This window comes from Paenibacillus sp. FSL E2-8871, from assembly GCF_038000345.1.
Lineage (GTDB): Bacteria > Bacillota > Bacilli > Paenibacillales > Paenibacillaceae > Paenibacillus_AQ.
In genome coordinates this window covers 1,384,113-1,499,455 of record NZ_JBBOBV010000001.1, presented here as the reverse complement: position 1 = coordinate 1,499,455, position 115,343 = coordinate 1,384,113, and the positions used below count along the sequence as shown (strand labels likewise).

Here is a 115,343-nt window from a genome sequence, read left to right as displayed (position 1 = left end):
CCTTTTGCCTTCAAAGCTGAGGTTCGACCGGCGACTGCATCCGTTGTTACGGATCTCAGTGGTTATCGTTGGGGAGATGCTGCATGGCGGAGAAAGAGTAAAGCTCCATATCATCAACCGATGAACATTTATGAGATGCATTTTGGAACTTGGCGTCAGAAAGAAGACGGGGAATTTTACAGCTATCAGGAAATGAGTGAATTATTAATTCCTTATTTGGTGGAAATGGGTTATACCCATGTTGAGTTTATGCCGCTTGCTGAGCATCCATACGATTTGTCATGGGGCTATCAAGGGACGGGGTATTTTGCGGCTACGAGCCGATATGGTGAACCCCATGAGTTGATGTATTTAATTGATCATTTGCATCAAGCTGGAATTGGTGTCATTCTGGATTGGGTTCCGGCCCATTTTGCAAAGGATGCACACGGTTTAAGAATGTTTGATGGCTCGCCACTTTATGAATATGCAGATCCAATGTTAGCGGAAAAACCAGGCTGGGGAACCCTATCGTTTGACTTCAGCAAGCCTGAGATTTCTTCGTTCCTCATTTCTAATGCACTCTTTTGGTTTGAGTATTATCATATTGACGGGATGCGTGTAGATGCGGTTACCAGTATGCTACGTCTCGATTTTGAGAAACAAGCTCATCAATATCGACGTAATGTGAATGGTGGTCTGGAGAATTTAGAAGCCATTAAGTTTATTCAGAACCTGAATAAAGCGATATTTCAGTATTTTCCTAAGGCATTAATGATGGCAGAAGAATCTAGTGCTTGGCCGGGAGTTACAGCGCCAGCTCATGAAGGTGGCCTCGGTTTTAACTACAAATGGAATATGGGATGGATGAATGACACCTTGGGCTACATAGAACATGATTTTTGGGGGCGCCCTCATCATCATAATTTATTAACATTTCCAATATGTTATGCTTATGCCGAAAATTATGCATTACCTTTATCACATGACGAGGTTGTACATGGCAAGAAGTCGTTACTGGACAAAATGCCCGGTTCTTATGAACAGAAGTTCGCAGGACTTAGGCAACTGCTCGGTTATCAAATATCCCATCCCGGAAAGAAACTTCTGTTCATGGGAGGAGAATTTGGTCAATTTATCGAATGGAAGGATCAAGAGCAGCTGGATTGGCTACTGCTGGACTATGACAGCCATCGTGGTATGCTAGCTTACACTGCTGCACTTAATAAACTGTATCGCTCGGAGAAAGCCCTGTGGGAGCTTGATCATTCCCAAGAGGGTTATCAATGGATTGATGCAGATGACAATGAACAAAGCGTAATTTCATATCTGCGTAAAGGCAAGAAGCCTGGAGATACGTTGCTTTTTATCATCAATTTTCAACCTGTCCAGCGTCAACAGTATCGTATAGGGGTTCCACGCCCAGGGACTTATGAAGAACTTTTTAGCTCGGAAGATGTAGCGTTCGGAGGTTCGGGTATACACAACTTGCCTCAGAAGAGCAAAAAGTTAGAATGGCATAATCAGGTGAACAGTATAGAGCTAACATTACCGCCTCTTAGCTTCCTGGTGTTTAAGAAAACGTCACGAGTGGGTAAGAGTAAAGAGGCAAATGAGTCATAGATTAAAGAACGAATAGAGAATCCGTACACTTTAAAGGGGGAAATAATCATGAAAGTTTTATTTGCCGCAGCTGAAGCTCATCCATTTATCAAAACGGGTGGTCTGGCCGATGTCATTGGGGCATTACCTAAAGCGCTGAAGGGTGCCGGGGTGGATGTACGAGTGATTTTGCCTAAATATCGTGGGATTCCAGAAAAGTTCACTTCAAAAATGGAGCATTTAACAGAAGTTTATGTGCCAATCGGCTGGCGTAATCAGTACTGCGGAATCGAACATATGGTTTACGACGGTATTCCCGTTTACTTTATCGACAATGAATATTATTTTGGACGGGACGGAATCTACGGATATATGGACGATGGGGAACGCTTCGCGTTCTATAATCGTGCGGTGCTGGAGTGTCTGCCAGCTATTGATTTTCAGCCGGACGTCTTGCATTGCCATGATTGGCATGCGGCTGTAATCCCAATGCTGCTTCAGGGTCATTATCGACACAATCCATTTTACAGCGAAATGCGAAGTGTATTTACCATACATAACCTGTTGTATCAGGGTGTGTTTCCTTATGAGGTACTTGGGGAGCTATTGGGTCTGGACAGCAGTTATTTTGGAGGCGTGGAGTATTACGGGAATGTGAATTTCTTAAAAGGTGGCATTGTATACAGCGACCGTGTCACCACAGTAAGTCCAACCTACTCGGAAGAAATTCGAACACCTTATTATGGTTACGGACTGGATGGATTGTTGAATGCGCGAGCGGATGTTTTAAGCGGTATTGTGAATGGAATAGATACAAAAAGTTATAATCCTGCAACAGATACAAGTCTTGTTACCCGTTATCGTTCTAATCTGGCGAAGAAAACGGAGAACAAATTAGCCTTGCAGGAGGAATTAGGACTACCTGTGGATGCTAATATTCCGATGGTGGCTATGGTTACTCGTCTTGTGGATTCCAAAGGTTTAGATTTGCTTACGCGTGTATTGGATGAGCTATTGTATAAGGATGACATTCAATTTGTTCTGCTTGGAACGGGGGATGAGTCCTATGAGCGGTGGTTTAAGGAAGCGGCTTGGCGTTATCCGACAAAGCTATCTTCACAAATCCTCTTTAATGATGCACTCTCACGCAAAATATATGCTGCTAGTGATATCTTTCTTATGCCTTCCAAGTTTGAACCTTGCGGGATTAGTCAACTTCTCGCTTTACGCTACGGCAGCATACCTGTTGTGCGGGAAACTGGTGGCCTGAATGACACCGTTCATGCTTATAATGAAGAATCCGGTGAAGGGAACGGCTTTACATTCAGTAACTACAACGCCCACGATATGATGTTTACACTTCGCCGGGCGATCTCATTATACAAGCAGCCTGAACATTGGAAAAAGATTACGAAAAACGCATTCGCTGGCGATTATAGCTGGAATGTATCGGCGCAACAGTACATTGATATTTATAATGAAATTACGGAATAAGGATTCATTAGATTCCGTAATAGGTTAATAAGGGAGTGCACTGAAGTATAACTCATACTTTAGTGCACTCCTTTTTTTGCTGAAAATAAGAGGCGATTTGCCGCATGATTTGGTTAAGTTAGGGAATAGTAAAAATGTATAAAATTATATAAAATTTGAATAAATGTTGAATAATATGTTTCAGAAGAATGAATTCTTTGCTTTGAAACCCAATAAAAGGAAGTTATTGTCACAATTATGCCTTTGCATATTCATGCGTTCTGATTTATAATAAGTCGGTCAAAGAGACAACTTGGATTTTTTTCATACGAATAGGGGAGATATAGAAATGAACAAATGGGGTAAACTTAGTTTAGGTATGTTATTAGCAGTAGGCCTGTTGTCAGGCTGCGGTCAAAATAAAAATGATAGTGATACCGCAGCAAATGGAAATGCAACTAACGGTGGGGCTACTAAGAAGCTTACTATGGGCACAAGTGCAGATTTTCCTCCGTACGAATTCCATAAAGTAGTAGACGGTAAAGATACTATCGTGGGCTTCGATATCGATATCGCTAAGGAAATTGCTGCTGATATGGGTGCAGAACTTGTAATTAAAGACTTGCCATTCGACTCACTATTGAACGAATTGTCCAGCGGAAGAGTAGATATTGTAATTTCTGGACTTAGCCCGACGGAAGAACGTAAAAAAGCTGTTGATCTTTCAGACATTTATTACAAGGCTGAGCAAGCGATTGTTGTGCGCGAAGCGGACAAAGATAAATACGCCACTATGGATGCTGTAAAAGGTACCAAAATTGGTGTGCAGACTGGTTCCATTCAAGAAGAAATTGCTAAAGGGATCGAGGGAGCGAAAATCACTTCGCTTGGTAAAATCTCCGAAATCGTTCTACAATTGCAATCCAATCGTGTAGATACTGCTATCATTGAAGGTCCCGTCGCTAAATCATTCGTTAAGAATGTTCCTGGTCTTGTAATTACTGATGCTAAGCCAGAAGTTGAAGATGACGGTTATGCTATTGGTATTAAAAAAGGAAATAAAGAGCTGCTGAATCAAGTAAACAGCACACTGACACGTTTAAACTCAGAAGGTAAAATTGATGAGTACGTAACGGCAGCTAGTGAGCTTGCAGATAGCACGAAGTAAAGAAACAACGGATATTTTTAAAGTCTGCTAAAGTAAATTGTATGTGTATACAGAAAATAGCGACAATAAGCTATTTTCTATTTTTTTGGAGATGGGAGGATAGGTTATGGACATTACTTTATTTAAAATGGCTTATGATTATCGTGATTTTTTCCTAACCGGTTTGCAGTATACCTTGCTGCTTGCTGTTCTAGGCGTCTTCTTTGGTTTTATTCTAGGGATTATTATTTCCTTGCTACGTATGTCCAAATGGGGTGTGCTTCGCTTCTTGGCAACAGCCTGGGTAGAATTCCTTCGTGGTACACCTATGCTTGTACAACTGTTTCTGATCCATTATGGATTGGCAACATTCGGGATTGAGTTCACACCGATTCAGTCGGGGGCAATCACTTTATCCATTAACAGTTCTGCTTACCTTGCAGAGATTTTCCGTGCTGGGATACAAGGGGTAGATCGTGGACAAATGGAGGCAGCCCGTTCGCTTGGAATGAAGCAAGGGATGACTATGCGCCATATCATACTCCCGCAGGCACTCAAGAGTGTTCTTCCGGCAATCGGAAATGAATTTATTACCATTATCAAGGAATCATCGATTATTTCTTTTATCGGCGTTACGGATTTGATGTTTCAAGCACGTACGGTTACAACGATTTCTTACGATGGTATGACACCACTTGTAATTATCGCATTTATGTACTTTGTGCTGACATTTACGCTATCGAAGATCCTAGGTAGACTGGAAAGGAGGCTGAATACCGATGATCGCCGTTAAGAACTTGCAAAAAAATTACGGGAAGCTGGAAATTCTCAAGGGAATTGACTTGGAGATTCATAAAGGTGAGGTCGTCGTCGTTATCGGACCGAGTGGATCGGGTAAAAGTACCTTTCTGCGCTGTTTGAATCTCCTGGAGCAGCCAACTGGTGGCGAAATCACTTTTGAAGGTGAATCTATTACCTCCAAAAAGCACGATATTAATGTCACACGTGAGAAGATGGGAATGGTATTTCAGCAGTTTAACCTGTTTCCTCACAAAACAGTTCTGCAGAACATTACACTAGCCCCGATTAAGGTGAAAAAACAGCAGCAGTCCGAAGCTGATAAATTCGCAATGGAGCTGCTCAAGACTGTAGGCCTTGAAGATAAAAAGGATGCATATCCTGCTCAACTGTCAGGAGGACAGAAGCAGCGGATCGCGATTGCCCGTGCGCTGGCAATGCAGCCTCATGTGATGCTCTTTGACGAGCCAACCTCAGCCCTTGACCCAGAGATGGTTGGTGAGGTGCTGGAAGTTATGAAGAAGCTTGCAGAAGATGGGATGACAATGGTCATTGTTACGCATGAGATGGGCTTTGCACGCGAAGTGGGCGACCGTATTCTATTTATGGATGGCGGCGTGATTGTAGAGCAGGGTACACCTGCACAAGTATTCGGAAATCCTCAGCATGTACGTACACAGGATTTTTTAAGTAAAGTGTTATAAGTAAGTCAAATTGTAGCGGCGCTCGGGCAAGTTATCCGGGTGCCGCTTTATTTTTTTAACAGTTGCATAATTTGAGGATATAATGGACTGAGTTCATTTATTTATGTAAACCATGTATAATAGATGGTCAATCAACTTGAAAAGGAGTACATACATAATGAGAGATGATCTGCGCCGGATAGGCATTATCGATATTGGTTCTAACTCCATACGTCTTGTAATCTATGATACAACGCCGGAGGGAGGCTATAAGATCATCAAGGAGTGTAAGTACTCTGCACGTCTTAGTGAGAAGATTACGAAGGAAGGTCGACTGGAGCAGAAGGATATGGAGACTATCATCCCAGTCTTGCGCCAGTTTAAGGAGATCTGCCATGCTTTTGATGTAGAGACCATTCGTGCGGGCGCTACAGCAGCAATCAGAAATGCTGCTAACTCCAGTGAAATTATTGCCTTTTTGTCAAAAGCTTCAACCATACCCATTGAGGTTATCAGTGGTCATCAGGAAGCTTACTTTGGCTTCTTAGGTGTCATAAATGCATTTAATGTTGAAGATGGTTATGTCATCGATATTGGTGGCGGGAGTACTGAAATCACACTTTTTCGCGGGCGGCGTTATCAACATAGCATTTCCTTTCCGTTCGGAGCGGTGAATACCAATCTAATGTTTGGTCAAGGCGGGAACTGGAATGGAGAGCAGATTCAGAAGCTGGAGACCTATGTTCTGGGGAGATTGGTAGAGCATGATTGGCTTAACGCTACAGCAGGTCTTCCACTGTTTGGCCTGGGAGGTACGGTTCGTTCTCTAGGTAAGCTGGATCAAAAGACTAGAGCATACTCATTACCTAACTCTCACGGTTACACCATGGCCAGTGAGACGATTGAGCATTTTATGAACACATTACCTTCAATGCCTTATGATAAGCGTAAAGATTTAGATGGTTTGTCAAAGAGTCGAGCAGATATCATTGTATCCGGGTTGATTATTTTCCATACGGTATATCAGTATATTGGGGCTAGCCAGGCTGTAATCAGCGGGGAAGGGCTCAGGGAAGGTATGCTACATGATCTACTGAAGCCGGAGCAACCGGTGCGTGACAGTGCGCTTGAATACAGTTTAAATACGATTATTCGGTTTGATATTCGTACATCTAAACGGTATTTAGATCATATTAACAAGCTTGCTCTAAGTCTGTTTGACGCGTTCAAGGATGAGGAGAATAAAGCTGAACATGAGATGTTAATTTATGTATCCATCATGCTACATCGAACAGGGTCTAACATTAACTATTATCAATCTAAACGACACACCTTGTATTGGCTGATGAATTCACCTATTCGCGGGTTGACACACCGCCAGCTTATCCTATGCGCGATGATTGCCTCGTATAGCACAAAAAGCCGGAAGCAGAAATTGTCCCAGATGTATAAGGACATTTTGCTGCCTTCCGACGAAGAGTGGATTCATAGGCTTGGGTCACTTGTACAGCTAAGCATTGCACTGGACAGCACCGAGATCGGGATTGTAAGCGGCTTGAATGCTAATCTGCACGGCAATACCCTTAATCTGGACCTTGAGGGCACATCAGCGCTTCTGATTGGTCTAGAGGACATTGAGAACGCCTTAAAAGCATTTAAGAATGCTTGGGCGGTGAAGGTAAAACTCGGGTTCCCTTCCAACGTGTAACATCCATTGCTGCGAACTGGCTCCGGAAAGGGGCCTTTTTGTCGTCTGGTTGCTCGTAATATCCATTAGGCTGTAAGAAGCTGGCCTTCACATTATCTTTTAGGGATAGTTCAAGAATCTTAACGATTTGTTTACGTATATTGCTATCTCTGACTGGACACATCAGCTCGATCCGTCGAGTTAGGTTTCTAGTCATCCAGTCTGCACTGGATAAATACACCTCAGGCTTACCACCATTTTCAAAATAATAAATTCTTGAATGCTCCAAAAAGCGGTCGACAATACTGCGAACCGTAATGTTTTCGCTTAAGCCTTCAATCCCCGGTCGTAGACAACAAACCCCCCGAACGATTAAATCGATAGAAACACCAGCTTGTGCGGCACCATATAAATCATCGATGACCTGTTGATTAGAGAGTGAGTTCATTTTGGCAATAATACGTGCAGGTCTGCCGGCTGCAGCATGCTCCGCTTCACGCTTCATCAGCTTTTGTAAGGAAAGGCTCATGTCCGTTGGAGCTACAATGAAGGCATTCCAGTCAAAATCAGCGGAATAACCAGTCATTTGATTAAACAGCTCAGAAGCATCAAGACCGATATCGCTTTGAGCGGTAAATAGACTGAGATCCGTGTAGACTTTGGCTGTACTGTCATTATAGTTTCCTGTGCCTACATGCACGTAGCGACGTAATTCATGACCTTCCTGACGGACAATCAAGGTGACTTTGGCATGCGTTTTGAGTCCAATAAGACCATAGACGACATGACATCCGGATTTTTCAAGTTGGCGAGCCCAAGCGATGTTACGTTCCTCATCAAATCTGGCTTTTAACTCTACAACTACTGTTACCTGTTTTCCGGATTCAGCAGCATTAGCGAGTGCAGTGATCAGAGGAGAGTTTCCGCTTACCCGATATAGAGTCATCTTAATGGCCATCACTTGTTCGTCCTCTGACGCTTGAATGATAAAGTCCGTCATCGCATCAAAGGATTCGTAAGGGTGGTAGACCAGAACATCTCGCTCACGTAATACCTCGAAGAAATCCTCGTTCTCTTCAAATTCAGCAGGGTAGACGGGTTCAATGCTCGGATAGTTTAAGTAACTAAAGCCCTTAATACTGCCGGCGAAATTACGAAGGAAACTTAGATCTAGCGGACCTTCAATTTCGAATACGAAATCTTCAATTTCAAACTCAGCTTGCAGCTGTTCCAAGGCATATGGATGAATTCCTTTTTGTACTTCAAGTCTTGCTGGAACACCACGGCGACGTTTGCGCAGCTCCTTTTCAATCTCTTCTAGAAGATCCTCGGCCCCTTCTTCGTCGATCGTGAGATCAGAGTTGCGGGTCAAACGAAATTCACTAACGGCAACGGGCTCATAACCACTAAATAAAGTTTGAATATGATGACGGATGACATCCTCTATAAATACGAACTGCCGTTTCTTACTGTTAGACCGGTGTGGTAGCGGGATACATCTTGGCAGATTAGATGGAATTTGCAGAATAGCAAAAAAAGGCTCTTCTTCAAGGCCATTCTTACGAGTAAGAACTACTGCTAAATAGATAAATTGGCTATGAACGAGTGGAAACGGTCGACTCTGATCTACAGCCATTGGCGTAAGTACAGGATAAATGATATCCCGGTAATATTGTTCTATGGACTGTTCCTGTGCATGAGTGAGATCCTCATAATCCACAAAAACGATACCTTCTTTATGCAAACTCCGTGAAATATCACGGAAAATCCGGTATTGGTCGGCAACAATTTTGGTAACTCGCTTGATGAGACGTTTGTATAGCCCGGAAGGGGTATAGCCAGTGAAATCTTTTTTAGTATAGCCTGCCCGGATTTGATCTTGAATTCCTGCCACTCGAACGCTTATGAATTCATCAAGATTGCTTGAGACGATAGCCAGAAATCTAGCCCGTTCCATTAGCGGATTATCAGGGTCTTGAGCTTCTTTCAGCACGCGTCGGTTAAATTCGATCCAGCTCAAATCTCTATTGAGGTAAGCAGTGGCTGGGCTGCTTTGGTTGTTTTTATTCTCTTCTGTATTCATGGGACCTCCAAATATGATTCGTTGTCTGTATCTATTCTATTTATTATATTCTATCATTCTACTATTGGATAAAGCATGAAATGTTAACGCTATGTAAAATCTTCGGGAATTTTATATGATAATTTTTAAAAATGGTACATGGATCTTTTAATGTAGTTTACATAATGAAAAATATGTTAACCACAATCCGAAAAAATGACAATATTGAAACTTGATTTTTCACAATGGTAACAATTACATAAGCACAGGTTACAAAATTGTGATATATTAAGTCCTGTCAGTTTTACAAAAGACTGCAACACATCAAGAAATCACACACGGGTTGTACATAAGTACTTAAAATGTACACGAGCGTATACGGAAGTGATACCGTTCACGCCCATCTAATGAGGAGGCAATTATGAAGAACAGATTTAGAACAATTAAAACCCTTGCTGCAATTATGGGAATCAGTGCATTACTGCATGCCGTTCCAGCTCATGCAGACAGCGTTCATATCGCTAAGGATGGCAACACTTTTTATACTTTATCCAAGCAATATAATGTAGGTGTGAATGAATTAATGAAAGCAAACCCAAACGTTGCAGCACTTAACATTTACGAAGGTCTTGAAATTACTATCCCTAGTAAGATGCAGGCTGAGTCCGTAACTACAACTGACAAATCACCAGTGATTATACCAAGTCTTAATGTAAACTCAGAGTCCAAAACAGTTGAAGCATGGGGTAAGTCCTTTAATTATGACAAATCGATTCAAGTCAAAGCTTCAGCTTATTCTTCTGCAAGCAGTGAGAACGGCGGATGGGGTGCAGTAGATTATTTCGGAAATCCTCTCAAGCTTGGAACTATTGCTGTTGATCCAAATGTGATTCCTCTCGGAACCAAAGTATTGGTGACAGGCCATTCACATGATGGATTGCCTAAAGATGCATTCTTAGCAACGGCAACGGATGTGGGCGGTGCTATAAAAGGCAATCGTATCGATATCTTTATCCCTGGTAGCCAAAGCTTTGTATCATCATTCGGTTATCAATATGTACAATTATACATTGTTAAATAGATAGATAAAAATAGAGAGAATACCTATGAGATATGAAAAGTTCTAAAATAAGGTTACACAGGAAACGGAGGGAGTCCTTAGCGGCTGCCTCCGTTTTTTGCGTATTATAAAATATATATTTGGGGGTAATTTATTTACTTTTGGACACTTGTAGTAATTGAGGAACGGTAACGAATGTATAGCCCCGCTTGCGCATAATAGTGATTACTTCAGGTAAAGCCTGAATCGTTCCCTGTAGATGACTACCTGGACCGCCTCCACCGTGCTGAAGAATAATCGCTCCTCTTCCAATATGGGCTAGAATATTATTTCTGACTTGGTTTTTGGAAAGTCCCTTCCAGTCCAATGAGTCCACATTCCAATTCACGAGCGTGTAGCCATGGCTTTTTGCCCATTTAAGCTGCTGTTCACTGATGTCCCCATAGGGTGGGCGAATTAGTCGTGGTTTATATCCGGCCAAGGTTTGTATAATATCCTCGGTCTTTATGATTTGTGATCGAAAATCATTCATCGCAAGCTTCACAAACTGAGGGTGGTTATACGAGTGATTTCCAATCGCATGTCCGTCTCTAATCATTCTTTTCACCAAAGCTGGATGTTTTTTTGCTCTGCTTCCCACCACAAAGAAGGTTGCTTTGACATTGTATTTTTTCAGGGTGTTAAGCAATTGGGGGGTAAATCTTGGATCAGGAACATCATCAAAAGTAAGTGCTATGACTTTATTCCGAGGTCCACTAGTCTTAAAAGTCTCTGGATATTTGTGTAACAGCTGACTTAATGTCAGACCTTTAGTGTTTTTATTGCTGTTAAGCGTCGAACTATTTGTAGCAGCGCTACCTGCTGAAATTGCCGTATCTTCGTCTGAAGCGGGTACACTTTGTGTTTGTTCTTGCGGAGTCTTCTGACTCTGCACAGGCGCTGACGCAACCTCTGAAGAATAGGTTGGGAATAGCATAGTTATGATTGTTCCTAATATTACAAGCAGTTTCTGACCTCTCCGTTGAAAATACATCCCCATCTGCCTCCTTTACTACCTGATCACCGTCATATTCTTAATTGTTATCTCCACAGATGGGTAAATTTATGCTGATAACAATACAGTATTGGTTAAGATTTCTTGAAGGAACCAATGCGTGTATACTAATAGAACGGGGAATTCCCGAGTCAATTATAGATTACGGAAGGATGGAGACATGAATGTCTGATTTGTTTGCACCGTATGAATTGAAGGGGTTATCGCTGAAGAATCGTATTGTCATGCCACCTATGTGCCAGTATTCGGTGGATAAAGAGGATGGCATCCCTAATGATTGGCATTATGTTCATTATGTAAGCCGTGCTATTGGCGGTACAGGATTTATTATCGTGGAAATGACTGGCATACATCCAGATGGTAGAATCACTAATCGAGATACAGGAATCTGGAGTGATTCGCAAATTGAAGCTTATCGTAGAATCACGGATGGTGTGCATGCGTATGGATCAAAAATCGCTGTTCAATTAGGACATGCTGGACGAAAAGCTGTGGATGCAGAGCCGCCAGTGGCTCCATCAGCAATTCCTTTTGATGCTAATTTCAAAACGCCACAGGCTCTTTCTAAAAAGGGAATTTCAGAATTAATTGAGGCCTTCCGTGAAGGGGCGCGCAGAGCTATAGAGGCAGGATTTGATACGGTCGAAATTCATGGTGCACATGGTTATTTAATTCACCAGTTTCATTCACCATTGACGAATACCAGAGATGATGAATATGGACAAGATCCTGCGTTGTTCGGAGAACAGGTAGTTAAAGCAGTCCGAGAAGTGGTTCCTGTAGACATGCCATTGATTATGAGAATATCTGCGAAGGAATATGTAGAGGGTGGATACGATGCTGCATACGCTCTGGATATTTGCCGACGGTATAAGAATGCTGGAGTGGATCTGTTTCATGTTTCTTCTGGAGGAGAAGGTCCTATAGGTTCAAATGGAGGGCTGGGTGCAGGCCCTGCTTATCAAGTGGATCTGGCAGAGTTTATCCGTAGTGAATTACAGGTGCCTGTAATTGCTGTGGGGCGGCTTGAATCCTTTACTGAGGCACAGTCCATCGTCGCGGAAGAACGGGCAGAGCTGATAGCCGTTGGCCGTGGGATGTTGAGCGATCCCTATTGGGCTTTACATGCGGAAGAAGCGCTTGTAGGCGTACGTAATGTCCCCAAACCTTATGAACGCGGGATCTGGAAAAAGGGATAGCGCGCTTTGAATGTGAAGTTTGTCACAGATTTTATACTCCTTCTAAGGCAATCTTAATAAAGATAAAATTTGAAGGAGCTTGATAACGTGGGGATGGTTTTAAGTAACGATCGGCTAACTGACGGAGTGTACCACCTTAAAGTTGAAACGAATAGCGGCGGTGAAATGGGTCAATTCTACATGTTACGGGCATGGGATGCTTATCCGATCCTTTCCAGACCGTTAAGTATACATGAAGTAAAAGAAGATAGTGTCGAATTTTTATATCACGTAGTGGGGGAAGGCACTGAGATATTTTCATGGTTGAATCCTGGTGACTCAGTGGAGCTTGAAGGGCCTTTTGGCACGGGATTCCCACAGGTCGAAGGCAAAGTTGCACTTATTGGTGGTGGAATCGGAATAGCGCCGCTATATTATTGTGCAAAGCAGCTGCCTAGTTGTGATATCTTTCTAGGTTTTAGTCGGGAAGCTTACCGGACAGAAGCTTTTCGTCCATTAGCAGCCGAGCTTACAGTAGATGTAGGCGGATTTATTTTGGATCGTGTGGATTTTAGTCAATATGATCATGTTTTCGTTTGCGGCCCACATCCTATGCTTAAAGCAGCACAGCTTAAAGGCGTAGCGGCCGAAGAGGCAGGAAGCAATACAAAAGTTTATCTCTCTCTAGAGAATCGAATGGCTTGCGGCATTGGTGCCTGTCTTGTTTGTAGTGTTTCTTGTCGTGATGGTCAGCGAAAAGCCTGTGCAGACGGACCCGTGTTCCTTTCTGAGGAGGTGATTTTTCATGACTAAGATGAGTACAACAATTGCAGGCGTTCATTTTAAGAATCCGATTGTAATGGCTTCAGGAACATTCGGCTTTGGTCGTGAATATGGAAAGCTGTATGATGTATCTTTGCTAGGTGGAATCTCTGGGAAAGGGCTCACCCTCCATCCAAAAGCAGGTAACCCTGGCACTCGTGTTTATGAGACAGCCTCTGGCATGCTGAATAGTGTAGGATTGGAGAATCCCGGTGTAGCTGCGTTCTTGGAAAAAGAATGCCCTTATTGGGAAACACTCGATACAGCCCGTTTGGTGAATCTTGGCGGCGGGACGCTTGAGGATTACGTACTTGGAGCAGAAATGATCCAGCGTGATGCAGATCTTCGATCAAGCGCAGGTAAACCAGCTGTTGATATGATTGAGTTGAATATTTCCTGTCCAAATGTAAAAGAGGGCGGAATTGCATTTGGAATCAAGACTTCAGAAGCGCAAAAAGTAGTACAAGCTGTTAGACGTGCCACTAAGCTACCACTTGCGGTAAAGCTGTCTCCAGGTGCTGAGAATATCGTTGAGATGGCGCAAATGTGTGAGGCAGAGGGAGCAGATGCTGTCTCGCTGATCAACACCATTTCCGGGATGAAAATTGATGTGCGACGGAGAAGTAGTGTATTTAATAACTTGTATGCCGGACTGTCCGGACCAGCGATTAAGCCAGTTGCATTGCGCATGGTGCATCAAGTCGCACAGAACATATCTATTCCAGTAATCGGAATGGGGGGCATCACCACAGCTACTGATATTATTGAATTTATTATGGCAGGTGCTTCGGTAATCCAAGTAGGAACCTACAATTTCATGAATTTGAGAGCAGGTAGCCAGCTTGTTGAAGAGCTTGAGCAATTCATGGTTCAAGAAAATATTCAATCCTTGGATGAAATACGTGGCATTATATAAAGTGGAGTAGTGAGGAGATACTATTGACTTCTAACAAGATTAACCCTGAGGATATTGAGCTGATGGCGACGCCTGTCGGACGTGATCTCTTACTCGTAATTAGTGGGGGCGTTCGTCATATTGGAGCGGCAAGTACTGCGTATTTAAATGGAGAGCGGGTGGAAGTGCAGACCTCTGCGGTTCCTCATCATAAAGAGCATACGATAAGCGAAGATATTGCCATTAGGGTAGCTGAGGCTTTAAACAGGACGGTCACAGTGGTTATGGGCATTCATTACGACGATCTCACGAAAGAAGGTATTAAAGAGGTCGTTGAGATCGTAAATAATAAAGTAATTCAATATTTAGCGCAACAAATGTGAAACGGGATTGGCAATTCTGCGTAAAAGATATCAAGTGAGTATTTAAATTATCTTTTGGAGGAATGAAACCATGTCTATATTTAAAAGATTGCGCGATTTAACAATGTCTAACGTGAATGCGATTATCGACAAAGCAGAAGACCCGATTAAGATGACCGATCAGTACATTCGTGATATGACCGAAGATTTGGAAGATGCAGAAAAAGCGGTAGCGGCTCAAATCGCTATTGAGAAAAAGTTCAAGCAGCTTTATGAAGAGCAGGAAGCGCTTGTTAACAAACGTACGCAACAGGCACATGCTGCAGCTCAAGCTGGTAATGTTGACCTTGCTCGCCGAGCTCTGGAAGAGAAGAAGGCTGCTGAAGCTAAACTGGTAGAATACAAAGCTAGCTTCGATCAGAACAAAGCATCTGCGGATAATCTTCGTGGGAAGCTTGACGAAATGCGTAAGCAACTTACTCAAATGAAGAACAAACGTGAAACCTTGGTTGCTCGTTATAATGCTGCTAAAGCTCAAACCGAAATTAATAAAGCGATGAGTGGTTTCAGCTCTGATTCCGCATCTGCTGGCCTGAAACGTATGGAAGAAAAAATGATGCAAGCAGAAGCTCAAGCCGAAGCTAGCAACGAGATGAGCTCGGGCAACAAATCACTTGATGATGAGTTCGAGAAGTTGAACAAAGATCAAGCAGTAGAAGATGAATTGGCTGCTCTGATGAAACAATACGAGAAGCAATAACATTTGATCTTAGCCGTTTCACGGCTGATGTTCACAGGCGAAGGGGAGACAGGAATATCGTTTCCTCTTCGCTTTATCTATGCTTATGACAGCATGCAAAATGAATAAGCGGGGGCTATTAGAATGGATTTCCATATCCTGGTGTCCATGGTCGTGTGGACAGTGAGCGGCGCGGTGTTGCTGTTTGTGCTGATGTTCGTAGATTCACTCTTCACTCGATACAATGATTTAGAAGAGTTAAAGGCTGGAAATATGGCAGTTACTACACGTTTTGTAATGAAGCTATTGGCACAGGCATTCATTTTATCATCATCGATAGCTGCTTCTAACAGCCTGCCAGATGCTTTGCTGATCTCGATTGTATCTTTTTTTCTTTTGCTTATATTGGAAAGAACGGTCCGTCTCCTCTTAGCTAAATGGGGGAGTCTGGATCTGGATCATGGTACACAGCTTGGCAAAATCGGGTACGGCTTATTATCAGGCTCACTGCAAATTACGGGAGCTTTAATTATTTCTGCATTTATGTAGGGGGAACGATCAAGTTGAGTATATGGAAACGTATAGGTAATCTTTTTTCCAAACCAGCGGCACAGGAAGTTCAGAAAAGTATGCTTAATTTGTCTCCCGGAGACATCTGTGAAGTATCGCTCGTTACCTACGAGGTTACCGGCAGGACCCATAATCGTGGACGAAATGCGGTAGTGCTGACATTAAGAGATGGTAGTCAAATTGCCTATTTGCATATTGAGGAGCGGGAACAGCTGCAATATGGTTTATATAAACCTATTGATGGGCGCTTAGATAATCCTGCTGAGGTTCCAACAACACTTGAACTGGATGATTATACATTTTTTCTGGAGGAAGAGTATGAAGGATATGTTGCTGCCCTAGGCCAAACCCCTTTTATGAATGGTGGAGAGCAGCATGTATGGCAATATCAGTCAGATGATTCTCGGCTTCTGCGTGTAGAATGGCAACATGGACGGTTCATGCTGTATGAAGGGGAGAAAGTAATTCCTGGTGATGTGAAGGTAATTAGAGCATCCTAGACATGAATCGTAAGAGATGTGATCTTGAGATCGCATCTTTTTTTTGTAATTACGTAGCTGAAATCGGTAAAGGATTAATGTCGTTTCCACCATTCATTTTACTTCAGGATAGCTCATGTTAAAATAGTACCTATTGTACTACAAAAAACGGACGATTTAGAGCGGAGGTATGGTATGAAGGATCATAAATTTCAGCGCAGAGCGCTTCAAGTAAAAGAGGCACAGGCCAAAATAATCAAATTTGCTAATCCGCTAGAGTCACAGGAGGTCTCATTGAATGAGGTCTGTGGACGTTATTTGGCTGAGGAAGTGATTGCGCCACATCCTTTTCCCGCGTTTAACCGTTCTAGCATGGATGGATATGCAATTATTGCAACAGATACCAATCACTGTGTAAATGGACAAGTCGTATGGTTAGAAATGGTGGACAATATTCCATGTGGTGCTGTGGCTTCGGTAGATATAACTTCGGGAACAGCAGCAAGGATAATGACTGGAGCACAAGTGCCGTTAGGGGCAGATACTGTAGTTATGCTAGAAGTAACGGAGACACGTGAGGAGGAAGGAAAGACTTACGTAGGTATTCGAAAGAAGCAGGAAGCGAAGTCTAATATCACACCGATGGGGCTGGAGTTAAGCTCTGGTGAGCTAGTGCTGCCAGCGGGACGATTAATCTCTGCGGGGGATATAGCTGTTCTGGCAGCGTTTGGCAAACATACAGTGAAAGTCTATCGTCGGCCCAAGGTAGCTATCTTTGCGACAGGCACAGAGCTGCTAGAGGTACATGAACCACTACAGCCTGGCAAAATTCGAAACAGCAACTCACCCATGCTCGAAGCTTTAGTCAAAGAGGCAGGTGGGGAGCCCGTGATGCTGGGATCTATTGTGGATGATCTGGAGCTGGCTCGAAGTAAAGTACAGATGGCGCTGGAAACCTATGATTTTGTAATCACTACGGGTGGAGTATCGGTAGGAGATTATGATATTATGGGCGATTTGGTTCGTGAACAGAGTGGAGATATGTTATTTAATAAAGTGACGATGCGTCCGGGGAGTGTAACCACTGCTGCTGTTAGAGGTGGTAAGCTGCTGTTAGCCCTATCAGGTAATCCAGGTGCTTGTTTCGTTGGTTTTCAATTGTTCGCACGTCCGGTTATCAGATTAATGCAGTGTGCGTCACAGCCGTTCTTACCAGAATGGAGCGCCACACTCGGTGCAGATTATAACAGAGTAAATGACTTTACCCGATTTGTTAGAGCGCGATTAGAGATCCGTGAAGGCAGCCTTTATGCCATTCCAGCAGCGATAGACGAATCTTCCGTGATGGTCACGATCAAGGATAGTGATTGTCTGATTGTTGTTCCACCAGAGGAACGAGGCTTATCTGCGGGTGCTAAAGTGACTATTATCAAGCTTCCGGGAGAAATACGGGGATAGGATAAAGGTAAAATGCTTTTTGACATTAACAATAGGACGGAAATAGCTAATTATCTAATATGCCAACGATATTATTTACAACATTTCAATATATGAAAAATTCATAATAGAAAAGCCAATAATTCAACATAATGCTAATCTGATCAGTCTTTCTAAACCATGTAAAAAGAGAGCCGGCCACACCTTTTCCATAAAAATCGGATAGGGTATGGCCAGCTTTTTGCAAAAAATTAACTATCTAAACGGCGTTCAATCGCCTCAGACATCGTTTTGTCTGTGAGATGAGCATAGATCTCGGTTGTTTCTGTCGAAGCATGCCCGAGCTGTTCTTTCGTTTTATAAATATCGTTTTGCAGATAATAGTCTGTTGCAAAAGAGTGACGAAGCTTATGTACCGTTAGATAGGGCTTACCAAAGCGTTTTGCATATTTAATAATCATTTCTTGAATGGCTCTTTTGGTCATGCGTTTGCCTTCTTGCCGTCCGTTGGGCAAAGCGATAAATAAAGCTTTTTCCTTCTTCGGCGTTTTATAACGGGATTGACGCAGGTTTAGATAAAGAGCTAAATCATCCTTTGCTTGTTCACGAAAATAAACAGGGGTTTTGAAGGTTTCATCATTATTCCCTTTTCGAGTGACATAGAGTAGCTTGTTGTTAATATCCAGATCATCCACGTTCAGATTGACTACTTCAGATACCCGGAGGCCAGAATTTAGAATTAAGCTGGCAATACAGGCATCGCGTTCACGATTTAATTGAAAAGAATAATAAGCCTGCTTGTTTCCTTCAACATCTCGTCCATATCCTTCAAAAATATAACCCACGAATTCCAGCAGTTCCTCATCTTCTAGAATCTTGCCCTTTAATTTAGCAGCGGTATCCTTAGGCTTATGCGTTCGTTTAACTTCTACCTTGGCCATAATATTTCGTTTAAGCAAAGGATAGAAGTTCTCGTCCTCAGCGATTTGACTTAAATAATGAAATAATGAGCGTAATGCAGACAGTTTACGAGATACAGTTACACGTGTATTTGTTCCCTCTGAACGGGTAGTGAGATGTAGACGGTATCCAACAATACTATCCATATGCAGGGTTTCTAATTCAAGTAGTGTGATCTCTGTATTGGAGCTGGCTTGAGAGAGACCTTCAGCACGTAGCCATCCGAAAAAGGACTCATAGTCCCGAATATACTCCAGCAGGGTGGATGGGGATAGGTCAGGACGCTTATAATCAATAAACTGCTGAACGAACCAAGGCATGAGAGGTAGCTTTAGATCCAGTTTTTTACGGTCATCGTTCTTTTGAACGCTCATGTGATTCACCTTTTCCATAGTATGCATATCATTTCTTCTTTCTATCTTATCATGTTTTGTCCTCCCATGGGCTTTGATCAAAGCTAATTACTAGTGATGAACTTGCTCCTGAAGTAACTAAGTTATATGATGTGTAGTAAACATAAATGGCAGAGGTGCACTAAATGGAACTTGGAATGGAGCTGGTTCCCAAAGAGCGGAAACAGACGATAAGCAAACTAATGCAGTACTATTTATATGATTTCACCCGTTATCTGGAGCTTGATGTAGATCAAGATGGAGTATATCCAGCTTATCCGGGATTAGAATCATTTTGGAGTAGTGGCAACAATAAATTAGCGTATTTGTTTAAAGTAGACGGGAATATTGCCGGATTTGCATTGGTAGAACGGTTGTTGTATGATCCCGAAGGGCAATTTTACATGACTGAGTTTTTTGTGATGCAAAAATATCGCCGGAGCGGTGTGGGGACCTGGGCAGCGCATAAGTTGTTTGATATGTACCCAGGCGACTGGAAGGTGTCACAGGTACGCGCGAATACGCCTGCCCGTAATTTCTGGCATAGAGTGATTGGAGAGTACACAAATGGAGAATTTAAAGAGCGTTTTAATCCGCCTCAAGGAAATCCGAGTCAATACTTCAACACATTAACTAATAATAAGGTTAATAATTGTAAAGGTAACAGCGATGATGTAGTCATGAAAAATTAATGGTTATCTTACGATAATTAAGATAAATGCAGCAATAGTTTACATAATAATTGTTATGTAAACCATAAATGAATAACCTAACAGTCTTAACAGGATTGTTGGGTTATTTTTGTTCATTTCACCCAAGCACAGAGTGGGATTTAGCATATCTTATGGTGTACTCAATTACAAAGGAGGAGTTAAAATGGGCGAATTCGCAGGAGGATATGGTGGATTTACTTCCACAGGAGCGATTCTGGTTCTGTTTATCCTGTTGGTTATCATCACTAAAACTCTTTGTCTGTAATCCTTTAACATCATGAAGTTTGGTTCCGCCAGTCTATAAGGACTGGCGGATTTTTCATGTTTGGATATGACAATAAGGGTTGGGTGGTTTGCCTGTGACTTACTATATAGAAAAGAGCGTTATAAATTATATATATTTAACAATGTTCAATGACTAAACGATGTTCAAATTATAAGGAGACGTCATGATGACTAAAGAACAAAGGCAAATGCGTGAGCGTGAGGAAATGAAGAAAAGAATTTTAGAGGCTGCGGCTTTGTTGATTGCAGAGGAGGGGATTGAAAAGCTTTCTATTCGCAAAATTGCAGAGAAAATCGAGTATTCTCCGGGTATTATTTATCATTACTTTCAGGGTAAAGATGAAATTGTGGTGAGATATTTGCAACAGAAATATACAGATATGGTTGACGGGCTTCAGTCTGTACAACGAAAGGCAGAGCATGAACTGCCACCAGATATGCTTTTGAGACAATCGCTTGAGCAATGGATCAGGATGACCCTTTCCACAAGTGTTGAGTACCGTAATGTTATGCTAAATGATACACCGGCTGTTCTTAGTTACACAGCAGTTCTATTCAAGGGAGCTGGTCAGGAGCGTAAAGCGATAGGTATGCTCTGTCAATGTCTGTCTAGGTTCGAATCGAAAGAACAACATAAGGAATCTTCGATAGAGCTCACTGCTCAAGTGATATGGAGTGCTGCGTTCGGATTAATTATGCGTTTGATTGTGGAAAAGGATTTGCCTGAATATCAGGTTGAAGCACTGATATCTTGTTATTTGGATTCTATGGTTTCAATAGCCACCAGGGAGATACGTGAGCCTTTAACATAGTAGGATGATCAGAGGGTGGAGGGAAGAATCAGAATGAAGACGATTATTATTTATACTTCTAAATATGGGTGTACGGAGAAAGCTGCCTATTTATTGAAAAATCAATTGGATGATGAGACTGAAGTAGTTAATTTAATGCATGCTAAAGAGCCTACATTAGAACGGTACGATACTGTCATCTTAGGTGGGTCTATTTATTTTGGGAAAATACAAAAACAAATGACGGAGTTTACTTCAAAATATCAAAATGAACTAGCTAAAAAGCGCGTTGGATTGTTTATTTGTGCAGGAGCGAAGGGGGAGCAAGCCATACAAGAATTGAAATCTTCATTTCCAGAGAAGCTGTATAACCAATCAATTACAAAAGAAGTGTTCGGTGATGAGATTTACGAAGAAAAGATGACTGCATTAGATCGAGTGGTTCTACGAGTGGTAAAAGGGAAGAATAAGAGTGTAAATGGATTATCCAAAGAGACGATAGAACGGTTCGCACTTGCGCTAAAGAAGCGGTGAACGAGTGTGGAAAATCGATTTCCTGAAATCAGTTAACATAATCATTATTATGTTAACTGATTATTGTTTCAGATACCAATTAACATTAGATAGGAGAAGGGGGCTTATAAAAAGTATTGATTTTTGATTTTATCGCTATTATTTTCCGCTAATTCATCATATGAAAAATTCACAATAGATTAATCAAAATCCACTACCGTCTCACCCTAGACACTACACATCAATAAACAATTCACCTCACCCTACAAACAAAACCCATGAAAAAGGATATAACATCCCTTGATCCATTTATACAAGCTTTTTTTCAATGCAAATACCTAGTTCTATAGCTTGTATCGCATGGTCTAACTCAATTATTGATGAACTACCCTCCACTAGACATTGGAGTGCATACTCCAAACTTTTTCCATAGGGATTAGCTGGTTCTAACAAAAGATCTTGTTTACCTTCAGCGGTATATTCAATTAATGAGCTTTCAACAGCTCCATTCATGTTGTCACTCTCTTGATAGACAAGCTTGCCTTGTTCAAAATAAGCCTCATAGCCTACGGTAAAAGGATACGAAGCCGGCATTTGTGAAGAAACAACGATCTCTACGGATACATGAGATTGTTGAAAAATTGCACGGACAAAGGCTTGATTACTTTTACCACCATCGGATCCCCAAACCGAGTGCGGCTCCATAGACCCCAGCATCCAGGTCACAAAATCCAATTCGTGAATCATCAGATTTGTAGCGATAGCGTGTAGGCCAAGGTCCCCCCACAACGGAGGCGTTTCTCTTTTTAAGGTAAGAGATAAGAGTTTTCCGTATTTCTCATTATGAGTCGCTTCGTAAAGATATTTGTACGCAGGATCGAATTTAATAAACTGGTTTACGAGAATTCGCGAATCATACAGTTGTTCAGCTTCCTTCATCGCAAGAGCATCTTCTAAGTTGTAGCAAACCGGTGTCTCACAGAATACATGTTTTCCATGCTTAAGCGCATCGACTGCATACTGCCTATGTAAAAAAGAGGGCAAACAGATATCAATCACATCGATGGTGGAATCAAGCATAATATCGTCAATATTAGTAGTTATCTCAACGCCTAAAGCTTGTTTTAGCTCCTGCAGCTTAGCTTCTTTCCGACCAAAGATAATTACTTTGTCTACTCGATCCATTATCATCCATAACTGCGCATGATAAGCTCCGAATCCAGTTCCCAATACGCCTATATTCATGTGTTTCAGCTCCTTTAATGTAATGAACTAATCATAACCTTCTATTGTTGACAACAGCTTGGCAAGAATTATGATGTATACTATAAAAAAAGAAAAACTTGGAGGCTCCCCATGCGCTTGCATCGTTTGATTGCAATTTTATTATTAGTGGAATCAAGAGGGAAGATGAAGGCCAATGACTTAGCTGAAGCCTTGGAAATCTCCGTACGTTCTATCTATAGAGACATTGATGTATTAGCTGAAGCAGGAATACCACTGTTATCCACGCCGGGACCGAATGGTGGCATCTCCTTGATGGAGGGGTATACTGTTAACCTAAATCAGCTTCATGGGGAAGATGTAATCAATCTATTTCTAACAGGAATGGGGATTCATACTGGCGGACATACAGATTCCGGATTAAAGCTAAAGACAACCCTCTTGAAATTAGAAAAATCATTACCCGCTTCCTATCAAAATGATATCCAGAAGGCACAAAGACGCTTTTATTTTGATGATACGCCTTGGTGGACAGAACGCTTAGAGATTCCATGTCTGGAATCGATTCGAACTGCTGTTTGGAGATCTCAGAAACTGCAGATTGAGTACCACAAGCTTAACGGAGTCATTTCGAGCAGGAAATTACAGCCCTATGGTCTAGTTGTGAAAAAAGAAGAGTGGTATCTTATAGCCTACTGTGAAGAAATAGAACAAATCCGCACGTTTAAATGTGAGCGAATCGCCTCTACACACCTTATAGAAGAAGAGTATGCTATCCCTCAGGACTTTTCATTAGAAAGGCACTGGAAGCAGCAGGAGAGGGGATTTAAGCAAGCTTGTAAAGAGGAAGAGATCTACCCAGTATTGATTAGAACGGATAAGAGGCGAGAGGCCTCGCTACACGGGGTGGAGATTATGAATAGAGTAGAGGAAGGAGATCAAATAACCCTTACTGTAAATATGTATAGCTATGATAGTGCATGTACGAATATTTGGGGAATACTTGGACAAGGCGAGATTGTGGAACCTTTGGAACTGAGACAATATGTGAAAGTACAGGCGAATTTGCTACAGGAGGTTTACAATTAGCATGATTTTTTTGTGAAAAAGGGACCGTTTCGATTGCATGTTCTGCAATGAAACGGTCCGGCTCATTTGTGAATAGGCTTTATTCATTCAATAAGTTTACATAATAATTAATATGTTAACTAATTTGGGATTGCCCCATAATAACCTTTAGATTTAAAAAATTTAGCCTTTTATGTGCTAGCGTCTACGCCAAGAGATAACTTCTCTCTAGCAGTAAGCCTCTTGTGCGCTACGAATAGAAAAGGAAGACCTATAGCCGTGGTTAAAGCGAGTGGCAGGAAGATCGTAAGGCCATTCTGAGCTCCATAATGATCCAGCAATACACCGCCGAAGATAGGCGCGATTACACTCCCCAAATTGTTAAAGCCAATCGTTCCAAAGTACGTACCCTTCATTTCTGGCTTCGCGATCCGATCAATTAACATATCCATCATCGTAAAGAGCAGTACTTCCCCTATCGTAAATAGTACGACACTAAACATTAGAAGGGCTACACCTTCAGCTAAACCTACTAAGAGAAGACTAATAGCAACGCAGATATTTCCGAGAATCAATGGAACAATCGGTGAGAATTTGCTTGCAGTACGTACGATAGGATATTGTACCACGAGCACTGTAATGGCATTGAGTGACAACATATAGGAGAATAATTGTCCACCATTTGTGAAATGGGTGTTCATTGCTAAATATTGCGCCATAGTTGAACCAAAATGTCCGTATCCAAGTACACAAAAGATTGTACCAAGTAGAACTGGCAAGAATACACGGTCTCTACCGGTTGTTGCCAAGGCTTCAAGTAAACGTGGTGGTTCAGCTTGCGTATGACTCTGCATGGTTGAACGATGCAATTTAAATTGGATGAATAGTACAAGTCCATATGCAACATATACAATACCAGCGATCATAAAAGGAAACGTAGATTCGGCAGAACCGAGCTGTACTCCAATAATCGGACCAAAGACAACACCAAGATTAATCGCAGCGTATCTAAGATTGAATACAAGCAGCTTACTTTCAGCAGGGGTAATGTCGGATAAAAGTGCCCGTGATGTGGGCTCAAACACGGATCTGCATAAACCGTTCAGGGTGTTGACCAGGAAGAATACCCACAGATGTTGTGCAACAGAGAATCCGAAGAATACTGCTGCCCAGCCAAATACGGAGATTAACATGACAATTTTGCGGCCTACAATATCCGAGATATATCCTCCGTAGAAGCTGGCCATTACGCCCGCCAGAGAGCTGACGGCTACCGTAATCCCCGTTTGTGTGGGGGTGGCTCCAAGGACTTGGGTTAAATAGATGGATAAGAACGGAATGCTCATTGAAGTTACCAAACGTCCGAACATCGTACCGACGATGATGGTCCAAGCTAGTGGGTGAATATGCCTAAGATGCTGGTTCATAATTGAAAAGGTCTCCTAATCTGATAGCTATAATTTAGTACTGCATATTCATTAACGATATATGTATAATTATAATGATAAAAGGGGGAAGTAAAAGTGTAAGAATTACTTACAGTGTTTCACCTTTAAAGGAGTGAACGATCGTGGACCATATTAGTAATCATTTTTTATGTTTAGCAATAACCATCCCATCCTCAATAGATATAGGGGAAGCTAATCCTGTGACGATAGATAGACTAGCTTCGATTCTGTGCTGCACTCCGCGTAATGTAAAGTTTATTCTGCGAAAACTTGAAGAGCAGGGTTTTATACACTGGCAGCCTGGAAGAGGGCGTGGAAATATCTCGCAGCTAACTTTTCTTCGAACGATTGAAGAGGTGCTGGAGGACAACTTTCAGGAACTGATTAATAAAGGGAAGCTTAAGGAAGCTATAGAGTTATTAAGTCGTGGTCAGGTTAGCGACACATTAAAGGAACGGTTATTAATGGTGTTAAATAAGCAGATGGGCTTTCGTAGTGAAACGGAGTCGACATCAGGATTAGATGTCTTGCGAATTACACGAAACCGGCATATGGAAGTGCTGGATCCAGCTTATGTATATACCGCGTTTGAATCCTATTTACTCGGACAAATTTATAGCACATTAGTTACCTATGATGCGGCAAGTGATACCTTTCTTCCCGGATTGGCGCATATGTGGGAAGCCAATGAAGATTATACTAGTTATATTTTTTATCTACGGAAAGGTGTGCGATTCCATCACGGCAGGACTATGACCTCTAGAGACGTAAAAGAGACATTTCAACGACTTATAGATTTGAACAGTCCGGCGTTGAGCTTGTACAAAGATATTGAACGAGTAGAGCTTGAAGGAGATCACAGGATCAGGTTTGAGCTGTCTCGTCCGAATCTCTTTTTTCTCCATATGTTCAGTTGTATTCATATGTCGATTCTTCCTCATGACGTAGATCTTGTAAATGAAGTGAGTGGAACAGGGCCCTATCGTTTACTAGATCTTAATGAAGATGTGCTAGTCCTCGCGGCATTTGACCATTATTACGGTATACGCCCACTACTAGATCGTGTGGAAATCTGGTATTTGCCAGAACAAGCTTCAAATGAACGATTGTATGAACTTCCTGAATCTGCTCAGGAAGGTTTATTACCTAATATCATCTGTAACCACAGTATTGACTACCCTGCCTTGGGATGCCGATATCTCTTGTTCAATTTCCATAAAGACGGAATTCATCAACACCAACTATTCCGGCAGGCTATACGAATCCTTTACAGTCGAGAAGCCTTAATTAAGGAGTTAGGAGGGAACCGTAGTACCCCTGCTGATAGCTTTTTACCTTGGGAGAGCAGTAAGAGAAGTATTATTGAGCCTACCTTGGACTACGCGAGAGAGCTTCTAGTGGCAAGTGGCTACCAGGGGGAAACCTTAAGTTTAGCTACAAAGGATAAAAAAGAAGAGCGCGAAGAAGCCCTGTGGCTTCAAGCACGAGCAGCTTCAGTAGGACTGCATATTAAGCTGTATTTATTCAACGAGTTTAACTCAGCAAATATAAAGAATACCTCCGAAATCCTCCTTGCTGAAGAGGTACTTGAAGATGATTGGCAGTGGGGAATGGTTAACTACTTTAATAATAAACTTAATTATCTTTTTTCTCTGCTGAGAGATGAACAGATCTTGTTATTCTCAGATGTACTTACCGATTTCACGCAATCCCCAAAGGAAGAAAGAATTAAGTTGCTGGATCAGGCAGAAGGTGTGCTTAGGGACAACTATTGGGTGTTATATGGTTGTCATATGAATAAAAAAGCGCAGCTAAATCAAAGCTTGTTTGGACTTCACACCAGTTCATTCGGATTTCTGGATATCTCAAAACTGTGGATCAAAACTACTAGTCTTTAAGGAGAGTTACCTAAATATGCTTGTACAGGAATGTTTTCTTTTGCTATACTTTCCAGGGAGGCTGTATCGATAAATCATCGAATGGTGCTCTAATAGGTTTTAATAAATGAATAGTAATTAACTTGTAGCCATGGAGGTGAACTCGTTGGATTTTGCTCAGATCCGTAAGGACCGAGACAAAAGAACGGTCGATACTTGACTCTTTTTTTGCCTTTCGGACCTGTTTAGCAGATAGCTAAAAGGTCTTTTTGTTTGTTTAAATTAAGGGAAAAGAAGGGGAGATTATTATGCGTTTTCTTATCGTGGGTGCAGGAGCTATAGGTGGATATTTCGGGGGCCGTCTAGTTCAAAAAGGAGAAGATGTTACTTTTCTCGTCCGAAATGCCAAACAGATTCAGTTAGAAGCGGACGGTTTGATTGTAAAAAGTGTTCATGGGGATTTTCAGACTTCTGTACGAACGATTTCTAATAGGGAAGTAGTAGAGCCCTTCGACTGCATTATTATAGCGGTCAAGGCATACCATTTGCCTCAGGTGATGAATGACATTGAACCCTACGTCGGTGAACATACACTGATCCTCCCGCTTCTCAATGGTTATGATCAATTTAGCATTTTGCAGAAGCGTTTTGGCCCAGAACATGTGCTGGGTGGTCTTTGTTATATAGAAACAACTCTAGATTCAACAGGTACTATCGTTCAAAGCAGTTCATTTCATAGTATTGTGTTTGGTGAATGGGCCGGCGGTGAGTCAGAACGAACACAGTTGCTGCTGAGTCATTTGGATCATGCTGGTTTTACTGTAACATTAAGTTCTGACATTCAGCGCGAAGTGTGGCAGAAATATATATTTGTAGCTAGTCTAAGTGGGATTACCACTTTAATGGATAGCTCTGTTGGGCCTATTTTTGCTTCCCCAAAAGCACGTGTAATCTATGAGCAGCTTCTTCAAGAGATTGTTAGCTTGGCTCAAAATGCTGGAATGCCTGTGGGACCGGAAAATATAGCTTCGACGATGCAAAAGATGCTTTCTGTGTTACCTGAATTTACTTCATCCATGCATCGGGATATGCATAAGCTACTACCTGTAGAAGCGGACCATCTGCATGGGGCACTTCTGGCTATGGCTGTTCCGGGTCAAGGCGCGTATCCGGTTCTTGAAACCGTGTATGCCCGTTTGAAAGTATACGAAAGCGTTAATGATATGAAATGATCTACTTTAAATCACAATAAGGAGCTGGACAATTATGAAGGAAACGAATCAAAAGATCATGACTTTTCTAATGTTCGAAGGTAAGGCAGAAGAAGCTATGAATTTCTATACGTCCTTGTTTGATGATTCCGAAGTGATTAGCATTAAGCGATATGGAGCGAATGAAGCAGGACCTGAAGGGAGTGTAATGCAAGCTTCCTTTTCTATGCATGGACAAGTATTTATGTGTATAGATAGTTATGTTCAGCACGGGTTTACCTTTACTCCAGCGATATCCTTATATGTAAATTGTGAGAGTGAAGCTGAAATTGATCGGGTCTACGAATCATTAGCGCGAGGTGGACAGGTCCTAATGCCTCTTGGAAGCTATCCGTTTAGTCCGAAATTTGGCTGGGTAGCGGATAAATTTGGCGTGACTTGGCAATTAAATTTTTCGGGGAATGCGTAGCAAGAAAACTTTGAAGAAGGCCCATATCAGGAATGCCCGGTATTTGAAAGTGATCAATTGATGTATAGAGTGGCTGTATACGATTCTGGCTGGATGAATATGCAGGACATGGTTACGTTCGATTTAGTATTGTAGAGAAAGATAGTGATAAAGCTGTTGGTATGAATTTTTTGCGAGAAATGAGAGCGTTGAAGGGGTAGGACTGATTGGTGTTCTAAGGCTTGATATGATTTCGAGGGCTACAGTTCAGGAGGTATAATCGCAAGCTGCATAAATGAAAAGAGGAGTTGAACCTAATAGGGTTTACCTCCTCTTTTTTTTGAAAATATAAGGATGAAGTATAAATTTCATAATATACTTTATCCTAATGTTTTTACGAGAAACGGTTATCGTCTTTAAAAGACGACACTATCGTTTCTTCTTAGAAGAACGGATTTAATTACATTGCTGAACAACAGTTGTGCCCTCATTAGTAATCGTGACAGTTGAATAACCAGATAGATACTCTGTATAACCGCATACCGTTTCTTGGGTGGATCGTCCTTTTGCGTCAGTATATTTAAGGTATATAGAACCTTCGCCACTTAAGCTCAGTGTAGGTTTGAACCTTTTCGTTTCACCTTTCTTGATGGGATCTGTAAATAATTCCTTGGAGTCCGTATGGAATAAACCTATTTCAATAGAGCTAATTTCATCATCCGACTGATTATCTACAGTGAGCAAGAAACTCTTAAATGGAGTTAGGATATTTGATATCGTACCGATCCCTAAAGCTATTACAATACCCATTGAAAATATAGAAATGCCTATAAAAAATCGTCTCTTCATCATGCAGTCCCCCTATGTAAGTAAGACAGGGTTCATTCGATTAATGTTACGGTAAATAAGAATTAATTATAACTATTCATTAACAAGTGAATTTGGAAGAGATGTGCTACCCTTAATGTATGCCAAAATTTATATGAAAAGGGGTTTTGTTTTGACAAAATCTACGATTCTTTCATCAGAAGGAATAACGATTCGTCATTTTGAACAAGGGGACATGCCATTACTGGGTGAGTTATATAACTCGGTTACTTCGCGGGGAAATGCTGTTTTTTGGTGGGTTGGTGATGAGGAAAACTGGGAGAATGTGTACTGCGCCTTTGAAAATGGAAAAATGGTTGCCAAAGGTCAAGTAGAGATCATAAATATTGTGCCGCCTGGGCGTTCAAAGGAAAGCAGACATTCGATCTATTTGAATTTGAAAACAATACCTGAACGAGAAGAAGACTACGATTTATTAGAGAGCATGTATCAAACGCTCCTCTTGAGAGCACTTGAATTGAAGGAAACTTTATCAACAGCGTACAAAACGACGCTCTGTGTCGGGAATAACGCATCTGAGATCGCAAATACGCAATTTTTTGAAAAAGAAAAGGGCTTCTGTCAATACAATAGCTTATTTAAAATGAGTCATACTCTTGATCATTCCTACACCGTACCTGAACTGAAAAAGGAATTTGAATTTGCAACATGGATGATGGAGACGCCACAAGAAGAAGATCTTTATTTAGAATTGGAAGCAGAGGTTTGGCCAGAAACCCCACTCGGGAAAGAACGGCTATCTCAGTTTAAGCAAAATCCGCTTTGGAACTCTATGGTCGTTCGAGAAGGGGAGCGGGTTGTAGGCAGCTTGATGGTATGGCAGGAAGAGAAAAGTGGGTATATTGAAAATGTTTTTGTACTAGAGCCTTGGAGAAGATTTGGGATTGCTAGGTACATGCTTTCTCAAGCGTTAAACTATTTCAGAACACATGGACTTGAAGAAGCTTATTTAATGGTCTTAACAGATAATGATTCTGCATTGCATCTTTATGAATCTGTCGGATTCAGTTTATCGAGTGAGGAAAGACGATATCGTATAGAACTCCTATAGTTTTTGAAGTGGAGGATTACTAAGCAAAGTGTGATTCAGTTTCATCGAGGTTCGATGACAGGATTGCACTTTTTTAGTAATCCGTTCGCCTTGTAATAAATGATGACTGGAAATCCTCTGAACAATTTTGTTCAGTTACTGTTAGTTACTTGTTTACCCTCGCATTTCTTACACACGTTAACCTTTTCACCAGAAAGTCCTTTTCCGATGTACAAAAGCTTAATACGAGTGCTGCCGCAGATCAGGCATGTTCCTCTGCCTCGGGATGGCATACGCCAGAGTGCTTTGCCACGCTTGTTTTTGGACATAAATAGCCCACCTTTGCGATTGATACCCTATCTTATGAGCGAGGGAACCTTAAAGTTCGGAGAATGAAGCTTTTAAATTCCTTTGTGATTGCAGATAAAATTAAGGATAAAAAGAGCAAAAAACGCCCTAAAAAAACAGCGCATAACTTAAATTATACGCTGTTTTGATTTTAAGACGTTTTATTGAGGGAAGATCACCACTTGGACGAGCAAAAAGGAGGGGTTTTAAGGATTTTTTTATAAATAACGGATATCGATATCTCTAAATTTACCTGATGACATTTTCAGCATTCTGAATTGCAGTGAGCCTTGTTTATAAGTGCCTCTGCTCTGATCCGGATTGACTGGAATGGGAAGTGGGATGATCTCGCTATGATCTTTTCTAAGACCGCTTAATTTGATTTGTGTTCGGTTGATTTGTGCCCAAATACTTTCGGGGTGAATTCCACTTGGAATACGAATTTTAGTGATCAAATAATTATGTGTGTCCAGATGCTCAAATTGCAGACTTGAGGTTTCGTTCGTAAATGACGAAGAGGTCGCTGCAGTAGCTTCTTTGATTATTTTTTCAACATAACCATCGATCTGGCTTGGATCCAGCTTCCATTGCTCTTCAAGCGACTTTAAGGATAGCTTTTTCTTAAAAAAGGGATCTTCGTTCATCCAATCTAAAGGATTCGATTTATTCGGACTCATGAACGCTGAACCTCCTTCATTTTTAATCCATTGTATGGGCGTATGACTTATTCAGTGACATCTGGGCGGATATCTACATAGAATAGGTTATCATTCCGAAGGGAGGAGTGGTTTGGTGGTTTCAATCATCGGCAACATTAAAATTAACAGCGTGGGCCCTAGTTCCACAGTCTTAGTAGGAAATACGGCATCTGTTATCTTGAGCAGTAACTCTAAAATCTATGCCGGTGCCAACTCCTTCTCAATAGGTGACTCTATAGGCACGAACATTACGAATAATGCTGCCAGTAGTACGAACACGATGGATTCAGATGTGGTGGATCAAGTATCGCCTCCTTAAGGGTGGGTTAATATGAATATTACGGTAAATCAGTGCATATCGGTCAATAATCTAAAAATTGGTACGATCTCAAATTCATCGGTCCTTCAGATCGGCACATCCGGACGCATTAATGCCTTGTCTCATAGCTATCAGACTGGTGATGTTACAAAACCTCCTCCTTCGCCAATGCCAGCGGTAAGTGATTCACCTCTTGTACCCTTGCCTCCACCAACTGAACTATATACACGCTAGAATTAGGATCTTATCCTTCGCATACAATAAACCATAGGAGGGGGTTGTATGCACCCGTATTACGTTCAGCAAGTCTTTAATGCATTAAGAGTGCAAGCAGAAAAGATTCAATTGCTAGAGAAACAGCTCCAAGATTTAAAAGGTGACGTAGAGAGTCTAAAGAACAATAAAACTGCAAGTATAGGTCCTATAAATTATCATTTTGAACAATTGAAAATCGAGAAGCTGGAAGGCACTTTAAATATAGGCATAACACCAAATGAGGGAAATAATCTGGATGAAGCAATGATCAACGGTAAACCTATCGGAGAGCAAGAGGGGGGGACACCTTCTGCATCTGCATTATCGGATAAAATTCGTCCAGAGATTTTGAAATATGTGCAAGAGGAAGTTCTCTCACAATTTTCACGTTTAGAAAGAGAGCAGAATTTAAGTATTGATGAGAATTACATCCAAATGGTAACCCAGGATCTGCTGAATCAGATGGATGGTCGGATTAATGAGTATGTAAGCCAGCTCCCTACCGTAGAGGAAGGGCGTGGATACACAGAAGAGGAAAGTACTTCTATTGTAGAGCAAATCAAACGAGATATTGTTACTGCGGTAGAACGGCATTTGGAAATAAACATAACTGGAAGGCGGGAGCCGCATGAAAGTAACCGTGATTAACAGAGAGATAAATGTAAACGCGGTAAAAGTGTTCTCGATATCAGGTTCTTCGGTATTTTTAGTAGGGGATACTCAGACGATTAATTGTTCTTCAGCGTTTGACAGCGTGATAGAATATACTCCAAGTGCTCCGGATCAAGTCAAAAAAGGCAGTTAACAATGCACAACTCGCGTATACAAGATGTATACATTAATAATCTGTCTGACAGTTCGATTTTCTTATGTGGATCTGTAGAGCGGATTCAGTCCAAATTCGTGGGCAGTAAAGAAAATTACCTATATAACATACAAGAGATTAATAGCAATAATAGAGAGGCTGTATGCTTAGACATCCCTCTTGCGACCTGGTCGAAGCAAGTGAATGAAGATGAAGTTGAGATATTGAATGATTCCAAGGAATCAACGATTAATATGCAATATATTAGGATTTTATCGATTGGGTCTGGGACGACCTTCCAGATTGGAAATGGTGGCTCAGTTCATCTGGAGAGTCGAACCAGTGAGTTCAAGCGAGAAATAGCTTCAGAAGATGAGGGGTAATTTGGCATATTTGTTGATACTTATTTTATAAAAATAAATTAGTTTACATAATAATTATTATGTAAACTAATAAAAGGTACTATCCTATAAGAAAGTACTTTTCACAAATAAGGGAGTTTCGAGCTACGAAAAGGAAGGCCATCAAAGGTATTCTGCTATAGAAATAGCATTAAACTTATAATTAGAGAAAGCCTGCACATTTGCAGGCTTTCTCTAATTTGGTGAACGAACATATTTATTTAGAAGCCTTCGCGAAGCCATGTCGTCGCCAGCTTGATGGCGGCTTTTTTGGCATTGGTTTCAGCTAAAGGATTTAGCATCACGAAATCATGTATGATTCCTTGAAAACGAACTGCCGTGACTGTGACTCCAGCTTCACGTAATTTGGCGGCATAAGCTTCACCTTCATCACGTAGAACATCTGCTTCACCCGTTATGACTAGTGCTTCGGGTAGATCGCGTAACTGATCTACACTAGCTCGAAGCGGGGAGGCTGTGATCTGCTTCCGCTCCTCAGGGTCAGTTGTATATTGATCCCAGAACCATTTCATTCCATCACGCTGCAAGAAGTATCCTTCTGCGAACTCATTATAAGATTCGGTATCAAAGGAGGCATCCGTTACCGGATAGAACAAAAGTTGTTTCCCTATCTTCGGACCACTGCGTTCTTTAGCCATAAGCGTAATGGCGGCTGCCATATTTCCACCGACACTATCACCGCCTATAGATAGCTTGCTAGCATCAAGTGCATGATCACTACCCTGTGCAGCGATCCATTTCAGAACAGCATAGATTTCTTCAATTGCTGTAGGATATTTAGCTTCTGGAGAGAGGCTGTAATTTGGAAAAACAATGGCAGCCTCCGCTCCAACAGCTAGCTCACGGATCAAGCGGTCATGGGTATGTGCATTACCAAACACCCAGCCAGCACCATGAATGTAAAGGATCACTGGCAACGATGCGGAAGAGGAGCTAGGGGGCCGGACAATTCTTATGGAAACATTACCATTAGGTCCTCCTGGCACCATAAGATCTTCAATTTCGACTTCAGGTTTATATATCTCACTGGATTGTACAGTATCTACCGTCTCACGGCCTTTTTCTGGTCCAAGATCAGGAAGGAACGGAGGTTTGGAATTATCATCGGCAAATTTCTGCGCTGCTGGCTCAAGAATGATCTTTGGTTGATTTGACATGATGTATCGTCTCCTTTATCTGGTCATAGTATAGTTTACCCTCTTCATACCATAACCATCTAAACGAATGCTGAAACGATATGAGTCTTACAATGCTTTTCGTTGATCCTCACGAATTTCACTTTTTAAATCCCTTATTCCGGCAACCGTTTGTTTATGTTTGATACGGAAGATCAAAATAAACATCAAAGTAATAAGTAACGGATAGCCTATTGCCCAGCCTGTAAAAGGAAACACGGCAGCGGTAGCTAGAAAAGAGATCCAGCTAATCGTTACGCCTAATCTACTTCCCTTAAGTAGGCGTATCCCCGCAGCACAACCTCCGATATAAGTCAGGATAAATGTCGCATTTGGAAACTGGATCAAAGTAGTGATAGATATCAATCCGCTGCTGTACAGTGACATGACCGTTACAAAACAGAGGAGCAGGAAAGCAATCCCACCGATAGGGGTATGATATGGTTTGGATAGTCTCCCCATCCATTGCGGTGCATAGCCCTGACGTGATAACGCATAAGCCACACGCGAGGCAGCACCGGCATAAGCGATAATGGTGGCGGTACAGATGAAGAGACCTGTAAGTCCTGCGATAAATCCTCCCCAGCGTCCAAGAGGCTGGCTGATGATCCAGACAAGTGAAGTGCTCGACCCACCTTTAAGGTAGCTTTGTGTGCCAACCGTTGCTAAAGCGGATAAGAAATATAGAACACCTACAATAATAGCAGCGATGGTCACACCTTTAACTGCAGCACGTTGTGGATCTTTGAACTCCTCAGAGAGATGTGAGACAGCTTCCCAACCAATAAAACACCAAAATAAGATTGCTGCAGCCTGTCCAATGCTCATCCATCCGTGTGGGGCAAAGGGAGTGAAGTGTTCAACCTCCATTCGAGGAAGCGCAGTAGCAAACGAGAAGACGAGAACAGCTACAATCGCAATCACTACAGCAATTTGTACCTTTCCCGCCACTTGCATACCAATCCAGTTTGTAATTAGCCCGATGGCCAACATCACCGCAGCGATAGTAATTCTCGCAGGTTCATCCCAGCCCATTGCGGCTGTCATATAACCAGCTCCGGTCAGCGCAGCGACAGGCGCACCAATCGGAACAGACATTAGAAAAAACCAGCCCACTAAAGATCCGGCTTTAGGTCCGAAAGCAAGGGTAACAAAGTGGGACACGCCTCCTGCGTTAGGAAATTTGGCAGAGAGCAGGCCCATCGATAAGGCCATTGGCAAAATCAACAGCGTCATAAATCCCCATGCCAGCAATGAAGCGGGACCAGCCATTTCTGCAGCCAGTCCGGGAACGATTAAGACTCCCGAGCCCAATACAGCGCCGATATAAAGAGCTATAGCTTGCGGCATGCCGATGTTTCTTCGTAAAGTGGTTGAACTTGAATCTTTCATGATTTTTAATCCTGCTTTCATTGTCTTTTGTTATAGAGTAGCAGATAATAGATCCATTGGAAAAACAGATTTTTTGAATAGTATCCATTCGAAATTCCGATGGGTAACTATTATTCAGGGGGCACGTATGGAATCACGTCATCTTTTTACCTTTATAGTCGTAGTGGAGACGGGTAGCTTCACACGAGCTGCACAGAAGCTTGATTATGCACAATCCAGTATTACCGCACAGATCCAAGCGTTAGAGACTGAAATAGGTCAGCCTTTATTTGATCGGATCAGTAAAAAGATCATCCTAACTGATGCAGGCCGCCGTCTGCTCCCATTCGCTCAAGAGATCTCCAGAATGCATTCTCTAGCGCAAGATGCACTTCGCTCCGAGAGTGAGCTAACAGGGTCTTTACGCATTGGTGCACCTGAATCTCTGGCTGCTTTTCGCTTACCAGGCATTATCAAGGAGTTTCGCGTGAAATATCCAAAGGTCCAAATTCTTCTGAAGCCTGGGGCCTGCTGGGAGCTAACGGATTTAGTTCGATCCGGTGAATTGGATTTGGCCTTCCTACTGCAACCAGAGACGGAAGATAAAGATCTGAATATAGAAACACTGGTGCATGAACAAATGACCCTGATCGCTCCGCCGGACCATCCCTTATTGAGTCTTCCAGTGGTAGAACCGGTTCATCTTAAGGGCGAAACGATATTGCATACGGAAACTGGTTGTAGCTACCGTACTTTATTTGAACATCATTTAAACAGACACGGGGTATTTCCGGACCCTACGTTAGAGTTTTGGAGTATCGAGGCGATCAAGCAATGTGTTATGGCGGGTCTAGGCATCGCTTTTATTCCAATGATTACTGTGAGCAACGAATTAGCGGAAGGGAAGTTAGCTAGGCTGAATTGGAATGATGAATCGCAGCGTGTGGCCACTCAAATTGCCTATCATCATAAGAAATGGAAATCTCCTGTTCTAACAGAGTTTTTAAAATATGTACAAAAGCATGCTGAAAAATGGAGCAGCTAAGTTTAATTCTTGTAGCTATTCTATGGTACAATAGATTGTCGAAAACAAGGGAGGCTCGAAGCCATGAATGAGTGGAGTGAAGACTACGAAGAGGGGCTTGAGGCTTTTTTAATCTGGATGAAGGATGCCGGTTACACTCCCTATACGCAGAAATCCTATTTAGTGGATGTAAAACAGTTTTTAGAAAGTCTGAATGGTAAAAAGCTAGAGTCCGTAAAGAAGCTACATGTTATTTCTTTTCTTACGTCAGTGCGTGAACGTGGAGTAAGTGATGCTACCCGTAACCGGAAGCATGCCTCAATTAACTGTTTTTTTAAGGCATTAATTGAGCTGGAATTGCTTCTAACCAATCCTGCAGCTGGGATTAAGAAATCTAAAACTGAGATCAATTCCGAACCGGTCTACTTAGATGAAGGTGATCTGGGGCGATTTTTGTCTTCTATAGATGGGAAATACAAAGGTCGTAATTTAGCAGTCTTTTTACTGATGTCCTATATGGGGCTTCGGGTGGGGGAAGTCCACACGCTTAATTTAAGTGATTATAATGTAGAAAGACATTCCCTTCGAGTGTTCGGTAAGGGACGTAAATGGCGTAATGTACCGATTCCAGAGGATGTGGTACCTTTTCTCGATCTGGCAATAGAAGAACGATTAAATCCTTGGCGCAGTAAAGAGGAAGCTATGTTCATTTCACAAAAAGGACGCAGGCTGTCCATACGTGGCATTCAGCAAATCGCTGCGGACACCTTCGATCGTTTCCAAAGGGATGTGCCTGCTGCACAACGTCGACCCTATTCCAGCCATAAGCTACGACATTCCTTCGCTACCATGCTGCTACGAAAAGGTGCGGATCTGCGGACGGTTCAGGAGCTACTGGGGCACTCTTCCATTCAGACAACAACGGTTTACACGCATATCACGAGCCGTGAGAAGGAAGAAGCCATGTCGAAATTGCAAGTCCAGATTTGATAGAATTCAAAGTGCAATTCTTTTGGTGAAAAAGGGGCTATCCCCGGCCATGTAATCATGACAACAGGGAGAGCCCCATGTATTCATTTGCTTATAGTTCTAGCTTAGCTATCTCAGCTTTAAGCTTCTCGGCAGATTTCTGGAATAGAGCTCGTTCTGTCTCATTTAATGGAAGATCTAGTACTTCTCGTACACCGGACCGATCTACGACGCAAGGGGCGCCAAGGTAGACATCCGAAACTCCGTTATAATTATTCAATAAAGTAGATACGTTCAATACAGAGCCTTCATTATGAAGAATGGATACCACAATACGATCTAGTGCTAATGCTATTGCGTAAGAGGTTGAGCCTTTGGCATCAATAATTTCATAAGCGGCATTCTTAGTATCCTGGAATATTTCATCTTGTTCTGCTTCGTCAAAACCGAGATCAATCCCGGCAACATTCGCTAGACTCCAAACAGGAAGTTCCGAGTCTCCATGTTCCCCGATAATCTGACCATGAATACTGCGTGGATCAATTTCTTTGTGGCGTCCAATCAGGTAGCGAAAACGTGCACTATCCAGCACCGTTCCGGAACCGATGACTCTTCTGCGATCAAAACCGCTTATTTTCAAAGTGGCATATGACAAAATATCTACAGGATTAGTAGCAATAAGTAGTATCGCATGTTGATTATATTTGGTGATTTTTTGAACGATATCTTTGAAAATTGAAATGTTTTTGCGGAGAAGATCTATCCGGGTTTCACCCGGTTTTTGTGATGCACCGGCAGTTACAATGATGATATCCGCTTCACGGCAATCTTCATATGTACCAGCCCATAGCTTCACACCACCAACAAAGGGCATGCCGTGATTCATATCCAATGCTTCTCCAAGGGCTTTCTTTTGATTAACGTCAATAAGTACGAGCTCAGGCATACGTCTCCGTAGCAGTAATGTATAGGCTGTTGTTGTACCAACTGCTCCAGTACCAATGACTACGACACGATTGGGTTTCGGGGGGGCCATGATTCCATCTCCTCAGTAATTAAAATTTTTAGCTTTTAATCTTGTCCATCATAATCGCTAACGATATTGTTTTCAAGCAGGTCTTATTTAATGCATTACCCCATTTTGGGCATACTTAATAGAAATTCTCTAATCAATTTGACAACAAGACTAGACAGGAGAGAATGTAAGAATGGATTTATTTCGCAAAAAACCGCTAATCGCACCTTCAAACTCGGGTGCAACCAAGTTAAACAAAACACTTGGTGCGCTGGATCTAACCATGTTAGGTGTAGGAGCGATTATTGGTACTGGTATTTTTGTAATGACAGGAGTAGCGGCAGCAGAACACGCTGGTCCTGGCCTTGTCATTTCATTCCTGTTAGCCGCGTTTGCTTGCGTGCTGTCAGCCCTTTGTTATTCAGAGTTTGCATCGACCATCCCGGTCTCCGGAAGTGCCTATGCTTATAGTTATGTAGCTTTTGGAGAATTACTCGCTTGGATTTTGGGTTGGGACCTTGTGTTAGAGTATGGCGTTGCAGCAGCTGCAGTAAGCAGTGGATGGTCAGGCTATTTGCAGGGACTTTTAGAGGGCTTTGGTATCCATATTCCTACAGCACTATCCGGGGCGTATAATGCGGAAGCAGGTACCATTATTAATTTACCAGCAGTAATAATCATTTTACTAATTTCCTACTTACTAACTCGGGGAACTAAAGAGACTGCTCGTTTTAATGCGATTATGGTCGTTATCAAAATAGCTGTAGTGCTTTTGTTTATCGTAACTGGATTTTTCTATGTTAAACCAGAGAACTGGACTCCATTTCTACCCTTTGGCTATCAAGGTGTTGTAAACGGTGCGGCAACTGTCTTCTTTGCCTACATAGGTTTTGATGCGTTATCGACTGCTGCAGAAGAAGTAAAGCAGCCACAGCGCGATTTGCCTATAGGGATTATTTCATCCCTTGCTATATGTTCTGTATTGTATATCCTAGTTTCACTTGTATTAACAGGTATTATACCGTATACGGATCTCAATGTTAGTGATCCCGTTTCTTATGCGCTTCGTGTTGTAAATCAAGATATGATAGCGGGTCTAATCTCTGTTGGAGCTATTGCGGGAATGACCACCGTACTGCTCGTAATGCTGTTCGGTCAAACCCGACTGTTATTCGCAATCTCACGTGATGGTCTTTTACCACGAGGATTGTCTAAGATCAATGCTAAAACACAGACACCTATTCGTAGTACGTGGATGGTTGGGATCATTATAGCTGTATTAACGGGCTTTATTCCTTTGGATCGATTGGCTAACTTAACAAGCATTGGAACACTGTTTGCCTTCTTTGTCGTTTCTTTGGGGGTAATTGCCCTGCGTGTTATTCATCCCAATATGAAAAGAGGGTTCAGAGTACCCTGGGTACCCTTCATTCCATTGCTAAGTGCGGCAACATGCGGATATTTGATGTATAATCTAGGAAGTGAGACATGGATTGGGTTTCTGATTTGGACGAGTCTTGGACTTCTGATCTATTTTCTATACGGCTACCGTAATAGTAAGTTAAATCATAAATAAGATTCCAATTGAGAGGAGAGAGGGCATTGACATCTAGAACCGCTGGATTGAAAACTCTAAGAATGTTTATGATGTTATTTTTTTTAGCGTGGATAGTCTCAGCATGTTCTTCACCACCACCGGAGCCTTCTCCACAGCCACAGCCTACAGAAGCACCGGAAGAAGGACAGACGATTACTCTGATTACACCACCAAGTAACGATACTAACAAAGAGAGTGGCCCGAAATATCAGGTTCAAACTCGAATTACGGGTTTTCATCTACTTAGTGAGACAGAGGGCATGGTATGGGGTGTAACAAAAAATGAACTTCGTTTGTACGTTACCCATAATAACGGGGCGACCTGGGCTAATATTTCTCCTGCACCCAATGTGCAGTTCCTGTCCACACCTGTCTATGGAAAAGGCATCTTTTTTACTGACTCTAACCATGGTTGGATTATAAGAAGTGCATTTGGTACGACAGAGAATATAGTGTTACGAACCACAGATGGAGGAAAAAGCTGGAAAATCTCTTCATTAGGTGATGATAATAATGTATCTTCCGTTTATTTCAATTCACCGACACAGGGATGGCTAATGACCTCTGCGAACGCTACTCCTAATAAGGAAAGCAAGGCGATTTATTCAACGTCAGACGGGGGGGCCACATGGGAAGAAGTGATGCAGAATGAACAGTATAATCCGAACCTTCCCAATCATTCGATCCCGTTCACAGGTGTAAGTACTGGAATGATCTTCAAGAGTCGTGTAGAAGGATTTGTGACTTTGCAGACCGGTGCCCTTCCTAAGATCTTTATAACTAAGGACGGTGGTCAGAGTTGGAATCCAGGACAGCCTTTTCTGGTAAATGAACAACTGGAAAGCTGTGATAGAGTAATTACTGGCAAACCAGAGTTCTTCGATGTTAGTAAGACTAATGGTTGGATGTCTGTGGGCTGCCAAAATGATAAAGATAAGACGATTACTTACCACGGTTACTTTACCGCTAATGGTGGAGATAACTGGAAATTTACACCATTTGAATTAAAGAGTCCAACCGGAGGGAATCATCAGAGCGCTCCGACGTTTCTGAATTCGCAAGTTGGTTGGGCCATTATTGGTGATACTCTTTACCATACCGCTAACCAAGGGGAAACTTGGCTCCCTCTTAAGGAGAGCAGTGTTCTGCAGTCTAAGCTTGAGGAATATCCTGAGACGATTAAGATGCAGTTTATTTCCACAGAGGTGGGATGGCTTTTACTTGAGAAAAAAGAACAAAAACGCTCGCTCCTCTTACAAACTACAAATGGTGGGATTAGTTGGCGTGTGATGTAAAGTGAAGTGAAGCTGTTTCAAAAGTAGAGGATAATACTTTTGAAACAGCTTTTTTTGAATAAGAATGAACTTCTAAATCAATATGTTTTTGATTGATTGAATATAAGGAAAAAACTTAATTAAAATTTTCTTTATAGATGTGAAAAAAATCACATGACATTTAAATGATCGTGTGATATATTTAACACATAGAACAAGTTCAAATTTTCACAAACTTAACTTTCGAATAGGAGAGATTACAATGAAAACTTTTGAAACAGATTATATGACAAGAAACCTGCTGCAACTTTGCTACAACTGTGATGACGCTCACCTGTGTGAAACGGAAGAACAATGCAGAGCATGCTGGGCAGACAATGGTATGTTAGATGTTGAGACTGACGAAACGAAGCAATTGCTAGACCTCGTTCATGCTTAATCTGATCACTCAAAATTATGATTAAAGACCACTCGATTTCTTGATTTCTAAGAAAACGAAGTGGTCTTTTTGCATGAAGTCTCACTAATTTAATGCTTTCTGGACTAGAAGAGGCATATACATGTACAGAAGTGCCTGAAGCTAAGTTTAGGGTTGAATTAATGGGTATGAAGGGGGAAAATGTCATGGGAATGGGCCCGGATCTTTCATGGATGTTTGATTTCTCTGGAACAGTGATGCCAATTTTTCTCATTGTAATGGTTGGTATTCTTGCAGTATCAGCAGGCAGGGGTTTGCTTCAATGGAGCCGGAACAATAGCTCACCCATGCTAACCATCCCTGCCCGTATCGTCAGCAAGCGGAGTGAAATAAGACAGCAGCAGGTTCAAGAAGATAATGGTTCAAGTCGTACGAGTACAACCTACTACTTAACGTACGAATTGAATGGGGGCAGTCGAATTGAATTTAAAGTAGATGGCCATGAATATGGAATGAGTGCAGAAGGCGATAAAGGCATGCTTACTTATCAAGGAACTAGATATCACGGATTTGAGCGACAACCACAATACTCCACAGCGGAGTAGTCATTAGCTATACATTCATTCTTAAACCATTCTTCTGTTCCATTCAACGGAGCAGAGAGAATGGTTTTTATTTGCGGACTATTAAGAACCTAACGGAAAGCAAATGGCTTTAAAATTAGGTTGGAACTGTCACCTCTTGGGCTAATGCACATACAATACACCATGCAGTTAAGAACGAGGTTGTTAACGAAGCAACCCCAAGGAGGAGACAGCGTGGCCGTCATCAAAACGAACTCGGAAGATGTGAAGGTGCTAGCGCGGTTGATGAGAGCGGAAGCTGAGGAAGATGGAGATCTCGGTATGCTTATGGTCGGCAATGTTGGTGTCAACCGGATTCTTGGCAATTGCCTTGATTTTTTGAACATTCGTAATGTGAATGACATGGTCTATCAAAGTCCAGGAGGATTCGAAGCCCCGCAGAAAAGCTACTTCTATCAACGAGCAAGAGAAGCAGACATTCGTCTTGCTAAACGTGCAATTGCAGGTGAAAGAACATGGCCAGCGACCAATGCTTTATGGTTCTTCCGTCCTGTAGGAGATTGCCCTCCAACCTGGTATAACCAACAAAACACAGGCCGCTTTAAAGCTCATTGCTTCTTTACTCCGACTGGAGAAGATTGCCCGGCTGTATTTATTGGTAATTAACAGGGTAACTGTGTAAAAGAGAATTACTCATTATTATGAGTAATTCTCTCAGTAAGCTAGTGTAAAGGTTCTTTTGTGTCCAAAGGGAGCAACTGCTCCGATAAACATTTAGGAGGTTTCATTAAATGATCGTTCAACCATACCGTCCCGTCACTTATACTATTGGTAGTGTTTCTTCTTCAGGTATGCAAATGCCAATGTCTACAGGAATGCAAGGAATGCAAGGCATGGGTAGCATGCCGCCACAAGTTAGCAGCGGAAGTCCGATGACTCCAGGAGGGGTTGTAGTTCAAAACCCACCTCAACAGTTTGAACAATCGTATATCGAAAATATTTTCAGACTGAATTTAGGCAAAGTAGGTACATTTTATTTTACTTATGAAAATAACAAAGAGTGGAATGCCAAAGTTTACAAGGGTGTGCTGGAAGCTGCGGGCCGTGACCACATTATTATTAGTGACCCAGTAACTGGTCAACGTACTGTATTACTTATGATTTATTTTGATTATGCTACATTTGATGAGCCCCTTACTTACCAGTACCCTGGAGTGATCGGTAATCCTCCAACAACAAGAAACTGTCGCTAATCAAGTCCTTATATTTCTGGATGAACCCCAACACTTAACGGTGAGGGGGTTTTCTTTATACATACTGATATTTTGGAATAATAAGGGGAATAAAGACCCATTTTTTTTCGAAAGGACACGCATGCTTGCGGTTTGCCCCAATATATTAATATAATAAATTGTATAAGACTCAAAAAACCTTGATATATCAGTGTTTACAAGGGATTTTGAGTCTTTTTTTTAACTTGAAATCACAGAAAAATCACATTCTCGGCAGATCCTTGGAATTTAATATGTTTTGGAAGTGGATTTTTAGTTTGTCACTACTGCTTTGCATCATTCGTTCCGTCACATGGGTATAAATCTTGAGTGTGGTTTTTGCATCATCGTGACCTACACGCTTCATAATCGTTTTGAGATCAATCTGAGAGCCAGACGCGATACTTGCTTCGATTAGCATCGTGATGTGAGTGTGTCGAAATATATGAGGGGTTGCGTGCTTCTTGATGTTTGTTAATTTCATTAGCCGAGCCATGCGGTTAACTAACTTCCAATTTGTAAAAGGTGTTCCGTTGTTATTGGTCAAAATAAACTGAGTCTCTACAAAGTCATCGTGGAGCTCCTTGTATCTTTTATGTCGAGCGTACTGTTTTACCTTTAACCGCTTAAACATCTCAACGATGAAATCATCCACATCAAAGGTGCGGACGGATCCGGTAGTCTTTGGAGGTGTTAATTGGTACGCGCCACTTCCACCCTGTGGAAAGTGAAGTGTTTTATAAATATGAACGTCATGAGTTTCGAAGTTGAAATCAGGCCACTCTAAAGCACAAAATTCTCCTGGTCGCACTCCGCTAAACAGCAAAAAATAAAACGTCTCTAGATCATCACCTAAACCGTGATTTTGTAGTACTTCCAGAAATTCTTCAATTTCACTTCTTTCCAGAAATTTTTCTTCCAGTGCATTGTTTTTAGCTTCTAAAACTGTCCGTTGTTTTTTAGGCATTTTTATGTTCTGACAAGGGTTATCAATGCGTAAATTTTCTTTGATGATCCATTTGAATATTAAATTTGCTGTTGAATGATAACGATAGATGGAGTTTATCTCATATCCTTCTGAAAACAAATTGTTGAGCATTTTTTGATGTTGGTTATGTGTTATTTTATCGATATTAGCGCCACCATAATATTTGTTCAGTAAATTAATGTCGGACACATGAGCTTCCACAGTTTTTCCTTTAACTCCGCTAGTAATAATATAATCTTGTAGCCATTCTTGAGCAGCCTCATTGAATTTCATTTTTTTGGCTCGCTTTGTATCGGTTCCACGCTTCATACGATCCACAACTGCCTGAGCTGCGGCGATGGCTTCCTTCTGTGTATCACGTACCCTCGGTACCTGTTGGCGCTTGCCTGTGACCGGATCAGGAGGACCCTCCATGACACACTTCCACTTGTAGCCTTGTTTGTTCTTTGCAGGTACTTTAAATACGCTGGCCATGAGTAGGTCCTCCTAAATTAAAAATTAATAGCATCTTCTAAAGCTTCTATGGTTAGAAACAATTTGTTTGCGTTTTGTCCATGCCGAGAAGCAATTCGCTCCATGTCGATCATTACGTATCCAGAGCGGCTCGGAGGGATTGAAAGATCACTTGAACGAACAACAGCGCTATCCCGATTAGAGTTTGGATGGACATCCACGCTTTTAAAGGTTCCATTAACCTCGATGTAAAGTGGCTGATCCCACTTAAAGCCTCCACGTTGTTCAATGATAAGCGTGTGGGGTCTAGATAAATCGTCAAGCCCGTAAACACCTCGTATGATTGGCTCAGGAGTTGTCGTGTAAGGTAAAGTGTTTTCCTTGGCCACAGCAGTATATGTAAAAGCTGTCATGATTTCAGCGCTAGCAATACGCTCGCGAATCTGTTTCAGACGCAACAGTGCGAATTCTGGAGGAACCTGAAATACGGTTGCAACTATACCTGCCGCTTCTTCTTCGAAAGCAGGGAGCTGCAATTTTTCAAGCATGAAAAAGGGGATGGCTGCGTAAAGACTGAATCGTTCGGCATCAGCTTCTTGCATTTGCTGGAAAAGCTCCGAAATCTGACGCTGATCCCCAACATGGCGGAGCACGTGTCCAAGCTCGTGGAAGAATGTTTTATGCTGTACATCACGTTCATCCTGTTGGTTGATAACAATTACACATAATTCATTATCAGAAAAAGATTTAACGCTTTTGAAATGCACCTCCACATTAAAGGCTTCAGAAATTCGTTCTATAGTCAAATCGTTTGGCACCAATATAGCCCTGGAGAGGTAGTGATTTTCAATAGTTTGTTCCAACGGGGTTTTGAAGTATTTGGATAAGTTCATGTTAAATCCTCCAATTAGCGTACGTATGTTCTATTTTGTATGTAAAAGAAAAGCCATTGCTGGCTATGTATAAAACCTCTTTATTGCTGCTCTTTATTTGCCTTGTCTAAAGCTCTTTGTCGTGCCTCTCTGATTTCCTTTATAAAATCATCAGCCGCTTTAAATTCCTCTTCTGTCCAGTCATTTGGCCCACCATAGAATGATAAATTAGATTCTCTTTTCTCTAAAGGTGATGGATCGTTTGTTAGACCAAGAAGATAGTCCCCATTGGTTTCTAAGACATCAATCAATCTCCGAAGTGTTTCAGGATCAGGCTTTCTGTCGTTTGTTTCATATCGAGATAATTGAACAATTGTTAATCCGCATTTCGTTGCTAATTCCTTTTGTTTGATGTTCTTTTTTTCTCTTAGATACTTTATTCGATCACCGAGAGTTTTCATGTTGACTCCTTCTCTCTAAAATAAAAAAACATTTTTCAATTATTTTACCATTACCATATTGGTAAATAAACAAAATTGCCAATATGGTAAAAATATCGTTGACATTACCGAAATGGTAATGTATGATCAAATCACAAGTTACCGAAACGGTAATTCGGAGGTGATAGAGTGAAACGTGTAGATCTCGAAAAAATTAAAAGTCTACGTAAATGTATCGGCCTATCTTTAGAAGAAATGGCTAGCATTTTGGGATATGAAAGTCTCAATGGATACTATTATTTGGAGGTAGGTCGAGGGAAGTTCTCAGCCGAAGCTCTCGCAAAAGTAGCTGATACATTTCATGTTCCACTTGAACAGCTTTTTTTTGAAGATGAAGTTACCGATTCGGTAACGATGGAACCGTCTGCAGCCAAGGAGGTGATCTAAATGGATGAAGAACGAATTCGTGAGATCGTGCGGGAAGAGATGGCCGCCGCTGCAACGACGGCCAGCTTTGAAGAAGAATTGCAATTGATCGAGATTCGCCAAAGACGAATCGAACAAAAAGTTAAAGATCCAGCGAAACGCCAGCAGCTTTTAATTGCTTTAAAAGAGCAGCGTTGTTACCTTCAATCATCTTTGCAACAGCCCGAATAATTGCTTCATGAGATGACTCGTTCCATTTAGTTTTGGTATCAAACTTGGATAATTCTATATCATTATCCATTTCATCAAAAACATCAAGTGTAGAACCCTGGTATTCGACAAATCCCATTTGTTCTAAATCTTCATAAGAAAGTCCTAATTTCATAGTAGCCCTCCTTTCTGCAAGATTTGGACCATCTCATTTTAGCAGAAAGAGGAAACTAAATCAGTGAAGGATGTGATCTTAATGTCCATTGTAGTCATGGACAGCGATGACTTAGAACGGTTACTTGAAAAAGTAGTGTCTAAGGCAATCGAAGCTTACGCCGTACAAGTCCCGACTTCACTACCACCAGTGCTTAGTATTAAGCAGTTCATGGAACTTCTGGACATTAGCAGACCAACAGCCACTGAGGTTATGAGACGTCCAGACTTTCCAGTGAATCGTGAGTTTGGTAATCCACGGATACCGACAGCTTTGTTACTTCGGTGGATCGATGAACACACCGAGTGGATCGATAATAACGCTGGTGAAGATTTCAAAGCTAAACGCAGACATGCAATCGGATAAAGAAAACCCGCCGAGCTTTATCGGCAGCGGCGGGCAGGGATTGCGGTAAGGGGAATTGCTTAACAACATCATACATCAGGCCTCTGTCCGATAGCATCCCATAAAACGGACAAAGGAGTTGAAATCTAGTTGGCAATCGGACAGTTTGGAACCGCACTACAAGACGTATTGAAACGTTCTGGTGATAACCGGCATATTGCCGGAAAAGTAGCTAATGTCGATGCTTCTCAAATCGGGAAAATCGTTAAAGGGACGCGTAAAGCTTCCAGGCCAGTCATGAAGGCTGCGGTTGAGCACTACGATGATGGGCAGCTTTTCTTGGCAGCAGTAGCAGATGTTTCTGGGGGAGCCTTCTCACCTTGGCTGGATAATGTGGATCTGCATAGAGCAAGCGTCCTAATAAAAACCGTCGAGGAGATGAAGGAAGTACTTGTGGCATCGGGACAAGCACCAATCAGCAAAACTAATGAACAAATAACGGATGCAGAGCGACATCAAATAAAACGACTGCTTATGGAAACGGTGGAAGCTATCACGGCCCTGACTCATCTGGCTGCAGTGCTATGTAAAGAGTATTCCTTTAGTTGGTTGGGAACTTGGAAGGAGCATCGAGCTGAGCTAAAAGTTAAAAAATATTTGAAATGAGGGAGCGCTTTGGAAAGAGAACAATTGGTTGCTGAGGCAAGAAAAGCGGGTAAGCATGCAGCTCATAACCTGCAGATGATCCGGAAGAATCCGGATGTGATTCTACCAGGAAGGATTGAGGATGTTGAAGACTATCTGAATAATATGATCCGCATCGCTGAAGTAGAAATGAAAAATGACCGCCTGGCAGGGCAGTCACTTGGTTTGAAATCTCGGTTAGAGAATCTCTTGATGTCCATTCTAAACCCGAAGCGTGAAAAGCACAAGGTTACCCTTTGAGATTCAAATGCATTAATAAACTCTAAAAAATAATCTTACGGAGGCTAATAATATGAAATCAACTGGAATTGTACGTAAATTGGACGAGCTTGGACGGATCGTTATCCCTATTGAATTACGTCGCACTATGAATTTGGAGATCAAAGACCCTGTAGAGATCTTCGTTGACGACGACAAGATCATCTTCCGCAAGTATGCGCCTGGCTGTGCGATCACTGGTAGCCAGGAAGATTTGGTACCGTTTGAAGGGAAACTGTACAGCCGTTCAGTTATTCAAAAAATGGCAGCAGCAGCAAAGATTTAAGAAGGACGGGCACGGGCTTCGGCCCCTGTCTTGGGATGTCGGACCTTAGAAATAACCTTTCCTCCGTCCGGGATTCCAAGATGCGGCTGACGCATCCAAGGTGGTGGCGGATCACATAGGTCAAGGGAGCTGAAAAGGCCGTCTTTATTGGTGCAGTTACTCCCTCGCTCACCTTGCAAATACATAGAAAGGAGGCAGCTTATGCAAATCATTCAAAAGTTAACAGTGGTTAGTAATCCTACACGAGTATTTGAAGTTGGAACCGAGATTGATAGCCATGAAGTAATTGAGATTAAGCAGGTTGGTTCTGAGTATGAGGACCATGTTCATTCTGAGTATGTCGTTCTGGACGAAGATGGCCACATGATAGCCAGTGTCGAGAACGCTCCTGTAATCGTGGATTACAAGGAAATTGCTGAGCACGACAACGAAAAATAGCCCACTGGCATGGGCTATCTCAGTTCATTGAAAATCAAATTTTCTTGCCCCCACTATATCATGCTGGGGGCGCACTACACAAGAGGGGGAGTTCATCCATGCGTGGAACGCACACATTTCTCTTACATGAGGGAATCGTTGACTTCATCATCGATGCGGAGACCTACTTTAATCCTCCGGTTCTAAATATCCAGCAAGGTGGGGAATCCATTCAGCATCATTTTAGCAATGAGCAATTGGCTGAGCTGGAATACAAAATCCGGACTTATTTGGATGGTATCCGCTATCCAGAAACACCTGATCAACAAATGATATTACATGCTGAATGCAATGAAGCCATCGAGGAGGGAATCGCTTGAAACGTATCGTTTTGGAGCGCCTGACGCTCCGTAATTTCAAAGGTATTAAAGAACTTGTCCTCGCCGCAAATGGCGGGGATGCTGATGTCTATGGTGACAATGCTACTGGGAAGACCACTATGTTCGACGGCTTTGTCTGGCTCTTGTTCGGTAAGGACAGCCAGAACAAGGCTGACTTCGAGATTAAAGGTTTGGATGGAGCAGGGAAGGTTCTTCAGCACAAGTTGGAGCACGAGGTGGAGGGAGTTTTCTTGATCGATGGCCGCCGTCGTACTTTCCGCCGAGTATTTACTGAAAAGTGGACTAAGAAACGTGGTTCCGCGACGGATGCGTTCGAAGGACATGAAACGAATTACTTCATTGATGGTGTTCCTGTGAAAAAAGGAGAGTACACCGCCGAAGTTGATTCCATCATCAAAGAGGATTTATTCAAACTATTGACTTCACCTTCTTACTTCAATGAACAGCTAAAGAAAGAAGAGCGCCGTAAGACATTGTTGGAAGTGTGTGGTGATCTGACGGATGCCGAGGTAATCCACGGTAACAAAGAACTTGCTTCATTACCAGGTATCCTGGGAGATCGCGACCTTGAGTCACATAAAAAGGTTATCTCTTCCCGATGCACTGTGATTAATAAGGAGATCAAGGAGCTGCCAGTGCGGATCAGTGAAGTGCAGCGTCAAATGCCGGATGTTGCGGAGCTGGATGAAGAGCTCCTCAAGGAAGATATCGCGATCCTACGTAATCGGGTGGAATCAGGGGAGGCCGAGCTTTCCCGGATTCTTTCAGGTGGTGAGTTAGCGGTTAAGGAAAAGCGGCTTCGTGAAATTGAAGGCGAGCTGATCGATATTAAGAGTCGTATGCAGTCCAATGTGTTAGATAAGTTGGCTCTCAAACGTGATGAAGTGAACCGGATGCATAACGAGCTGGATAAGTACCGCCGTACAGTAGAGGACAAGGAACAACGTATCAAGCAGAATGAGCGCTTAGTTGCTGATCGTGGGCAAGAAGCAGATCGCTTGAGAACAGAATTTGCTGAGCTGAAGAGTCTTACCTTCGAACATCCTGATGGTCATGATGCCAATTGCCCAGCCTGTGGTCAGTCACTTCCAGAAGATCAAATTAAGGCAGCTCATGACAAAGCAGAGGCTGAATTTAATCGTCGGCTAGCGGAGCGTAAGGAGCGTATCAATAATTCCGGTAAAGCGGCGGTGGCTGAAGCTCAGAAATTCGAGCAGGAAATTATTCGGCTACGGGAAGAAATCGAAGGTTTGAACAGTACCCTAAAAACCCTGCAGGCAGCGGTCGCATCCGCTGATGATCAGCTAACTGTGTTACGTACAGGAGTCAAGGACCCAGCTACTGATCCTGAATATGCCAAGAAGCAGGCTGAAGCTACTCAAGTAAAACAGCAGATTGAAGTATTGAGAACTTCAGGTGAAGAAGCTGCTGCAACAACCCGTTCCGAAATTCGCCGGCAACGTGCTGAGATCGAAGAAATGGAACGTGATCTCGTTAAATTCGATGGTGTCCGCCGAGCGCAGATGCGGGTGATGGAGCTAGAGAAACAAGAGCGGGAACTTGCAGCGGAGTATGAGCGCCTGCAGCATGAACTGTTCCTCTGCGAGGAATTCACTAAGACCAAGGTCAGCATGCTGGATGCCAAGATCAACAGCAAATTCAAGCTCGCACGGTTCCGACTCTTTGAGGATCAAATCAACGGCGGGATCAAGGAAGTCTGCGACACGCTTTATAAGGGAGTTCCTTATGATGGTGGACTCAACAATGCGGCTCGTATCAATGTCGGTTTGGACATCATCAATACGCTAGGTGAACATTACGGATTCTCGGCTCCAATCTTTGTCGACAACGCTGAGGCAGTGACCAAGCTGATCGGCACAGACGCTCAGGTGATCCGACTGGTAGTAAGTGAAGCAGATAAGCGGCTGCGCATTGAGACGGCAGCTATACAGGAGGCGATTTGAATGTACGACGTACAGGAAAGCATTAATGCTCAGAAAAAGTATTGTGAGGAGCACCAAGCTCCTCATTTCGCGCCAAACAATGGCCGCTGTTGGTCATGTAATCAGAACATATATGAGCCTGGTCGCCATGTATGGAAGGGAAAATCCGATGGACGTGAGTCATCGGGGATTACTGTTGAAAAAGCTGCTTCCGAACTGGTTACTGGTTGTCCACACTGCAACAGAACGTATTGCGATTAAGGAGGAGATTTAATTGAGTACAGCACAACTTGCTTTAGTAAAACGCGACACCGTCGATGTGGTGGCAGAGAAAGTAAGGCAGTTTCAGGAACGCGGAGAGATTCACTTCCCCGCAAATTACAGTCCGGAGAATGCCATGAAATCAGCGTGGCTTCTCCTTCAAACTGTTCAGGATAAGAATTATAAGCCCGCTCTTGAGACATGCACGAAGGATAGTATAGCGAACTCATTGCTGGATATGGTTGTTCAGGGTTTGAATCCGGCTAAGAAACAAGGTTACTTCATCGTGTACGGTACAAAGCTCACATTCCAGCGGAGTTACTTTGGGACGATGGCAGTCACAAAAAATGTTACAGGAGCTTCTGACATCGATGCTCAGATCATCTACCAGGATGATGAATTTGAATTCGAAATTGTTCGCAGTCGTAAGAAAATCACTAAGCATAAATCAGCGTTTAAAAACATCGATGATAGCAAGATTATTGGAGCATACTGCACGATCTATTGGGAAGACGGTAATGAGTACACCGAGATTATGACCATGAGTGAGATTCGTCAATCATGGAAGAAGTCGAAGCAAGGACCCGACAAGGAGAACAGCACGCATAATGAATTCCCTGGTGAGATGGCAAAGCGTACTGTCATTAATCGAGCATGCAAGGCTTATATGAACACCTCCGATGATAGTAGCTTGATCATGAAACATTTCAAGGCACAGGATGAAATGATTGCTGAAGCTGAGGTGGAAGCGGAGATTGCAGAACATGCGAACGGAGAGATTATTGATATCACACCGGAAGCAGCATCGGATAAAAAGGCTACTGCAGCTCCAACAACAGAGAAGTCAAAAACTACTGAGACCAAACGACAACCGACTGAAAATAAGGCTCAAACTGGTAATGATCCTAACAATTTTGCTGATGATGTCCCTCCTCTTGAACAAGAGATGCAGTTCTGATGATTGACATCCAATGTCTCGGCTCTAGCAGCGCTGGTAACGCCTATCGCATATCTGACGGGCATACCGGGCTTCTGCTGGAAGCCGGTTTTCCTTATAAGTCGATACAACGGGCGCTTAATTTTAGAATGTCGGACATTGCAGGTTGCCTCATTACACACGAGCACCTGGACCATAGTAAGGCTGCTCCTGACATCATGCGAGCAGGTATAAACATTTATACCAGTCAAGGAACGGCGGATGCCAGAGGGTTGTCAGGACATCGTCTGAAGGTCATTAAGGCGCTGGAGCAATTCACGATAGGTACATGGACAATCCTACCGTTTGATATTCAGCATGATGTCGAGGAGCCGCTAGGCTTCCTGCTTGCCAATACAGTGGGAGATAAACTAGTCTTCCTGACTGATACCTACTATTGCCGGCATCGATTCAAAGACCTTACTCACATCATGGTGGAGTGCAATTATTCCCTAGATATCGTTAAGAAGCGGGTGGCTGCAGGTCACTTGCATCCTGCTCAAAAGAAACGGCTGCTTCGTTCTCACTTCGGATTGGAGAATGTGAAAGATTTTTTGAAAGCCAATGATACCCGTAATGTTGAGGAAATTTGGTTACTGCATCTGTCTGACGGTAATAGTGACGCAGAGCGCTTTAAGAGAGAAATTCAGGAGACTACCGGCGCACTTGTGAGGGTGGCAGATCGATGATCAACGATAAACCTATGATGCAGAGCATGATGGGGGAGCGGATCTGGAAGCTGATGAAGGTAGATCAAGAAGAGTTTAAGCGGGAGACACGAGAATACTTCGCGCGAGCTTACCCAGGCTGGACGGTGAAGCGGGTGAAATATCCGATCGTTTACCTCCAGGATGATAGAGATTGATATGAATGATTTATAGGGGATGATTGAATGCCCGAAGGCAGTTACCCGTTTCCGACATACTCAGGGCTTTTGCAGCCACAACATTACAAACAAATAGGCAGCGCGATATGGCTTTTCCTGTGGTGTATCAGCTCCACGACATCGGAGAAGGAAAGAGAGGGAACTGTCTGGGGTATTGTCCTCGGGAACAAGCCGATCCGCAGCAGTGAGTTGGAGGAAACTTTCGGAGTGACCGGAAGAACAATCCGCGATTGGATTAAAAGATTAGAGGAGCATGGTTACATACGAGTGACCCGCGCTCCATATGGACTTATTTTCAGTGTTCGGAACTCAAAAAAGTATCAAAATAGACCGGAAGTAAACTTCCACTCTGACGATGGAGATAGGAAAAAAACTTCCGATCTGGAGGATGGAGATAGGAAGAAAACTTCCGATCACCCGGAAGAAAACTTCCGATCTAATAAAGATATTATAAAGATTTTGATTGATAGATGGATTGATGGCTTGGAAGAAGATGATCAAAAAGAGTTGAGTTCAAGGTCCGGGGTTCTTACCACCGCTGTGGGTGCCGTCTCCACAGGCAAAATAGACTTTGATAAACCGATAGTCGAACAGCGTGTCCTTCAAATCGAGCAGTACTACTTGCAGCGTAACGGGCTACTCAGTCCCGTGCCTACTGATTGGGAACATGTTCGTGAGATTGCGAACGAGGCCATGCCGCTGGATCTCGTATACTTTTTTATCGACCTGGCAATAGCCCGAAAAAAAGCCAAACGGAGGAGACCTTCGGATAAGATCCGGACTTTCTCGTATTGCAAAACCGTGATTTATGGCTGCTGGGATGAATTGTCCTCATTTCTTGAGCGGTACCTAACTCCCCCTGCATCTTCACAGCAGGGAACAGTCGCCCTGGGAGCCTCAAGAGAGCGTCGAAAAAGCCAACGTCAACAGGAAATTGAAGATTTAGAACAGTTCATCGAGGAGGAGAAGAAGCGTGGAAGTGGTTGAAGTTGCTCAGCTTTACCGAGAGATCAAGAAGCATTTCCCGTTTTTTGATGCTTCTGTCGAAAAGGTGAAAGCAGATTATAAATATCTCAAAGATTTTCCGGTGGAAACAGCCCAGGAGAATATTGATCGCTATATTCTGACTGAAACGGTAGAGCCAAAGATTGCAAATATTCGTGGCCGGTTGGGCGATTTGCAAGATAGCCAGCGTAGCAAGGAAGCTGCTGCAGAACATTTTGCCAATCTCGATGAGTGGGGTTCTAGCGATAAACCACCACCTGAAGGTTACTGGGAAACAGTAATGCGGAAGCTTCGAGGTGAAACGAATGCTTGATCGTGATGTTTTTTTAGAGGCGACGGGAATTGAAATGCCAGTTGACCTTCAAGCCGAGCAAGCAGTACTGGGTGCGTCCTTGATAGATCAGTCGGCTTATGAAGCTTCGGCAGATATATTGCAAGGCGGGGAATTTAGCGACGAAGGACATGCACGGATATACAGAGCGATGCGTCGTCTCAGCAATGCGGAACAGCCTATTGATTTGATCAGCCTGACTTCACAACTACAGGACAGCGAGGAAATCGACAAGGTTGGTGGGGTTAGTTACCTGTCGAAGTTGGCTCATGCAGTGCCGACAACAGCGAACGCAGCCTACTATGTTGAGCGAGTACAGGAGATGTTCCTTCGTCGTCAAGCGATTGATACGGCCCTAGATCTACTTCGCAATGCTGGGGAGGAGCAGGATGTTAAAGGGTTCGTTGTAATGGCTGAGACTGCTGTATCTAAACTCTCAGACCAGACGGTTCCAGTACGTGAGTTTATTGGGATCAAAGATGCATTGATGCAGGTCTGGGAAGAGGCAGAGCAGCGGTACAACGTCCGTGATATAAACCGCGGAATCACAGGGATTGAGTCTGGGTTTACTGATCTCGATAAGATGACTGCCGGATTCCAGAAAAACGACTTAATTATCGTAGCGGCACGGCCATCGGTTGGTAAAACGGCTTTTGCACTGAACATTGCTCAAAATGTCGGAGTACGAGCGAAGGAGACCGTCGCTATCTTCAGTTTGGAGATGAGTGCCGCGCAGCTTGTACAAAGAATGATTTGTGCTGAAGCCCAGATCGACGCTAGTCGTATGCGAACAGGGAAGTTTGAAGGTGATGATTGGGAACGCATGGCAATGGCCGTTGGATTATTGTCGAAGGCGGATATTCACATTGACGATACCCCTGGTATAACGGTTAACGAGATTCGTGCTAAATGTCGTCGGCTGAAGAAGGAGCGCAGGCTGGGAATGATCGTGATCGATTATCTGCAGCTCATCCAGGGTAGAGGGCGCAGCGGTGCGAACCGGCAGGAAGAGGTATCACAGATTAGCCGAACCTTGAAGCAAATAGCCCGGGAACTTGAAGTGCCAGTTATCGCCTTATCCCAACTCAGCCGAGGCGTTGAGCAGCGACAGGACAAGCGTCCGATGATGAGTGATCTTCGTGAATCGGGAGCAATTGAGCAGGATGCAGACATTGTAGCGTTCCTTTACCGTGACGACTATTACGACAAGGAAACCGAGAAAAAGAACATCATTGAAATCATTATTGCTAAGCAACGGAACGGTCCCGTAGGTACAGTGGAACTGGTGTTCATGAAGAATTACAACAAATTTGTAAATTACGAACGAGCGCAGAATGAACCAGCACCACGGAAAGACATTGAAAAGCGCCAATGGGCGCAGTAAGGAGCCGATATGGAAGAGCGATTTTACGGATTTTGCTTCCCAGAACCGGGCACCTGGCATACTCCTTCGGTGACACTGAACACTCCGGAGGAAGTCTATCGCTATACGCAACTCCATGGTAGAACCGGAATATTTCGAGAGATCCGTGTCACCGATTCTGATGATTTTATGGTGGTGTAGATGATTGACGGTAAATACATCTGGCCAGAAGAGTGGAAGCAACTGAATAAGGGGGAAGCAAGCAATGAAGCAGGGGAAGCGGCCAACGAAGAAGCAGAAAATCATGATTGCAGCAGCGAAGGGGCTGGTGCTGGAGAATTGGTTGGTGGAACGGGAAACGCCGACACAGCTTGTGTTGATTCATCGAAAATCTGGCAAACCGAAGACGATCAGTAAGGGGGCCTAATGATGGGTAGGAGGAATTACTGGCACGTGTATAACCAGATGCGTCGTCATTATATAAATACCGGAGTTGCTCAGGGACGTACAGATCTGCTAGCTGAGTTTTCTGATATGGATCCAGCGGAAGTGGATGAGGGTATTGCTGAGTTTGAGTTAGCAATCGGTATACGAATGAGAGGAGTAGATCTTAATGGTTGCAAAGAAGCGCAAGCCAATTGATCCGTTCTTTCAGCAACAAAATTATTTCGCTGTTGTGGATGAGACTGGAGCAATGGCAGGCATGGTATACGTACTTGATACAACGATGATGCCAGCTAAACATCGAGGGGGAAAACGTAATGATTCAGTTTACGGTGTACGGAGAACCAGTCGCCCAGGGCCGGCCTAAATTTAGCACTGCTGGTGGATTTCCAAGAGCCTATGATCCCGCTAAATCAAGAGACTATAAGGATTATGTTCGATTGGCTGCCAGTGAACATGCACCAACTGCTCTTCTGGATGGTCCGTTGGGAATTGCGGTTACAGCCTATCGTTCCACACCCAAGAGCTTTAGTCAAAAGAAGGCGGCGGCAGCTGAGCGCGGTGATATTCTCCCAGTTACTAAGCCTGATGCGGACAACTATTTGAAGGGTGTTAAGGATGCGCTGAAGGGCATCATCTGGAAGGATGATAGCCAGGTAGTGGACGCTTTTGTCCGTAAGCGGTACAGTGCTAGACCGCGTATAGAAGTGAAGATCAAGGAACTCCAATAAAAAACTTGAGGGGAAGATCGATATGATAAAGGATTATGCGAAATTTAGTGCGACGGTAGCAAAGGGGATCAAGGTTGGTGACACAGAGGTTGAAATTAAACTGCTACTTCCGCTGAGAGTCATGCAGGAGAACTTCCTGTTTCTCAGCAGCAATCAGGGGGAAAAGATCAATGTCTTCATGGGAGATCCGCAGGCTGCTTTTGATTTCGATGAAGAGGACGGAGATATTTACCGGGAAGTCACTGGCCGTCTTGTCACAACTGATGCTTCCGGCATCGTGATGAGCACAGAGAAGCTTGGTGAAGAAGATCCCGATCAAAGTGACCTCTTCGAAAAGCAGGAGGGTGAATCGAGCGGCGAGCAGAAGAATGATGAAATTGAGATTGTTGAGCCGGATGCGGAAGAAGACACTAATGGCGTTCAATCATCAGAAGAAGATATTAATGATGGCGGTCCCGATGAGCATTCAGAGGGCTCAGAACTCGAACCGAATTGGCTGAATGATGGAGCTGGAACTGACGGCCAAGATAACGAAGGTGATCCTAATGAATCAGGGGAACAAGTCGAGAAATGTGAAAGTTCTGATCTTGGTGAAGCTTCTGCAGATGAGACAAGTAAGGAAGAACTGGATGCTTTTATCCTTGCTGAACGCCCAATCTTTCCTGAAGTCGAATATGATGGACAGCCAATCCCGTTCCCTGTTCTTCTAGAGAAACGTATCAATGAAGATAAGACATGGCGCGAGATCGCTAATGAAAATGGCATGACTAGTGGGCAATTGTCAACCAGATGGACGGCATATCGCAAGCTGGCAGCAAAGAAAATGAAGGATGGAGGAGGAGCAGCGTAAGCTGCTTTTCTCTTACCTAGGGAGGTGCCACCTTGATCTTTGCGGTTTATGCACTGGCAATTGATAAATACATCGAAGTGGTTTGGGAAACTGCAGTGCGGAAATATCGGATTTCAGAGCTACGAACACTGATCGACCAAGCGCTGGATGAGCGAGATGAAGAGAGCTTTTATCGGTATTCGACGGAGTTAAAAAGATTAAGGAAAGGGGAGTGAAGAAATGAAAAACCTAATACAGGTAGAGCTAGAGAAGCTTGAACCTCGGATTAAGTGGGTTACAAATATGATCAATGAAGCTGAAAATGAGGGGGTTTACAACGAGGGAGATCCTCAAGAGATGTATCTTCGGGGGATGTTCTATCAGATTAGCAGTAAATTGGACGAGGTTAGGCGGTATATACGCCAAGTGACGGCACCTGTGATTGAAGAAGGTATACTTCACAAAGGGAAAGATGGCAGGTACACAACCGGAAAGCATGCTTACTACACGTCCGGTGCTTCTATTGAATACTTGTTCGAAGATTCCACAGGAGAGAGTCGCTGGGTGTACTCCCATGTGGAGCACAATGGCAATGACTATTACATCGTTAACACCCCAGATTGTTCCATGGAAGGATTGAAAGTTCGAGTTAAGAAGCTCCTTCTCTGGGATTAGGAAACAGCCCCAAACTGGTGCGGTACGACTTCGAAGAAACTATAGAGGGTTCTCTGAGATAGCGGTACGCATCCGGTTCACTGGCAGGAGGCCTAAGCTGAGTTGCTACGCCGTCGACGCAAATTGCGACATAAGGAAAGGTGAAAATTCGGAAGTATTCATTTGATAGTATCGGGAAATATCAGTTTGCTGATTTGACTTAATACGCTAGGTAAGTATTCTTGTGGATGTAAACCAATTGCGAGCAATATGCTTATCGATATAACTGTAATCCAAATCAAACTTTTGTATACTCTTGATTTTATTTTTTTAGTGAAATGAAGAGAAAGTAACAAAATAAAAGTATTTAAAAACAATGTTGTTGGAATACTCCCTATTCTTGCAAGACCTGTATATGGAAAGTATTCGATTAATAAAAAAATGGCTAATACACTTGGTATCATGGCTAGAAAAAAAGTTATTATCATCCTTATCATGTCGGTCTCCTAATCAGGTTCTCTGTCTTTTTACAAAACGTTTTATTTATAGATAGCGAATTTCATCTTGAGATATTCGTGAACTGGAATAAAATATCCTGCCCTGCTTAATTGCTACGACTGATAATAATATTATTTCTTTTTGACGGAAACGAATCCGTTAGTTATTGCGCAGTACTAAGAAACACCACAATACCAATCTATCTATTAAGGGGTGAGAGGATATGAGCATACCAAGCCAAGGACACGGCAAAGTGGTGTTAAAGTAATGCGTGGGTGAATATGTGCAACTGAGTGACGATTTAACCCGGTTTTGGTGTGCGTGTGGTCAACCGTCAGTACATTGGTCTGAAGAAGTCCTATCACAGTATATCTTTAAATGCATCAAATGCAATTATAAGGAAAGAGGCAGCTATGACAAGTAGACCATTAACGAATCGCCAGGCAGAAACATTGGAGCTTATAAAAGGTTTCATCAATCAAAAAGGCTATGCTCCATCGGTTACCGAGGTTTCGGATCTCCTGAAGCTGAAGTCTCGTTCCACAGCGCATTCACTGGTTAAGCAGTTAGTGGACAAAGGTTACCTGGAGAAGACGGATAATGAAGTCCGGACGTTACGAGTGGTTGGGCAGAAAACTAGCGATTCGCTACAGTCACAGGAAGACTTAAGGGAGCAAAATTGGAGGTTACTGCTGGAGAATGTGGAGTTACGGAAGAAGCTTAAGCAGCTTGAAAAATACTGAGACATACAAAGACCCCCATATCCTTGGCTGGGGCGGGGGTCATTCTACCAAACTATTCCTCTTGATATTATAACATAAAGGGGAGTAGGGGGATGGCGATGGCATGGGGGATTTTCAAACAAAGTGAACTCTTTCCAAAAGCATCTGAAGAGGAGATCCAACAAACAGAATTCTACCTCGAAAAATATAAAATGATGCGCTTATTCATGCAGGATTTTGAAGATCATGAGAAGGAAATGGCCCAGGTGGCCATCGATGGAGAGGCAGCTCGGAGGATTGATCAAGATGAACTACACGCTGATAAAACTGCGAACGCCGTAATTCTGCAGGAAAAGCAAAAATGGGTTTACTCGCAGTATAAGCTTTTCACGAAGCTGATAGATCGGGCTCATAGTCAGGTCATTGATCCGGAGGCGAAGGAAGCAATTGATATTCGCTTCATCCAGGGATATTCAAGAAAGGAAACGATCATGTTTATGCGCAGAGGTGTGGCATCCAGTACCGTGGATCGTCGCATCGAAGCGGGTATTGAATCTATCGCATTCTCTTTGAAGTTGACTGGATTCTATGAATACATCAAAAATGAATTTTGACGACAATCTGGTGTATTTCGGGGTATTATGAACACCACTTGACGATTTGTCCCTGGTATATTGGTAATGTGGAAATCAGGCGAGAGTGGCACGTACGGCTGTAGCAATGCAGCATTGACCGAAGCGTACCCCCTCTCGTCTATTTTGTTATCTGATAAAGGGTAGTAAGTAATCTACAAAGTCTGAATACTTTTCATCAGTAGGGCGCTTATCGCCTTCTGAGGGAGTGCCTTTTGAACTTTGGTTAAGCTTTATGTTAGCTGTTTCTATTCTGAACTCAAGGTTTACATCAACGAATCCAGAAGGTACGAGTGTTCCGATCTTTAAAAATTCAATTTTCCTTTGCTCGAGTAATGTTGCTAGATTGCTCCAATAAAGCTTATCTGTAGAGATGCACTTAAAGCCTTTATCAGATATAGCAACTTCTGCAAAGCTAGTTGTACTTTCATCTCTTTGGTTTCTAAATTTAATGCCGACAACGTCTCCGATTTGTGAAAGATCTAAAGAGGAAGATATTATGGCCAGTACAGTATTCGATACGTATGTTTGAGTAGTAACTCCGTTTTCGTGATTTGTAGGGAAATTTGAATCGATTAAAGAAGAGAAATTATCAATATGCTGCTGAAATTTTGTTAACTCTTTATGAGCCGCTTCTCTTTTCGGTTGTAGTAAGTGTTCTTCTAGTCTGAATAACGATGCCCTGAAATTACTTAGCCTTTTATAACTGAAAAAGGGTTGTAAAGAATCAAGGAATTTCAATGTTCTTTCAATGCGGCCCTCAAGAGTCCTGACACCAATTTGGCTGCTCTCAATTTTATCTACATCTTTTAATCTTACATGAAGTAGATTACGTCTAAAATCTATTTCAATTAGAGTAGCATAAACAGCTAGCTCAGGTTCTTTGTTTTTTTCTTTAAGAGTAATTAAATTCTTATCTAAAAGCAAAAGCCTGATTGAATCACACTGATTTGTTCGGTGGCCAGCGATTACGAATTTTTCAAAAGTTTCTTTTTGGGATAGTCCTTTAAGTATGTTTTTTTCCTTGGGGACACCCCATTCATTCAATGTGCTTTGGATTGACGCTTCAGATTTGGATATTTGATTAGAATCTTCTAAATTAAATAAAAACGAGGTGAATAGTTTATCTTCAATTAATAAGAACAATAATTCATCAAGGTCCACTAATGAAATTGCACCAGTTTGAAGGCCTAAAACTAATGTCATGCATACATTTTTAACAGGGTCTAAATTTTCATCATCTTGTCTATTCTTAGAGTAAACGCTATTGAAATCAGGATATTTCCCCATGATTTTCAAATGACTTAGAACTATAGTTTTGTTGATAAATGGTTTGAAATACATTAATTTATCAAAAATGTCTTCGTAATTCATATACACCCCGCCTTTAAATTAAATTCATACTGGAGGATTGTCAAAATGAAATTTGAAATATTCACTACCGATAGTTACCTTGGAAAACTTGACAGTGAGAGCATTTTTGATGAAAAAACAAATATTGTTGCGGTTGGTTCATTGATTGTTGTAGATGGAAAAAAGTGTGTTGTAAAAGATGTTGTTGTAAGACAAGATGGAGACATTAAATTGATAGTATAGAGGATTTTTACAAATGATACCCCGAAACCCTCCGTTCTACCTATGACTTTCGACATGTTTAGAGGAAAATCCTTCCTTAATGGAGAATATTGTACTATACGAAGTTCTTAACGGAGGGGTTTCGATGGCAAGAAGGAAGAGTAAGGCGAAGCAGGAAGAGGAATTTATAAACGGAGTAATGGTACTGTCGTTGTTCGGATCATTTGCCATAACTTATACATTAACCAAGTCGGTTCAAGCTTCAATTATTGTATGTATCTTAGTCGTAGCAGTCGTTATTGCGGCACTGATATCCCGAAAGTTGAAGCATAAGGAAAGATTGAAGAAGTCGGGTATTGCTGAGATCGATAAAATGGAGGGTGTTCAGTTCGAACAATACCTCGGTCACTTATTCCGATCTCAAGGATACAAAGCTGAGGTTACACGAGCAGCCGGGGATTATGGTGCTGATCTGGTCATATCAAAAGACGGCAAGCGAATTGTTGTCCAGGCTAAACGGTACAGCAAGAATGTCGGTCTGAAGGCAGTGCAGGAGGTTCGTGGAGCAGTTTCACATTACGGCGCTTCAGCTGCTTGGGTTGTAACGAATAGAGATTATACTGAGCAGGCTTACAAGCTAGCAAAGTCGAATAACGTGCGACTTATTGGTCGTGAAGAGCTTATCGAAATGCTTCTGCAAATGAGAGAGAAGATGACAGCTGCTAAAAGAGCCAGTAATGCTAAGACGAGTGCTTAAGCGAAATAGTGAGCAATACAAAGCATGATGTGTGAATAGATGTACTCAAGCCTGCTATTCACTGTTGGCAGTTTTGACTCTTATTTCGCCGGCTCTGTAAAATGGTCTTGTGCTCCTTTGTCACAAAGTCCGTAAAGATTTTAAGCAAAGAGCGCAGCGCATTTGCTGCGGATGCGGAGCGGACGCCGCTCTATAGATCAGACTCATTGCACAATTGAAATGAATACATATTTCGAAGTCGCTCATTATTGGGCGGCTTTTTTCTATTGGGGGGATTGATTTGAAGAAGAGGAAGCAGCAGTGGCGTTTAAAAGATCCACCTCAGCAGCCGGCAAAGTGTAAGGGCTGCATATGGGGCCGTTGGGAAGGAACTGCACAGTTTTGTGGCAGGACAGTGTGCCAGAAGGGAAAATCTTCCTAGACGTCGAAATATGATTTCAGGGAGTGGATACTATGAGGAAACCTTTTAATTATGCTGTGCATAGGCTAATACCAAAAGTTGAATATACAAGGGTTGCATAAGTTTTCCTAGTCATTTTTCATTGCTAATATATTTATGTTACAGATAGTATAGTAAATACCGCAACCGATGTGGATATAAAAGGGGAATACATTAATGTGGAAACCTAAGATTCAACAAATAGTTAAATATTTATTTATATTGATATGTATTGTATCCTTTGGAATTTTCATCTACCCTGGAATATATAAGTATGATAAACTCGATCAAAAATTTCCAGTAATGATCAATCGAATAACAGGGGAAACCAAGATACTTTTTAGTGACTCTTGGTCTACTGTTGGGAATATTGATGCACAATTAAGTGAATTTGAAAGCTACAAGAAGGAAATATTAGAAACGATGAATTCACAGAATGAACAAATCAAAGAAAGTGTTTTAGAAAGTGTTCAGGCAGAATTAGATCAAGTGAAAAATCAGTTGATTTCTGAAACTGCAAGCGAACCAAATCCAACATACGAAGATGGAACATCAGTGTTTGATGCGGTTAGGAATAGTGATATAGGGACAGAATCTTCATCTGAATTCATAGACCGTAGAAAAGAAGAATTAAGAAGTTCAACTGGAATCACAAAGTTTGGACTCGGTGATACTAAAGAAACAGTAAAAAAATCTATGGGTACACCAAGCTCTATAATTAATAATGGGGACACATGGTTTTTTGATTCATCTACTGTTAATTTTGACAACGGAGTCGTAACAGGATGGAACGATCCTCTTAATGTCTTAAATCTAGAATAGATCCTTTGACCATACTGAATCGGGTATGGTCTTTTTGTTGTACACCAATACCAATAGGAAAGGGTGAAGGTAATGGTATTAATACCGGGGAAAATCACGATCAATGCCTTGAATTTGGAGTCGATCAAGGAGACTGTGGACATTCTGAACCTGAGGCGGGCAGGTTCTCTTAGTCTCTCGCTGAGTTTCTGCCTACCCAAAGATCAAAAACCAACTCAACTCAAAGGATGAAACGAACAGACAAATTTTCTGGAATAGTTTAGAATGGGAATATTATCTTGTAAGGAGAGATCAGTTGCATGGACGTCCAGCAAAAGCTTGAAATACACCTTAAAAAATTTCACTCAGCTCCATTTCTCTTTGTGGGTTCTGGTTTTTCTCGAAGATATCTGAATGCTGAGGACTGGGAAGGACTACTGAGACGTTTTTCTGATTTAATTAGACCTGGCAGATTTCCATATTATAAATCAACTGGTGAAGGTAAACTGGACGTAGCTGCTGGTCTTATGGCAAAAGACTATCACAAAAAATGGTGGGATGATCCGGAATATGAAGAAAGCCGACAAGAGTTCAGCGAGAAAGCAACAGATATAGCAAGCCCGTTGAAAATTGAGATTTCTAAGTATTTGAAAGAGAAATTATATATATACGGGGAGAGTCAACAAAACGACCTGGAAATTGAAGCTCTTAAACATGTTGTTATTGATGGTATAATCACTACTAATTGGGACACTTTACTTGAGCAAATTTTCCCGAATGAATTTCATAAATATGTCGGTCAAAAAGAACTCCTTTTTTCAACTACCCAGGAAGTAGGAGAAATCTACAAAATACATGGCTGCTCAACAGATCCAGATTCATTAGTTTTGACGGATGTAGATTATAGTAATTTCCATAAAGACAATCCTTATTTGGCGGCAAAACTTTTAACCATATTCATAGAGCACCCTATTATTTTCATAGGCTACTCTATGTCTGATGAGAACATTCAGAGTATTCTTACATCTATAACCTCTTGTTTAAGTAAAGAACATTTGGATAAGCTGCAGGACCGTTTAATATTTCTTCAGCGTAAAAATGAGACCGAAGAAGATATCTTTCATGCTGGACCAATTACTATTAATGGTAACTCGATCATTGTTACCACAATCAAAACAAATGATTTTTCTCAAGTTTATAAGGCTTTATCTAAATACAAACGTCAATTTAGCGCAAAACAGTTAAGGCAAATAAAATCTCAACTCTACGAAATAGTTAAGACAAGTGATCCACAAAATAAAATCTACGTCTCCGATGTTGAAGGTAACCTCGATTCATCTGAAGTGGAATTTGTAATAGGTGTTGGTGTTGCTTCGAAGTTTGGAGAAATTGGATATGAACCGATTCCTATCAAACAGTTGTATGAGGATATTGTTAATGATCAGCCTGAGTTTGATTATGATAAAATAACCCAAAGTTTACCAACCTTCATAAGGCTTGATAGATACTTACCGATGTTTAAATTTATTTCGTTAAGCAGTGAGGAACTTATTCAAGGCTTAGACAGCCGGATTGTGACGAGGTTATCGAAAATAGACGGGGATAGTTTCATTACCATTACTAATCGTAGAAAGCTTGAGTTTGTAAGGCATGAATGTAGAACAATTGAGGGCTTAATGGAACATTTTGAGGAGTTTGATAAGGTTATTGAGTATATTCCACTTCTCGATAAAAATTGTATAGACAGAGATTTTCTAAAGGAATTTATTATAGAAAACATAGAGATATTAGAGTATAAATCTGGTTGGACCTATAGTAATTTCAGAAAATTAATTCGTTTTTATGATTGGTTAGTTTACAGTGAAAGAGTACTGCCTAATTTATTAGATAAAGTTAAGTGACGGGCCTAACTGCCCGTCTTTTTTCAGATATTGTAGAAAAAGTGGTGATTAAAAATATGAAAATAGCGATTGTTCCGATTAATCAGATCAAAGCATCAGCATACAACCCCCGCGTAGACCTTCAGCCAGGCGATCCGGAGTATGAGAAGCTGAAGCGCAGCCTGGATGAATTTGGCTACGTTGACCCAATCGTATGGAATGAGCAGACCGGCAATATGGTCGGTGGCCATCAGCGTTACAAAGTGCTGGTAAATGAGCAGGGCTGCACGGAGCTGGCTGTATCAGTAGTTAACCTGGACCCAGAGCGTGAGAGGCTGCTGAATCTGGCACTGAATAAAGTTTCCGGCCGTTGGGATGATGAAGCATTGGCGCAGCTGCTGAATGAGTTGCAGGAAGGCGGAGTGGATTTGGCTTTATCCGGTTTTGATTCGGAGGAGATCGAGGAGTTGATAGCTGAGTTTGTCGGTGTTCCAGACACTGAGATCGATCTGCCGGTTGTTGAAGATGATTTCGACGTCCAGAGTGCCCTTGATCATATCAAAGAGCCGGAGACGCAGCGCGGGGATATTTGGCAGCTTGGACGGCATATCCTTATGTGTGGTGACTCTACGAATGCTGAGGATATTGCCAAGCTGATGGACGGGGTAAAGGCTGCTCTAGTTGTGACCGATCCACCTTATAATGTGGCGGTGCAAAGCGACTCGGCCCGCCTGGTTGAAGCCGGCACCAGCTCAATATTGAATGACGATATGCCCGCAGAGGAGTTTGCGGGCTTTTTGCATGCTGTCTTTCAACATTACGCTGTGGCCATGGAACCGACCGCAGCGATTTATGTCTTTCATCCATCATCCTATCAGCGTGAATTTGAGGATGCCATGAACGCTGCAGGGATTACGGTTCGCTGCCAGTGCGTGTGGGTCAAGAACGTGGCCACTTTCGGTTGGGCGCAATACCGCTGGAAGCATGAACCGGTGTTTTATGCCCACAAGAAAGGTAAGGCCCCCGCTTGGTATGGCGATCGCACGCAGACTACGGTTTGGCGGTCCGGTTTGCCGGCGGAAGATCCACTTCCGGAGACGGTTTGGGAGGTTTCGAAAGGAGACGTGACTAAATATGTGCATCCAACGCAGAAGCCGCTGGAGCTGCTGGCCATCCCGATTAAAAATAGTAGCCAGCAGGGAGACATGATTGCTGATTTCTTTGGTGGCAGCGGCTCCACAATGATGACCTGTGATCAGCTTGATCGCTCCTGCAGGACCATGGAGCTTGATCCGCTGTTTTGTGATGTGATCAAATTGCGGTACCAGGCCGCGACAGGCACAGAGCCACTGCTGCTTCATCGTGTTGATCCCGTAATAAATTAAAAGGAGGACGCGCTAACGTCCTCCCAATCAACCAGGGTATCCCCCGGCTGAGACAGCGGCGCGCCACGCGTGGCATTCACAGTCATCCGCTGTCTCGTTTCCAAATATACACGGAAGCCGAGGGGAACACAATGGGAACAAAAGATAAAGTTTTGTTGCAGCACGAGCTTGAAGTTATGGCTGGTATCCTCGAAAGCAAGGCGCAGTATCGTAAAATCGTTAAGGCTGGCATAGCCAAATGGGTCAAGGACTTCCAGGACGGCCGAATTGAGATCAAGACGGTAGATGACCTTAAGAAGCTGATTGAGATAGATATTGAATTGCAAAAGGATGAAATGTGACGAAACCAGTTTAAATTGAAGTTTACAGTATCAGAATAAAGTATAATAGTACAGTATGTAATTCGGTGTTGGAGGTATTATTATATGAATTCTAAAGATTTGGAAAATGTAGACGAAGTAATCAATTTTATTAACACGACAATTCCGGATGAAGTGGTTAAATTTCGATTACATCTTGATAAGGAGACTGATCGAGGGTGTGCGTTAATGGCTGCCGCTTTTTTAGACGAGCTTCTAAAGAAATTGCTTGAAAAGTATATGGTAAATGAGCCAAATTCATTCAAAGAATTGTTCACTGGATCTGGAGGTCTTTCATCATTTTCTTCAAAAATAAATTTGAGCTATCTTTTAGGGCTTATCTCTGAGAAATCAAAACGAGATTTGCATATCATTAGGAAAATTAGAAACGAATTCGCTCATTCAATGGAAATTATTGATTTTGAACATCCACCAATTGCTTCTCGTTGCAGAGAGTTGCACCATAATGTTTTTCGTGATGAACTTTCCCCAAGAAAATCATTTGTTCGTATCGCATTTGGGGTAGCAGGGCTATTAAATGGAGCTATGCTAATGGTTGAAAAGAGATCGGTGCATGAAAATATAGATTTTGATTCAGATGAATGGCTAAAAGGCATTGTTTCATCTGAAAAATTATTAAAGGAAATAGCACTTTATCAGATAAATAATAATGAGCAAAAATAATCATTTTTAGCACCATTAAAGACGAGTTCATGGAACTTGTCTTTTTGTATGGGAGGTGGTGACATGTAGCATGGCCAGAGAACGCAGTCCCGAACGGGATAAAACAAGACAGATGTGGCTCAAGAGCGGCGGGACGATGAAGCTTAAGGACATCGCTGCCGCTCTTTTTGTTGGCGAAAATAAGGTGCGTAAATGGAAGTCAATTGACCATTGGGAAGAGGAACTCAAAGGGAACGTTCCAACTGTATCCAAAGGGAGCGTTCCAATTGAGATGAAAGGGAACGTTCCATATCGCGGTGCTCCCAAAGGGAACAAGAACGCAGTCGGTAATCGCGGCGGTGCTCCCCCAGGTAATAAAAATGCCAAGGGAAATAGCGGCGGGTCTGGGGGGCCTGTCGGTAACAAGAAGGCCGTCACTACTGGTGAGCATGAAACCATATGGATGGACTCGCTGACCGAAACCGAGCAGCAGCTCATCGATCAGGTGGACACTGACCCGATCATCCAGGCGAATGAATCTCTTTACCTTCTGACGATCCGTGAGCGTCGTATGATGCACCGGATCAAATCCCTGATGGATGGGTTATCCGAGACCGAGCGCAGTGTGCTCTACGAGATGAAGGCCATCAAGGAAGTCGCGGAGATCCATGATGAGAAGACCGGCATTACGAAGAAAATCCCGCATAGCCGTAATGAAATGATGGAGTCTAAGATTGAGGAGAAGGGCTTCCGCAAACTGGACGACATCGTGAAGTTGGAAGAGGCTCTTACTCGCATACAAGATAAGAAGATCAGAGCTATCGAGCTCAAGAACCGCCTAACTGATGACGAGAAGCGTATTCGCATCGAAACCATGGAGTATGAGTTACAGATGCTTCGTGGCGGGGGTAAGGAAGACTTCGAAGACGATGGCTTTATGGATGCACTGAAGGGTCGAGCGGCGGGAGTGTGGAAAGATGGGGAAACTTAAACTAAAGCCGCCAGCGTTCAAATGGGCTCCATTCTCTAATAAGCAGCTTAAAGTTCTGACTTGGTGGATGCCCGAGAGCCCGCATCACAATAAAGATGCAATCATCTGTGATGGTTCCGTCCGGGCCGGCAAGACGGTCTGCATGTCATTCTCCTTTATCGCCTGGGGGATGGACACCTTCCGAGGTGAGCAGTTCGGTATGTCGGGGAAGACAATTGGTGCGCTACGACGTAACGTGGTCGGTCCGCTGAAACGCATGTTGGCCAGCCGCGGGTATCATGTTCATGACAATCGATCTGAAAATGTTTTGACTGTGACCCGGGGCTTAATAAGCAACCGGTTCTTTTTATTTGGTGGACGAGATGAAAGTTCTCAGGATCTGATTGCCGGGATCACACTGGCTGGGATGTTCTTCGATGAAGTGGCGCTCATGCCGAAGTCCTTCGTTGACCAAGCGACTGCCCGTTGTTCTGTAGATGGTGCCAAGCTCTGGTTCAACTGTAACCCTTCAGGACCGTATCACTGGTTCAAAAAGGAATGGCTGGACCAGCTGCAGAAGAAGCACGCGCTGCACCTACACTTCACAATGGAGGATAATCTCTCACTTTCTGAGCGTGTACGGGAGCGGTACCGGCGCATGTACAGCGGGATCTTTTATCAGCGGTACATCTTAGGGCTTTGGGTAATGGCAGAGGGAGTGATTTTCTCTAAGTTTAATGATGCAGTTCATAAGAAATCCAGAGACTGGTTCCCGGCCAAGTTTGATCGCAAGTTCATTTGTATTGACTACGGTGCTAATAACCCGACGGCATTTCTGAAATACGGAGTCCGCGGGAACGTCTATTATGAGCTGGATGAGTATTATCACAATATCCGCCATAAGGGAGAGAAAACGAATGGCGAATATGCTGATGACCTGGAGGCCTTTATTGACGGAGATGAATATTCGATCTTCATCGACCCGTCAGCAAAGGCTTTTATTATTGAACTGAAGAAGCGGGGGATCAACAATATCCGAGCTGCGGTGAATACCGTACTGGATGGAATTCAGACGGTGTCTAACCGATTTCAGAATAATGAACTTTATATCTGTGCCGATAACACCAATTCCCTTCAGGAGTTGGTGTCTTATGTATGGGATGAAAAAGCCGCCGAACGTGGCGAGGACAAGCCCATTAAGCAAAACGATCATACCTGTGACGCGCGTAGGTACGGTATCCATACGGATTATCTGTTGCAGCGTGTGAAGCAGCGTAAAAAAGAGAGAGAGGAGCGATCTGATCATGATGTGGGGTGGGTGTAAGGCATGAGTGGCGAGGCACGGTGGTTCCAAATATCAAAAGCAGAGGAAAGGCATATTCCCTCGAGCGCACAGCTACCGGATAGCTTTGAAAACCTATACGATCAGCACGGGCTGCTTCCGTTTCCACCAGGCAATGACCCTGCCTCCTGCAAACTGCTGGTCAAGAACAGTAACATCATTCCGCAGTGCATCGAGGCATACAAGCGAAACATTGCTGGATATGGTATTGCTTTGGAGTACCTCCCTGGTGAGAGTGATCAGACCGCGCAGGAGGAGTGGAACAAGGCTGATAAGTTCTTGGAAACCTGTAACCTGGAAGATACACCGGATGAGATTATCGGCTCCTTGATTGAGGATATTGAAAGTAGCGGAAATGCAAATGTGGAGGTTGCTTGGCCTGCCGGTAGTGAGTTTCCAACGCTTTACCGCATGAACCCTAAATATGTACGTTGTACGCGGGAAACGGACAGGGCAACAATCAAGCGTAAGCGACTGATCCGCTCAACAAAGAGGATAGAGGAATTCTCCCAAGATATCTATGCCCGGAAGTATGCCATGAAGCGAGGGCAGTCCGTAGTTTGGTTCCGTCCTTTTGGAACAGAGGGTCAAGGGAACCAGATCATTCCCTTAAAGTTAGGAAATGATGGTCCTTATGGTGAACCGCGCTGGTTTGGGAATGCACCTGGAGTGGTTGGTAGTCGTGAAGCAGAGGAACTCAATGTTTCTTATTTCAGTAACGGCCGAATGCTTTCCATGCTGCTAACGGTGACCAACGGACGACTGACCAAGCAATCGATGGAGCTGCTGAAGAATGTAAAAGGTTCGCAGTCCCAAGGAGGCATTCTTTATCTGGAAGCCATAGGGGAAGAGACTGGTGGACCACTAGATGAGAAAGTCGAGAAGGTATCTATTAAGCTGGACAAACTGAATGATCTATTGCAGCAGGATGCCTTGTTTCTAGAATACGGGAAGGACAAGAAAGCCGATATCCTCTCCGCGTTCCGATTGCCACCGATACTGGTTGGCCAGAGTTCTGATTACAACCGTGCAACGGCGCAAGCCGCGCTGCGATTTGCAGAGGAACAGGTCTTTGAACCGTACCGCAAGTGGATCATGGATGAGATCTTTAATAAACGCTTATTCCCGGCCATGGGCATCTTCCGTGTACGGGCGACTTTGCGTGGACCACGTATTATTGACCCGGAAGACCGCAAGGCGTTGCTGGACTTTATCGCAGACCGCGGTATAATGCTGGTCCGTGATCTGATTCCAATTGCTGAAGAGGTACTTGATACAACGGTCGATGAGTCAAAATACACTGATGAATATTTGGATACACCGATTGCTCAACTGATTAATAGTCAGCCTGCATTAACTGTGCCAGAACCTAACTCTGATGTAGACAATCTGCAAGAGCAGGTATCCACAATTGCCAAGCGTCTGCTGCGTCAGAGTCATGATGAGGTAGTCAGCCATGTGTAAGGATTGCTGGGAGCTCATCGCCAAAGCGGACGATACTGAGTTTTTGGATAGTTTGGAGTTGACCCATGCGGAGCGGACAGTGCTGGAAGAGTTGTACAAGCAGGGTGAAACCCGAATAGTTGAGATCTTCGAGCTGCAGGGGAAGGCGCTACATGATGCAATCCTGGAACTCAGTGAGGAACTACTGATTGATATCGGTGAGCTTGGGAAGGTGCTGCTGTCGGTTCAGAGCGGGGATCTCTTTACGGTACAGTTCGAGCAGGTGGTGTATGATGCCTTCACGCCGCTGTATCACTTGGCTGGTGAATCGGAGCTGACAGTGCTGAACACTGAAAAGATCTGGTCTACGAAGCATAAGGCGGCATCACGGTTTGCCAAGAAGCTGCAGAAACTTGTCCCGGATATGAACGGGACTAGCAAGGATGTTATGACCCGAGCCTTTCAAAAAGCTATTAAGGAGGGAAAGACACCCTCCGAGCGGGCGCTGCTCGTACGTGAGATCAGTGCGGCAGCTGCAAAGGGTGATGCCGGCCCATTCAACATGGAGCGGGCTATTACCGTTTCCCGAACCATGAGCACGGCAGCGGCCAACGGAGGCAAGCTGGAGGGCTGGAAGCAATCCGAGGTGGTAACCAGGAAAAAATGGCGATCTGCCGGGGGTAATCGTACACGAAAGACACACAGAAAAGCCAACGGTCAGGAACAACCGCTGGATAAGCCATTCTTAGTAGGTAAGAAGGGGAAAGAAAGCAAGCTGATGTTTCCGGGAGATCCTTCAGGACGTGCGGAGGAGATTATCCGTTGCAGGTGTTCGATGCAATCGGTAATGAAATGAAAAAGATAATTTGCCAACTAATCTTCTTTTTTTGTTTAATATGAATTACAAAAAAAGTGGAGGGGATTATTTTGAATGTGGAATAGAAGAGTGAGCAAATAGAGTAATAGACTGATGATCATCATTAAGCTAACTGGCAGTTTAGTTGAAAATGAATCACGCTGAACCGTATCATAAGTAGGGGCAAGTTTTTTGTAGAAAAACTCGCAGGAGCCTGTATTCACATCATGCCAACTATTGACTGAGATTGGATTTGGATCACGTTCAATGTAAAAGGTTGTAAACAGGCATTTGCGAGTTTGTATGTTCTACGAAACAATAAGATACTAGAACCTCTGTATACTTACCGTAAGAAGCTGCTCTTTCGCTGTATTAGCCGGAATAAGAAAACAAAAATCATATTGACATTTTGCAAAAATGATAATAACGTACGTTATATAACATTTGTTATTTAATATACTTATTGTGTGGGGAGTTGGAAAAAATGCCTCCAAAAGCAGAGGTCACTAAAGAACAGGTTTCCAATGCGGCGTTTGAGTTGACCAGACAAGAGGGATTCGAGATACTGACAGCCAGAAATATCGCTCTAAAACTGAAATGCTCAACTCAACCGGTATACCGATTGTACAGGAGCATGGAAGAGGTCAAAGAGAATGTTTTCAGACGTGCTGTCGATTACGCTTTAGTAGAGATCAAAAGCTACAACAATGAAAAAAATGAGCCTGCTATGAACTTGGCGGTTGGTTGTTTGCTTTTTGCTCAATCCGAGAAGCAGCTTTTTCGTTTATTGTTTTTGTCCGATTGCAGCATTGACTACAACAGGAGTAATAATGACATCATTACGGAGGAGATCTATAGTGCGTTCTTACAGCTCGACCCACAGTTATGTACTATGAACACAACCAAGGCTCGGGAACTGTTTAAGAAGCTTTCGGCGTATTGGCTAGGAATAGCGGTCATGATCCATATGAATTCGCACGAACTGACCATTGACGAGGCGATAGTCATGCTGGAGGAAATGTATCATGTACTGAAGCGTAGTGCAATGCTGGGAGTAGTCATTAAGGAGGAACAATCATGATTACATATCTGACGCATTATTACAGACTAGGTGACCCGCCGTTCCGTAGCCTATCCGCATTATGCGATGCAGAAGCGATTGCCGTTATGGAGTCTCTGTATGAGGATAACCCATTAGCTGATAGATTCAAGGAGCCGGCTCAATATATGAATAACAGAAGACAGGTTGAACATTGGGTGAAGAATGAATTTATAGCAAAGGGAGGAGAACCCAAGGAAAACTATCCACTCTATGCAGTACTCGGCTACTCTCATTGGATGGAAGAACACTTGTCCTCCCTTGAATTAAGCAGCCTGCGTGTTCCGCTTACCATTTTTTCGCACGGAGATATTAGCTTCACTTATCCGGATAGTATGGTTACCTACTGGCTTGGAATGGACAAGGAATCTGCTCATTATCAATCCCAGTATCACGGTAAAATCTTTACCCTCTCTGACTTGGATAGGTTGGAGCATATTTACGGTGCGCCGGAAGATAAGGGGAGAACTGCGCTTTGGGAAGGCATGGGCCCCTATATTGAATATATTGAAGCTCAAATCTGGAACCAACAGCCACTGTCTGATTACTTGAAGACAATCTAACCTGAGTTGGGGAACTTGAAGTAGTTAGTTAGTTTGGTTTCTATAGAAAATGGATACTTCTTCTCCTGTTCGAGCTGTTAGAAGGGAATCGTCACTCGTACTTTTTATCCAAACGTACCTCTCATGTCGAATATGAACTTACAGAGAGCGATCAGGGAGCAGAAAAGGTATTGTGATTTTAGGATGGCCCTAAAACTTGCCGCTTCAACCATCGCGGAGAACCGTACCATAAGTAACGGCAAGTTTTCAATGAAAAGCTCGCAGAGATTTCAAAAGCTTATTATTGGCATGGGTGTGGAATTTTAATAGGACATACTCAGCGATTAAGTCGCCGCAACGGTGGCTCCACACTTTTTCGGATGATAAAATATGCGCTGCCTAGTTGCAAATTGATATGATACAGACTAAATAGTGGTTTCGCAAGTAGAATCAAGCAATGCAATTTCCATTACTCTACAATGACTATAGAGTGGTTGAAACGAGGTGAACAGACGAATGTACGAGTGGCACAAGCAAATCCAAATAATCGTTGATGAAATTGACGAGTGTATTAAAAATCGTAACGGTGAAGCAATAACGCTACGATCTCTTTCTCGCAAGTTAGGTTATTCCGAATTTCATACTACGAGAAAATTCAAGGAAATATCGGGTATGCAATTTAGGGATTATCTGCGGCATAGAAAATTAGCCTTTGCACTAAAAGAGGTTCGGGATAGTGAAAAAAGCATTTTGGATATTGCTTTTGATTATGGTTTTTCATCACATGAAGCTTTTACCAGAGCTTTCAAGGGAACATATGGTGTAACTCCAAGCGAATACAGAAAAAAGCCTAAGCCTGTCGTTCTTCGTACAAAAATAAACCCTTTCGACCGCTACTTTTTGGGATTGGGAGAGATTGGTATGATGAAATCTACAGACAATATTCAAATCTATTTTGTAACCATCCCCGCTCACAAATTTCTGCACATTAAAAACTATGAGAGTAATGGGTATTGGGATTTTTGGCAAAAGCAAAGTCTTATTCCGGGACAGGACTGCGAAACCATTTGCGGCTTACTCGATAGTATCAAGGGCAAACTGGATGACGATGGCGGGAGCGAACCTAACGGCGGTAGCGGTCAGATTATGGCGTACATTAATGACCCTGACGGCAGACTCTGCGATTGGGGGATTCCGCGTACAGAGTGTCATGGTGTACGACTTCCTTTTGATTATAAAGGCGAAGTGCCACCACAAATGCTTATGATTGATGTTCCCGAAGCCGAATATATTGTTTTTGAACATGGGCCATTCGATTATGAGCAGGAAAATCGTAGTGTGGAGGAAAAGATTGAAGAGGCAATGGCAACTTTTGATTTTGCAGGTACTGGTTACTGCTTTGATACTTCCCCCGGTCGAATAATTTACTTTTATTTTAATCCGGAGCGGTTTTGGAAGTATATCAGACCAGTGCGGAAGTCATAATCAATAAAAAGCACCTGCCCAATGCGGTAGGTGCTTTACTACATAGGATAACGTCCTGACACCGCTCCTTCACAGATAAAAATGTGTGCTCGGTTGATATAAGGGTGGCTCTAAAATTCACCGCTTAAACCAAAGCGGTGAATCGTAAGTAGGGGTAAGCTTTTTACTGACTGCATTACGCTAACCGGAAACGTTAGTTCAATGAAACAGCGACAGTCTAGGACATTATTTTCTCGTCCTTTGCTGTCGCTGTTTCAATTTCTAGGTCAGTCCATTATTTATTTAACGAATTTTGGCGCCATTACAATTCAGAATCTGCAAGGAGTTATCTAATATAGCTTTTTTTATTGAAAGGAGGTGAGAACAGAATATGAGCTATAAACTGAAAGATGCTAAAATCACGCATATCTCTCTGGTTGACAAGGGCGCTAACGGCGTGCCGTTTGCCATCATCAAGTCTGCCGGGAAGAACGCCATCCAGAAACAGGTGCAAATCGCTAAGATTGATGATGATAAGCGGATTGTCAAAGGCGTTGTGTATCAGCCGGATGTGGCAGACGCTCATGACGATCAAATGGATGAAGTCGAAATTGAGAAGGCTGCACATCTCTTCATGGAGAAGCAGCATACCTACAACATCGACAAGCAGCATGATCTCGAGGTCGATAAGGGTTTTGTCATTGAGTCATACATTGCTCCTTGTGACATGACGCTTGGTGAGCAGCAGATTGCGAAGGGCTCCTGGGTTGCAGCTGTGAAAGTCACTGACGACGATACTTGGGAAGACATCAAAAAAGGCGAGATAACTGGCTTTTCAATGTGGGGTGTAGGTAAGCGGGAAGAGATCGAGGAGGAAGAGGAGGTATCCAAGGGAATCTTGAGCCGAATAGCTAAAGCGCTGGGCCTGATCGAAAAGGGTGCGGTCGCTGATAAATACCATAAGAACCGGAAGAACCGAGAATTTTGGGCGGCGCAGGATGCCCTCAACTCGGTTCTTTTTAATTGGGACAGTTATAACAGCGGGATGGAAACCGATGCTGAAACCATTCGAGAGGCGCTTCAAGATTTTGTAGATATTGCGCAGGATGTGCTGACCAAGGAAGACATCGTGAAAGCCATTGGCACACCTTCAGAGCAGATTGCGAAAGCTGGTAAGAAAATTTCCGCTGGTAACCTGAAGCACGTAGATGATGCGATCGCTGCATTGACCGAACTTAAAAATAAAACGGCTCCCCAAGAGAAAGAGCCCGAGGAGGATGACGATTTGAAAGCTGAAGATATTGCCAAGGCTGTAACGGCCGCAATGGCCCCGATCGCCAAGCAGGTAGAAGGCCTGACGGCAGAAATTGCGGTTCTTAAGAAAGAGGAAGGTGTCGACGGTGAGCAACCTGCAGGTGTTGCTGCTCCAGTTACTACCGCAGAAGAGACTGCAATTACCGACGCCATTGCCAAGGCTCTTGAACCGCTGAGTCAGCAGATGCAGACGCTGGCAGCAGATGTACAACTGGTAAAGAATAGCCGTGGTGCTTCCGCGCAAGGTGATGAAGAAGAAATCAGCAAATCAGAAGGCGCCGTAAGTTTCGGACGCTTCCTGTAATTCGAAGGAGGAATGCAAACCATGAGAACAAACGGTAATATCGCTAGTACAAGCATTCGTAAATCAACTATCGTCACACCTATGGACCAAAACGCTCTAAATTATGAGGAAGTCGAAGCCTTCACAGATATGGCGTACGAGGCTAACAGCTTCCTAAAAGGTATCCGTCATGAGAATCGGAAGAGTTCCAAAGGAACCATTGACAAGGTGGGTGTACGTGGCCGTAACATGCGGAGTAAAAAAGAGAATATTATGGCTTCCAACACGCCTGGTCTGACCTTTCCACAGATTCCATATTCAGTGGAGCCAGTAATTGTTCCATTTGATATTACTGAGGAATTTATTCGCCAGACTCAGCGGGTACGTGGTCAAAACGCAGAGGATATCATCATGCGGGCTATGGCAAACAACTACGGTGAGAATATGCAGGACATCGGCTTTAATGGTGATACTGCAACCCCCAATAGTGACCCAGATTATGAGTTTTTGAGCATAAATGACGGCTGGTTGAAGAAGGCACGTACCACCGGTCATTACTTAGATTGGAAGACACTTTCGGCTAAAGAGAAAACAGGGATTTTATTTGAGGTTGAACGTGCTATACCAACCCGTTATCGTGCTGGTGGGGTATTTAAATACTTCATGCATCCAAATACCTTCAGTGAGCGACTTCAAATGTTGGCTGAGAAGGACACCAGCGCATCTATTCAATTGCAGATCTTGGGGGGCACGAAGAAAGTCAACGCTTATGATGTTGAAGAGGTCTGGAGTATGCCGGAAGGAGCGATTCTCTTTACTTATCAGCCAAACTTTGCGATGGTCCATACTTATGACATGCAGATTCGGAAGACGACTGAGGGCAAGGAGGCAATCTGGACTGATAAGCGTTTCTATGCGATTCATTCCGATTTTGACGCCATTTTTGAAGAACCTCAGGCACTGGCTTATGTGGAAGGGGTGGAATTCTAATGCCATACGTAACCTATCGAGGCAAGAACGCCTCACTCCGGCTGTATAGTATTCGTTTTGAGCCAGCTAAGCCGGTACTGGTGGAAGATTCGGTTGTGCTGGAAAAACTGCATGAGCATCCTGATTTTGAAGTGAATGCAGAGAAGGTCATTCCGCTGGAAGATCTGACAGTTGTCCAACTAAAGGACAAAGCGAAGAAAGCAGGCATTGAAGGCTTTGCGGATATGAATAAGCCGAAGTTGATCACTGCACTGAAGGCGTTGGAAGGCGGCGGTGTGCCGAATGCTGGTAGCGACACTCCTTAAGAAACGTAGCCGTGTCAGTGCTGTACAAGAAGCAACTGACGATCAGCTTGAGCAGTACATTGATGATGCACTGACCCGGATCGAATTGTATTTACCTGTTCCTTTTCCGGAGGTAGCAGATAAGCAGCTCATGCTGGCCTGGGTCAAGCTGGCGGAGTCACTCGCTTTGCAGGACAGCGAGGAATACCTAGCTTCAGTCGCTCGTGGATACTCAGCAGAAAGTGACGGTGCTTGGACATATACTCGACAGGCCGTAGAGGGTAAGACCACAGGTAATGCCGACGTGGATTCCATTCTCTTTCTGTGGGTCAAGAAGCAGCAGTCCGGGCCGGATGATGGGAACATCACGGCCTATTTGCTATGAATCACCGAATGAATACCCTGCTGGAGGTATACCGGGTCGGACGCCAGAAGGATGCGGACGATCTGTTCAGCGATCGTAAATCCGGAAAAGTCACAGATTTAAAATGTTTTGTTGTTAAGACCCAGACCGATGCCAAGGCAGAATCCACTCCTGTCATATACATTGTCAAAAAGACAATAGGTGTGCCGAAGAATGCAGACGTCCGAATCAGCGACGAAGTGTTACTGTTCGGACGTAAGTATCTGGTGATAGACTCTAACCCACGCCGTTATTGGCGTGAGTTATTAGTGACATGCGAGGTGAAAGGCAGTGAGCGTGCATGATTTTGACGGACTCGCGAAGAAATTCAAGAAGCTGAGTGATGAAGGTGTTAACCAGATCCTTAAGAACATTGCTGAGGCTGTGGGCGAAACACTTTTGAACCTAGTCATCGATGAGATTGATAAACAGGATCTGATTGACACTGGATTGATGTGGAACTCCTTTACTCGTGGAGAGGACAATAACATTTGGGAATGGGATGTTGACCGCAATTCTATTACTATCGAAGTCGGTTCCAACCTTCCTTATGCGCGCCATCTCAATGATGGATACACCATCCGTAAAGCACATTATGTTCCTGGATTCTGGAAGGCAAATGGTCAGTTTGTATATGATCCGGCTGCAAAGACAGGGTTTATGGCGAAACCTCGTGTCTTCATTGGTCGCCAATACTTTGACATCGCTGTGAAGGAGCTGGAAGGCGGTATGAACGCACTGATTATGAAGCGGCTGGAGAAAGAGCTGGGGAGGATGCTGTCATGATGGATGTGGGATTGAAAGCCTGGGCAGAACTCGTGCAGCGGATATACCCGGAGCTGCCGATTCTTCGAGATCGATCTCGCTGGTTAGCGGGGCAGTTTGATCGCCCTAGTGTATTTATCGAGGCGGATTTGGTATCCGATAAAGCACACACGCCGCGGGCAGACCGAATTATTGAGGATGTAGGGTTAGTCTTTCATTACGACATCGACCGCAATGTGGTAGAGGAGGCCGGGGAACCGATCCCCTTGGACTTATCTCCCTTCTTCCTTTACCTCCGCCAGCGAAGGTTCTGTGTGGTTTCTCAGCGCTTTGGAATTATGATGGTGATTGAGGCTCCACGTACTCGGCTGCAGAATGATAGGATGGAAGTTACGTTTAGGTATTCATATCTGTTTCAGGTACCGAAACTTGTGATCAAAGATGACGGGGAGCCTGTTCAGAAGATTAACGAATTTTTTATAGATCCAAGTTGAATTTACTGTTTGATTCTGTTGTTATGCTAACGGGAAATAATAGTTTAATAAACTGAAACAATGAGTAATGTGACAATTATGTCATTCTGAATTGAATATTGTTATGTTAATCGATGGGGAAGTTTACGTGTCTCCCTTATACTGGAAATTAAATGTTCTTATTTCCGAAAGGGGACTATCCACTGATGACTGATGTAATTAAAGCAATAATACTTGGCATAATAGAGGGCTTAACTGAATTTTTACCAGTATCATCTACTGGACATCTTATTTTAGCAGGCAATTTGCTTAGCTTTGAGGGAGACGCTGCAATAACTTTTAAAATTGTTATTCAGCTGGGTGCAGTGATGGCAGTTCTAATTCTTTATTGGAAAAGGTATTTGGAGATTGGGGCTAATATGATTAGAATGGATTTTTCCAAAAGTAAAGGATTAAATGTCATTCATATGATTTTGGCTATGTTACCAGCATTAATCCTATATCTTCTCTTCAAGGACACAATAAAAAGCCGATTATTTGGCCCAACCCCTGTTTTGATCGGTCTAGTTGTTGGTGGCGTGTTGATGATCATTGCTGCGCGGAATAGGCGAACTGAAACCGCTGATACTATTGATGGGATTAATTATAAACAAGCTTTCGGAATTGGTCTATTCCAATGCTTGGCTTTATGGCCGGGATTTTCGAGATCGGGTTCGACGATTTCAGGTGGTCTTTTGCTTGGCACTAGCCAAAAAGCCGCTGCAGATTTTACATTCCTTATTTCCGTGCCAGTTATGTTTGGTGCAAGCTTGTTGGATTTGTACGATAGTCGTGATTTGTTAAGTTCTGACGATTTACTTCTAATGTTAATTGGCTTTGCGACATCTTTTCTTGTGGCAATGATTGCAGTAGTGACGTTCATCAAACTGATTAAGAGACTTCGATTGGAATGGTTTGCTCTATACCGGTTTGTTTTAGCAGCTCTCTTCTATTTAATTGTCATACAGTAATTAGTTTTATTTGATTGTTAAGGATCTATCCTACAATCATTATGCTAATGGTAAACGATAATAGTACGGCATTAGCCGCCTAAGGATAGGCGGTTTTTTTTGGTTAGAAAAAGAGAGGAGTAGTTAAAGCATGAACTTAAAAAAACAGGTTCGCCAGCCTATTGATGTTGTTCCGAATGACCTGAACAAGCGAACAAAGCAGGAATGGATTGAGAGCGCAGTGGTTTTGAAGCGGGAACGCTTTGAAATTGCCGGCGCTCTTTTTGATTGTGACGAAGATGCCCTACTGTCTCAGCAGGAAGTTATTCAAAAGGTGCAGGCCTATTTGGGGCTGACAACAAAGGAGGAAACAGTGAATGTCGATACAACGGAATAGACCAGGCGCGTATGTGGAGCTGCAGGCGGTTGCGAAGTCTCGTGTCCTATCAGTAACTGGCCGTGTTTTGGTACCGTATCAAGCAGAGTGGGGACTGCCGAATAAAGCAGTGGATATGGCGGATCAGTCAGAGCGCTTCAAGGAATCTGGGCTACTTGTAGATGAGTTGGAACTGGCTGCAGAGAATGGTGCAACGGTAGTGGGGTACCGTGTCACAAATGGGAATGAGGTTGCTGCTTCGGTTGCAGTGGCCAGCAGCTACACAATTGAGGCCCGTTATCCAGGTACTCGCGGAAATGATTTTGAGTACCTAATTCGGGCGAGTCTGGTGGATGCGACAAAGAAAGAGATTGTCATTCGGGATACGAAAGGTATCTATGATACTGAGACGTTCTTGGTCGCTGATAAAACTGAAGCTATAAATGCTCTGAAAAAGTCAAACATGGTGCGTTTTAAGGATAATGGTGCAACGGCACTGGCTGATGTCCCCTATACCAAGTTGGCTGGCGGAGTTACTGGTACTGCAGCGATCACGGCAGCCAGTTGGAGCGGCATCTTTAATCGCATTGATGGTCTAGTGTTTGATGTCGTTTATCTACCATCCTCGGACGCAGCGGTACAAGCTGCTGCTAAGCAATGGCTGCTAGATCGGCGTAGCAAGGCTCGTAAGCTGGCACAACTGGTCATTGCAGGAGCATCGGGGTCTGATGATGATATTGAAGCTCACAACACCCGCAGCCGCGTTGCTAATGCTCGTTTTATCATCAATTGCTCCTTGGCAGGCGAACATTCCAACGGAAAGGCTTATACTTCCCTGCAGTGGGCAGCATGGGTAGCTGGTTTGGCCGCTGGAACACCTGCAAATAAATCCTTTACGGGTGTTAAGGTGCCAATGACTGAAGCGCTAGTGGATTGGAGCCATAGTGAAGTTTTGAAGGGGTTGGCTGAAGGCACACTGATGGCTACCCGGGATGGTTACGACTATATTATTGAGTCGGCAGTGAACACATTGACCACGCTTGGGGCAGGGGAAAGGGAGGACTTCGGTAAGATTCGAGTTTCCATGACGATAGACCAAATTTTGAATGACATCTACGCTGCTGGCAAAGCAAACAAGGCTAAGCTGGACAATGACAAAGATGGTCGGGGGATGTTTATCGCAGCAGTCGTTAGTTATCTGAAGACTCGTGCTGAACAAAAGGCGATAGGCTCAGAATTTACATTTACTGAGCATTCAACGAAGAAAAGTGATATGGATTATGCTTACTTCTCTTTGTCGGCAAAACCGCTCGATGCAATTGAAATCTTTAATATTGATTGGGAGGTGGCATAGTAGATGGAACGCGAACTTATTGGCCGTAATTTATCCGTGCAGGATGACAACGGGGATTCAATTCAAACGATTAAAGAAGTGGAGGTGATCCTAAAGCCGGAAACACTGGATATTATCCGCGCGCGGAAGATGTCCAAGACGAAGCAGATTGTGGGCTATGAAATCACTGTGAAGTTAGTAATGTCTAAACTGGAGTCCAGTCTTCGATACCGACTACTAGCCGATTTCAAGGCGGGTAAGACGATGTTCTTAGACCGGATTACCGGCTCTCTTGAGGACATGCAGACAGGTAATGTAGAACGGGTGATGATCAGCGGTGTGCATATTCATGATGAAATGGATCTGCTGGTTGCCAAGATTGATGACAACAATGGCATTGATATCACACTGTCTGGTACAGCGAATGATTTTGATTTTATTGAACAGTTTCCAGATTATATGGCATAGGACGGGTGACCGTCCTTTCTTTAAAAATCTCTTAATCAATTAAAAATTGGAGGAAAAATCACTATGAGCGATAAATTAGAAAAATACCTATCCAAAGGCAAAGCAGGTCGTAACGACGATACCATTACTGTGCCGGCAGACGGAGAAGAATGGTCTGTGCGCCGCCTGACTACTATTGAGGTACGCCGAGCCTATGAGCTGGCCTATGAAGACAACGGGGATCCGAAAGAATCCTATAACGAGATTGATGTCATGATCGTTAAAGCAACTGAGCATGATTTCGATTGGAACAACAAAGATTTGCTGCTGGTTTTCAACTGCATCAGTAAGTATGAGTTGCCACCGCGTATCCTAGACAATCCTGCTGATTATTCGGAACTTAGCAAATCTGTACGTAATTTCCAAGAAACGAAGGACGAACTTATGAAAGAAGCAAAAAACTCATCAAGCAAGACGGAGAAGCAAGCTGGGTAGCATCCTTTTGGATTAACCAGAAGCGGCTGCCGGCTGAAATCCTACCTTATGAGGTGGATGTACAGCGGCAGTATTTTTTCTGTCTTGCGGCTGGTATGGTAGCCGAAGAAGAAGCCAAGAGAGCTCTTAGAAAATAATATGGATCTTTATTTATCTAACTTGAATTTTGAAACAACAGAACCTTGGTCTAGATCCACAGTTAACCAATCAATTGTATCTGTCCCCCCAGATCCTGGATTATAAATTTGAAAAACAAAATTTTCATTTGCCATATGAGAAAACTCAACATATGTCAGTTTATCGACGTAGCCGTACTGAACTAAATTATTAGTTGCAAATGATTTAGCAAGTTCTAAAGCTTGTTGTTGTTCTAAGGAAAGTTCATTTTTATCATCTGTAACTAGGGGAGTGTTGTGATCAAGACAGGTGCCTCCAAGTATCTCGCAACTAATCTCTTGTGTAACTAGATTCACGTGGTACCACTCCATCACTTCAGTTGTAGCTTTACTCGATTGTTTAACTATGTAATTCCCTTTATCATCAGTTCCAACTATTTTTATAGACGAAATCCTTATTTGCTCTTGATTCAGCTTAGTATTCACTAATTTTAGTGCTTCGTCTTCACTTAAATTAGAATGGCTTTCTAAGGTGCTATTAGAGTTGCTTGGATTTACGTCAGAGCTATCCTGATTAACCGTTTCTGATCCATCAATAGTCCCAGGGTTTTCACTTGATTCTGCCTTTGTTTCAACAATTGTACCTATTTCTATTGTTTCATTTAGGTTTGTATTTAATGAGTCATTTGTAGAAACTTTACTTCTTTCATTATGAGAACAACCAATAAGAACCAAAAAAAATAATAATATCATTACTTTTTTCATAATACTTCTCCTCAATATAAAATTTATTAATAAGTTTTTTTGCGTTATATCTGATGAAATCCTTATACGAACTTAACAATATGTTCATCCACAGATATTCGTGAATTTGTTTAACAATCCTGCTTCGTAGATTTTTATTACGAGTACTTAGAGACCCATATCTATAAATGCAAGGGGGTGAACAACTATAGCAGCGACAACAAAAGTGACGGTCCCGTTCGAAGCACGGGATCTTATTTCCGGTGCTGTCCAGAATATGCGGAAAGCCATTCTTGGGGCGACTAATGATTTACTAGATTTTCGTCGAACTTCTGGACAAATGGGGGACAACCTTGTATCTGATCTTCGACGATCCAGGAGCGCGGCTGATGAATTAGGAAGTCACATTGGTGGCGCAGCGGACGAGACGCGTCGACTAGGGCGTACTAGCGTGGATGATATTTTCCGTCGTGCTCGTTCAGGTGCGGATGATTTGCGACGTTCGGCATCTCGGGCAGATTCGGAGATTCGCGGAATGAGTGATTCCCGGGTGCACTTAAGAGCACAAGATGAGGTTAGCACAGTCCTTGATGGTATATCTTCCAAAATTACAACGATTGCAGCAACTGCAGGAGCTCTAGTTCTAGGCGGTGGAATCAAAGACGCATTATTCGGGAATGTCATGGATTACTATTCTGAAGCTTCCCGAAGCGCGGCCTTATTGCCTACAGCTGCACGTGATCAAGGTCTTCAGACCGTGAAAGATCTAAATATTCAGGGCATTATTCCTTCACAGACGGAAGGGGCCAGACAATTAGCAGATATTGCCCCACTAGTCCGGGATAAATCGCAAACTAGCGAGTTTCTGAGAGCTTCAGCAATGATGAAATATCTCCTGCCAGATGCAGGGTTCGAAGAGATCAATCGCGCACTGGCGCAGTCAGCTGACACGTTCGGTGAAACTTATGCTTCTGTAACTGACAGCATGATATATGCCTATGAAAAAGTGGGAGATCGACAGAAAGATCTGTTCGACACATTTTGGGAGTACAGCGGTTATTTCAAAAACACCGGTGCAAACTCTGGTCAAATGGCCAACTTCTTGACACAGAGCGTGAAGGAGGGAGCCTTCAATTTCGATAAGCCTGCCGATTTTATCAAAGAGACATTCGGCGTGAAGGCTCTCGATGCGGGGGACATGGAGAAGTATTTCACTCTGCGCGGAGCTGGTAAGAACGACGCAGCAAAGCAAGCTGCCTCATTTACTAGTGACATTAACTCCGGTGAGGAGCAACGTGCAAAAGGAGCGCTAATGGCCCTAGTTGCTGATTTAGCCAGTCAGTCACAGAGTGAGTTGAAAGCTTCTCTAGTATCCCTTGGATCGGCTACAGCGGAAGACAACGGAAGTGCTGTACTTAAGACCTTTCAAGTACCTTTTCAACCTGCACCTTCTGGTATTGCAGGGACGACGGAAAGAATGGTCCAAACTCAACAGGCCGCGAATCCGATGCAGGATATTATTCAGACTCGTGCGCAGATCGATCAGCAAATGCAGGAGTTGGGAGCGAATCTATCAACAGCAGTTCTTCCAGCGCTTAAAGAATTCAATACTCTGATCACGGAAAACAAAGATGAAATACAAGAACTGGGTTCAAAAATAGTCGGTTTTATAAGTAAAGCGACAAGTTTGTATAGCGATCACTTTTCAACAATTAATAATTCTTTGCTGATCCTCGGGGGCAGTATAGCAGCTATAAAAGGGGTTAAGTTTGGAAAGGGGATTTTAGATGATTTAAGCAAGGTGAGCGGGCGATGGAGAGGCAATACCCCTACTTCAAACCCAATTGAAGAAGTCAATACTTCCACCCGCCGTAGATTCACTCTGAGACGTGGCACCACTGGTGGATCAAGTGGAGGCTTGGGTGACAGCCTGAGTTCTTTATCATCCATGACTGTAAATGCCAGTGTTGTTTATCTTAATGAAACTGGCGGCCTGGGTGGCTCTCTTGGCGGGCAGGGTGGTCGAACAGGAAGTAGGTTATCCCGGCGCGGGCGCACCGGCGCCGCTGGTTCTAGCACCCGAACAACGACAGGCGACATCAGTACAGGTGGCTCGATTAGAGCACGTCGGGGCACACGAACTACCAATATTCCAGATGTCGATTCAATTCCAGATGTAGCCGCAAGACGGGGACGAGTCACATATCGTAATACCACTCGGCTTCGGGGGACATCGGCTATTCCGGATATCATTTCGGATGTATCTGATATACCGGCTCGCCGAGGGGTGTTAAAAGGGTTAGCCAAAGGCGGGACCAAAGCCGTAAAAGCATTAGGAATTGCAGGTACTGTAGCGGGCATTGGATTGTCAGGGTATGACCTGTATCAAGCATCAAAAGATGATGGGCTTAAAGCCGGAGTATCGTCTACAGGTGGATCATTGGTAGGAGGTACAGCAGGGGGAATCCTGGGCGGTGTTGTTGGTTCGTTAGCTGGACCAATAGGCACTGCAGTAGGTGCAGCAGCAGGTGGATTGATTGGTGAAAAGCTCGGTTCGTTGGCTGATAATGCTGGATGGACGAAAAAGGCAGTAGATGGTATCTATTCGATCGGTGATTGGATTACAGGTAAAGGAAAGAAGAAGGAAGAGCCTGCAGTTACCGCTAAAGTAGTACCTGAAGCCAAGATCACCTTTGGTAACTTGACACCGGAACGAGAAAAACAGTTACAGGATACCTTCAACGCTTTCCGGTCCAATGTGGCCAAGGATGGATTAAAGACCGCATTGACCAGTGCTGTTAACGAGAGCGGCGTTAAAGAAACAGTCGATAAGATTAAAAATACATTTGTTGGCGCGTGGAAAAGCACAGAATCGGGCAATGCTCAGCAAAACGTGCAGGCTGTTGGAGCAGCTGCACAGAAAACAGCTGGACAGACTCAGCAGTTAGGTGTAACCACGAAAACCAGCACTGCTGGAATTGTTCAGGGTGCTGGTGCAGCGGGAGCGAGTATGCTCGGAATCGGGACTGCAGTAAAGACGGCGACCGATGAGACGAAGCAGCAGTTGCTATCGATACAAATAGTTACGAGTCAGAGTGAAAGCTGGGGCAGTACCATTATTACGAGGATTTCCAAGGGGATGCAGAGTAAATTTCCTGAACTTAAGTCGACAGCAATCGGTGCTATGGGTATTCTGAACACCCTGACTGGAGCAGGTGCGGCGAAATCTTTTGTTACCTCGAGTCTTCCCAATTCCAGTGGTGGTGCCGCTTATGCAAACGGCGATATTATTACTCGACCTCATATCGGGTTGGTCGGTGAAGCTGGGCCGGAGGCCATTATTCCTCTCTCTGCAGGGCGCCGGCAACGCGGGGTGGAACTGTGGGAACGTGCGGGAGCAATGTTGGGCGTTCGGGCTTACGCAAACGGAGGGATTGTTGGCGCGCAGCCTTTCCGAACTCAAGCTTACAAGGCTAAAGCCTACATTGATGATAACAACGATAATATTGGTTACGGAGCTGGATATGCCGAAGGAATCCATGGCTCACTTGAAATGGTAAAGAAGCAAGGCATGAAACGTTATACCAACGCCATGAGTAAAGCCAGTAGTCTCACAGATGCTTATAAGATACGAGCAACCGGTCATCAATTGCGTAGGCAGGCTGCCAAGATGAAGACTTTTGCCAGAAGTACAAAACTTCTTGGTAAAGTGGTTCGACCTGTTGGCTATGCCATGGATGCTTGGGATATCCTCTTTGCTGGCAAAGGAAACCGCGGGCGACAGACTGCTAAGGTAGCTGGTGGAATTGGAGGCGGGATCTTAGGTGGTGCTGCAACGGGTGCAATGCTTGGTACCTTTCTCATGCCTGGTGTAGGTACAGCCGTTGGCGGTGCAATCGGGGGGCTGTTAGGAACAATCGGCGGTGAGAAGTTGGCCACGAAAATGTATGATGGCATTTCTGGATTCTTTGGCCGACGAAAAAAACGTAAGAAGAAATACGCTGATGGTGGGCTTATCAGTGCTCCACACATGGGCCTGGTCGGTGAAGCCGGACCGGAGATGATTATTCCACTTTCGCGGCAGCGGAGTAAACGAGGAAGAGCATTGTGGGAACAGGCGGGGAGCTTACTTGGAGTTCGTCCTTACGCAGATGGTGGTGCGGTAGGTATGAGATCGTCCAGTATCCCGGTAGCGAAGACACTAGCGCAGGCACCTGCAGCGATCCGCGATATCGTAATTGAGAACATCAACATCGATTTTGGTGAACTGGCCAAGGGAATTACCAACTTTACTGAATTCGCCAAGATGCTGACCAGTCCACAGGGACGAGCGTTGTTCCGCAAGGTTTTCGGCGAGGAGTTGTACAATGCTCTGGAAAGTGGGGGATAAATCATGCTGACTATGATACGTGATAAGAATCGCTTCACATTTCCAATTACACCGGCAGAGATCCAGATCACCAGCAGCAATGAGATAGATTCCTTTGTTGTAATCACAGGTGAAGAGAAGACAAGTAAGAGACTCACTTCGAAGCTGAAGCGGGTCTCTTTTTCTGTGATCTTCCCACGAGCTTGGGAAGAGCTTTGGGAGACTGGAAAAGAGACGGTCGCTTACCAGTCTCCTGAACAGGCTTGGAAGTTGATGGAGGAATGGAAGCTCAAGCCGGTTGTTATTAACTTCGAATCACTGTTCTCGCAGACTATGTGGTTTGAGAGTTTCGAGGCTACGTATAAAGATGGCCAAGCGAATCTGCATATCAGTTTTAATTTCGTTGAGTTCAACCCAGTTAAAATTGTTTCATATTCCAATACAAAGCAACTCTTAAAGCCTGGTGTAATCATAACCAAGTCATCCAAAAGTCGGCCAAATACAACGGGGAAAAAAGATAGTAAAAATAAAACTAAGAAGAGCGATAAGCAGAAGAAAGCTGAAGCAAAAATAGCCGCCGACAATAAAAAGGGAAACTTTAATTATTTGGCTCAAAAGGAACGAATTCTGGACAAGAACTCTAGTGTTAAATAAAGGGCGGGATTAAAATGGACAATTTTGCGATTCTTTACGGAAAGGAGAGTAATCGACAGCTGTTGACGGATGCGGCAGTTGAATTGTCCTGGTCTTCAGCACGAGATGAAATCGCACGTAGCGCAACTATTCGACTCCGCAACGCTGCTGATCTGAAGGTAGCCGGCATGCTGATGTGCTTTTCATCACGGCTAAAAGGAATGGGAGTGCTTCATCACAAGAATCAGTTCTTCCATGGACCCATCATCAAGTATGAACAAAATGAGTTCACAGATGAATGGGAGGTTGAAGCTCGGGAGATGAGCTGGTATTTAGCGAAGAACAAAGGCACACGACCATACCTGAAGGGAGAGGCCGGTGCAGAGCTTCAGCGTTATATCAAGACTACTGGAATTGATTTTCGTTGTCCTTCGTTAGGGTTTAACCTGGATGAACGCTATGGCACGATGTTCCATTCAGAAGTTATCTTGGATGTGCTGCAAAAGGCATATGAGCGGAGCGGCTACCGTTATCATGTAGATGTAGTCCGGACGGATTCGAGTTTCTACTTACAGGTGGTTCGGGAAGGGACGAACACACTTGTTCCGGTCTTCATTCCAGAACAGATGGAAGCCAGTACCGCCGGCTATAGCATTGAGGAGACTTATACAGTCGTCACCGCGCAGAAGTATAAGGACGATAAGCTTGCTTCATCAGTAACTAAGATAGCAGCCGGTGCAGTTCAAGCCATGGGTCGAATGGAAGAGATTATCGAGGTTGAGGAAGATGAGGACCCGGCCACGATCGCTACGCAACGCCTGAAGGCTTTGTCGCAGGCGAAGCAGATTAAAAAAATTACTGTAAAGCATGAAGACCACACGCTGACAGGGCTTCGGGCTGGCTGGATGGTGTTGATCAAAACGGACCATACCTCCAAGTGGATTGTAGAGTCCGCTGAGAGCAGTTTTAAGAATGGGCTATACACTGTGAAGCTTGAGCTGGAAAGAAGGGAGTAACGTTGCTAAATGATGCTTTGAATTTGTTGAAGGAAAAGACGAAAGGTCATATTGACGCCCGAGATACCGAACGTGCGACATTATTGAGTTGGCCAAGTAAACCGGAAATTCAGGTAGAAGGTGACCCGGAACCATATCCTGCAGATAAACTGGTCTTTGCAGAATATCTGCAGGAACGTCGTATCGATGCAGTTTTTGAGGTTGAGCAACTTGAGGTTCCAAAGTTAACCGGTGTCCTAACGATTCCCAGCCCCCTGAAGGTTGGAGATCAGCTTATTGTTTCTCGCATGACGAGCCAGCGGTATTATGTGCTCGGAAAGGATGTGGGGAGCAGTGGCGGATAGCTTGTTTCCTGATTTGGACATATCGGACATCGGAGAAGTCGAGCTGACAGAATCGGTTGTCTCGGCCAAAAAATGGACTTACATGATCGATTATCGTAACCGGCGTGCCGTACTCACTGAAGATGGCCACCCGAAGAAGACAGGTTCTTATGCTGAGTACTTAGTTCAGACAGCACTCAAAATCCTTAATACAGAACGCTTTCGTTATGTCTTATACGGGGAAGAAGTTGGCGTGGAGAGATCGGAGTGGTCTACTTGGGAAGATGTAGAGATCAAACGAGATATGGAGGAAGCTTTGACTGCTCATACCGAGATTGTGCGTGCTGAGGTGCGATCGATGGTGCGAGAAGGACAGGAGATGCATCTTAGAATATTGATAACTGGCTTAGCGGGTCAAGTGGAACTGGAGGAGGCGATTAGTGTATGACCATTAAACTGAGTGATTTACCGTCACTCCCCTACATGCCTATCCTAGAAGAAGAGCCAGAGGAGATCTATCAACGTTGGGTGAACCGTGCCATAGCCTTGGCGCTTGAACGAGGGCTACCACCGCCGCCAACAGGAGAAGGGGAGTACTTTTATGATTTGTGGTACCCTCTTGCGTTGGAGCTTGCCGAACAGCAAATGCTATGGACGTATGGATTCCTTCAGGGCTTTCCCATCTGGGCGGACTCTGAGTATCTCGATGGTCACGGATGGGCTGCAGGTCTTACCCGCAAGGAAGGTGAGAGTGATGATACATTTCGCTTGCGTATGCTTGAACGCGCTGCTACCGAAATTGGGAGCGGACGTCGCAAAGATTATGAAACCTGGGCTACTGAGATGGCAGGTGTGGGTGGAGCCATTGCCCGTGAAAAAGAACGGCATGATAATTCCATTGATCTTTACTTGACCAACCTGGACGGACAGCCGATTACTGAGGAATTTGCTGAGACGGTCAAAGCATGGATGTGGGAGGAGCGGCGGATCGCTGGGCATGACTTATTGGTACATCCGGCTCCGGTCTTTAATGTACGCTTAGAGACAAGCTTGCTAACGTCTAGCGGTACCGATCTGACTGTGTTGGCAACAACCATTCAGCAGCGTGTGTTAGATTACGCGAGTGGACGTTCCAAACTAATATACAATTATGTGGCTGCCTTACTACTGCTACCTGGCGTAGAGGATTACGAGAATCTAACCCTTAATGGTGATGTAGAGGATATTGTTCTTCCGTTGTCATCTGTTTTGAGAGTGGAAGTGGTTTTATTATGATCCCGCTTAGATATCGGGAAATGCTTCCGCCGTATTGGTATGAAATCGATATGGCAGACCGGCATTTTTCAGTTTTTGAGAAAGAAATGGATGATCGCCTGCAGACGATAGACGATCTGAGTAATCAGTTTATCCTCAGGAGATCAACCTGGGCGTTGTGGATCTGGGAATGGATGTACTTCCGGAAGACTCAAGAGGGAAGTGATGATGAGCGTAGAGAGGCGATACGCCGAAAGCGCTGGGGCGATCGTCCTTTTAAGCTTCCTCTGCTGCGAGAACTGGGGAATCAGCATGGTAAGTTGATAAGTGTTTCAGAGGATTTTTTAGCAAAAGAGATCCATTTTGAATTTTCCTTAGTTCAACCGTTTAACATGGCAGGTCTACAGGCTGATTTTGAATACGTGCGACCGGTTCATATTCGTCGAGCAGTATTTAGTTCAGCAGTTCCGACGCAAGTCATTAATATAAAAGGTACTGGGTACTCGGATGGAGTGGACTTCCCGATTTGCGGGTTTGAAGTGCCGTTTGGGGGAGGGGAGTAATGGCAGACGTTATTAAGCAATTGTTTCTGGAGAAGTTGATTTCGAATTTGAATGGCCACATCGTCAGCGCGCGGGTGAATATAGGAGGCGTTCAGACGACGTATCCTATTTACAACACAATTGTGTCTGGTTTGTCTGTTCGAAAGTACATTTATATAACGGAGACGCAAGCTATCGGTAAACAACTTTTAGGCGCAGCCTTGTTGGATGCTGAAGGTAATATACTGGCAGATCAACCCCTTCTCGTAACTAAAAACGATAAGGGGTTTTTGATTGCCTTTGAATTTGTTTTGAGATTGGAGGTGAATGCTGGTGGCGTATAACAAGCAGCAATGGAAGGACGAAATTCCCGACTTGACCAAGCCGATAAGAGATTCCTTGGGAAAGCAAAAGACTGACCCGCAAACTGGACGGCCTTTGTACGAACTGGTCCAAGAAGGTACACGTCTTACAGCTCAGCGTTTGAATCACATAGAAGATGGTATTGAGACTGTCCATGAACTGTCGGATCAAAATGCTGCGGATATTGATGCTCATAAAAAAGATACAATCAAGCACATAACGGTTGCTGAAAGATCGGAATGGAAAGCCAAGGAGACACCTGCAGGTGCTCAGACTAAAGCAGATGCTGCACTATCAGCTGCCAAAACCTATGCAGATACCGCGCTGCTTGCAAAGGCAGATAAGTCATCCACTTACAGCAAAACGGAGACTGACCAGCGTATTCAAGCTGTGGTTGGGGCTGCGCCGGATGCTCTGGATACACTTAAAGAAATCGGGGATGCGCTGAATAATGATCCGAACTTTGCGGCAACAGTCACCAATCAGCTCTCGGGCAAAGTGGACAAGGTATCAGGCAAACAACTTTCAACAGAGGATTATTCTTCTGCAGAGAAGGCGAAGCTGGCCGGGCTTACACCTGGAGCTGGTGCTGCGGGATCGGCTACAGATGCTACGATAGGTAATCGTACTGCGGATCCTTCAATTACTACTCCCTATAGCTTAACAGGTACTATCACGCAGTGGTTCTCTTGGATTACCAAGTACTTCAAAGCCATCACAGGAAAAGCCAATCCATTCGATGCACCTGACATTACACTAGCTGCTACTAAGACGCACGTCGATAACACAGTAGTACACGTCACATCCGCAGAGCGTACTGCGTGGAATGCTGCTGAAACAAACGCAAAGAATGCGTCTATTCCTAAAACAGACAAAGGAGCTGCCAACGGTGTTGCTGGACTAGATGCAAATGTTAAAGTTCCTGATGCACAGATTCCTTCTAACATCGCACGTAAGGCTGTAGAGATTCCTGCTAGTGCAGACCTGAACACGTACACTTCCGAAGGGGAGTATTACCAAGGAACATCATCTATAGCGGCTACTATTGCGAATAAACCCGCATCGGCTGCATTCTACCTACGGGTGTCGCGGCACAACGGCGTAAACCAGTGGTTCATTACTTTTGGAATTCCCGGCACAGGGGAGATGATTATTTACACACGGAATGTGTATCAAGGTGTTTGGGGAGCTTGGGAAGAGTTAGAGACAAGCCGCAAGAAGAACATTGCTAACGGTTATGCAGGGCTAGACAGTAACATTAAGGTAGCTAGAGCTAATACCTACAACTCTTTGGGCGGCGCGTCAACAACCCCTGTAGTTGATTTAAACCTTGCGCTTACAGCGGGCGTATATCCTATCAGTCCCGTTACCTTAAATAAGCCAGACGCTAGTATGTGGGGACAAGTAATGGTAATTGTCAGCGGCGGAGAAACGCACGTTGATGCAAGCATGTGGACATGGCAAATCCTACTTCAATCTAGTGGTGGTTCGTATGTAAGAAGAAAAGACGCCACAAATCCTTGGAGTGCTTGGGTTCCGATGTGGACAGGGTACAATGATGCCCCATTATTTAAGGTTCGCGGTAGGGTTATAGGAGACTACAACACTTACACTACCAATGGAACCTATGAGGCTTTTGGTGACGTGGTTACAAACAACCCACCAACGGGAGCCTATGGGGTACTCAATGTATTTGCCCCATCGACGGGATATATAGTACAAGAGTACGTTTCAGTGGTTAATGGAGATAGGTTCGTTAGAGCGCGTACAGACACTGGTCTGCAATGGACTCCTTGGGTATCTGTCATAACTAGCGGTGGCGGCATCATGACAGAAGCGCTCACTAGGAATTACGATGGGAAAATGTATAAATACCATAACTTAGTAGGATATACCACTTCAGGAGTTACGACAGGTACAGTCAAAATCACACTGCCAAAAACGTGGTCTAACACTATAATGCGTCTAAAAATCAGTGGGTATGACCACGCATCAAACACAGGCGCTTGGGAACTAATGATAGGCGCTTATAACTATGACGGTGGGGGATGGTACACTAGTCCTAGCGTTAGCGTGGATGGAAAACCTCCATTCACATCAGTGAGACTAGCCGAAGATGGAACTAACTGCTGCATACTATTAGGTACTATGGCAACTGTTTGGGCTGACGTTACGTCTATAGAGGTTTCAGAAATGATGGCATCGTACTGGAACATCAGCGGATGGGAAAAGAACTGGAAGATTAGTTTACTTGCAGCGGAAACGGGTATCGTTAACGTAACAACTCCTGTTATAGCATACGGAAACGCTGATACTTTAAATGGGTACTCGCCTGATTCGTCCTCAAAAGCTAACACCATACCTGTCCGTGACAGCAACAAAAAAATTGCAGAAGTTGCAGCAACTAGGGCTGTGAGTAGTGAGGTACAACTAACCACAACATCGCCAGTGGTGGTTTCCACATACGTAGCCAAAGTATCCGCAATGTATACGGTGTTGCCATACCTTAGAGTGATGGCGGACGGAAAGACAGTCACTCTAGTTGTGAATTACACAAGTTTATCAGGAGCTAAAAGCAGGGTGGTGTTACCACCAACTCTAATGCCTATCAATGACTATGACTTCATACCAGTAACCCTAAACGCACAAGCGAATTCGACCATAACGATTGTGGCAACCACCAATTCAGCGAATGGTGTTTTTGTATCAGCGATACTCAGAGAGGAAGGATAAATATGGTACTTTATATACCGGGGAATGCAAAAGCATCCCAAGTGCTTGAAGGAGTTAAATACAGTGCGGGGACGACACAATATGGAACTGGAACAATGAAAAATATGGGTGACCAAGAAATGACCGCTGTGGGCGCTTATATGCAAGAGGGATATTTATCGCTTTCAATGGGGGGGATTGGAGACGGCAAATTTCAAGCCGTAAATGATGGTACACAGCTAACATATGCCGACCCTGTGCATGTATCTGCTAAGAACGTCATAATGGGCGTTGAAATGTTAGGGCTAGACGGCACAGCCACCTCAGACGCTAATGCAACAGCGGCAGATATCAGAGCAGGAGTAATAGCTTATAGCCAAGGTCAAAAGCTTGTAGGAACTTCTGTTTCTCCAAAGTATACCAAAGGGGAAACAAGACCTTACGCCGCTGGTTCTTATAGTAAAATTTCTGTTACTGGCACAGGATTTAAACCAAAATATGTCATAGCCTACTCCTCCGCACCTGCCGCTGATAAAATTTGTACTATCTGCGAGATGTATCCTGGCAGGATGGTGAACACGATGCAGAACGGCAGTGGAGCCGCAATGTCCAGCACCAAACAAGGGACTGGCGACGGATACTTTCAATTATTAGATAACGGATTTGATATGTGTGTAGGGTTTAATGGCGGCTTTGTAAGCGGGATAGTTACCTACGAGTGTTGGGGATAAGGAGAATGTACTCTGAATCTATTTGTTCATACTCTGCTGTGTCTTGAAACTACGCCGTATAGGCGTTATTATTTTGCCCTCGTAGCTGTTACGGGGGCTATTTATATTGAGGGGGAAGGAAATTGACAAAATCACAAATCGCTGCATCTGCAGTTGGGGCAGTAGCTGTTTCAGTGTTTGATTTTTTATATGGGGAGGCGGATGCTGTCATAACCATTATGGCTGCACTTTTATTTTTTATTATCATGGATTGGTTATCGGGTATTAGAGCCGCTAAGAAGGACAACACCTATGCCAGTAAGTACGGTATTGATGGAGTGTTTCGGACATTTTTTATGTTACTGCTGCCAGCGGGAGGACATCTGCTTGATATGGTGTTCGGATTGCCTGGAGCGATATTTGGTGCACTAGCAATCGGTACGTTGTATCACGTGTTACAGAGCATGACTGCTAACTCAATTCGGGCAGGGTGGGGGGATTCGCTCCCATTGCCAGTCTTAGATGTAGTACTCAAATGGGTAGGTAGCGAGTTGGATAAAAAAGTTAAACGCGCTGCCAGTAGAAAAGGGGATGAGGAGTAATGTCTCTCACACTGGATCAAGTAAAGAGCAAATCAGCTACAAGATTGATAGGATTAAACCCAGTTGTGATGGCTGCTATCACAGTGTTAATTGAACGCTGTTACGCTAGGGGAGTGCCTATTTTAATAACTCAAGGATTACGGACTATTGCTGAGCAAGAAGCTCTCTACGCACAAGGGCGTACAAAACTTGGATCTATTGTCACTAATGCCAAGGGAGGAACCAGTTACCATAACTTTGGACTAGCTATCGACTTCGCATTGTTACTACCAGATGGCAAACAGGTATCTTGGGATTTAAAACGTGACGGTGACAGTGACAAAGTAGCTGATTGGACGGAGGTAGTTCAGGAGGCTAAAGCTCTCGGCTTTGAATGGGGCGGTGATTTTGTCTCTATTAAGGATGCACCACATTTTCAAATGACTTTTGGGCTGACAACTTCACAATTACGTGCGGGTGCTAAGCCATCAGAGATCGCTATGGCAAAAGCAGCAACTATTATAGATCGACTAAAAGAGGAGGTAAAGGAAGACATGAGTAGAATTGCGGAGTTAGAAGCAATCGTAGCGAAGCAGGCTGAGCGCTTAACAACCCTAGAGAAGCGCTTAAACATCTCAGGGAAGGAAACGTATGCCAACAATTACACAGAGGCTATTACGGCTGCTAAAGCGGCAGGAGCGATTACAACATCGGCTGATAAGTCAAAACTTGAGCTTAATATTATTCAGATGTTTTACAATCTTGGTTTGTTTAAGAGAGGGGATAAATAATTAATCAATGGATAATCAAAACCTATCTAATGTTCTGGCGTTCGCCTCGGTTATCGCCGTTCTTACTACGGTTTTGGCTCAAAACGGAATCGTCGATGTGGATATTGAACACTCTTACACGTGTAGATGAAATAAGCGATTCGAAACCCTCTGCGATGTGAAATCTAAAGATTTACAAGAAATAAATCTATAAAACTTGTATAAATTATTTAATTATTGTAAAGTTATTACATAGAAAATTATGGAGGTGATTAATATATTTTCCTTATAAGGAGTGATTAGAGGGCTGAATTCGCTTCTTCTACCAAAAGTAAGTATATTATTAACATTATAGGAGGAATATTTTATGAAAAGAATTAAATTATTAACTTCTATTGTTTTGTGTGCTTCAATGGTACTTCCATTTTCAGCAAATGCCAGTTCTTTAACTCCTAATGATGAGAACATTCAAATTGAGGGTAAGAAGATAGCAGATGCATATAGCGTTGGAGATAAGCTCTCTGAAGAAGATCTGAAATTCATTCTTGATAATGCTTATTCGGTAGAAAATACCGCTAGTAAAGCTGAATTTTCAGCGGCCTCTGCTGATAGTTGGAGCATTTATGGTATGAAACGGAGTAGCAATAATACTGTGGAAGGCGAAGTGGGTGGCAGTGTTACGGTTGATGTTGGAGTGATATCAATTAATGTGTATGGAAGTTTGCAGGCTAATAAGGTTCGTGGGTCTGTTAATTCGACAGTAGCTAATTATAGATTTGTAGCCTACGGTCCAATATCAACGGAAGCACCATATGTCGGGAAAGTTGCTGATTGGACTCAAACAGCAAGTGGAACTAGCTCGGCATCCTTAGGTATTTCAAAACTCACATACGCAAATGTTGTAACTTATATGATGTATCCGGAAGGTGTCTTAACTTATTCTGGCGGGACTCTTAATGTAACCGGGACTGCTACGAAACAATAATAATAACAAAATTCACTACGTAAACAGCTATGCCAGAAAAATAAATTCTGGCATAGCTGCTTTATGTGAAGAAGGATGAGTGCTTTGAGCAGAAAAATTATACTAGCTGTTTTATCCTTGATGTTTATGTTCTCTACATCTGCCTGTGATTCTTTAGATCCCAATAATAAACTCGTAGAAACTCTCAAAGATACTTACTTCGAGGATAATCAAGTATCTGGCTTTATAAGCACACTTACAAACCAAATTGATATTTCATCCACGTACTATACTTTCGAGATTAATCGCTTTTACGGAAATTTAATTCAAATAAATAAAGAAAAACTTAAAATATTAGTGTTAACAAAAATTTCGAGTATGACCCAAGAAAAAAATCTTAGTAGAGCACTTATTGAAGAAAAAGACACGATCTCTCTTGCAAAAGAGTTAGTGATTCAATTAGACGAAGACTTAAAAAAAAATATAATTAATTCTTTGGAAAAACATTTGAAAGATGAATCAAAGCAAACCCCAAATACAGATCAAACCACGATTAATATTAATCAACAATATAAACTACAGATTCACTTTAATTTTTTATCTATACTTAATTCAATGAATATGAAAATATCTCCATCTATTAAGGAGCTTATAAAGAGTAATTTAACAATGGTTGAGAAGAGTTTAACACTTTCAGAGCAAAAAAGTATTAAAGCTATTTACTATACCTACTTTGTTAAAAAGTGGTTAAGTATACCTGTAGATGAGCAAACTGTAACTGAAAAATTAGATCTTTTAAGACTCGCCGATCACAGCTATCTTTTTCTTCCGATCAAGGATCAGTTGGAATTAAAAATTAATGGTAGCGATAATGGAGATATTTCGTCTACAAGATTGGCAAATGAAATATTGGTAGATCTCTATGGGGTTAAGAATTTGAAGAATAAAGAGGGAACGCTAAAATATATTAGTCATTATATTGAAAAAATGAATAATTTGACTTATGAGAGTTCAACTATATATATTAATGATATGTACGAAGTCGTTTATTTATCAGGGGTAATGGGATATCATGAATTTAGAAAACTTAAACGCTGAGACGGAGGAATAAGTTTGGAAATAGTTTGGACTAATTTAATATTAACTGTGATTATTTCGGGGATACTAATATTTTTAATTATTAAAGGCATCAGTTCATTAGTAAGAAGTTATAAATCAAAGAAATAACGTTATAGACGAATATAGTATGTCATGGTTATATTTGCGAGTCTCTGACTTTGAAAAAAATTATCAAAGAGTGTTGACAAAAAAACTGAATTTCAAATCACTTACCCTGCTGCTATGGTGGGGTATTTCTTTACGTTCAGAAAAATTTCCTCTACCAGTGATATGGAGTGCATATACATAATGTTCCAAATGAATTAATCTATACTTATGAATAATGAAAACTATCAGTATAGAGATATATACTTTTTTGTAGGGAATCCAGCAATTCTATGGATCACCATACTTGGCTTGGTGCTACTGGGATTTGTATTGTTTTATTTCATTAAGAAATACATAAAGAGAAGAAAATGAGAGACAGGTATTTAATACATAGGAGTGATCATTTTGAGCAATGTATACAAAGTCCTAAAGACAGACTCTGAATTTCTAACGGCTGCTTTGTCACAGTCTCAATTAGATATACTTGAACGTCGTGGTGATCTGGCTGGCTGTATAATTGATTGTGAGGGTCCAGTCCAAAAGTGGAGCCCAGTTAGCGTTAAGGTTGCTGATGCTTATTACATGAGAAGTGAATTTGAATTCAGAATGGTTTTAGCATAATTGACAGTTAGTAACGACAAATTTAAGTAGAAACCCGTCAGATTATATTGACGGGTTTCTTGTATTTATATTTCAATCCCTAACTCAAGTAATTGGTGTTTGACAAGTGGCAATTTTTTAATCCGTTCAATTTTATCTCGTAAGGGTTGTTCTAAAATATTTGTTTCCAAAATTAACTCAGGTTTTCGAGAAATGTTTTCTAATAAATCAAACAAAATAGTCAGACCCTTTTTTCCAAAGTTTCGGGATGTTGTTAATTCATTCATCGTAGTGTTTAGCACATCATCAATTGTCGAATACTTGTTTTCCTGAAGTGAATTGAGAATTCTGGAGATACTTTTGTTAGAAGAGTCCGTGGCAGCAATTCGTAAGAAATGGATAGGAAATGGGTGAAATACTTTAGGAACGGGGAATAAAAATTTCAGTGATACATTCTGCTTCATCTCAAGCCTCCTGATGTAAAATTATGTGCCACTTAAACGCGTATATATAGATTTAACCTTTGAGTTTAGATTTAAATCAAATATTAGGTCAGAAAATATTACATATTTGAGGTATGAGGGAAGAATATCTGATAGGTGCAATGCAATACATAGTAGATTCCCATAAGCGTGTATAACTAATACCCACTAACCTTAATTGGTAGGCGGGTATATTTATATCCAAATATCAAAAAGACCCTCAGTGAATTTAAGTTCACATGAGGGTTAAGTTTTGTATTGATTGTCCGGATTTATTTTATGCTTGAAAAATAAAGTTGTGACTCATAGATGATTCTCAATCTTAAAATCTTCCTCAGTTTGTCCATAGCGACTGATTTATAAGGCAGCGGTTCGAAGTTAGATTATACATAAATAACTCACAAAAACCTTCAGTTAGCTTCTTTTTGCGGCTATCAAACTTCTTTTATGCGTTTGATAGCCCAAGAGGGGAAGGAAAATAAACCACTTTTAGTTCTGATTATGTAGTAGCCTGAAGTATCGCTTTCCTGACAATAACCAACGTATGTCTCTCCGCTGACGAGATGTACATGAAGTTGTGTTTCAGTTTCTATTGCGTGATATAGCAGTAAATGTTCCACTATAAACACTCCTTGAAAAAATAGATTTTATTCTTTTAAATAAACAAATTAATATTAACTAACGCAGATTTAACAATATTGTAATATCTAATACTCTGCTGCATTTTTTTAATGACTTGATATAGTTCCGATTTTAAAAATCGACCAAGCAAACATAAATGGGTACCGGAGAAGGAAGTATGGTTCTTCCTTCACCCGTTGACGGGTATAAATCCAATGATTTTCTTCTACCATTTCTTCTACCATCATGCAGGACTTTAAAGAACCCTAAAGAACCTCATAATGAGTAATGCCGTGTTGTTGTACTCGTATAGGACCTTATAGAACCCTTTAGAACTTATATGGGTCGCACTCGTAATGCGTAGGTCGGGGGGGAACCCCTTCACCAGCATCCCAAGAAAAACATATGTAGCACGGCTTTCCGGAGATATCGGCGGCTGTGCTTTTTTTATGTGCGTTTAAAGTTCTAACATTTGGTCGAGTAAAGCGAATTCTTAGCTTATTGTTAGAAATCAGAATGATTTGTGCTATTTTACTAAAGTGAAGGATAATTTTATAAAAACACGAATACTTCACTTATGGAACTATTTGCGAAATCTATGTTAAAGACGTTTCAAAGATAAAACTAAACAGAAGAGGAATGAAATATGAAAAAGCAAAAACAAAAACAAGTGAGCACTGAAAGAAAAAAAGATAAAGACTATCTTATTGTTAATGTAGAGCAAAAGGATTATGAGTTAATAGATTTGAGGACCAATAAACCAATATTTTTTTATAGCGATCCTCTAAGCGAAAATAAAGAAACAGGATCTGCAGTATTTCAAGAACTAGACTCAATTCAGTTTCATACCAAAATAGATGGTAAGAAAAACACTCTAGAATATTTTTCTCCTAATAGTGTTGGAATATTGCTTTCAGTATCGAATAAATCAATGGTGGAAGCAAAATCTTTATACAATGAAAAGATAAATCCAGATAAAATAAACCATTTTGAAATAGACGAAGCGCTTGACCGATTAAGTAACATAACAAATAAATCTCGTTTAGTGTATGACTATATTGAACTGATACAGACAAGTATAGTATTTGGTTATACAGCATTGGAAGCATTTGTTAATCTTAGTATCCCTGATGATTATCAGCACAACGAAAAGAACTCAAAAGGAATCAATGAAATCTATGATAAAGAAGCCATTGAGAGGTGGCTATCATTGAAAGTAAAACTTAGTGGTATTCTCGTATCTATATACGAAACTAAGCCAATAAAACAACTTCAATTGTGGACTAGGTATAATCAATTTGAAGAATACAGAAATGAAATCATACATCAGAAGTCTGTAAACCACACTAACTTTTATAAGAAGTATTTTAACAAAGAGATTTTTAACTTATGTAAGGTTCCGGAAGAGATAATAAAGTTCTTTTTTGATGAAAGAACTCAAAATGGTCAAACAAACCCATTGTGGCCATGGGTGATAAATGCAAAAAATGATTTTCCTAGTAGGTTTTTAGATCCAGCTAACGTAGAAATCACAGGTAATATTTTTGAAGGGAAATTCACAAAGTAGTTGTACCTAGCACAGCAGGTCTCGAACGGTACATATAAATATTTCAGGGCGCTGTTATTATAGATAAATTGTATCTGTATTTAAAAATCCATAAAAGAACCCCCGGATTTCTCCAAGGGCTAATGGTCACGGAATTGGTCACGAACACAATGAAACTAGATTTAATTAATAACCAGTTATTCTTATTAAATCAACCATTCCCGAATAGAATGTAATACATTTATGTCTTTCCTCTATATCAGTTGGTTAGAGCGGTCGGTTTATAACCGATTGGTCGGGGGTTCGAGTCCCTCAGGACCCACTTAGCAAAAAACCTTACTTTGTAAGTTTTTTTGCTGTCTTGAGAGTGCAATAGTAAATGGTCACATTGGTCATGGCGTTGATGTTGTGACTGACTGATGTTCGAAAATCAGTCTAGACTGGCAAGCGTTACGAATGATCATGAGTAGCAATTGGAACTTCAACGTAAGCTGGAGGTGCTCCGGTTGACGGGACGGGTTCTAAAGACTTAACATATATAATAGAAGGAACACATTTATAAGAAATTAGAACAAAAGAAAATCATCTGATAAAATCACGGAAAAATCACATAATCTCTTTTTATTAGTTTGTACCTGTTTCTACTTTTAAGGGGTATGTGTCCATCAGCGGCAAAAATAAATCATATTTTTACACTGGTTTTGACCTGTTTTGATGGGCTATGTAATAATATAATAAAGTATATATTCAAAAACGTGATTCCAGACTGGAGATGAAACCATTGGGAAATTGATACTGAAAGGAACAACTGGCAAGCTTCTTGCCGATACTCTGAAAAAACGAAGGAGGTGGGCCTATCCATCCGTACGGAGAATGATGGATAGGATTATAAATTGAGCGACCCTTTACCCGGTATATTACACGTAGGTCTTATTATTCTGTTGGTATTATTAAATGGATTTTTTGTTTCAGTCGAATACGCAATGGTGAAAGTACGAAGCGGTAGAATTGATACCCTTATTGAAGAAGGTAGTAAAAAAGCTTTAAAAGCGAGAAGCATCGTACGCAACTTGGAAGGTTATCTATCCGCCTGTCAGCTTGGTATTACATTGGCTTCACTTGCGCTAGGATGGTTGGGGCAACCCGCTATAGCTAACCTTGTTGGGCCCTTATTAGGAAGTATAGGTTTTGGAGTAACCGCTGTTAATGTTGTATCTTTGATTATTGCTCTAATGTTTATCACTATCTTGCATATCGTACTAGGAGAACTTGCACCTAAGACTATTGCAGTTAACAAGGCTGAATCTGTCCTTTTGCTAACATCTGGGCCGATGAATGTGTTTTACAAGATCATGTATCCAGTGATTTGGATCGTAAATGGGCTGGCACGTGGTTTATTACGGATCTTCCGTTTATCCCCTGCTTCAGAGCTGGGAACGGCGCATACGGAAGAAGAAATCCGTATTATCATGCAAGAAAGTAATAAAAGCGGATTTATTGATAATACCGAAATGGCGCTGGTTGACAATATTTTTGAATTTGTGGACACAATGGCCCGTGAAATCATGATTCCTCGAACAGAAATGATCTGCCTGAATAATCATCTTTCAACGGAAGAGAATCTTGAGATTGCTTTTGATGGAATGAGGACGCGTTATCCAGTCTGTGATGGTGATAAGGATCATATCCTAGGCTTCATTCATATCAAGGACTTAATTAGGGATCGTGAACAAAGCTATAATAAATTGATTCGTCCTATACTAACCGTACCAGAATCTATTCAGATTAGTGCTCTGCTGAAAGTCATGCAGCGCGCAAAGACACAAATCGCCATTCTGATTGATGAGTACGGTGGAACATCAGGAATGGTTACGCTGGAAGATATCATGGAGGAAATTGTAGGAGAAATTCAGGATGAGTTCGATGAAGAACGTCCTGGTGTTGAGAAGCTGGGGGAGGATGAACACTCCATCGACGGCTTGATGCTTATTGAAGAGATCAATGATCTTTTGGGGCTCCATATGGATACTGAGGATTATGATACGATAGGCGGTTGGCTGTATTCTAAATTGGAGGTTAATCCACCTCAAAAAGGACAGTCTGTAGAATTTGATGATCATCTGTTTATTGTGGAAGAAACGGATAATAAGCGGATTTCTCGAATTAAGCTGCTGAAGTTACAGCTATTGACTGAAGAAGCTGGTGCATAACGAACTTATTAGTAATATTAGGACACAGTGCTATAGCGCTGTGTCTTTTTTACAGCGTTTTTACAGTATTGTTTGCCAAAAAGAGATTAAAAATTATATAATTTTAAATGTATATGATAAAAACTACATTAGTCCACAGAGGACAGAAAGGAACTCTCCTTGAGTAAACCTAATAAAAGTACAAGCGTTCCCCAGCTTAGCAAACAAGAGAAACGGCGGGTAGAACAGGAGCAGCAAAAGCAGAAGACGAGAATTTTAATTATTAGTTCAATAGCTTTAGTAGTCATCATTTTTGTTGGATTGTTTATGTTAGCTTCGAAAGATGCCGCAAAAAATGCCACTTCGGGAGAACCAGTAGCATTCAATTACAGTGAGCTACCTAGAGTCGGTAAAGAGGATGCACCTGTTAAAATTGTTGAATTTGGAGACTTAAAATGTCCAGCGTGTTCCCAGTTTGCAACTTCAGTTAAACCGAAAATTGTTCAAGATTTTGTCAACGAGGGAAAAGCAGCGCTCTACTTTGTAAATATGGCTTTCGTTGGTCCAGACTCTGAAACTGCCTCACTTGCTGCATTATCTGTTTACCATCAGAATCATGATGAATTCTGGAAGTTCTATGATGCTGTATATGCTCAGCAAGGTGATGAGAGCGAGGAATGGGCGACTGAAGATTTCTTAGTAAGCCTTGCGGAGAAAGAGAAATTAGCTATCGATTACGAACTGTTACGTAAAGATATTAAGGAACGTACGTATGCAGATGAGTTGAATAAAGGCATGCAGTTAGCTAGTGAAGCTGGGGTGTCGACTACACCATCCCTTTATATCAATGGAGTAATGACTGCGGATCCATTTAACATTGAAGCGATTTCAACTGAAATTAACGACGCCGCAAAAGCTGTGGAGGCAAAGTGACAAAGTTCCTATCTTTTTGCAAGCGTAACTGCCTGTATCTGGCCTGGTTTGTCTCTTTAGTTGCTGTTGCTGGTAGCTTATATCTGAGCGAAGTATTGAAATATGAACCTTGTAAGCTTTGCTGGTTCCAGCGAATTTTTATGTATCCTCAGTTATTCCTCTTGGGAATTGCGACGTTTCGAGGGGATAAAAGGATTATCCCATATGTACTTCCACTAAGCTTGATTGGTGGCAGTATCTCGATCTATCATTATGCGGAGCAGAAGATTCCCGCGTTAAGTAAAGTGCTTCCTTGTACAATTGGTGTTCCTTGTAATAAGGATTACTTGAACTTTTTTGGATTCATTACGATTCCTTTCCTTGCATTAATCGCTTTTGCTTTAATTAGCATTTTACTTTGGTACGGACGCAAGGAAGAAGAAGTGATGGATTTAGATACAGAGGAAAGTTTAGGATTTTGATTTTTTAATTTTAAAGGATCCGAAAAAATGTGAAAAGTGATTAAAAACACGATCCAGAGGGATAATTGAAGAGAATGAAAGAGAGCATCCAATAAGACGCTGTATTTGCGCTTACTGGATGTTTTTTCATTCTTTTTTCATTTTTTTCAACGCTTTACTGTATAAACTTTGTAGACTAATATTAGACCTTGTGAGAAGTTGAATATGCGCTGAATTTTCTTAGGAAAAACGGGGGAACCAAACTTGGCATATGTGCCAATGGGGTGAATCGGAATGGGTCGATTAGACTTTTACCGTAGGGCTAAACCACAGCCCGAATCCGCCAGCTAACCTCGTAAGCAAAGGTGGGATAATGACCATGCATAGCATGCGGATCATTTCCGCATGCTATTTTTAGTGTCTGCATTTATGAAATCCACCAATGAAAACAGCGCGCGGAAATTCCGTTTCAGCTCCCAAAGAAAGGAACTGTATCCACCATGGTAAGCAAGGTAAAACGACTATTGATCGGGCGTCCGATGAAGTCGAACGAACTCGATCATGAAAAGTTATCCAAGGTTAAAGCACTGGCTGTCCTGTCTTCTGATGCGCTCTCGTCTGTAGCCTACGGAACGGAACAAATTTTGATTGTACTGGTGGCTGCGGGGTTTACTGCCATCTGGTATTCCCTGCCAATTGCATTAGCCGTATTGGGCCTGCTGGCCATCCTGATTTTATCCTATCGGCAGACGATTTACGCTTATCCTCAGGGAGGCGGAGCTTACATCGTTGCCAAGAGTAATCTTGGTGTTCCGACAGGGCTCTTAGCAGGAGGGTCTTTGTTAGTGGATTACATTCTGACCGTAGCTGTTAGTGCGTCGGCAGGGACGGATGCGATCACATCGGCTTTTCCAAGTCTTCATAATCACACCGTTCTTATTGCAGTATCAGTTATTATTTTACTTACTTTGATTAATCTTCGCGGAGTTACAGAATCAGCTTCATTCATCGCAATCCCAGTGTATTTGTTTGTAGTGTCGATTGTAGTGTTGATTATCTCCGGTATTATTAAATATGCAGCAGGTGGCGTACATGCGAATGTCCCTGAAATTGGCTCTGCTGTTTCTAATGTTAGTTTGTTTCTACTATTAAAAGCCTTCAGTTCTGGCTGTTCGGCACTTACGGGTGTAGAGGCTGTATCGAATGCCATTCCAAACTTTAAAGCACCAGCTGAAAAGAACGCAGCCAAGACCTTAATGGTTATGGGGGTTATACTTGGATTTATGTTTACAGGTATCACACTACTGGCGTATTGGTACGGCATAGTGCCTGATGAAAAGGCAACGGTTGTTTCACAGATCGCTGAATCGACCTTTGGCCGCGGAACCTTATATTTTTTCATTCAAGGTATCACAGCAGTAATTTTGTTCTTGGCAGCTAATACAGCTTACTCAGCGTTCCCGCTGCTCGCATTTATGTTTGCAAAAGATAAATATATGCCACATGCTTTTATGGTTCGTGGAGACCGTCTAGGTTTCTCTAATGGTATTATTTTTCTAGGTGTTCTGTCTGCTGTGCTTGTAGCTGCATTCCACGGAAATACAGAAAGCTTGATTCCACTTTATGCGGTTGGTGTATTCATTCCTTTCACATTGTCACAGCTAGGAATGATGGTTCATTGGTTTAAAACAAAACCAGCGGGATGGAAAAAAAGATTTGTTGTAAATACCATCGGTATGCTGACTACATTGACGATTACGCTTATTTTTATCATCACTAAATTCTCAAGCGTATGGATGGCTTTCATTTTCTTACCTGCTGTAATGTTCGTGTTCCACCGGATTCACAAGCACTATTTGAACACTGCAGATCAGCTTCGTATATGCCCGAGTACAGATAAACCTTTGATTAAAGGCAGTACGGTTGTTGTTCCTGTTGCGGGTGTAACACGTGCTGTACTACATTCCATCAGCTATGCCAAGTCTCTAACGGATAATGTTGTAGCCGTGTATGTTGGCTTTGATGAAGAGGACATTCAAAAAATGGAGCAACGGTGGGATGAATGGAATCCGGGTGTACGCCTGATTGTACTTCGTTCCAGATATCGCAGTATTATTCGTCCGTTAGTGAAATTTATTGATACAGTGGAGTGGAAGACCGCAGCGACGGATCATATCACGATTCTGATTCCACAGTTTATAACTAAGCATTGGTGGCAAGCTGTACTTCATAATCAGACCAGCTTTTTAATCCGTTCGTATCTAATGAATTCAAAAGATGTTGTAGTTGCGACTGTCCCATATCATTTGAATAAATAATGGATCATTAAGGAGAGGCTATATCCGGAACGTTCGGAATATAGCCTTTTTTTGTATTTTTAAGAAGGGAATTATTACAAATCCACAAAATTTAAAATTTATATGTTGACATAGAGAATGAGAATCAATATCATTTAAAAGTGAGACTGAGGTAGTCAACACCTTTGAATAACATAGGATGTACACACTAGGAGGGTATTTAATGTTTTTGTTTAACAGAATAAGATTTGGAAGCATGAAATTAACGATGATCGGATTAATGGTGATGGTGCTATTCTTATCCGCTTGCGGTAATAATAATCCCGGTAACGCTTCAAACGCAGGAACAGACAAAGCGACGGCACCTACTGCTGAAGCTACAGAAGCTCCTGCAGCTGCTAAGACGTTAACGGATGCAATGGGACATGAAGTAACGATTCCAGCTAATCCTGGGCGTGTACTGGGTTCTTATTTGGAGGATGCATTGGTAACTCTAGGTGTGACTCCAGTAGCGCAATGGTCCGTGACTAATGGTATTCAAGATTATCTGTCCACTGAATTGAAGGATGTTCCTACGATCAGCTACGATCTTCCGCTCGAGGCAGTAACCAGCTTCGCTCCGGATCTTATCCTCATCCCATCGGAGTCATCTGTACAGAATGGTATCTATGACCAACTGAATAAGATTGCACCGACTTATGTGATTGGGGATAAGCTAAATCAAGATTGGCGTAAATCGCTACTCAAGATTGGTGAAATTCTGAACAAGACACCTGAAGCAGAGAAAGCCATTAAAGATTATGAAGACAAGGCGGCTGCAGCGAAAGAAAAGCTTAAAGGAGCTATTGGAGAAGAGTCCGTGGCGATTTTATGGTTGGTACAAAAGAACTTCTATATTGTAGACGAAACCCGCAGCAGTGGTGCTGTATTATATACAGACCTTGGTGTAAAGCTGCCTAACTTAGTAACAGAAATTCCTGTTGGTACAAGAGCTACTTGGAATCCAATTTCGCTAGAGAAGCTTTCTGAGCTGACAGCAGATCATATTATCCTTGTAAATAGTGATAAGACTGAGGGTTCGGAGATTCTGGACAGTGCAATTTGGAAAGGCATCCCGGCTGTGAAAGCTGGAAATGTGCATGAAATGAGCTCAACAAGCAGTTGGCTATACAGTGGTGCGAACGCTGGTGACAAAATTATTGACGATGTGTTAAAAAGTTTTGTGAAATAAAGAGTCGTAATTCACCATGAATGAGACTGATCATTTGGGTGGGGAAGGGCGTGCAGATCAAGTATCTTAGGATACTTAGATCTGCACCATTTTTTTATAAACCATTCCTGTATTACTGAAAAATAACTCCTACAATTGTACAACTTAATTTTTTTTGCGATAATGAGAATGATTGTTGTTATCATATAGACCATTGTAACTATCGATTAAGGAGACGACTCATGGTTTCACCCTCAGATTTCGCACATCGTAATAAAAATGATACACAAAAAGCTCTACATACCCGACCGGCAGCTGCAATGGGTATTCTAGTGATTGGACTCGCTGCCATTGCCTTTGGACTGGCACTTTCGGTCTCAGTGGGTGCGGCAGATATCAGGCTAGCTACGGTATGGGAAGCAATATTTCATTTCAATCCAGATTTACAAAAACATCAGGTGATAAGAGAACTGCGATTTCCACGCGCGATAGCAGGTGCTTTGGTCGGTGCTTGCTTCGCTGTAGCAGGGGCAATCATGCAGGGGATGACAAGGAACCCTCTTGCGGATTCAGGTCTGTTAGGCTTGAATGCGGGAGCAGGTGTAGCGCTGGCCATAGTTTTTGCTTTTGCACCTTCGATCTCATTCACTTCACTTATGTTGTTTTGTTTTATAGGTGCTGCTATAGCGTCTTTTATCGTATTTGGAATCGGGTCGCTATCTTTTAATGGCCTTACCCCTTTACGTTTGACGCTGGCAGGTTCCGCGGTTAGTGCACTACTGGTTGCTGTTAGTCAGGGCATAGCTATTCTTTTTAACTTATCCCAGGATATAGCCTTCTGGTTGGCTGGCGGAATGGGTGGGGCAAGCTGGACTCATATCAAGATTATCTTCCCTTGGGTGTTCGTGGCATTAATCGCAGCGATGATGTTAGCGCGGTCTGTCACCTTGCTCAGCTTAGGAAGAGAAGTTGCAGTTGGTCTGGGGCAGCGGACAAGATTAGTACAGTTGGCATGTATGATTGTTGTAGTAGTTCTTGCCGGAAGTGCAGTCTCAATGGTTGGCCCGATTGCTTTTATAGGACTAATTATTCCACATGTAGCACGTTATTTCGTTGGAGTAGATTATCGCTGGATCATTCCTTGCTCGGCAGTTCTTGGGAGCTTATTGATCATCTTTGCGGATATCGCAGCTAGAATGATTAATGCCCCTTATGAGACGCCGCTAGGCGCATTAATTGCCATCATCGGTGTACCTTTCTTTATTTACTTAGCGAGTAAGCGGAAGGGGGAGCTGTAATGCACAGAACAACCCTTTCTCCCAATGATAATGAACGCCGTACACGTGCTATTACAGTGTTATCGCTCCTTGCCATATTGATCGTTGTTGTTTTTATTGTCAGTATGAATACAGGATTTATGCGTCTATCCCCACGGGAGGTATTACATACACTGCTGGGTGATGGAACTCATCAGCAAAAGCTTATTTTATTTGATTTCAGATTACCTCGCATCGTAATTTCATTGTTGGTTGGAGCGGGCTTTGCAGTGTCAGGCTGTATTTTACAAAGTCTCGCAAGAAATGCACTTGCCGAACCGGCTACGCTGGGCATAAGTGCGGGTGCTGGTTTTGCGGTAATCATTTTTATCTCGTTTTTTCCGGCTACAACAGCAGCTCCGGTATTTGTCTTGCCGCTCTTAGCGCTTGGAGGGGCTAGCTTAACCGCCGCTTTAATCTATATTCTTGCTTATAGAAAAGCAGATGGTCTATCTCCAACAAGGTTGATACTTATCGGGATTGCAGTCGCTGCCGGAATTAACGCTTGCCAGCTGGTGTTGGCACTTCGGCTTGATCCTAATAATTATCAGTTTGTAGCGACTTGGATCGCTGGGAAAATATGGGGTGGCGATTGGAGATTCGTCCTTGCTCTGCTACCTTGGATAGCGATTCTGTTACCGTTCGCCTTCTATAAAGCCCGTATTCTTAATGTATTGAATCTAGGGGACCATACTTCAGTAGGACTTGGAATGCGAGTGGAGAAGGAGCGTATTCTCCTTCTAGTGACAGCAGTTGCACTTGCCGGCTCCTGCGTTGCTGTAAGTGGAGGAATTGGCTTTGTCGGCCTAATTGCACCACATCTTGCCCGCAAGCTTGTGGGACCCCGTCATCAGGTATTATTGCCCGCTAGTGCGTTGACAGGGGCGCTTCTTATGATTACTGCTGATACTATCGGCAGATGGGTGTTACAGCCTGCAGAAGTTCCAACAGGCATCGTGGTTGCGATCATTGGTGCACCTTACTTTTTATATTTACTCGCCAAATCGAAAGCATAATGCGTACGAAGCGAGTTTTACTATGTAGTTCATTCTAGGAGCATAGCTCCATAAAACTTTTAAGGAGTTGTTAACATGTCAGAACGTTTGAACACAGAAGAGTTAAGTATTGGGTATGCAGAGGCTACAATTGTTAAAGGGTTGAACTTAACTATCCCTACGGGAAAAATAACCGCACTAGTGGGCGCTAACGGTTCTGGTAAATCTACAATTCTTAAAACAATGGCCCGGATCATGAAGCCTAAGAGCGGCAGCGTAATGTTGGACGGCAAATCGATCCATAACTTTTCAACGAAAGAGGTAGCTCGTCAGCTTGCGATCTTACCGCAAAACCCAACGGCTCCAGACGGACTAACGGTCTCTGAACTTGTCAGCTATGGCCGTTTCCCGCATCAAAAAGGATTTGGCACAATGACAGCAGAGGATCGCAGCATTATCTCCAACGCAATCACTGTTACAGGTATGGAGCCTTTCCATGACCGTCCGATTGACCGCTTATCTGGAGGACAACGTCAGCGTGCTTGGATCGCTATGGCATTGGCACAAGAAACTGACATTCTATTCCTGGACGAACCAACAACTTTTCTAGATATGGCTCACCAGCTTGAAGTTCTACAGCTTCTCCAAAAGCTGAATGAGGAAGAAGGTCGTACCATTATCATGGTCGTGCATGATTTGAATCATGCTACTCGTTATGCACAGCATATGGTAGCTATTAAATCCGGTACTGTGGTTAGTGAAGGTTCACCTACTGAAGTTATGACACCAGATGTACTGCGGGAAGTGTTTGGAATTGAGGCAGATATTGTTCCAGATCCACGCACCGGTGTGCCGCTGTGCCTTCCTTACGAGCTTGCTGCATACAAAGCTGTGTAATCATAATTGAAAATCATACAACGAACAGGCTCCCGTCATTGACAAGGGAGCCTGTTCGTTGTTACAGTTGTGGTTGC

Annotated in this window: 129 protein-coding genes and 1 riboswitch (1 of these 130 only partly in view); of the genes, 112 read left to right on the top strand and 17 right to left on the bottom strand. The window is 42.8% G+C overall.

The genetic code is table 11. The features are described 5' to 3' along the window. From glgB to NYE25_RS06895, 6 genes are all read left to right on the top strand, one after another. Positions 1-1,602, top strand: the 3' portion of a protein-coding gene (gene glgB / locus NYE25_RS06920; protein ID WP_081951140.1) for a 1,4-alpha-glucan branching protein GlgB. Its footprint begins 336 nt before the window's first position; only the last 1,602 of its 1,938 coding nucleotides appear in the window; its start codon lies off the left edge, out of view; it ends in the stop codon at positions 1,600-1,602. Between the two features lie 48 nt (positions 1,603-1,650). Next, the gene (gene glgA / locus NYE25_RS06915; RefSeq protein WP_341145524.1) at positions 1,651-3,075 is read left to right on the top strand and encodes a glycogen synthase GlgA; all 1,425 of its coding nucleotides are present in this window, start codon (positions 1,651-1,653) and stop codon (positions 3,073-3,075) included. Positions 3,076-3,403: 328 nt separating this feature from the next. Next, on the top strand, positions 3,404-4,222 hold the full coding sequence (locus NYE25_RS06910; RefSeq protein ID WP_341145523.1) for a transporter substrate-binding domain-containing protein: 819 nt from the start codon (positions 3,404-3,406) through the stop codon (positions 4,220-4,222). A 106-nt stretch (positions 4,223-4,328) separates the two neighbouring features. Further along, complete coding sequence (locus NYE25_RS06905; protein ID WP_060623393.1) at positions 4,329-4,994, top strand: amino acid ABC transporter permease; 666 nt, start codon at positions 4,329-4,331, stop codon at positions 4,992-4,994. Then, positions 4,981-5,703: an amino acid ABC transporter ATP-binding protein gene (locus NYE25_RS06900; RefSeq protein ID WP_042188767.1), complete on the top strand. Its 723-nt coding sequence runs from the start codon at positions 4,981-4,983 to the stop codon at positions 5,701-5,703. Before NYE25_RS06905 ends, NYE25_RS06900 begins: the two co-directional genes overlap by 14 nt. Positions 5,704-5,860: 157 nt before the next feature. Beyond that, the gene (locus NYE25_RS06895) at positions 5,861-7,390 is read left to right on the top strand and encodes a Ppx/GppA phosphatase family protein (RefSeq protein WP_341145522.1); all 1,530 of its coding nucleotides are present in this window, start codon (positions 5,861-5,863) and stop codon (positions 7,388-7,390) included. Here the strand turns inward: NYE25_RS06895 and ppk1 are convergent. Continuing rightward, positions 7,338-9,452 carry a polyphosphate kinase 1 gene (ppk1, locus tag NYE25_RS06890; RefSeq protein WP_341145521.1) on the bottom strand — a complete coding sequence of 705 codons (2,115 nt, stop codon included), beginning with the start codon at positions 9,450-9,452 and terminating at the stop codon, positions 7,338-7,340. The two genes, NYE25_RS06895 and ppk1, sit on opposite strands and share 53 nt — an antisense overlap. Before the next feature lie 400 nt (positions 9,453-9,852). Here ppk1 and NYE25_RS06885 point away from each other — a divergent pair, with 400 nt between their 5' ends. Continuing rightward, the gene (locus NYE25_RS06885; protein WP_341145520.1) at positions 9,853-10,512 is read left to right on the top strand and encodes a 3D domain-containing protein; all 660 of its coding nucleotides are present in this window, start codon (positions 9,853-9,855) and stop codon (positions 10,510-10,512) included. Positions 10,513-10,642: 130 nt separating this feature from the next. Here NYE25_RS06885 and NYE25_RS06880 read toward each other — a convergent pair whose 3' ends face one another. Then, positions 10,643-11,524 carry a polysaccharide deacetylase family protein gene (locus NYE25_RS06880; RefSeq protein ID WP_076298736.1) on the bottom strand — a complete coding sequence of 294 codons (882 nt, stop codon included), beginning with the start codon at positions 11,522-11,524 and terminating at the stop codon, positions 10,643-10,645. A gap of 185 nt (positions 11,525-11,709) precedes the next feature. On the opposite strand from NYE25_RS06880, the gene NYE25_RS06875 reads away from it, so the two are divergent. The 8 genes from NYE25_RS06875 to NYE25_RS06840 all read left to right on the top strand — a co-directional run bounded on the left by NYE25_RS06875 (position 11,710) and on the right by NYE25_RS06840 (position 18,048). After that, on the top strand, positions 11,710-12,744 hold the full coding sequence (locus NYE25_RS06875) for an NADH:flavin oxidoreductase/NADH oxidase (RefSeq protein WP_341145519.1): 1,035 nt from the start codon (positions 11,710-11,712) through the stop codon (positions 12,742-12,744). Between the two features lie 87 nt (positions 12,745-12,831). After that, positions 12,832-13,536 carry a dihydroorotate dehydrogenase electron transfer subunit gene (locus NYE25_RS06870; RefSeq protein ID WP_341145518.1) on the top strand — a complete coding sequence of 235 codons (705 nt, stop codon included), beginning with the start codon at positions 12,832-12,834 and terminating at the stop codon, positions 13,534-13,536. Next, on the top strand, positions 13,529-14,461 hold the full coding sequence (locus tag NYE25_RS06865; RefSeq protein WP_076283571.1) for a dihydroorotate dehydrogenase: 933 nt from the start codon (positions 13,529-13,531) through the stop codon (positions 14,459-14,461). Before NYE25_RS06870 ends, NYE25_RS06865 begins: the two co-directional genes overlap by 8 nt. A gap of 23 nt (positions 14,462-14,484) precedes the next feature. Continuing rightward, on the top strand, positions 14,485-14,823 hold the full coding sequence (lpdD, locus tag NYE25_RS06860) for a prenylated flavin chaperone LpdD (protein ID WP_341128434.1): 339 nt from the start codon (positions 14,485-14,487) through the stop codon (positions 14,821-14,823). Positions 14,824-14,893: 70 nt separating this feature from the next. Beyond that, positions 14,894-15,562: a PspA/IM30 family protein gene (locus NYE25_RS06855; protein ID WP_076283572.1), complete on the top strand. Its 669-nt coding sequence runs from the start codon at positions 14,894-14,896 to the stop codon at positions 15,560-15,562. Positions 15,563-15,685: 123 nt separating this feature from the next. After that, entirely contained in the window at positions 15,686-16,090 is a 405-nt protein-coding gene (locus NYE25_RS06850; RefSeq protein WP_042188754.1) for a DUF350 domain-containing protein, read from the top strand. A 14-nt stretch (positions 16,091-16,104) separates the two neighbouring features. After that, positions 16,105-16,611 (top strand): DUF4178 domain-containing protein, encoded by a 507-nt coding sequence (locus NYE25_RS06845; protein WP_042188751.1) that lies wholly within the window; start codon positions 16,105-16,107, stop codon positions 16,609-16,611. Positions 16,612-16,785: 174 nt separating this feature from the next. Continuing rightward, positions 16,786-18,048: a molybdopterin molybdotransferase MoeA gene (locus NYE25_RS06840; RefSeq protein WP_341145517.1), complete on the top strand. Its 1,263-nt coding sequence runs from the start codon at positions 16,786-16,788 to the stop codon at positions 18,046-18,048. A 230-nt stretch (positions 18,049-18,278) separates the two neighbouring features. On the opposite strand, the gene xerS is transcribed toward NYE25_RS06840, so the two are convergent. Next, positions 18,279-19,361: a tyrosine recombinase XerS gene (gene xerS, locus NYE25_RS06835; RefSeq protein ID WP_341145516.1), complete on the bottom strand. Its 1,083-nt coding sequence runs from the start codon at positions 19,359-19,361 to the stop codon at positions 18,279-18,281. A gap of 164 nt (positions 19,362-19,525) precedes the next feature. Here xerS and NYE25_RS06830 point away from each other — a divergent pair, with 164 nt between their 5' ends. From NYE25_RS06830 to NYE25_RS06815, 4 genes are all read left to right on the top strand, one after another. Next, positions 19,526-20,071: a GNAT family N-acetyltransferase gene (locus NYE25_RS06830; RefSeq protein ID WP_341055253.1), complete on the top strand. Its 546-nt coding sequence runs from the start codon at positions 19,526-19,528 to the stop codon at positions 20,069-20,071. Between the two features lie 184 nt (positions 20,072-20,255). Beyond that, the gene (locus NYE25_RS06825) at positions 20,256-20,357 is read left to right on the top strand and encodes a sporulation protein YjcZ (RefSeq protein ID WP_197069683.1); all 102 of its coding nucleotides are present in this window, start codon (positions 20,256-20,258) and stop codon (positions 20,355-20,357) included. 184 nt (positions 20,358-20,541) lie between these two features. Further along, positions 20,542-21,189, top strand: a complete 648-nt coding sequence (locus NYE25_RS06820) for a TetR/AcrR family transcriptional regulator (protein WP_341145515.1) — start codon at positions 20,542-20,544, stop codon at positions 21,187-21,189. Between the two features lie 33 nt (positions 21,190-21,222). Continuing rightward, on the top strand, positions 21,223-21,702 hold the full coding sequence (locus tag NYE25_RS06815) for a flavodoxin domain-containing protein (protein ID WP_076298729.1): 480 nt from the start codon (positions 21,223-21,225) through the stop codon (positions 21,700-21,702). Between the two features lie 288 nt (positions 21,703-21,990). Here the strand turns inward: NYE25_RS06815 and NYE25_RS06810 are convergent, their stop codons facing one another. Next, positions 21,991-22,926 (bottom strand): Gfo/Idh/MocA family protein, encoded by a 936-nt coding sequence (locus NYE25_RS06810; RefSeq protein WP_341145514.1) that lies wholly within the window; start codon positions 22,924-22,926, stop codon positions 21,991-21,993. A 111-nt stretch (positions 22,927-23,037) separates the two neighbouring features. On the opposite strand from NYE25_RS06810, the gene NYE25_RS06805 reads away from it, so the two are divergent. Continuing rightward, entirely contained in the window at positions 23,038-23,994 is a 957-nt protein-coding gene (locus NYE25_RS06805; RefSeq protein WP_341145513.1) for a helix-turn-helix transcriptional regulator, read from the top strand. A gap of 170 nt (positions 23,995-24,164) precedes the next feature. Here the strand turns inward: NYE25_RS06805 and NYE25_RS06800 are convergent, their stop codons facing one another. After that, positions 24,165-25,400, bottom strand: a complete 1,236-nt coding sequence (locus NYE25_RS06800) for an MDR family MFS transporter (RefSeq protein WP_076283578.1) — start codon at positions 25,398-25,400, stop codon at positions 24,165-24,167. Between the two features lie 221 nt (positions 25,401-25,621). Between NYE25_RS06800 and NYE25_RS06795 the strand changes: the two genes are divergently transcribed. From NYE25_RS06795 to NYE25_RS06785, 3 genes are all read left to right on the top strand, one after another. Then, positions 25,622-27,319, top strand: a complete 1,698-nt coding sequence (locus tag NYE25_RS06795; protein WP_341145512.1) for an ABC transporter substrate-binding protein — start codon at positions 25,622-25,624, stop codon at positions 27,317-27,319. Positions 27,320-27,606: 287 nt separating this feature from the next. Further along, on the top strand, positions 27,607-28,530 hold the full coding sequence (locus tag NYE25_RS06790; protein ID WP_341145511.1) for a ketopantoate reductase family protein: 924 nt from the start codon (positions 27,607-27,609) through the stop codon (positions 28,528-28,530). Positions 28,531-28,564: 34 nt separating this feature from the next. Beyond that, the gene (locus tag NYE25_RS06785) at positions 28,565-28,978 is read left to right on the top strand and encodes a VOC family protein (RefSeq protein WP_341145510.1); all 414 of its coding nucleotides are present in this window, start codon (positions 28,565-28,567) and stop codon (positions 28,976-28,978) included. A 435-nt stretch (positions 28,979-29,413) separates the two neighbouring features. On the opposite strand, the gene NYE25_RS06780 is transcribed toward NYE25_RS06785, so the two are convergent. Next, the gene (locus NYE25_RS06780; protein WP_341145509.1) at positions 29,414-29,809 is read right to left on the bottom strand and encodes a hypothetical protein; all 396 of its coding nucleotides are present in this window, start codon (positions 29,807-29,809) and stop codon (positions 29,414-29,416) included. A gap of 148 nt (positions 29,810-29,957) precedes the next feature. Here NYE25_RS06780 and NYE25_RS06775 point away from each other — a divergent pair, with 148 nt between their 5' ends. Continuing rightward, the gene (locus NYE25_RS06775) at positions 29,958-30,896 is read left to right on the top strand and encodes a GNAT family N-acetyltransferase (RefSeq protein ID WP_341145508.1); all 939 of its coding nucleotides are present in this window, start codon (positions 29,958-29,960) and stop codon (positions 30,894-30,896) included. 131 nt (positions 30,897-31,027) lie between these two features. Here the strand turns inward: NYE25_RS06775 and NYE25_RS06770 are convergent, their stop codons facing one another. Both NYE25_RS06770 and NYE25_RS06765 read right to left on the bottom strand, forming a co-directional pair. Then, the gene (locus tag NYE25_RS06770; protein ID WP_167348469.1) at positions 31,028-31,204 is read right to left on the bottom strand and encodes a hypothetical protein; all 177 of its coding nucleotides are present in this window, start codon (positions 31,202-31,204) and stop codon (positions 31,028-31,030) included. Between the two features lie 237 nt (positions 31,205-31,441). Beyond that, positions 31,442-31,900: an Hsp20/alpha crystallin family protein gene (locus NYE25_RS06765; protein WP_341055229.1), complete on the bottom strand. Its 459-nt coding sequence runs from the start codon at positions 31,898-31,900 to the stop codon at positions 31,442-31,444. A gap of 115 nt (positions 31,901-32,015) precedes the next feature. Between NYE25_RS06765 and NYE25_RS06760 the strand changes: the two genes are divergently transcribed. From NYE25_RS06760 to NYE25_RS06740, 5 genes are read left to right on the top strand one after another with little or no spacing between them, the layout of a single operon-like run. Beyond that, positions 32,016-32,240 carry a spore germination protein gene (locus NYE25_RS06760; RefSeq protein ID WP_036687577.1) on the top strand — a complete coding sequence of 75 codons (225 nt, stop codon included), beginning with the start codon at positions 32,016-32,018 and terminating at the stop codon, positions 32,238-32,240. A gap of 12 nt (positions 32,241-32,252) precedes the next feature. Then, entirely contained in the window at positions 32,253-32,474 is a 222-nt protein-coding gene (locus NYE25_RS06755; protein WP_341145507.1) for a spore germination protein GerPB, read from the top strand. Positions 32,475-32,522: 48 nt separating this feature from the next. Continuing rightward, entirely contained in the window at positions 32,523-33,143 is a 621-nt protein-coding gene (gene gerPC / locus NYE25_RS06750) for a spore germination protein GerPC (RefSeq protein ID WP_341145506.1), read from the top strand. Continuing rightward, on the top strand, positions 33,124-33,300 hold the full coding sequence (locus NYE25_RS06745; protein WP_341145505.1) for a spore gernimation protein GerPD: 177 nt from the start codon (positions 33,124-33,126) through the stop codon (positions 33,298-33,300). The genes gerPC and NYE25_RS06745 overlap by 20 nt, the downstream gene beginning before the upstream one ends. A 2-nt stretch (positions 33,301-33,302) precedes the next feature. Continuing rightward, positions 33,303-33,683, top strand: coding sequence for a hypothetical protein (locus NYE25_RS06740; protein ID WP_341145504.1), 381 nt, complete (start codon positions 33,303-33,305; stop codon positions 33,681-33,683). A 239-nt stretch (positions 33,684-33,922) separates the two neighbouring features. On the opposite strand, the gene NYE25_RS06735 is transcribed toward NYE25_RS06740, so the two are convergent. Both NYE25_RS06735 and NYE25_RS06730 read right to left on the bottom strand, forming a co-directional pair. After that, positions 33,923-34,879: an alpha/beta hydrolase gene (locus tag NYE25_RS06735; RefSeq protein WP_341145503.1), complete on the bottom strand. Its 957-nt coding sequence runs from the start codon at positions 34,877-34,879 to the stop codon at positions 33,923-33,925. 87 nt (positions 34,880-34,966) lie between these two features. Next, on the bottom strand, positions 34,967-36,289 hold the full coding sequence (locus tag NYE25_RS06730) for an APC family permease (RefSeq protein WP_341055224.1): 1,323 nt from the start codon (positions 36,287-36,289) through the stop codon (positions 34,967-34,969). A gap of 127 nt (positions 36,290-36,416) precedes the next feature. On the opposite strand from NYE25_RS06730, the gene NYE25_RS06725 reads away from it, so the two are divergent. Both NYE25_RS06725 and NYE25_RS06720 read left to right on the top strand, forming a co-directional pair. After that, the gene (locus tag NYE25_RS06725) at positions 36,417-37,313 is read left to right on the top strand and encodes a LysR family transcriptional regulator (protein ID WP_341145502.1); all 897 of its coding nucleotides are present in this window, start codon (positions 36,417-36,419) and stop codon (positions 37,311-37,313) included. A 63-nt stretch (positions 37,314-37,376) separates the two neighbouring features. After that, positions 37,377-38,282 carry a tyrosine-type recombinase/integrase gene (locus NYE25_RS06720; RefSeq protein WP_341145501.1) on the top strand — a complete coding sequence of 302 codons (906 nt, stop codon included), beginning with the start codon at positions 37,377-37,379 and terminating at the stop codon, positions 38,280-38,282. A 91-nt stretch (positions 38,283-38,373) separates the two neighbouring features. Here NYE25_RS06720 and NYE25_RS06715 read toward each other — a convergent pair whose 3' ends face one another. After that, positions 38,374-39,297: an L-lactate dehydrogenase gene (locus NYE25_RS06715; RefSeq protein ID WP_042188714.1), complete on the bottom strand. Its 924-nt coding sequence runs from the start codon at positions 39,295-39,297 to the stop codon at positions 38,374-38,376. Positions 39,298-39,469: 172 nt separating this feature from the next. Between NYE25_RS06715 and NYE25_RS06710 the strand changes: the two genes are divergently transcribed. From NYE25_RS06710 to gerQ, 6 genes are all read left to right on the top strand, one after another. Continuing rightward, a complete protein-coding gene (locus NYE25_RS06710; protein ID WP_076283591.1) occupies positions 39,470-40,852 on the top strand; it encodes an amino acid permease in 1,383 nt (460 codons plus the stop codon). A gap of 26 nt (positions 40,853-40,878) precedes the next feature. Beyond that, positions 40,879-42,168: a WD40/YVTN/BNR-like repeat-containing protein gene (locus tag NYE25_RS06705; protein WP_341145500.1), complete on the top strand. Its 1,290-nt coding sequence runs from the start codon at positions 40,879-40,881 to the stop codon at positions 42,166-42,168. A 241-nt stretch (positions 42,169-42,409) separates the two neighbouring features. Then, positions 42,410-42,586, top strand: a complete 177-nt coding sequence (locus tag NYE25_RS06700) for a hypothetical protein (protein WP_179085723.1) — start codon at positions 42,410-42,412, stop codon at positions 42,584-42,586. Positions 42,587-42,777: 191 nt separating this feature from the next. Then, positions 42,778-43,170 (top strand): DUF2500 domain-containing protein, encoded by a 393-nt coding sequence (locus NYE25_RS06695; protein ID WP_042194012.1) that lies wholly within the window; start codon positions 42,778-42,780, stop codon positions 43,168-43,170. A 213-nt stretch (positions 43,171-43,383) separates the two neighbouring features. After that, entirely contained in the window at positions 43,384-43,815 is a 432-nt protein-coding gene (locus NYE25_RS06690; protein WP_076283592.1) for a cell wall hydrolase, read from the top strand. Positions 43,816-43,940: 125 nt separating this feature from the next. Next, entirely contained in the window at positions 43,941-44,402 is a 462-nt protein-coding gene (gene gerQ, locus NYE25_RS06685) for a spore coat protein GerQ (RefSeq protein WP_076283593.1), read from the top strand. Positions 44,403-44,643: 241 nt separating this feature from the next. Here the strand turns inward: gerQ and NYE25_RS06680 are convergent, their stop codons facing one another. The 3 genes from NYE25_RS06680 to NYE25_RS06670 form a co-directional block, all read right to left on the bottom strand. Continuing rightward, complete coding sequence (locus NYE25_RS06680; RefSeq protein ID WP_341145499.1) at positions 44,644-45,882, bottom strand: tyrosine-type recombinase/integrase; 1,239 nt, start codon at positions 45,880-45,882, stop codon at positions 44,644-44,646. 17 nt (positions 45,883-45,899) lie between these two features. Further along, entirely contained in the window at positions 45,900-46,754 is an 855-nt protein-coding gene (locus tag NYE25_RS06675) for an ImmA/IrrE family metallo-endopeptidase (RefSeq protein ID WP_341145498.1), read from the bottom strand. Between the two features lie 80 nt (positions 46,755-46,834). Continuing rightward, a complete protein-coding gene (locus NYE25_RS06670; RefSeq protein ID WP_341145497.1) occupies positions 46,835-47,194 on the bottom strand; it encodes a helix-turn-helix domain-containing protein in 360 nt (119 codons plus the stop codon). Positions 47,195-47,362: 168 nt separating this feature from the next. Between NYE25_RS06670 and NYE25_RS06665 the strand changes: the two genes are divergently transcribed. From NYE25_RS06665 to NYE25_RS06545, 25 genes are all read left to right on the top strand, one after another. After that, complete coding sequence (locus NYE25_RS06665; RefSeq protein WP_341145496.1) at positions 47,363-47,620, top strand: helix-turn-helix transcriptional regulator; 258 nt, start codon at positions 47,363-47,365, stop codon at positions 47,618-47,620. Beyond that, positions 47,621-47,830, top strand: coding sequence for a hypothetical protein (locus tag NYE25_RS06660; RefSeq protein WP_143759992.1), 210 nt, complete (start codon positions 47,621-47,623; stop codon positions 47,828-47,830). A gap of 235 nt (positions 47,831-48,065) precedes the next feature. After that, the gene (locus NYE25_RS06655; protein ID WP_341145495.1) at positions 48,066-48,389 is read left to right on the top strand and encodes a DNA-binding protein; all 324 of its coding nucleotides are present in this window, start codon (positions 48,066-48,068) and stop codon (positions 48,387-48,389) included. A gap of 129 nt (positions 48,390-48,518) precedes the next feature. Beyond that, on the top strand, positions 48,519-49,034 hold the full coding sequence (locus NYE25_RS06650) for an XRE family transcriptional regulator (RefSeq protein ID WP_341145494.1): 516 nt from the start codon (positions 48,519-48,521) through the stop codon (positions 49,032-49,034). A gap of 9 nt (positions 49,035-49,043) precedes the next feature. Beyond that, positions 49,044-49,313 (top strand): hypothetical protein, encoded by a 270-nt coding sequence (locus NYE25_RS06645; protein WP_341145493.1) that lies wholly within the window; start codon positions 49,044-49,046, stop codon positions 49,311-49,313. 52 nt (positions 49,314-49,365) lie between these two features. Further along, entirely contained in the window at positions 49,366-49,617 is a 252-nt protein-coding gene (locus NYE25_RS06640; RefSeq protein WP_060622079.1) for an AbrB/MazE/SpoVT family DNA-binding domain-containing protein, read from the top strand. A gap of 201 nt (positions 49,618-49,818) precedes the next feature. After that, positions 49,819-50,055 carry a hypothetical protein gene (locus NYE25_RS06635; protein WP_341145492.1) on the top strand — a complete coding sequence of 79 codons (237 nt, stop codon included), beginning with the start codon at positions 49,819-49,821 and terminating at the stop codon, positions 50,053-50,055. A gap of 98 nt (positions 50,056-50,153) precedes the next feature. Further along, entirely contained in the window at positions 50,154-50,414 is a 261-nt protein-coding gene (locus tag NYE25_RS06630) for a hypothetical protein (RefSeq protein WP_341145491.1), read from the top strand. After that, positions 50,411-52,399, top strand: coding sequence for a hypothetical protein (locus NYE25_RS06625; RefSeq protein ID WP_341145490.1), 1,989 nt, complete (start codon positions 50,411-50,413; stop codon positions 52,397-52,399). Before NYE25_RS06630 ends, NYE25_RS06625 begins: the two co-directional genes overlap by 4 nt. Further along, entirely contained in the window at positions 52,400-52,639 is a 240-nt protein-coding gene (locus tag NYE25_RS06620) for a hypothetical protein (protein WP_341145489.1), read from the top strand. A gap of 13 nt (positions 52,640-52,652) precedes the next feature. Further along, positions 52,653-53,597, top strand: coding sequence for a recombinase RecT (locus NYE25_RS06615; RefSeq protein ID WP_341145488.1), 945 nt, complete (start codon positions 52,653-52,655; stop codon positions 53,595-53,597). Beyond that, positions 53,597-54,304 carry an MBL fold metallo-hydrolase gene (locus NYE25_RS06610; protein WP_341145487.1) on the top strand — a complete coding sequence of 236 codons (708 nt, stop codon included), beginning with the start codon at positions 53,597-53,599 and terminating at the stop codon, positions 54,302-54,304. The genes NYE25_RS06615 and NYE25_RS06610 overlap by 1 nt, the downstream gene beginning before the upstream one ends. Beyond that, complete coding sequence (locus NYE25_RS06605; protein WP_341087458.1) at positions 54,301-54,480, top strand: hypothetical protein; 180 nt, start codon at positions 54,301-54,303, stop codon at positions 54,478-54,480. Before NYE25_RS06610 ends, NYE25_RS06605 begins: the two co-directional genes overlap by 4 nt. A 27-nt stretch (positions 54,481-54,507) precedes the next feature. Continuing rightward, positions 54,508-55,488 (top strand): hypothetical protein, encoded by a 981-nt coding sequence (locus NYE25_RS06600; RefSeq protein ID WP_341145486.1) that lies wholly within the window; start codon positions 54,508-54,510, stop codon positions 55,486-55,488. Continuing rightward, positions 55,475-55,819, top strand: coding sequence for a hypothetical protein (locus NYE25_RS06595; protein ID WP_341145485.1), 345 nt, complete (start codon positions 55,475-55,477; stop codon positions 55,817-55,819). Before NYE25_RS06600 ends, NYE25_RS06595 begins: the two co-directional genes overlap by 14 nt. Continuing rightward, a complete protein-coding gene (dnaB, locus tag NYE25_RS06590; RefSeq protein WP_341147692.1) occupies positions 55,812-57,221 on the top strand; it encodes a replicative DNA helicase in 1,410 nt (469 codons plus the stop codon). The genes NYE25_RS06595 and dnaB overlap by 8 nt, the downstream gene beginning before the upstream one ends. Positions 57,222-57,465: 244 nt before the next feature. Beyond that, positions 57,466-57,627 carry a DUF6906 family protein gene (locus NYE25_RS06585; RefSeq protein ID WP_341145484.1) on the top strand — a complete coding sequence of 54 codons (162 nt, stop codon included), beginning with the start codon at positions 57,466-57,468 and terminating at the stop codon, positions 57,625-57,627. A 26-nt stretch (positions 57,628-57,653) separates the two neighbouring features. Next, positions 57,654-57,842, top strand: a complete 189-nt coding sequence (locus tag NYE25_RS06580; protein WP_341145483.1) for a hypothetical protein — start codon at positions 57,654-57,656, stop codon at positions 57,840-57,842. After that, on the top strand, positions 57,814-58,011 hold the full coding sequence (locus tag NYE25_RS06575) for a hypothetical protein (protein ID WP_341145482.1): 198 nt from the start codon (positions 57,814-57,816) through the stop codon (positions 58,009-58,011). Before NYE25_RS06580 ends, NYE25_RS06575 begins: the two co-directional genes overlap by 29 nt. Then, a complete protein-coding gene (locus NYE25_RS06570) occupies positions 57,962-58,375 on the top strand; it encodes a RusA family crossover junction endodeoxyribonuclease (protein ID WP_341145481.1) in 414 nt (137 codons plus the stop codon). The genes NYE25_RS06575 and NYE25_RS06570 overlap by 50 nt, the downstream gene beginning before the upstream one ends. Before the next feature lie 22 nt (positions 58,376-58,397). Continuing rightward, on the top strand, positions 58,398-59,225 hold the full coding sequence (locus tag NYE25_RS06565) for a hypothetical protein (protein ID WP_341145480.1): 828 nt from the start codon (positions 58,398-58,400) through the stop codon (positions 59,223-59,225). A 32-nt stretch (positions 59,226-59,257) separates the two neighbouring features. Then, a complete protein-coding gene (locus tag NYE25_RS06560; protein WP_341145479.1) occupies positions 59,258-59,440 on the top strand; it encodes an IDEAL domain-containing protein in 183 nt (60 codons plus the stop codon). 4 nt (positions 59,441-59,444) lie between these two features. After that, on the top strand, positions 59,445-59,879 hold the full coding sequence (locus NYE25_RS06555; protein ID WP_341145478.1) for a DUF5348 domain-containing protein: 435 nt from the start codon (positions 59,445-59,447) through the stop codon (positions 59,877-59,879). Between the two features lie 890 nt (positions 59,880-60,769). After that, positions 60,770-61,099, top strand: coding sequence for a LexA family protein (locus NYE25_RS06550; protein ID WP_341145477.1), 330 nt, complete (start codon positions 60,770-60,772; stop codon positions 61,097-61,099). Positions 61,100-61,191: 92 nt separating this feature from the next. After that, entirely contained in the window at positions 61,192-61,692 is a 501-nt protein-coding gene (locus NYE25_RS06545; protein WP_341145476.1) for a hypothetical protein, read from the top strand. A gap of 147 nt (positions 61,693-61,839) precedes the next feature. Here the strand turns inward: NYE25_RS06545 and NYE25_RS06540 are convergent, their stop codons facing one another. Then, positions 61,840-63,084: a hypothetical protein gene (locus tag NYE25_RS06540; RefSeq protein ID WP_341145475.1), complete on the bottom strand. Its 1,245-nt coding sequence runs from the start codon at positions 63,082-63,084 to the stop codon at positions 61,840-61,842. Between the two features lie 45 nt (positions 63,085-63,129). On the opposite strand from NYE25_RS06540, the gene NYE25_RS06535 reads away from it, so the two are divergent. The 26 genes from NYE25_RS06535 (at position 63,130) to NYE25_RS06410 (ending at position 85,437) form a co-directional block, all read left to right on the top strand. Next, a complete protein-coding gene (locus tag NYE25_RS06535) occupies positions 63,130-63,306 on the top strand; it encodes a hypothetical protein (RefSeq protein WP_341145474.1) in 177 nt (58 codons plus the stop codon). Between the two features lie 124 nt (positions 63,307-63,430). Continuing rightward, complete coding sequence (locus NYE25_RS06530; RefSeq protein WP_341145473.1) at positions 63,431-64,042, top strand: restriction endonuclease; 612 nt, start codon at positions 63,431-63,433, stop codon at positions 64,040-64,042. A 616-nt stretch (positions 64,043-64,658) separates the two neighbouring features. Next, positions 64,659-65,303 carry a hypothetical protein gene (locus NYE25_RS06525; RefSeq protein WP_341145472.1) on the top strand — a complete coding sequence of 215 codons (645 nt, stop codon included), beginning with the start codon at positions 64,659-64,661 and terminating at the stop codon, positions 65,301-65,303. A gap of 299 nt (positions 65,304-65,602) precedes the next feature. Then, positions 65,603-67,183 carry an SIR2 family protein gene (locus NYE25_RS06520; RefSeq protein ID WP_341145471.1) on the top strand — a complete coding sequence of 527 codons (1,581 nt, stop codon included), beginning with the start codon at positions 65,603-65,605 and terminating at the stop codon, positions 67,181-67,183. Positions 67,184-67,239: 56 nt separating this feature from the next. Further along, entirely contained in the window at positions 67,240-68,547 is a 1,308-nt protein-coding gene (locus NYE25_RS06515; RefSeq protein WP_341145470.1) for a site-specific DNA-methyltransferase, read from the top strand. Positions 68,548-68,678: 131 nt separating this feature from the next. Further along, positions 68,679-68,888 (top strand): hypothetical protein, encoded by a 210-nt coding sequence (locus NYE25_RS06510; protein ID WP_341145469.1) that lies wholly within the window; start codon positions 68,679-68,681, stop codon positions 68,886-68,888. 84 nt (positions 68,889-68,972) lie between these two features. Continuing rightward, positions 68,973-69,590, top strand: a complete 618-nt coding sequence (locus NYE25_RS06505; RefSeq protein WP_341145468.1) for an MltR family transcriptional regulator — start codon at positions 68,973-68,975, stop codon at positions 69,588-69,590. A 58-nt stretch (positions 69,591-69,648) separates the two neighbouring features. Then, a complete protein-coding gene (terS, locus tag NYE25_RS06500; protein ID WP_341145467.1) occupies positions 69,649-70,560 on the top strand; it encodes a phage terminase small subunit in 912 nt (303 codons plus the stop codon). Continuing rightward, on the top strand, positions 70,547-71,863 hold the full coding sequence (locus NYE25_RS06495; protein ID WP_341145466.1) for a PBSX family phage terminase large subunit: 1,317 nt from the start codon (positions 70,547-70,549) through the stop codon (positions 71,861-71,863). Before terS ends, NYE25_RS06495 begins: the two co-directional genes overlap by 14 nt. 3 nt (positions 71,864-71,866) lie before the next feature. Then, positions 71,867-73,345: a phage portal protein gene (locus NYE25_RS06490; protein ID WP_341145465.1), complete on the top strand. Its 1,479-nt coding sequence runs from the start codon at positions 71,867-71,869 to the stop codon at positions 73,343-73,345. Next, positions 73,338-74,180 (top strand): phage minor head protein, encoded by an 843-nt coding sequence (locus NYE25_RS06485; RefSeq protein ID WP_341145464.1) that lies wholly within the window; start codon positions 73,338-73,340, stop codon positions 74,178-74,180. The genes NYE25_RS06490 and NYE25_RS06485 overlap by 8 nt, the downstream gene beginning before the upstream one ends. Positions 74,181-74,664: 484 nt before the next feature. After that, on the top strand, positions 74,665-75,261 hold the full coding sequence (locus NYE25_RS06480) for a TetR/AcrR family transcriptional regulator (protein ID WP_341145463.1): 597 nt from the start codon (positions 74,665-74,667) through the stop codon (positions 75,259-75,261). Beyond that, entirely contained in the window at positions 75,258-75,842 is a 585-nt protein-coding gene (locus tag NYE25_RS06475; protein ID WP_341145462.1) for a hypothetical protein, read from the top strand. The genes NYE25_RS06480 and NYE25_RS06475 overlap by 4 nt, the downstream gene beginning before the upstream one ends. A gap of 495 nt (positions 75,843-76,337) precedes the next feature. Beyond that, entirely contained in the window at positions 76,338-77,306 is a 969-nt protein-coding gene (locus NYE25_RS06470; protein WP_341145461.1) for a helix-turn-helix transcriptional regulator, read from the top strand. A gap of 370 nt (positions 77,307-77,676) precedes the next feature. Further along, positions 77,677-78,903 carry an XkdF-like putative serine protease domain-containing protein gene (locus NYE25_RS06465; protein ID WP_341145460.1) on the top strand — a complete coding sequence of 409 codons (1,227 nt, stop codon included), beginning with the start codon at positions 77,677-77,679 and terminating at the stop codon, positions 78,901-78,903. Positions 78,904-78,924: 21 nt separating this feature from the next. After that, entirely contained in the window at positions 78,925-79,872 is a 948-nt protein-coding gene (locus tag NYE25_RS06460) for a major capsid protein (protein WP_341145459.1), read from the top strand. After that, complete coding sequence (locus NYE25_RS06455; protein WP_341145458.1) at positions 79,872-80,177, top strand: hypothetical protein; 306 nt, start codon at positions 79,872-79,874, stop codon at positions 80,175-80,177. The genes NYE25_RS06460 and NYE25_RS06455 overlap by 1 nt, the downstream gene beginning before the upstream one ends. Then, positions 80,155-80,541, top strand: coding sequence for a hypothetical protein (locus NYE25_RS06450; protein WP_341145457.1), 387 nt, complete (start codon positions 80,155-80,157; stop codon positions 80,539-80,541). The genes NYE25_RS06455 and NYE25_RS06450 overlap by 23 nt, the downstream gene beginning before the upstream one ends. Positions 80,542-80,549: 8 nt before the next feature. Beyond that, positions 80,550-80,864, top strand: a complete 315-nt coding sequence (locus NYE25_RS06445) for a hypothetical protein (protein ID WP_341145456.1) — start codon at positions 80,550-80,552, stop codon at positions 80,862-80,864. Then, positions 80,851-81,345: an HK97 gp10 family phage protein gene (locus NYE25_RS06440; protein WP_341145455.1), complete on the top strand. Its 495-nt coding sequence runs from the start codon at positions 80,851-80,853 to the stop codon at positions 81,343-81,345. The genes NYE25_RS06445 and NYE25_RS06440 overlap by 14 nt, the downstream gene beginning before the upstream one ends. Next, positions 81,342-81,818, top strand: a complete 477-nt coding sequence (locus tag NYE25_RS06435; RefSeq protein WP_341145454.1) for a hypothetical protein — start codon at positions 81,342-81,344, stop codon at positions 81,816-81,818. The genes NYE25_RS06440 and NYE25_RS06435 overlap by 4 nt, the downstream gene beginning before the upstream one ends. Before the next feature lie 185 nt (positions 81,819-82,003). Next, positions 82,004-82,807, top strand: coding sequence for an undecaprenyl-diphosphate phosphatase (locus tag NYE25_RS06430; protein ID WP_341145453.1), 804 nt, complete (start codon positions 82,004-82,006; stop codon positions 82,805-82,807). Positions 82,808-82,937: 130 nt separating this feature from the next. Continuing rightward, positions 82,938-83,183 (top strand): hypothetical protein, encoded by a 246-nt coding sequence (locus NYE25_RS06425; protein WP_341145452.1) that lies wholly within the window; start codon positions 82,938-82,940, stop codon positions 83,181-83,183. Continuing rightward, the gene (locus tag NYE25_RS06420) at positions 83,164-84,516 is read left to right on the top strand and encodes a phage tail sheath subtilisin-like domain-containing protein (RefSeq protein WP_341145451.1); all 1,353 of its coding nucleotides are present in this window, start codon (positions 83,164-83,166) and stop codon (positions 84,514-84,516) included. Before NYE25_RS06425 ends, NYE25_RS06420 begins: the two co-directional genes overlap by 20 nt. Positions 84,517-84,519: 3 nt before the next feature. Further along, the gene (locus NYE25_RS06415; protein ID WP_060622117.1) at positions 84,520-84,963 is read left to right on the top strand and encodes a phage tail tube protein; all 444 of its coding nucleotides are present in this window, start codon (positions 84,520-84,522) and stop codon (positions 84,961-84,963) included. 63 nt (positions 84,964-85,026) lie between these two features. Beyond that, positions 85,027-85,437 carry a hypothetical protein gene (locus NYE25_RS06410; RefSeq protein ID WP_341145450.1) on the top strand — a complete coding sequence of 137 codons (411 nt, stop codon included), beginning with the start codon at positions 85,027-85,029 and terminating at the stop codon, positions 85,435-85,437. Positions 85,438-85,583: 146 nt separating this feature from the next. On the opposite strand, the gene NYE25_RS06405 is transcribed toward NYE25_RS06410, so the two are convergent. Continuing rightward, positions 85,584-86,318 (bottom strand): hypothetical protein, encoded by a 735-nt coding sequence (locus NYE25_RS06405; protein WP_341145449.1) that lies wholly within the window; start codon positions 86,316-86,318, stop codon positions 85,584-85,586. Positions 86,319-86,574: 256 nt separating this feature from the next. Here NYE25_RS06405 and NYE25_RS06400 point away from each other — a divergent pair, with 256 nt between their 5' ends. The 15 genes from NYE25_RS06400 (at position 86,575) to NYE25_RS06330 (ending at position 102,361) form a co-directional block, all read left to right on the top strand. After that, complete coding sequence (locus NYE25_RS06400; RefSeq protein WP_341145448.1) at positions 86,575-90,687, top strand: hypothetical protein; 4,113 nt, start codon at positions 86,575-86,577, stop codon at positions 90,685-90,687. Positions 90,688-90,690: 3 nt separating this feature from the next. Beyond that, entirely contained in the window at positions 90,691-91,320 is a 630-nt protein-coding gene (locus NYE25_RS06395; protein ID WP_340969953.1) for a hypothetical protein, read from the top strand. Positions 91,321-91,334: 14 nt separating this feature from the next. Then, the gene (locus NYE25_RS06390; protein WP_340969950.1) at positions 91,335-92,315 is read left to right on the top strand and encodes an XkdQ/YqbQ family protein; all 981 of its coding nucleotides are present in this window, start codon (positions 91,335-91,337) and stop codon (positions 92,313-92,315) included. Between the two features lie 2 nt (positions 92,316-92,317). Beyond that, positions 92,318-92,659 carry a hypothetical protein gene (locus NYE25_RS06385; RefSeq protein WP_341145447.1) on the top strand — a complete coding sequence of 114 codons (342 nt, stop codon included), beginning with the start codon at positions 92,318-92,320 and terminating at the stop codon, positions 92,657-92,659. Beyond that, positions 92,649-93,086, top strand: coding sequence for a DUF2634 domain-containing protein (locus NYE25_RS06380; RefSeq protein WP_341145446.1), 438 nt, complete (start codon positions 92,649-92,651; stop codon positions 93,084-93,086). The genes NYE25_RS06385 and NYE25_RS06380 overlap by 11 nt, the downstream gene beginning before the upstream one ends. Then, the gene (locus tag NYE25_RS06375; RefSeq protein ID WP_341145445.1) at positions 93,083-93,913 is read left to right on the top strand and encodes a baseplate J/gp47 family protein; all 831 of its coding nucleotides are present in this window, start codon (positions 93,083-93,085) and stop codon (positions 93,911-93,913) included. The genes NYE25_RS06380 and NYE25_RS06375 overlap by 4 nt, the downstream gene beginning before the upstream one ends. Next, complete coding sequence (locus NYE25_RS06370; RefSeq protein WP_341145444.1) at positions 93,910-94,455, top strand: hypothetical protein; 546 nt, start codon at positions 93,910-93,912, stop codon at positions 94,453-94,455. Before NYE25_RS06375 ends, NYE25_RS06370 begins: the two co-directional genes overlap by 4 nt. Next, positions 94,455-94,778, top strand: a complete 324-nt coding sequence (locus NYE25_RS06365; RefSeq protein WP_341145443.1) for a hypothetical protein — start codon at positions 94,455-94,457, stop codon at positions 94,776-94,778. Before NYE25_RS06370 ends, NYE25_RS06365 begins: the two co-directional genes overlap by 1 nt. Continuing rightward, entirely contained in the window at positions 94,768-97,530 is a 2,763-nt protein-coding gene (locus NYE25_RS06360) for a pyocin knob domain-containing protein (RefSeq protein ID WP_341145442.1), read from the top strand. The genes NYE25_RS06365 and NYE25_RS06360 overlap by 11 nt, the downstream gene beginning before the upstream one ends. Before the next feature lie 2 nt (positions 97,531-97,532). After that, positions 97,533-98,240: a hypothetical protein gene (locus NYE25_RS06355; RefSeq protein ID WP_341145441.1), complete on the top strand. Its 708-nt coding sequence runs from the start codon at positions 97,533-97,535 to the stop codon at positions 98,238-98,240. Between the two features lie 122 nt (positions 98,241-98,362). After that, positions 98,363-98,821, top strand: a complete 459-nt coding sequence (locus NYE25_RS06350; RefSeq protein ID WP_262495753.1) for a phage holin family protein — start codon at positions 98,363-98,365, stop codon at positions 98,819-98,821. Next, positions 98,821-99,591: a M15 family metallopeptidase gene (locus NYE25_RS06345; protein WP_341145440.1), complete on the top strand. Its 771-nt coding sequence runs from the start codon at positions 98,821-98,823 to the stop codon at positions 99,589-99,591. The genes NYE25_RS06350 and NYE25_RS06345 overlap by 1 nt, the downstream gene beginning before the upstream one ends. Before the next feature lie 346 nt (positions 99,592-99,937). Next, positions 99,938-100,555 carry a hypothetical protein gene (locus NYE25_RS06340; protein WP_341145439.1) on the top strand — a complete coding sequence of 206 codons (618 nt, stop codon included), beginning with the start codon at positions 99,938-99,940 and terminating at the stop codon, positions 100,553-100,555. A gap of 84 nt (positions 100,556-100,639) precedes the next feature. Continuing rightward, on the top strand, positions 100,640-101,632 hold the full coding sequence (locus tag NYE25_RS06335) for a hypothetical protein (RefSeq protein WP_341145438.1): 993 nt from the start codon (positions 100,640-100,642) through the stop codon (positions 101,630-101,632). 513 nt (positions 101,633-102,145) lie between these two features. After that, entirely contained in the window at positions 102,146-102,361 is a 216-nt protein-coding gene (locus tag NYE25_RS06330) for a hypothetical protein (protein ID WP_341145437.1), read from the top strand. A 65-nt stretch (positions 102,362-102,426) separates the two neighbouring features. Here the strand turns inward: NYE25_RS06330 and NYE25_RS06325 are convergent, their stop codons facing one another. Further along, a complete protein-coding gene (locus NYE25_RS06325) occupies positions 102,427-102,804 on the bottom strand; it encodes a DNA-directed RNA polymerase subunit alpha C-terminal domain-containing protein (protein ID WP_341145436.1) in 378 nt (125 codons plus the stop codon). Between the two features lie 1,285 nt (positions 102,805-104,089). Here NYE25_RS06325 and NYE25_RS06320 point away from each other — a divergent pair. The 9 genes from NYE25_RS06320 (at position 104,090) to NYE25_RS06280 (ending at position 115,266) form a co-directional block, all read left to right on the top strand. Beyond that, the gene (locus NYE25_RS06320) at positions 104,090-105,010 is read left to right on the top strand and encodes a hypothetical protein (protein WP_341145435.1); all 921 of its coding nucleotides are present in this window, start codon (positions 104,090-104,092) and stop codon (positions 105,008-105,010) included. 872 nt (positions 105,011-105,882) lie between these two features. After that, a complete protein-coding gene (locus NYE25_RS06315; RefSeq protein WP_042188644.1) occupies positions 105,883-107,199 on the top strand; it encodes a hemolysin family protein in 1,317 nt (438 codons plus the stop codon). Positions 107,200-107,358: 159 nt separating this feature from the next. Then, a complete protein-coding gene (locus tag NYE25_RS06310) occupies positions 107,359-108,111 on the top strand; it encodes a DsbA family protein (protein ID WP_341145434.1) in 753 nt (250 codons plus the stop codon). Continuing rightward, complete coding sequence (locus NYE25_RS06305; protein WP_341145433.1) at positions 108,108-108,572, top strand: disulfide oxidoreductase; 465 nt, start codon at positions 108,108-108,110, stop codon at positions 108,570-108,572. The genes NYE25_RS06310 and NYE25_RS06305 overlap by 4 nt, the downstream gene beginning before the upstream one ends. Positions 108,573-108,769: 197 nt before the next feature. Further along, positions 108,770-108,928: riboswitch (cyclic di-AMP (ydaO/yuaA leader) on the top strand. 123 nt (positions 108,929-109,051) lie between these two features. Continuing rightward, on the top strand, positions 109,052-110,869 hold the full coding sequence (locus NYE25_RS06300; RefSeq protein ID WP_341145432.1) for an APC family permease: 1,818 nt from the start codon (positions 109,052-109,054) through the stop codon (positions 110,867-110,869). Between the two features lie 202 nt (positions 110,870-111,071). Beyond that, entirely contained in the window at positions 111,072-112,079 is a 1,008-nt protein-coding gene (locus NYE25_RS06295; protein WP_341145431.1) for an ABC transporter substrate-binding protein, read from the top strand. A 221-nt stretch (positions 112,080-112,300) separates the two neighbouring features. After that, entirely contained in the window at positions 112,301-113,356 is a 1,056-nt protein-coding gene (locus NYE25_RS06290; protein WP_341145430.1) for a FecCD family ABC transporter permease, read from the top strand. Continuing rightward, positions 113,356-114,390, top strand: coding sequence for a FecCD family ABC transporter permease (locus NYE25_RS06285; RefSeq protein WP_340969887.1), 1,035 nt, complete (start codon positions 113,356-113,358; stop codon positions 114,388-114,390). Before NYE25_RS06290 ends, NYE25_RS06285 begins: the two co-directional genes overlap by 1 nt. 75 nt (positions 114,391-114,465) lie before the next feature. Further along, positions 114,466-115,266, top strand: a complete 801-nt coding sequence (locus tag NYE25_RS06280; RefSeq protein ID WP_042188632.1) for an ABC transporter ATP-binding protein — start codon at positions 114,466-114,468, stop codon at positions 115,264-115,266. Positions 115,267-115,343: the final 77 nt, after the last annotated feature.

Coding starts and splice junctions, on each gene's coding strand:
- NYE25_RS06570 (WP_341145481.1), top strand. CDS start 57,962: ATGATTCAGTTTACGGTGTACGGAGAACCAGTCGCCCAGGGCCGGCCT.
- NYE25_RS06680 (WP_341145499.1), bottom strand. CDS start 45,882: ATGGCCAGCGTATTTAAAGTACCTGCAAAGAACAAACAAGGCTACAAG.
- xerS (WP_341145516.1), bottom strand. CDS start 19,361: ATGAGCGTTCAAAAGAACGATGACCGTAAAAAACTGGATCTAAAGCTA.
- NYE25_RS06545 (WP_341145476.1), top strand. CDS start 61,192: ATGGCGATGGCATGGGGGATTTTCAAACAAAGTGAACTCTTTCCAAAA.
- NYE25_RS06420 (WP_341145451.1), top strand. CDS start 83,164: ATGTCGATACAACGGAATAGACCAGGCGCGTATGTGGAGCTGCAGGCG.
- NYE25_RS06565 (WP_341145480.1), top strand. CDS start 58,398: ATGATAAAGGATTATGCGAAATTTAGTGCGACGGTAGCAAAGGGGATC.
- NYE25_RS06740 (WP_341145504.1), top strand. CDS start 33,303: ATGCACAACTCGCGTATACAAGATGTATACATTAATAATCTGTCTGAC.
- NYE25_RS06715 (WP_042188714.1), bottom strand. CDS start 39,297: ATGGCCCCCCCGAAACCCAATCGTGTCGTAGTCATTGGTACTGGAGCA.
- NYE25_RS06900 (WP_042188767.1), top strand. CDS start 4,981: ATGATCGCCGTTAAGAACTTGCAAAAAAATTACGGGAAGCTGGAAATT.
- NYE25_RS06780 (WP_341145509.1), bottom strand. CDS start 29,809: ATGATGAAGAGACGATTTTTTATAGGCATTTCTATATTTTCAATGGGT.
- NYE25_RS06755 (WP_341145507.1), top strand. CDS start 32,253: ATGAATATTACGGTAAATCAGTGCATATCGGTCAATAATCTAAAAATT.
- NYE25_RS06510 (WP_341145469.1), top strand. CDS start 68,679: ATGGGAACAAAAGATAAAGTTTTGTTGCAGCACGAGCTTGAAGTTATG.
- NYE25_RS06530 (WP_341145473.1), top strand. CDS start 63,431: ATGGCAAGAAGGAAGAGTAAGGCGAAGCAGGAAGAGGAATTTATAAAC.
- NYE25_RS06635 (WP_341145492.1), top strand. CDS start 49,819: ATGCAAATCATTCAAAAGTTAACAGTGGTTAGTAATCCTACACGAGTA.
- NYE25_RS06490 (WP_341145465.1), top strand. CDS start 71,867: ATGAGTGGCGAGGCACGGTGGTTCCAAATATCAAAAGCAGAGGAAAGG.
- NYE25_RS06675 (WP_341145498.1), bottom strand. CDS start 46,754: ATGAACTTATCCAAATACTTCAAAACCCCGTTGGAACAAACTATTGAA.
- NYE25_RS06455 (WP_341145458.1), top strand. CDS start 79,872: ATGCCATACGTAACCTATCGAGGCAAGAACGCCTCACTCCGGCTGTAT.
- NYE25_RS06600 (WP_341145486.1), top strand. CDS start 54,508: ATGCCCGAAGGCAGTTACCCGTTTCCGACATACTCAGGGCTTTTGCAG.
- NYE25_RS06610 (WP_341145487.1), top strand. CDS start 53,597: ATGATTGACATCCAATGTCTCGGCTCTAGCAGCGCTGGTAACGCCTAT.
- NYE25_RS06865 (WP_076283571.1), top strand. CDS start 13,529: ATGACTAAGATGAGTACAACAATTGCAGGCGTTCATTTTAAGAATCCG.
- NYE25_RS06375 (WP_341145445.1), top strand. CDS start 93,083: ATGACCATTAAACTGAGTGATTTACCGTCACTCCCCTACATGCCTATC.
- NYE25_RS06460 (WP_341145459.1), top strand. CDS start 78,925: ATGAGAACAAACGGTAATATCGCTAGTACAAGCATTCGTAAATCAACT.
- NYE25_RS06495 (WP_341145466.1), top strand. CDS start 70,547: ATGGGGAAACTTAAACTAAAGCCGCCAGCGTTCAAATGGGCTCCATTC.
- NYE25_RS06290 (WP_341145430.1), top strand. CDS start 112,301: ATGGTTTCACCCTCAGATTTCGCACATCGTAATAAAAATGATACACAA.
- NYE25_RS06910 (WP_341145523.1), top strand. CDS start 3,404: ATGAACAAATGGGGTAAACTTAGTTTAGGTATGTTATTAGCAGTAGGC.
- NYE25_RS06355 (WP_341145441.1), top strand. CDS start 97,533: ATGGTACTTTATATACCGGGGAATGCAAAAGCATCCCAAGTGCTTGAA.
- NYE25_RS06905 (WP_060623393.1), top strand. CDS start 4,329: ATGGACATTACTTTATTTAAAATGGCTTATGATTATCGTGATTTTTTC.
- NYE25_RS06345 (WP_341145440.1), top strand. CDS start 98,821: ATGTCTCTCACACTGGATCAAGTAAAGAGCAAATCAGCTACAAGATTG.
- NYE25_RS06370 (WP_341145444.1), top strand. CDS start 93,910: ATGATCCCGCTTAGATATCGGGAAATGCTTCCGCCGTATTGGTATGAA.
- NYE25_RS06805 (WP_341145513.1), top strand. CDS start 23,038: ATGCGCTTGCATCGTTTGATTGCAATTTTATTATTAGTGGAATCAAGA.
- NYE25_RS06540 (WP_341145475.1), bottom strand. CDS start 63,084: ATGAATTACGAAGACATTTTTGATAAATTAATGTATTTCAAACCATTT.
- NYE25_RS06800 (WP_076283578.1), bottom strand. CDS start 25,400: ATGAACCAGCATCTTAGGCATATTCACCCACTAGCTTGGACCATCATC.
- NYE25_RS06815 (WP_076298729.1), top strand. CDS start 21,223: ATGAAGACGATTATTATTTATACTTCTAAATATGGGTGTACGGAGAAA.
- gerQ (WP_076283593.1), top strand. CDS start 43,941: ATGATCGTTCAACCATACCGTCCCGTCACTTATACTATTGGTAGTGTT.
- NYE25_RS06730 (WP_341055224.1), bottom strand. CDS start 36,289: ATGAAAGATTCAAGTTCAACCACTTTACGAAGAAACATCGGCATGCCG.
- NYE25_RS06735 (WP_341145503.1), bottom strand. CDS start 34,879: ATGTCAAATCAACCAAAGATCATTCTTGAGCCAGCAGCGCAGAAATTT.
- NYE25_RS06485 (WP_341145464.1), top strand. CDS start 73,338: ATGTGTAAGGATTGCTGGGAGCTCATCGCCAAAGCGGACGATACTGAG.
- NYE25_RS06660 (WP_143759992.1), top strand. CDS start 47,621: ATGGATGAAGAACGAATTCGTGAGATCGTGCGGGAAGAGATGGCCGCC.
- NYE25_RS06550 (WP_341145477.1), top strand. CDS start 60,770: ATGACAAGTAGACCATTAACGAATCGCCAGGCAGAAACATTGGAGCTT.
- NYE25_RS06325 (WP_341145436.1), bottom strand. CDS start 102,804: ATGAAGCAGAATGTATCACTGAAATTTTTATTCCCCGTTCCTAAAGTA.
- NYE25_RS06880 (WP_076298736.1), bottom strand. CDS start 11,524: ATGTATTTTCAACGGAGAGGTCAGAAACTGCTTGTAATATTAGGAACA.
- NYE25_RS06710 (WP_076283591.1), top strand. CDS start 39,470: ATGGATTTATTTCGCAAAAAACCGCTAATCGCACCTTCAAACTCGGGT.
- NYE25_RS06295 (WP_341145431.1), top strand. CDS start 111,072: ATGTTTTTGTTTAACAGAATAAGATTTGGAAGCATGAAATTAACGATG.
- dnaB (WP_341147692.1), top strand. CDS start 55,812: ATGCTTGATCGTGATGTTTTTTTAGAGGCGACGGGAATTGAAATGCCA.
- NYE25_RS06285 (WP_340969887.1), top strand. CDS start 113,356: ATGCACAGAACAACCCTTTCTCCCAATGATAATGAACGCCGTACACGT.
- NYE25_RS06770 (WP_167348469.1), bottom strand. CDS start 31,204: ATGTCCAAAAACAAGCGTGGCAAAGCACTCTGGCGTATGCCATCCCGA.
- NYE25_RS06850 (WP_042188754.1), top strand. CDS start 15,686: ATGGATTTCCATATCCTGGTGTCCATGGTCGTGTGGACAGTGAGCGGC.
- NYE25_RS06640 (WP_060622079.1), top strand. CDS start 49,366: ATGAAATCAACTGGAATTGTACGTAAATTGGACGAGCTTGGACGGATC.
- NYE25_RS06415 (WP_060622117.1), top strand. CDS start 84,520: ATGGAACGCGAACTTATTGGCCGTAATTTATCCGTGCAGGATGACAAC.
- NYE25_RS06535 (WP_341145474.1), top strand. CDS start 63,130: ATGAAATTTGAAATATTCACTACCGATAGTTACCTTGGAAAACTTGAC.
- NYE25_RS06630 (WP_341145491.1), top strand. CDS start 50,154: ATGCGTGGAACGCACACATTTCTCTTACATGAGGGAATCGTTGACTTC.
- NYE25_RS06320 (WP_341145435.1), top strand. CDS start 104,090: ATGAAAAAGCAAAAACAAAAACAAGTGAGCACTGAAAGAAAAAAAGAT.
- NYE25_RS06395 (WP_340969953.1), top strand. CDS start 90,691: ATGCTGACTATGATACGTGATAAGAATCGCTTCACATTTCCAATTACA.
- NYE25_RS06810 (WP_341145514.1), bottom strand. CDS start 22,926: ATGAATATAGGCGTATTGGGAACTGGATTCGGAGCTTATCATGCGCAG.
- NYE25_RS06340 (WP_341145439.1), top strand. CDS start 99,938: ATGAAAAGAATTAAATTATTAACTTCTATTGTTTTGTGTGCTTCAATG.
- NYE25_RS06725 (WP_341145502.1), top strand. CDS start 36,417: ATGGAATCACGTCATCTTTTTACCTTTATAGTCGTAGTGGAGACGGGT.
- NYE25_RS06605 (WP_341087458.1), top strand. CDS start 54,301: ATGATCAACGATAAACCTATGATGCAGAGCATGATGGGGGAGCGGATC.
- NYE25_RS06525 (WP_341145472.1), top strand. CDS start 64,659: ATGTGGAAACCTAAGATTCAACAAATAGTTAAATATTTATTTATATTG.
- NYE25_RS06390 (WP_340969950.1), top strand. CDS start 91,335: ATGGACAATTTTGCGATTCTTTACGGAAAGGAGAGTAATCGACAGCTG.
- NYE25_RS06720 (WP_341145501.1), top strand. CDS start 37,377: ATGAATGAGTGGAGTGAAGACTACGAAGAGGGGCTTGAGGCTTTTTTA.
- NYE25_RS06655 (WP_341145495.1), top strand. CDS start 48,066: ATGTCCATTGTAGTCATGGACAGCGATGACTTAGAACGGTTACTTGAA.
- NYE25_RS06430 (WP_341145453.1), top strand. CDS start 82,004: ATGACTGATGTAATTAAAGCAATAATACTTGGCATAATAGAGGGCTTA.
- NYE25_RS06470 (WP_341145461.1), top strand. CDS start 76,338: ATGTACGAGTGGCACAAGCAAATCCAAATAATCGTTGATGAAATTGAC.
- NYE25_RS06700 (WP_179085723.1), top strand. CDS start 42,410: ATGAAAACTTTTGAAACAGATTATATGACAAGAAACCTGCTGCAACTT.
- gerPC (WP_341145506.1), top strand. CDS start 32,523: ATGCACCCGTATTACGTTCAGCAAGTCTTTAATGCATTAAGAGTGCAA.
- NYE25_RS06515 (WP_341145470.1), top strand. CDS start 67,240: ATGAAAATAGCGATTGTTCCGATTAATCAGATCAAAGCATCAGCATAC.
- NYE25_RS06425 (WP_341145452.1), top strand. CDS start 82,938: ATGAACTTAAAAAAACAGGTTCGCCAGCCTATTGATGTTGTTCCGAAT.
- NYE25_RS06435 (WP_341145454.1), top strand. CDS start 81,342: ATGATGGATGTGGGATTGAAAGCCTGGGCAGAACTCGTGCAGCGGATA.
- NYE25_RS06475 (WP_341145462.1), top strand. CDS start 75,258: ATGATTACATATCTGACGCATTATTACAGACTAGGTGACCCGCCGTTC.
- NYE25_RS06670 (WP_341145497.1), bottom strand. CDS start 47,194: ATGAAAACTCTCGGTGATCGAATAAAGTATCTAAGAGAAAAAAAGAAC.
- NYE25_RS06520 (WP_341145471.1), top strand. CDS start 65,603: ATGGACGTCCAGCAAAAGCTTGAAATACACCTTAAAAAATTTCACTCA.
- NYE25_RS06365 (WP_341145443.1), top strand. CDS start 94,455: ATGGCAGACGTTATTAAGCAATTGTTTCTGGAGAAGTTGATTTCGAAT.
- NYE25_RS06555 (WP_341145478.1), top strand. CDS start 59,445: ATGAAAAACCTAATACAGGTAGAGCTAGAGAAGCTTGAACCTCGGATT.
- NYE25_RS06280 (WP_042188632.1), top strand. CDS start 114,466: ATGTCAGAACGTTTGAACACAGAAGAGTTAAGTATTGGGTATGCAGAG.
- NYE25_RS06575 (WP_341145482.1), top strand. CDS start 57,814: ATGGTTGCAAAGAAGCGCAAGCCAATTGATCCGTTCTTTCAGCAACAA.
- NYE25_RS06465 (WP_341145460.1), top strand. CDS start 77,677: ATGAGCTATAAACTGAAAGATGCTAAAATCACGCATATCTCTCTGGTT.
- glgA (WP_341145524.1), top strand. CDS start 1,651: ATGAAAGTTTTATTTGCCGCAGCTGAAGCTCATCCATTTATCAAAACG.
- NYE25_RS06410 (WP_341145450.1), top strand. CDS start 85,027: ATGAGCGATAAATTAGAAAAATACCTATCCAAAGGCAAAGCAGGTCGT.
- NYE25_RS06830 (WP_341055253.1), top strand. CDS start 19,526: ATGGAACTTGGAATGGAGCTGGTTCCCAAAGAGCGGAAACAGACGATA.
- NYE25_RS06620 (WP_341145489.1), top strand. CDS start 52,400: ATGTACGACGTACAGGAAAGCATTAATGCTCAGAAAAAGTATTGTGAG.
- NYE25_RS06820 (WP_341145515.1), top strand. CDS start 20,542: ATGATGACTAAAGAACAAAGGCAAATGCGTGAGCGTGAGGAAATGAAG.
- NYE25_RS06445 (WP_341145456.1), top strand. CDS start 80,550: ATGAATACCCTGCTGGAGGTATACCGGGTCGGACGCCAGAAGGATGCG.
- NYE25_RS06745 (WP_341145505.1), top strand. CDS start 33,124: ATGAAAGTAACCGTGATTAACAGAGAGATAAATGTAAACGCGGTAAAA.
- NYE25_RS06895 (WP_341145522.1), top strand. CDS start 5,861: ATGAGAGATGATCTGCGCCGGATAGGCATTATCGATATTGGTTCTAAC.
- NYE25_RS06505 (WP_341145468.1), top strand. CDS start 68,973: ATGAATTCTAAAGATTTGGAAAATGTAGACGAAGTAATCAATTTTATT.
- NYE25_RS06790 (WP_341145511.1), top strand. CDS start 27,607: ATGCGTTTTCTTATCGTGGGTGCAGGAGCTATAGGTGGATATTTCGGG.
- NYE25_RS06695 (WP_042194012.1), top strand. CDS start 42,778: ATGGGCCCGGATCTTTCATGGATGTTTGATTTCTCTGGAACAGTGATG.
- NYE25_RS06875 (WP_341145519.1), top strand. CDS start 11,710: ATGTCTGATTTGTTTGCACCGTATGAATTGAAGGGGTTATCGCTGAAG.
- NYE25_RS06825 (WP_197069683.1), top strand. CDS start 20,256: ATGGGCGAATTCGCAGGAGGATATGGTGGATTTACTTCCACAGGAGCG.
- NYE25_RS06885 (WP_341145520.1), top strand. CDS start 9,853: ATGAAGAACAGATTTAGAACAATTAAAACCCTTGCTGCAATTATGGGA.
- NYE25_RS06400 (WP_341145448.1), top strand. CDS start 86,575: ATGCGGAAAGCCATTCTTGGGGCGACTAATGATTTACTAGATTTTCGT.
- NYE25_RS06480 (WP_341145463.1), top strand. CDS start 74,665: ATGCCTCCAAAAGCAGAGGTCACTAAAGAACAGGTTTCCAATGCGGCG.
- NYE25_RS06840 (WP_341145517.1), top strand. CDS start 16,786: ATGAAGGATCATAAATTTCAGCGCAGAGCGCTTCAAGTAAAAGAGGCA.
- NYE25_RS06785 (WP_341145510.1), top strand. CDS start 28,565: ATGAAGGAAACGAATCAAAAGATCATGACTTTTCTAATGTTCGAAGGT.
- NYE25_RS06765 (WP_341055229.1), bottom strand. CDS start 31,900: ATGAGTCCGAATAAATCGAATCCTTTAGATTGGATGAACGAAGATCCC.
- ppk1 (WP_341145521.1), bottom strand. CDS start 9,452: ATGAATACAGAAGAGAATAAAAACAACCAAAGCAGCCCAGCCACTGCT.
- NYE25_RS06450 (WP_341145457.1), top strand. CDS start 80,155: ATGCTGGTAGCGACACTCCTTAAGAAACGTAGCCGTGTCAGTGCTGTA.
- NYE25_RS06300 (WP_341145432.1), top strand. CDS start 109,052: ATGGTAAGCAAGGTAAAACGACTATTGATCGGGCGTCCGATGAAGTCG.
- NYE25_RS06405 (WP_341145449.1), bottom strand. CDS start 86,318: ATGAAAAAAGTAATGATATTATTATTTTTTTTGGTTCTTATTGGTTGT.
- NYE25_RS06855 (WP_076283572.1), top strand. CDS start 14,894: ATGTCTATATTTAAAAGATTGCGCGATTTAACAATGTCTAACGTGAAT.
- NYE25_RS06585 (WP_341145484.1), top strand. CDS start 57,466: ATGAAGCAGGGGAAGCGGCCAACGAAGAAGCAGAAAATCATGATTGCA.